A 115,343-nucleotide genomic window follows, 5' to 3' on the forward strand; every position below is an offset into this window, starting at 1 on the left:
TGCCATCAACAACAGAAATATCGTAGTTGTTAGAACCACCTTGACCTGTTGCTTGAACACTACCATCTGAAGCACCAGCCTCAGAAACATCAGAAGTGCCTAATAATACCGCCTCAAATGAGCTACAGTAAGTACAACTTCCATCGTCTTCTGTGGCATTTGGATCAAAGTTATCAGCAGAAGCATCTGTACAACCTAATACAGGCTCAGCACACTCTGTACATTCACCGAAACATACAGTTGGTAAATCAATAACCTCACCACATTCTCCTGAGAAGAAGTAGTTTGGTGATGGGTCACCTGTTGTTTCAGAAACGCCTAATTGACAAGCTTCAGGAGCAAATCCAATAACACCCCAACCTGACCAACCATCTGCTGGTCCAGTTAAAGCATGAACATACTCATGAACAACGTTAGCTTCTACAGTAGTAGAACCAGTATAAATGCCGTCTGCATCTTCATCGGATAGAGTAACACCCCAACCATACCAGTTAGCAAATGATCCGTTAATTACTACGTTATCGTAATCACCAGAAACAACGTTACCAGCGTCAACACTAAAGTTAACAGTTACAGCATCACAATATTCACATGAACCGTCATCTTCTGTGGCAGCTGGGTTATAGTTACTTGCTGCTTCATCAGTACAACCTGGTATAGGTGTACCACACTCACTACAAGAACCGTAAGTATCACTAGTACTCGAACCCGCTGGAACTAAACGATTAGCATAAGTAGCATAATCAGTAATAGGAGCACAAGTAGCACCGTTAACCATATCATCGACTAGGTCTTCTTGACCTGCCCAATAATCTACCATATACTTATACTCAACGTTACCAGATAGGCCATCGATAGCAATACTATAAATACCATCACCATCATCGTCTGACATTATTATATCAGTCGTCCAGCCCCAAATTGGTCCAGTTAAGTGTACTGTAGAGAATTCTACACCTGCACAGCTCATATCAACGTTAAATACAGTTGGCTCTGGACAATCTAAGTCAGGAGTCGCAGTATAAGAAGATACTTCATCTTCGAAAATAACAATGAAGTTTGTAGCATCACAAGCACCCCACTGCATACCCCATCCGGAGTAACCATCAGTAGGCCCTGTTACCGCTACAACATATTCGAATTGACCAATTGCTGGATCAAATTCACCAGTACCAGTCCAAACGTTATCATTATCATCATCAGATAAAACAACTCCCCATCCTTGCCAGCCATTCCAAGTACCGTTAATTACAACATTGTCGTAATCTGTCATGTTTGGCTGAGCAGTTGAACTCATGTCAACACTGAAGTTAACTACCATTGGGTTACATATTGCACCACCAATAGCAATATCAGAATATGTGCCAGATGGTACATTAACTAGGTAATCTCCTAAGCTGAAGGTAATTTCATAGTCATATGCACCACCGCCTACAGTTACTTCGTAGCAACCTGCTGGTACACATAATTGTTCAGTAGAAGAGTAACTTGTTGGATATAAAGAAGCAGAAATACTACTGTTGTTACTACTTGACATAGTAAAGGTAGCACCATTCCATCCATCTCCCCATGAATCATTCATTACAAGAGCTACAGAGTTATCCTCACATGCCTCACATGTTCCATCATCGTCTGTTGCAGATGGATCATAGTTAGTAGCATAAGGATCTGTACAACCTGCAACTTCAAATTCATCGCAAATTCCGTCTTCATCAGTATCAACTAAACATAAACCATCACAGTCGTATCCAGCTTGTGCGTAAGAACAAGAACCGTTATTAATTGTAGCTAATGAATCGTAGTTACATGCTAACATATCAGTACAACCAGCTATAGCGCAACTAGCACCATATTCGATGGTTTCTGAGCCAAATAAAAATCCATATCCGCCAGCATCAATTACTACTTCAGAATCAACTGATACAGTCCATGAATCCTCAACTGTCCAGTATTCACCATTTCCATTATATGTAAATGATGCACAGCCTTCTAAATCAACACATGCAGTGTTAGTTCCTACACCAGAAACAACCACATTACCGTTCATAGAAACTGATGCAGCAGTACCATCACCATATGATTCTGTTAGAGATACAGTTACAGTACTAAATAAACAGTTACCATCACAATCTACAAACTCAGAAGCAGGATAAATACAAGAACCGTCATTGACATCAGCTGTATCTACGTAGTTACAAGCTAATTCGTCCGTACAACCCCAAACGAAGTCATACTCACAAGAACCATCATCAACAGTAGCCGATGGGTTGTAGTTCATTGCTAATGTATCCATACATCCGCTGTATACTTGAGTTAGAGTTAGGTCATAACCATAACAACCCCAAGTTGCAGTACCGTCAACAACAACGTAGTAAGTAGTACTATCGTTAGTATTAAACGTAAGATTTAAGTCACTTCCAGAGAAACCTGTTGCTTGAGCTATTTCTACAGTAGTTGAATCTAATGGATCGCCATCATAAACGAATAATCCTGGTTGAGCAGTACCTGTTTCTTCTTGAACTAAGTTAACCAGAACAGAACCATTTTCAGCAGTAAAATAGTAACCATTATCTTCACCAGCAACCCAAGTAGATGTAGACGCTGTATTTGTAGCATCATAATCATTAACATGGTTACAAGTAGTCGAAGAAACAAAGTAATTTAATTCAACAGCAAGAGCTACTGGATATTCACATGATCCGTCTTCGAAATCAACAGTTTCATCATAGTTTAATGCAGATGGATCAGTACAACCAAATGTACCACAAGATCCGAATAAACCAGAGAAGTTTCCACCTGAAGCAATTACTCCTTCAGAATCAGCAACTGTCCATGAATTTTCAGAGGACCATGAACCAGCAGTATATGTTACATCGTAACATGCATCTAGATCAAGACACAACTCAAAAATAGCAAAGTCACCATTGTTATCATTGAAGTTTACAGTATAAATAACGCCGTCTAACTCTAGAGTACCGCCATTCCATCCGTCACCATATGAGTCGAATAAAGAAAGCGTGATATTTGATCCTTCTAGACAAACGCCTTCACAATCAAATCCTTCTTCTGGATAGAAGCAAGAGCCATCATCCACATCAGCAGTATCTGCATAGTTACAAGCTAATTCATCAATACAACCCCAAACGAAGTCATAAGAACAAGAGCCATCATCCATGTTTACAAGAGGATCATAATTTAATGCTAAAGTATCCATACATCCGTAAATGAAATCAGCACAATATACTTCCCATACGAGGTTACCGAAAGATTCATCACCATTTACAGAACCATCACTAGACCAAAGTACAGTAAGACCGTTACCAAAGCCTTCAACATATTGTCCAGGTAAATTATCTTCAATTTCAGTTATTAAGTTTGCAGAGTTAATTGCATCTTCTCCGACACCATCGTAAATAGCAAACTCATCATAGTTGTTTTCAGTATCACCACTAGTCCATAAGATACTTACAGGAGTAACACCATCTGAAGGATAAACATAAACCTGATACATATTGTTTGCGTATCCTGTTCCAACTATAATACTATCTGTTAAAGCATTATCAGTACCGCAGGCAGAACCAATAAAGTTACCATCACAATCAAACCCATCTGCTGGGTATACGCATGTGAAGTTGTCGTAATCAGCAGAATCATTGTAATTACATGCTAATTCATCAATACAACCACCAACACCCTCTAAAGAGTTGATTGATAATTCAAACTCGTAACAATCCCAGTTGTCAGAATCAAGTATTACAAAATAAGTACTTCCAGAATCTGTTTCGAAAATAGTATTTAGTGAGAAGTCCACATTAGTATTCTGATACAGATTAGTTACTAATGTACTTACTTCATTGACGTCTAATGGGTTACCATTATAGATATTAAGTTGACCATCAGTCCATGAGCCTCCCGTTATTACAGATAAAGAAACTGATACTGAGCTACCATCTGAAACAAAAGCATAACCCATATCACCACCATCATTTGTCCATGATGAGTTAGGATATTCAAAACCAACTGTTCCGTCATTGTAATCATTTGCAAAGTTACATAGATCCCCTGAAGTAGAGTAATCTAATTCAACATCGAAATATGCTGGGAATTCATTACCATCACAATCAAGACCAACTTCAGCAAATTCACAAGAACCAGAAGGCTCATAGGTAGCTAAAGAGTCATAATTACAAGCAATTTCATCCATACAACCCCAATACAAAGAGTCTGGTAATTCAGTTACAGTAGCAACAATAGTACCAACACTATCAGTATTCCATGCATCAACAGCAGCAAAATAAAGTGAAACTCCAGCTTCAATTTCTATGCTTAATGAGTTAGGATTGAAATTTGTAAATTGAGTTGAGTCGCAATCGAAGATATGATAAATTATATCTGCATCTGATTCTGTAACCTCAAAAGTAACAACGGCTCCAAATCCAGCAGGATCAGAAGTTACATAAGAATATGGAGCTGAATCAGCATCCTCTTCTACAGAAACAGTATTTGAAGCAACTGCGTTTTGACAAGTGTAAGCACATGATCCGTTATCATATGTTGCATCTGGATTATAGTTGTCATATAATGGATCCATACAACCTCCTACTGGAGATACAGTACATACAGCTCCACCAATAGAAACAACTTGAAGATCTAATGATCCACCATCAACCTCTAATAAGAAGTAGTCTGAAGTTAAATCATCCAGAATTTGTAGTTGAGAACCGTCAGTCCATCCTGAGGATGATGTAGCACCCATTGAAACAATATAACATCCAACAGGTACACAAGTTAATGTGTCTTTACCTGCCCATGTTGGTAATTCAAACGGCTCAACAGAGAATACAGTGTCATTTGTTTCTTGATTATATACATATACTTCATCAGAAGTTATGTTTTCTTGGTTGAAAGCAAAAGATACATCAACAGAGTTTTCATCACAATAGATACAAGACTCATCATCAACAGTTGCTTCAGCATCATAATTGGATGCTAATTCATCAGTACAACCATAAGTTTCACAGCTTGCGTCTCCTATTGAGAAGTAAGTTGCTAATTGTTGAGGATAAGATAGGTAACCCATTCCGTCTTCATCATAACCAACATTTGGCCCCATAACAGTAGTTGGGACTAATTCAGCGCCAAATTGGTTAGTTACACCAAAGGTACCATTGTTGTTCCATCCATCTCCATAAGTGTCATATGTAATTAATTTATAACATCCATCAGGAAGACATCCTGTAGTTCTTTCGTAAACTTCACCATCGTCATAGTCACCACTTGCAAAACCACCAGCGGAAGTATTTCCAATAGTTAAGGCGTTACCACCAGCAACGATTAATTCATTTCCGTTGTTATATAATTCCCAGTGAATCTCACCAGAATATGCGAAAGGAGGATTACCGGTAGTGATAGTAATTGTAATCACATCATCAGGTAATTCACCAAGAGGAAGGTTAGAATCTGAAACTTCTTCACCATTTAAACAAACTAAACAACTACCATCATCAACAATTGCTTCCAGATCAAAGTTATTAGCTAAAGGGTTTGTACATCCTGTAGGACATCCTAAAAAGCCATTTTCGTTTGCTCCACTTGCAAGTACATTGCCATCAGCATCAGAAATAGACCATGAATTTTCGTAAGACCAAGATCCTGCAGTAAAGACAACTTCAATACAAGTGTCTAAATCAACACAAGCTGTAAAAGTTTCTGTTTGTTCAGAATATGGCCAACCATAAGAACCTACCTGAGTGTATTCAACTCCTGCAACGTTCAAAGAACCACCATTCCAACCATCGCCATAAGAATCTGTTAAAGAAATTGTAACAGGTGAACCAACTATACAGTTACCATCACAATCAACAGTTTCAGTAGCATATGTACATGAACCATCTTCTAGCTCTGCATCTGCATTATAATTACATGCAGCTACATCAGTACAACCTGGTAATCCGCAAGAACCAACAAGAAATGATTCAGAATCAAATCCTGACCAAGCGCCGCCTGCATCAATAGTGTAAGTAACACCATCAACAACTAATGCACCACCATTCCAACCATCGCCATAAGAATCAAAAAGCGATATATTGTAGTTGTCAGGTAATTCAACAGCACCAGAAAATCCATCATAACCTGAAGCCATAGAAGCTAGAACGTTTCCATCGCAATCAGTAATTGTGAAAGAATTTTCACCCGCATATGAGCCAGCAGAATAAATAACATTTGGACAATTCCCATTTGGAGCAAATGATTCAAAATCAAATCCTGACCAAGCACCACCAGCATCAATAGTGTAAGAAACACCACCAATAGTTAATGCGCCACCATTCCAACCATCACCATATGAGTCAGATAAATTAACAAAATAAAAGTCTGGTAATTCAACACAAGAAGAAAATCCATCATAACCTGAAGCCATAGAAGCTAGAACAGTTCCATCGCAATCAGTAATTGTAAAAGAATTTTCACCCGCATATGAGCCAGATGAGTACTCAACTAAAGTGCCTGAAAGACATGCGCCATCACAATCGAAACCTTCTGCAGCAAATGTACATGACCCGTCGTCAACTGTAGCTGCTGGATCGTAGTTACACGCTGTCATATCAATACAACCAGGAGTTACAGAATACTCACAAATTGAGTTGTCAGAAATTAGAGCAGTTTCATCAAAGTTATCAGCATAAATGTCTGTACAGCCGGTATAAGCAGCACATGAAGATTCGCCTATTTCAATGTAGTCTGTTCCAGTTTGACCAAATTCTCCAGGCGTAATATTATCTCCGCCATTCAAGCTATATGCAAATGCATAAGAACCTCCTGAACCAGAAAAACCACTGATTTCGTAACATCCATCAGCGAAGCAATTTGATACATTGTCACTAGATGTTGAAGCAGCAGATTCACCAGTAGATAAATCAGTCATAGACCAGGAGCCACCATAACCCACTAGGGTATATGTCCAGCCACCAGTAGAAATTTCTTGAACGTCAATTGTAGTAAACGTTCCTTCTAGACAGTTTCCTTCACAGTCGAAACCAGCATCAGCGTAGGTACATGTACCATCATCTAATGTCGCTGTTTCATCATAGTTACAGGCCGCCATATCAGTACATCCTGCACCTGCTAAAGGCGTGAATTCAACTGATAAACCAACAGAAATAGTGATGAAATCACTATAAACGTCAGAATCAGCAGAAGTTATTGAGAATGATGTAAAGCCTGTCAAATCAATTGACATCATGTCGCTTGCGCAACCATTCGCAACAACTGTTTCCCCGTCTACAACAAGGGTAAAATCATACCAAGAACCACAATAATCAGAGAAAGTTCCCTGAAGCGAAGCGGTACTTAGTGTTACGGCACTGATTTCACCACCATTGTTAACAGTAATGTCAGACGCATTTACTGTTAAAACAGTAGGGTCATCATCATTTCCCGAAACCGAGAAATCTTGTGATGCCGTGTCAGCCATTGTGTTTACGCTAAAAAACGTAAAAACAACAGCAAGTAAAAGTCCATAAAATGAACTAGAGTTTTTTGTAAAATTACAACTCATAACACTTGTTTTTGGTTAATAAATAGTTAATTCTAAACATTTTGAAAATGCAAGAAACACAATAAATACACGTATAAATAACTGAATATCAACATGTTAAGGTGTTTCCGAACAATATCTCAATTGTTTAGAGCTTATAAATATAAAATAGTTTTTAAAACTTTCCAACAATTACTCTTCTATTTTTTTCTTTTGCACCCCTAATTTTAAACCTATATTTACAGCAATGAAACATACTTTTTATATAGCTGTCTTTTTTTTATGTAGTTGTGCTAATGTTGTAGCTCCGACGGGCGGACCTAAGGATATGAATCCTCCACAACTTTTAGAGATAACTCCAAATAATAAAATCAAGAACTTTGACCGACTTGATGTTACATTTATTTTTGATGAACTAATTCAAATAAATGATAAAAAGAATGTTTTCTTTTCTCCTTACTCTAAAGATGCTTTGAAAATTGATGTCAATAAAAATAAGCTTACAGTGAATTTTGAAAAAGAATTAATTGCAAACACTACCTATTATATGAACCTTGATGAAGTTGTAAAAGACGTCAATGAAGGCAATATTGTCAAAGAGCTAGACTATTTATTTTCTACCGGAAATACAATTGACACCTTAACTATTAGTGGATTTGTTGGGGATGCCAAAACATCAAAGCCCCTAGAGGAAGTTTGGGTAGGGCTATACAAAAATGATGCGGACAGCCTAGTGTACAAAGAAACACCTAAATATGTAGTTAAAAGCAACAAGGCTGGAGAATTTTCATTTTCAAATCTAGCTAAAGACTCCTTTTATATATATGCCATAGAGGACTTAGATAACAACTTAAAGTTTACAATACCCAATGAGAAAGTAGGCTTTTATGATAAAAAAGTCGTCAGCCAATCTAAGGGAATAGAAATGTACTTATTCGACGAAACAGCACTAGCTGATACTGTTATGCCAATTGCTCAAGACAGCTCATTGGTTGGCTATGGTAAACTTGTTGTTGACTCCCTGCCAAATTATCCCTTAGTCCTTGAATTATTAAAAGATGATCATATTGTTCGTAGAATAAAGGCAACACACAAAACATCGATAGACTCCTTGAAGGCAGGTATGTACTCTTTAAGGCTAATAAAAGATGAAAATCAAAACGGAATTTGGGATAGTGGTAAGCTAATCCATAAACGTGCTGCTGAAAAGGTTTGGCTTTACCCTAAAGAAATAAACATAAGAGATAACTGGGATGTGGTAATTGAATGGGAAACTAATCAATAGAGAACGAATCCATATCTTTTAAAAAGGGCAATCTTGACCTCCCTTTCAATAAATCAGCCTTATCAATAGTTAATGTTTTTACTTGTTCCTTTTCAACCTCCTTATATATAAGGTGTCCATTATAGTCAATTAAGGAACTATGCCCGTTAAACTCAACGCCATTGATGTCTTGCCCTACTCTATTTACGGCGGCTACATAACATTGATTTTCTATGGCTCTTGCCACTAATAGTTTGTCCCAATGATCAATGCGACTAACTGGCCAATTGGCTACATATAATAATAAGTCAAAATTTTCATTATTTCTGCTGAATACTGGAAAACGAAGGTCGTAACATATAAGTGGGCAGATTTTCCAGCCCTTAAAATCAATAATGAGTCGGTCTTTCCCTGCTTCGAAATAATCTCCCTCATTCATCATACCAAATAAATGACGCTTGTCATACTGAAAATATGTGCCATCAGGATTCATCCATATTAAGCGATTGTGCTTTTTGCTATTTTCAACTATTATCAATGAGCCAACAATACTTGATTGTTTTTGCTTAGCTAATTTTGACAACCATTGCATACTTTCGCCATTCATAGCCTCACCTTGACAACTGACACTAAAAGCTGTACTAAATAATTCAGGTAATATAAAAATATCGGTTTCTTTTACCTTAGACATTAAGGCTTCAAGGTGATTTCTATTTACTTCTGGGCTCTCCCAATACAGATGACTTTGTACTAATGTTATCCTTAGCTTAGTCATCTAATTAGACTATTTCTTAGACTTTAGAGAGGCTGACAGATACTCTCTATTCATTCGAGCTATATTTTCAAGAGAAATTTCTTTAGGACATTCTACCTCACAAGCACCGGTATTTGTACAATTTCCAAACCCTTCTAAGTCCATTTGGTTAACCATATTCAATACCCTTTCTTCACGTTCTACTTGACCTTGAGGTAAAAGTGCTAGTTGAGAGACCTTAGCTGATACAAACAACATAGCTGAAGAATTTTTACAAGTAGCTACACATGCTCCACAACCTATACAAGTAGCTGCGCTAAATGCATCATCAGCATCTTCTTTAGGGATAGGGATAGCATTGGCATCAATAGTATTGCCCGATGTGTTGACAGAAACATACCCTCCTGCCTGAATAACTCTATCGAAAGCCGAACGATCAACAACTAGGTCCTTAACTACAGGAAATGCTTTTGCCCTCCATGGCTCTATATAAATTGTTTCGCCATCTTTAAATTCACGCATATGAAGTTGGCAGGTAGTAACCGCTCTACCTGGACCATGAGCTTCTCCGTTGATATACATTGAACAACTCCCGCAAATACCTTCTCTACAATCATGGTCAAAAGCTACGGGCTCATCGCCTCTATTAATAATGTCTGTATTGACTACATCCATCATTTCTAAGAAAGACATGTCAGGGCTGATGTCTGTTGCTTTGTATTCAACAATTTTACCTTTTTCGTTGGCGTTTTTTTGACGCCAAATTTTGAGCGTTAAATTCATATCGAATTATTTATAACTTCTTTGTTTTAACTCTATATTTTCAAACTCTAAAACTTCTTTATGTAAAGGAGATTCAGATGGTTTTTTAGCGTATTCCCAAGCCGACACAAAAGTGTATTCAGCATCGTTTCTTAAGGCCTCGCCTTCTTCTGTTTGAGATTCCTCTCTAAAGTGTCCGCCACATGACTCTTCTCTTTCAAGTGCATCTTTGCACATCAACTCTCCCAACTCTAAAAAGTCCGCTACACGACCTGCTTTTTCTAACTCTTGATTTAACTCATTAGCATCTCCAGGAACCATTACATCATTCCAAAACTCTTCACGTAAGGCAGAAATCTCGTCTATTGCTTTTAACAAGCCTTCTTTATTTCGTGACATGCCACATTCATTCCAAATGATTTTTCCTAGTTTTTTATGGAAATAATCAACTGGTTTGGTTCCCTTGTTAGCAATAAGTTTTTCTATTCTTTCTGTCACTTGTTTTTCAGCTTCATCAAATTCTGGCAAGTCTGTTGGTATGGTACCTGTTCGGATATCATCTGCTAGAAAATCTCCAATAGTATATGGTAAAACAAAATAACCATCTGCAAGACCTTGCATCAATGCCGAAGCTCCTAAACGATTAGCACCGTGATCCGAAAAGTTAGCTTCTCCACAAGCATACAAACCAGAAACGTTGGTCATTAAATTATAATCCACCCATAAGCCTCCCATAGTATAATGAACTGCTGGATAAATTTTCATTGGCGTTTCATAAGGGTTATCGTCGGTGATTTTTTCATACATCTGGAAAAGGTTACCGTATTTAGCCTTAACAACGTCCTTACCCAAAGTATTGACCAATTTAGCGTCATTCTCATCTAAACCTTTTATGTTGGCTTGTTCTTTTCCATATCTTTCTATGGCAGATGCAAAATCTAAAAATACAGCCTCGCCCGTCTCATTAACGCCAAAACCTGCGTCACAACGTTCTTTGGCGGCTCTACTAGCCACATCTCTTGGCACTAAATTTCCAAAAGCTGGATACCTTCTTTCTAAGTAATAATCTCTTTGGTCTTCAGACAAATCATTGGCAGTCTTTTGACCCTTACGGATTGCTTCAGCATCTTCGCTGTTTTTAGGCACCCAAATACGGCCATCATTTCTTAATGATTCTGACATTAAAGTCAGTTTGGATTGGTATTCGCCAGAAACAGGAATGCAAGTTGGGTGAATTTGGGTGTAGCATGGATTAGCAAAAAACGCACCTTTTTTGTGTGCTTTCCAAGCCGCTGTAACATTACTACCCATAGCATTGGTAGAGAGGAAAAATACATTGCCATAACCGCCTGATGCCAAAACAACGGCATGAGCAGAATGGCGTTCTATCTTACCCGTAACTAAATTCCTTGCTATAATTCCTCGGGCTTTACCATCAACAATAACAACATCTAACATTTCGTGTCTGTTGTACATGGTAATTTTACCCTTGTTGATTTGTCGTGACATAGCAGAATAAGCCCCCAACAATAACTGTTGTCCAGTTTGACCTTTAGCATAAAAAGTTCTTGAGACTTGAACTCCTCCAAATGAACGGTTATCTAATAACCCTCCATATTCTCTAGCAAAGGGAACGCCTTGAGCTACACATTGATCAATGATATTAGCGCTAACCTCAGCTAATCGATATACATTAGCTTCTCTTGAGCGATAATCTCCACCTTTGATAGTGTCGTAAAATAATCGATATACAGAGTCGCCATCATTTTGATAGTTTTTTGCCGCATTGATTCCGCCTTGTGCAGCTATAGAGTGAGCACGTCTTGGTGAATCTTGAAAGCAAAAGGATTTGACATTATAGCCCATCTCAGCTAAAGATGCAGCAGCAGAACCTCCTGCTAAACCAGTACCAACAACAATGACGTCGATTAATCGCTTATTAGCAGGGTTGACTAATTTAATATCGTTTTTATGTTTAGTCCACTTGTCTTTTAAAGGACCTTCAGGGATTTTAGCGTCTAATGTGCTCATATATATCTTATCTAAAGTAAAGGGCTAAGGGGATGATAGCAAATGCAAAAGGAATTAAAATGCCAAATGCATAGCCAATATTTTTAATAATGGGTGAATATTTTGGATGACTTGCTCCAATTGTTTGAAATGCACTAGAAAAACCGTGTGACAAGTGGAAAGCAATAGCTACCATACAAACAATGTATAAAATTACATACCATAACTCTTGAAATGCAGTAGTAGTTATAGCATATAAATCCTTAACATCTTCACCGCCAATTAAAACCGTTGGAATATCGCCAAAGTGCATCTCATACCAAAAACTTCGCATGTGAATAATAAGGAACAACAACAATATAGTTCCTAAAAGCCCCATATTTCTAGATGCCCAATTAGAATTAGCACTTGGCTTATTGTAAGCGTACTGAACTGGTCGTGCTTTTTTATTCTGAACAACTAGAAGAATACCATCAACAGCATGAAACAAGATGCTAAAATAAGTGATGTAAGAAAGAATTTTAACAACAGGATTTGTTGTCATAAATTTTGCATAGAGATTAAAAGAATCTGATGCTGTTTCAGCAGGTAATAACAGTTGTAAATTACCTAGTAAATGACCCACTAGAAAAAGACAAAGAAATAGACCCGTTCCGGCCATCCAGTACTTTTTCGCTAGTGAAGATTTTATCAAAACCGACTTACTCATTTGGTGTGTTTTTTAAGGAGGTACAAATTTAACACCCAAATTGATTAAAAACAACAGAATTGCAACTAAATGTGCCGAGTTTAAAATGATTCTAAATATTAAAGGATAAGTACATATCTTTACAACAAAGTTAAATGATATGAAATACCAACCCATCTCCAAAAAATTATTTGAACATAATAGAGCTCTTTTTTCCGCTCAACTAAACGCACAATCACTAGCTGTTTTTTGCTCTAACGACCAAATGCCTACTAATGCTGACGGTACTATGCCATTCAAACAAAATAGCGACTTATTTTGGCTCAGTGGTGTTGACCAAGAAGAAAGTAAGCTTATTATTTTCCCAGAATGCTCTAACCCTAAGCATAGAGAAATCCTATTTTTAAAAGAAACTAGCGACTTGATTGCTATTTGGGAAGGCGAAAAATTGAGTAAAGAAAAAGCCTTTGAAACATCGGGAGTTAGCACTGTTTATTGGAACAACCAATTTGAAGATGTTTTTAATGAACTGATGCAAGAAGCCAAAACCGTTTATCTGAATTCTAACGAACACGCCCGCTCATCCTCAAAAGTACAAACCCAAACCGATAGGTTTAATGATTGGTGCAAAAATAATTTCTCTACGAAAGAATACGTCAAGTCTGCACCGATTATGCACGATTTGAGAGCCGTAAAACACCCTCTTGAAATTGAATTATTACAACACGCTTGCAACATCACCGAAAAAGGATTTAGACGGGTGTTAAACTTTGTCAAAGCAGGTGTAATGGAGTATGAAATTGAAGCAGAGTATATGCATGAATTTCTCATCAATAGATCTAAGGGTTTTGCCTATGAGCCCATCATTGCGTCGGGTAGAAATGCTTGTGTTCTGCATTATATAGACAACAATAAAGTTTGTCAAGATGGTGACGTTATTCTTATGGATGTAGGTGCCGAATATGCCAACTATGCTTCAGATATGACACGTTGTATTCCTGTAAGCGGAAGATTTACTAAACGACAAAAAGACGTTTACAATGCTGTGTTGAGCGTAATGAAACAAGCGACCTCTATGCTCAAACCAGGGGTTCTATTGGGAGACTATCACAAAGAAGTTGGACTAATTATGCAATCTGAACTACTTGGCTTAGGACTCATTGACCAGCACGATATTGACAAGCAAGATCCCAAAAATCCGGCTTACAGAAAGTACTTTATGCACGGCACTAGCCATTTCTTAGGATTAGATGTTCATGATGTTGGTCACTTTGACAAACCCATAAAAGAAGGCATGGTGTTTACTTGTGAGCCGGGCATTTATATCCTTGAGGAAAACTTAGGGATTCGCTTAGAAAATGACTTAGTGATTACTAAAGACAAGCCGTTTGACCTAATGGCAAACATTCCTTTAGAGGCAAACGAAATAGAAGACTTGATGAATTAAGAGTATTGTGAAGTCTAATTGGGCAGGAATACTCGTCCAGTTTGAATTTCACCTCCTTCAAATCTTATGCGAAAAACATAAACTCCAGTAGGAAAATGATGTCCAGAAATCGTGTTTTCTGTACCCCTATATAACAACTGACCGTTTAGTCCATATATGCATATTTCTTCTAACGCCTTCAAGGACTCAATACGTATGTTTTGTTGCTCAACAAAGAGTCTAAAATCAATTTGTTTTGGAGCTTTAACTGATAAAGGTTCTAGAACATAGATTTCTTTAACATATTGTTCTGTAGTAAAAGTTGAGTTATTTATTAAATCACTAGATAATGCTGGCCATACTATTATTATATTATCCCCAACATTAAAGTTTCGTTCTTCGCTAACATCAATAAATAATTCGTCTAGTAAAATATCAAAATCTTCAGAATTGAAATCAAAACTATCACCAGGAGCAAAGGGAGTCGCCTCAGAAAAAACTATATCAAATAAAGCTGAAACATTCGGAAATTCGTTTTCCGAAACATTTGAAGCGTTAACCGAATAATAAATAGGAATCATTCCAAAAATAGTATCCGTTCCGGTATTAATTAAAGTGAAATTTAATGGTATTAATTCTGAAAATTCAGCTGTATCAACAGAGATAATATCGTTACCCGCAAAAGATAAACTGTATTGACTTTGGGCATAAGAACCAAAAGAAATTACTAAAGAAAAAAATGTGATAAATAACTTTTTCATAACTATAATCCGTCACTAAATGTTAAAATTACATAATATATTTACTAATATATCTTTCAAAAAAGGTGTATCTTACGCCTTTAAATGAAAAAACTTACAATATGAATGCCCTTTTTGAACTTATTAAGGCTATGAACACCTACGAATGTCGTCACTTTAAGCTAATAGCCAATAGAACAAACCAAACCCCTGACCGAAAAGACATTATCTTATTTGACTACTATAGAAAACACAACGACAAGTGTGATGAAAAAAAAATTGCTAAAAAGCTATACGGCGATAATATCAATGCGTTTTACAGACTAAAAAACAGACTATTACAAAATTTAAAAAATAGCTTGACGCTAAATTATATGAGCCAAGATGAAGAGCTTATCATTTACAGACAGTTATTCATCGCCAAACTTTTGAATGTTAGAGGTTATACAAACCTCAGCATAGACTTTTTGATAGAGACAGAAAAAAAAGCAGTAGAAAAAAATTATCCTGACCTACTTAAACTCATATATAATGAGATGATTAAACTTTCATACAGAAATAGAGATATTGATGTTGAATCTCTTTTGAAAAAAAGAAAGAATAACAGAGCAGAAACTAATAGAATTCAGGAGGTAGACGATGTATTAGCCGCCTTGAACTTTAGGTTAAAAAAATCACAAAATTATAACTCCAAAAATGACGAAACACTACTTATTCAGGAACAAACAATTAAGGAGTTTGTGCAAGATGAAGAATTGATGCAAAACGTTAATATGAAAATTAAAGTGTATCAATCTATCTCTAGTATATTAATACAAAAACACGATTTTTTAGCCTTAGAAAAATACCTCGAAAAGACGTTTATAGATTTTAGAGAATCTAATGTGTTTGATAAAAAAAATCATAACATAAAACTACAGATGCTCACCTATCAGATAAATTGTCTTTGTAAAAACAATAAGTTTAAAGCCTCTCTTGAAAAAGCCAAACAGCTCAAGTTAGAAATGGAAAAATTTGACAGACTACATTATGATAAGTATTTATTCTACTACTACAATGGACTAGCCATTAACTACAATAAACTAGACAAAGAAAAAGCCATAGAAACTTTGTTAAAAGCCAAAAACGAACAGGTAATTGTCGATTCGGATTACAATTACTTTTTTGTTTGTTCAAACCTGGCCCTACAATACTTTGATACCAAAAAATTTAAACTCGCTATCAAAACTTTAAGCCGAATTATTCTACACCAAAGTTTCTTGAAATTCGAGAGTTCTTTACAAATTAAAATTATCTCAGCAGAATTTATTATTCGCTATGAAATTGGTGATTTTGATTATCTAGAAAAAAGAATAAAACAGACCAGAAAGCAATACAAAGAGGTTTTATTGAATAATAATTTTAAACGAGAAAATTTATTGTTCGAAATCATTCATAAACTAATTTATACACAAAACATAAAAGCCGATAAAGGTCTTATGAAAAAGATTACAACACTTTTGTCAAAAGCGACAGTAGAACAAGCTGAAGACGAGGATATTATAAACTACAACAGATGGCTTAATAGTATACTATTATAAGGCGTTCCACCCTTGAGCAGTAAGCGGCTGATGATTTTCATCTTTGGTAACCAACACTGAGCCGTGACTTTTATCAGTAATATGACCAATAATGGTTAAGTCAGGATCATCTTTTATGGTGTCGTAGTGGGATTGACTAATCGTAAATAATAATTCGTAATCTTCCCCTCCATTCAAAGCGCAAGTAGCGGCAGAAATATTAAATTCTTCAGCAGTAGAAATTGCCATAAAGTCTAGAGGTAACTTTTCTTCATAAATAGCACAGCCTACCTTTGAATTGCTACATAAATGCAATAACTCCGATGATAGCCCGTCAGAGATGTCTATCATTGAACTAGGAACAATACCTTTAGATTCAAACAAATCAATAATATCTTTTCTAGCCTCAGGTTTTAGTTGTCTTTGAAGGACATAATCTTTATTCTGAAGGTCAGGCTGCATTTGAGGGTTAGATTCAAAAACCTGTTTCTCTCTGTTCAATAGCTGAAGACCTAAATAAGCTGAGCCTAAATCGCCAGAAACAACAATTAAATCATGCTCTTTAGCTCCGCTTCTATATACTATTTTATCTTTAGCAACCTCGCCAATAGCTGTAATACTCAAACATAAACCACTTGTTGAAGAAGTCGTATCGCCACCAACTAAATCCACATTATAGGCAACACAAGCAAGACGAATTCCTTCATAAAGTTCTTCAACAGCTTCCAAAGGAAAACGATTAGACAGGGCTATACTGACCGTAATTTGCTTAGGCAAACCATTCATAGCATAAATATCAGATAAATTGACCACTACAGATTTGTAGCCCAAATGCTTAAGAGGTGTATATGTTAAATCAAAATGTACCCCTTCAATCAACATATCAGTAGTAATGAGTTGAAAATGCTGACCAACATCAATGACCGCACAATCGTCTCCTATACCAAAGACGGAAGTATCGTTTTTTAACTCAAAATTTTTGCTGATATGTTGTATCAAACCAAACTCTCCCAACTTAGATAATGGTGTGCGATTTGGCGTTTTATCTTCTAATAAACTCATGCTACAAATGTAAGACGAAATATTACATAAACGATGCGAAAGAAATATATGATTAAAAGCATATAATTTTGTAATTTTGCAACCTAATTTTAAAAGATTCTAAATAAGGTGATTCAAGTTACTAACGAAGCAAAGGTTAAACTACTCGCTTTAATGAAAGAAGAAGGCAAAGATGCTGATGCTTTTGTTAGAGTAGGTGTAAATAGTGGAGGCTGTTCTGGTCTTTCCTATGATTTAGGCTTTGATACTAATGAAAATGAAGACGATAAATCCTTTGAAGACAACGGCATAAAAATCGTAGTCAACAAGAAAAGTTATTTGTATTTGATAGGCACTATTTTAGAATATTCAGGCGGGTTGAATGGTAAAGGCTTTGTCTTTAACAACCCTAATGCCTCAAGAACCTGTGGCTGTGGGGAGAGTTTTGCAGTATAAATTATAACATCTAGCATTGACAGAAGAAGATAAAATATTAGAAGAAGTTACAGGAGCAGAATATAAGTATGGCTTTACCACTAATGTAGAAAGTGATACCATACCAAAAGGTCTCAACGAAGATGTTATTCGCCTAATTTCCAAGAAAAAAGAAGAGCCACAATGGTTGTTAGAACACCGTTTGAAGGCCTTCGAATCGTGGAAAAAAATGGAAGAGCCTGATTGGGCAAATATCAAATACAAAAAGCCCAATTACCAAGATATCATCTATTATGCTGCACCCAAGCAAAAGAAAGAACTCAAAAGTTTGGACGAGCTAGACCCTGAGATGAAAAAGACTTTTGACAAACTTGGAATTTCCCTTGATGAACAAAAAAAATTAGCCGGAGTAGCAGTAGATTTTGTGATGGATAGTGTTTCTGTAGCTACTAGTTTTAAAGACAAACTAGCTGAGCTAGGTATCATTTTTTGTTCCATTAGTGAGGCCGTAAAGGAACACCCTGAATTGGTCAAAAAATACTTAGGAACGGTTGTTCCTACTACCGACAATTTCTTTTCGGCACTAAACTCAGCCGTCTTTACCGATGGTTCGTTTTGCTATATTCCTAAAGGCGTAAAATGCCCTATGGAACTATCCACCTACTTTAGAATAAACCAAGCTGGAACAGGACAATTTGAGCGCACATTAGTTATTGCTGATGAGGGCAGTTATGTTAGCTATTTAGAGGGATGTACTGCACCTATGCGAGATGAAAATCAATTGCACGCCGCTGTGGTTGAGCTTATCGCTATGGACGATGCAGAAATAAAATACTCAACAGTACAAAATTGGTATCCTGGTGATGCCAATGGTGTTGGTGGCGTTTTCAATTTTGTAACTAAAAGAGGGATTTGTCATAAGCGTTCAAAAATTTCTTGGACACAAGTAGAAACTGGTTCAGCTGTGACATGGAAATACCCCTCTTGCATACTAAAAGGCGATGACTCCATAGGTGAGTTTTACTCGGTAGCCGTTACCAACAACTACCAACAAGCCGATACAGGAACAAAGATGATTCACTTGGGTAAAAATTCAAAAAGCACCATCATATCAAAAGGCATTTGTGCTGGCAAAAGTGAAGGAAGTTATAGGGGCTTAGTGAAAATACAAAAGAGCGCAGAGAATGCTAGAAATTTCTCGCAATGCGATTCTCTATTAATGGGAGATAAATGCGGTTCGCACACCTTCCCCTATATTGAAGTAAAAAATAAAAGTGCCAAAATAGAGCATGAAGCAACCACCTCAAAAATTGGAGAAGATCAAATATTCTACTGCAATCAAAGAGGAATAGGAACGGAAGAAGCCATAGCGCTAATCGTTAATGGCTATTGCAAAGATGTACTTAATCAATTACCAATGGAATTTGCCGTTGAGGCACAAAAACTACTAGCCATTAGTTTGGAAGGTAGTGTTGGATAAACAAAAACTATGTTAGAAATAAAAGACTTAAAAGCTTCAATAGAAGGTAATAAAATTTTAACCGGCATAAATCTAAAAGTTAATGCTGGCGAGGTTCACGCTATAATGGGCCCAAACGGTTCAGGTAAAAGTACCTTGTCTTCGGTCATTGCTGGTAGAGAAGAATATGAAATTGAAGATGGGAGTATCGATTTCAACGGTAGCGATATTATGGAGCTATCCCCTGAGGAACGTTCACACAAAGGCATATTCTTATCCTTCCAATACCCTATTGAAATTCCTGGCGTATCCGTTTCAAACTTTCTAAAAACCTCTTTGAACGAAAGTCGTAAAGCGCAAGGGCTAGAGCCTATGCCTGCTGGCGATTTATTGAAAATGATGAGAGAAAAAATGGAGCTTCTTGAAATAAAGAAAGGCTTTCTTAGTCGTTCTCTAAATCAAGGATTTTCTGGGGGTGAGAAGAAAAGAAACGAAATCTTTCAAATGGCAATGCTAGAGCCTAAATTAGCAATCCTTGATGAAACTGATTCGGGTTTAGATATTGACGCATTGCGTATTGTAGCTAATGGTGTAAACAAGTTAAAATCGAAAGACAACGCTACCATTGTTATTACTCACTATCAGCGTTTGTTAGACTACATTGTTCCCGATTATGTCCACGTATTGTACGATGGTAAAATTGTAAAGTCTGGCACAAAAGAATTAGCCTTAGAATTAGAAGAAAAGGGTTACGATTGGATTATTAAAGAGGCGGAAGGAAAGTGAAATTAAAAGACAAACTCATACAAGCATATAAAGACGGGGCAACTCGTGGACTTTCTTTTGAGGCTGAAAGAGAAAAATACATTCAGCAATTGGAAGAAATGGGTTTTCCTACCATAAAAGATGAAGAATGGAAGTACACCAACCTTTTGCCCATTCTAAAAAATGACTATCAGCTTTCGGAGTCCTTATCTGAGATTACGGCACATTCTCTTGAGGAATACATTTTGACAGATACAGACACCCATTTGGTCGTTTTTGTAAACGGTCAGTATTCAGAGGAATTATCGTCTGTCGATGATGAACATGCTTGTATATGTTCGTTAGCTGAAGCTGAAGTAAAAAAACCAGAAATATTTAAAAAATATTGGGGCAGTTGTTTGCCTAAAAACCCTGATAGTTTGGTAGCCCTAAATTCTGCTTTGTCAAACAACGGTACTTTTATTTATGTGCCCAAGAATAAGCTTGTAGAAAAACCCATTCAGATAGTATACATCACTAATGATGTATCGGCAGACTTGTTTTTACAAACACGAAACCTTATTGTAGTCGAAGAAAATGCCCAAGTACAAATTACGGAAAGGCATCAAAACTTCGATGGTAAAGAAGTATTTACCAATGCCCTTACTGAGATAAGTGCAGCAGCTAACTCAATTGTCGATTTTTATAAAATACAAAACGACAAACGCAGTTGTTCGTTAATCGACAACACTTGGGTCAATCAAGAAAAAACCTCAAACTGTACGGTAGATACCTTCAGCTTTGGTGGAAAGTTTATCAGAAACAACCTTAGCTTTTTGCTTAATGGCGAATATGCCGAAAGCAATATGAGGGGCATTACCCTTATCGGACAAAATCAACTAGTCGACCATCACACATTGGTAGACCACGCCGTCCCCAATTGCCAAAGTAATGAACTTTACAAGGGTATTTTTGATGACAATGCCAAAGGTGTTTTTAACGGTAAAGTTATGGTTCGTCCAGACTCACAAAAGACCAATGCCTTTCAGTCTAACAACAACTTGTTACTCACAGACTCGGCATCTATAGACACCAAACCTCAATTAGAAATTTATGCCGATGATGTGGCATGTAGTCACGGTTGTACCATAGGGCAATTAGATGATGAAGCCTTATTCTACTTACGCTCTAGAGGTATTCCTTTCAAAGAAGCACAAGCTATGCTAATGTATGCCTTTGCCAATGACGTACTTTCCAACGTTAAAATTCCCGAACTCAAAGAGAAATTAAACCGAATAATCGCCGAAAAACTCGGTGTTAAATTGAATATAGAAGTATAGGTGATAGACGTTAATGACATACGCCATCAGTTTCCCACACTTCATCAAGAAGTGAACGGACATCCTTTGGTCTATTTGGACAATGGAGCAACGACACACAAACCTCAAGTGGTTATTGATGCTATCAGTTATTATTATGAAAAATTAAATTCTAATATCCATCGAGGCGTTCATTTTCTAAGCCAACAAGCCACCGATGCCTACGAAGCATCTAGAGAAACTATTCGTCAGCACTTCAATGCCCAACACCTTCACGAAATCATTTTTACTAAAGGAAACACCGAAGCCATCAATTTAGTGGCAAATGGTTTTCGTCAAATTTTACAAGAGGGAGATGAGGTATTGGTGTCGGCTATGGAACACCACTCCAACATTGTGCCTTGGCAAATGGCCTGTGAAAGTAGCTCTGCCACCCTTAAGGTTATCCCTATGGACGAAAAGGGAGTTCTAGATATGGATAGCTATAAAAATCTTTTATCTAAACAAACAAAAGTGGTTGCTGTCAATCATATTTCTAATGCTTTGGGAACGATAAACCCTGTCAAGCAAATGATACAGTGGGCGCATGAAGTTGGTGCGGCAGTTTTGATTGATGGTGCTCAAGCTGGGCCACATTGTAGCATTGACGTACAAGACTTAGACGCTGATTTTTACTGCATTTCGGGACACAAAGTATATGGTCCAACAGGCATTGGAGCATTGTATGGCAAAGAAGAATGGTTAAAAAGACTACCCCCTTATCAAGGTGGTGGAGAAATGATTGCCACTGTAAGTTTCGATAAAACGACTTATGCCGATTTGCCTCATAAATTCGAAGCAGGAACACCCAATATAGCTGGAGGTATTGCCCTCAAAACAGCTATCGATTGGATAAATCAGATTGGCTTAGATAATATCGTTTCCTACGAAAAAGAATTAGTGGATTATGCCACAGAAGAACTGAGCAAAATCAAAGGCATACGATTTATCGGTCAAGCTCAAGAAAAAGCTGGTGTTATTTCCTTTTTAGTCGGAGATATTCACCCTTACGATATGGGCATGATTTTAGATAAACTAGGTATCGCTGTTCGAACGGGACATCATTGCGCACAGCCCGTTATGGATCAATTTTGTATCCCTGGTACTGTAAGGGCATCTTTTGCCGTTTACAATACCAAAGAAGATGTAAACCGATTAGTGGAAGGAGTCAAAAAAGCACAAACAATGTTATCCTAATATGGCAAGTATTCAAGACATACAACAAGATATCATAGATGAATTCGATATGTTCGAAGAATGGATGGAGAAGTACGAGCATATTATTGACTTGGGCAAAAGCTTACCCCTCATAGAAGAACAATTTAAGACCGATGACAACCTCATTAAAGGTTGTCAGTCTAGAGTTTGGCTACATGCTCAGCACAAAGACGGTAAAGTCATCTATACTGCCGATAGCGACGCCATAATGACTAAAGGAATAATCGCTCTATTGGTACGTGCTTTTTCAGAACAAAAAGCACAAGATATTGTTGAGGCAGATACAGACTTCATCAACCAAATTGGACTCAAAGAACAGCTATCGCCAACACGAGCTAATGGTCTAGTCTCGATGGTCAAGCAAATGAAATTATACGCTTTAGCGTTTCAATCACAAAACTAATTACTATGAAAACAGATGCTGAATTACAAGCCATAGGCGAAAAAATAGTCGAAAGAATTTGTCAGATTTATGACCCTGAAATTCCAGTAAACATTTATGAACTTGGATTGATTTATGATATTCAAGTGAGTGAGGATTGCGATGTAGAAATAGAGATGACTTTAACTTCTCCCAACTGTCCTGTGGCAGAAACTTTACCTGTAGAAGTAGAAGAAAAAGTTAAGGTGGTTGAAGAAGTACGCAACGTCAAAGTAAACATCACTTTCGACCCCCCTTGGGACAAAGATATGATGAGCGAAGAAGCTAAACTAGAATTGGGAATGTTATAAGATGAGTGATGAAATTGTCAATAGAGTAGCCAATAGTGGCTTGGTCAATTTCGATTTAGAAGCGTATTATCCTGAAGGACAACGCCAACTCATTGACCTCAAAGATTGGCTGTTTGAAGGTTTAATTCTCAAAGAAAAAGACTTCAGACAAGCCGTCAAAGATTACGATTGGGCACAGCACCAAGACCAATACATAGCTATAGACTGCAGTGCCGATGCCATAGTGCCGGTATGGTCTTATATGCTCATCAGTAACGCTATAAGTCCTTACGCTAAAAAGGTAGTCAAAGGAAATCTAGAGAATTTAGAGTCCATTATCTTTCACGAGCTAATAAATACCCTTGACATTAACCCTTTCAAAAATCAAAGAGTTATCGTTAAAGGCTGTAGTCATTTGCCTATTCCTGAAAGTGCCTATGTAGCCATAACCAATAAACTTAGCCCTGTAGTCAAAAGTATCATGTATGGAGAAGCCTGTTCTTCCGTACCCATTTATAAGAAGAAATGAATCCAAAAATAATAGAGATAAAAGAGTACATTTTACCCCTTAGACAGTTGTTGTTAGAACACCCTGTTTATCAGCAGTTGCGCCATCTTGATGACCTCAACATTCTGATGGAACAGCACGTTTTTGCGGTTTGGGATTTTATGGCGCTGCTCAAGTCTCTACAGTTTGGATTGACCAGCACCAATGCCCCTTGGATGCCCATAGGCAACCCTAAAACCAGACGACTGATAAACGAAATTGTTCTGGAAGAAGAAAGCGATATGGACATTGAAGGCAATCCATCGAGTCACTACGAAATGTACCTACAGTCCATGCAACAAAGCGGAGCAAACACTCAACAAGTGGAACGCTTTATTGCTCGTTTGCTTTCAGGTTATTCTCATAAAGAATTGCTCAAATTCAATGTCGAGCAACTCAAAGACTACACCCTTGAATTTGTCAATACCACCTTTGAAATCATTCACCGAGGCAAATTGCACGAAATAGCTGCTGCCTTTACTTTTGGTAGAGAAGACCTTATACCAGATATGTTCCGTTCCATCGTTAACGATTTGGACAAAAATTTTCCAGGCAAACTAGACACTTTTCGCTACTATCTCGATCGACATATTGAACTAGACGAAGAAGTGCACACCCCTCTTGCATTACAAATGATAGAAGAATTGTGTGGAGAAGATGAGCAAAAATGGCTAGAGGCTAAACAAGTCGCTAGAGAATGTTTAAAAGCTCGTATCAAATTATGGGACGGTATAGAACACAGCATCAAAGAACGAAAGATAGAAGAAGCTATCTCATAAATTCTCACACTAATCTTAGCAATTCGTAATTGTTGATTTTTTAAACTAACTATCACTTACTTAACAAGTATAAAATTACCCATGATTTCTCTTTTTGAACTTTTTAAAATTAAATAATACCTTCCGCTTTCTACACCATTTAATCCTATTGAGAATGACTCTGAATCCGTTTGTCCTGTACGTATAGTATTACCGTTTTGATTGACAATTCTATACATATAATTATCTTGTAGGTTTTGAGGTAAAATTACATTCAATTGGCTTACTGTTGGGTTAGGGTATACCTGTAATTGCCCTAAAGTATTAACTTCCAAGATGTTTGTAGTATCGAAATCATCACACTCATCAATTAGTGTGTATGTGTGTTCATTATTTTCAGTATGGAAGATGTAGAAACACCCCAATTTAAACTGTAACGCTTCCATAAATCCATTCTCAAAATTATCCATATGATACATATCAATGGCTAATACTCTACCGTTATAAAGTGAACGTACAGTGCTCCCCTTAGTGTGACCAATGATAACTCTTTCCACTCCAAGATTAGTTACAAATTCATCTACTTGGCTTTGTGTTAATTCTTCTTCTGCCATTCCTCTATACCAATACACTCCGTCAGAACCATTGACAATATCACAATCTGTATTGTTGCAATCGCCATTCATTTCTAAGCGACCATATTCATTCATTTGATTATATGTTAGGTTCAAAGCTGAAACCTCTGGGCTAATTCCTCCGTGCATAAAGGCATAATCTCCTATGCGTTCAATAATGTTCTTAGAGCGTAACCACCTACCAAGCTCAGTATTATTGTCATACAGTTCTATCATTCTCTTACCCATTAAATGGGCATTATTAAAATATTTCACTTCAACATATCGCCAATCATCTTCCAAATTAAACATCTCATGATTGCCAATTATCAAATGAACTTTCCCTCCTTGAGCTTTAGCCTCATCCTCAAGTTTATATAATAACCACATGCATTCGGTAACATGGTGTCCTCTATCGAATAAATCACCGCTGATAATAAGATGACCATTACCATAAATCCATTTAAACTCGTCATCAATAATACCTTCACCTTTCAATAACATCGTGAATGCTTCTATATGTCCATCAAAGTCTGAAACAGAGAAGAATTTTGAGGGTGTAGTATCCTGTTCCGAAGGTTCAATCGATATTTGATTTTTTAAAGGAAATGAAAAGCTTGTGCTCATATGTGGTAAATAGCACGTTAAAACTATTTCAGACGTAGAATTGTAGGTATTGCTCACCACCCCAGTTGTTGTCACTTCTTCTACAATAATGGTATTCCCTTCATAAGACACATAAGGCCCATCTTGTGAATATTGAAAGTCGGAGGTTATAAAACAATCAAAGGAAAGGTCCGAATTACTTGTACTTCTATTATGTAAAGAGATGGCTATTACATTTATACCATTTACAAATAAACTAGTATCAAGTTTATAGGTGTAAAATTCATTTTCATTAGATGAATTACCACTTTGCCTTGCTGTTGTGGTATGATTTATTTGTCCCAAAGGCATTAATTCTGTACGAAAAGCTTCTTGACCGTTTATGTACACCACAGCAGCATCGTCGTGTATCAAATGCATATACACATTATTAAGTTGATTAAGGTTCGAAATATTTACTTTCTTTCTTAAGAAGTAAGCGGCTAAACCGCTATTAAATTCGGTTTGCTGATCACTTTCACCAAAACCAAAATGCCCCATGCCTATACTCCAAGAACTGTCGTTATATTCAATAGATGTCCAATTTGAACCAGATGAAAATGTAGAATCGAAATAGCTCCAAGCACTTCCCGCAGAAAAGAAAAGCGTATCGACTTCTGAGATGACATGAACTGTTTTAGTGAATGTATTATTAGTGCTATCTGAATCAATTCCGTTGATAGCATTTACTTCAGCTTTAACAGTATAAGTCCCTAAAGTGGAAAAGTCAGCCATTTGAGAAAAGGTGAATGATGAACTTTGACCTGGATTTAATGTCTCTTGGCTAGTATCTGTTGCAACTAAATCATTATCTATATAATATAAAATTTCAAAATTATTTATCGTTAAATTTCCAAAATTCTTAACATCTACTTTTATAGGAATGGATGAAGTAGAATACATATATTCATTGGGTTGTTGAATTGATGTTACAGCCAAATCTACATCCGAAAGTGAAGTATACTCAATAACAAGTTTGGCGGATTTCGAGGGGTCTTCATTAAACGAAAATGCCCTTCTTTTGGCGTCAGAACCACCGTTTCCAGTCAGAATAAAAGAAACTGCATTACCAAACTGCCAACCGTTTAAAGCAAGTACTTCACTAACTATATCACTTAAATCTGGTGTTCGTTGATTTATTCCCGATTCATTGTCACTCCATGGCTCAGTTAGCGTCCAACTCACTTCTGCAAGTGTGGTGTTTCTACTAGAAATATTAGTTTCTTCATTCGAAAAAGTAATCGAATTATTTGAGCTTTCTCCTTTAATATTTATGCTAACATCTCCTGAATATGAACCGTCAGCAGTAAATTGTATGTAAGCATTATTTATTACAGAGTTTGCTGGAATGTTGATATCAGCAAAACGGAGTCCAATGGTTTGCAGTCCTTGACTGTTCCAAGAATCATAGACCAATTCAATATCGGAACTCGAAATAGTTACGTAAGAACCATCAAATTTTTCTTCCGCATCATCTGATGACGATTGAATGTATTGTTCAAATGTTTGAGCCGATAATTCAGAAAAAAATAATACTAAAAAAAGAGTCAATAATTGTTTCATTGCTTTAAGTTATTTTGTTATTAATTAAGGTTCAAACTTAGTTTTTAATCTTTTGCCTAATTATATCCTAATATTATATAACTATTAAATAAACCGCAACAATTATTAAGTTTTCATAAAGAATTCTTATTAAAAACTCACATTCCATTGTTCATTAGTTTATATAAGTTTAAGCTCTCATGAGGTGCTTTTTTGTTTAATTTGCACAAACCCAATTCTCAAAAAAAACTATTATGTTCAAAAAACTATTTACTACTACAATGGCGCTATGCTTGGCTTTGCTTTCAGTAAAAGCTGACGAAGGCATGTGGTTGCCACTTTTGTTGCAAGACAATGAAGCCGATATGCAAAATTTAGGTTTGCAACTTACGGCACAAGATATTTATGACATCAACAACTCATCTTTGAAAGATGCGGTAGTTTCATTAGGCGGATTTTGTACTGCCGAAATGGTTTCTGACCAAGGGCTACTGTTGACCAACCACCACTGTGGTTATGGACAGATACAGTCTCACTCAACGGTAAGTAACGATTACTTGACCGATGGCTTTTGGGCTATGGACAGAAGTGAAGAACTAGAAAACGAAGACTTATTTGTTTCTTTCCTTGTTCGTATGGAAGATGTAACAGAGCGTATGAACACCGCTTTGGACTCAGTTTCTGATGAAGATAGAAGTAGCGTTATCCGTAAACTTTCTGCCGAAATAGTAGCAGAAGCTACCGATAGCACACACTACAATGCTAGAGTAAAATCATTCTTTGGTGGCAACGACTTCTACCTTATGGTGTACGAAACTTTTAACGATGTACGTTTGGTAGGTGCGCCACCATCATCTATTGGAAAATACGGTGGCGATACGGACAACTGGATGTGGCCAAGACATACAGGAGATTTTGCTCTATTTAGAGTCTATTGTGGCCCTGATGGTAAGCCTGCCGAATATTCTGAGGATAATATTCCTTACACACCAAAGCACCACTTCCCTATTTCTTTAGATGGTGTACAAGACGGAGATTTCTCTATGATAATGGGTTTCCCAGGGTCTACAGACAGATACCTTTCTTCTTGGGGTGTGCAACAAGCTATTGAGCAATACAACCCAACGGTGGTTAAGATTAGAGATAGAAAACTAGAAGTTATGCGTGCCCATATGGACGCTAAAGAAAAAGTACGTATTCAGTATGCTTCTAAATTTGCTAGAACGGCTAATTACTGGAAGTACTACATTGGCCAGACTAAAGGCTTAAAGCGTATGAATGTTTACGACCAAAAGAAAGCCTTAGAAGATCAGTTCACGGCTTGGGTTAATGTCAGTGATGAGCGTGTAGAAAAATATGGTGAAGCTCTAGATATGTTAGCCGATGCCTATTACGACAATGAGAAAATTAACGAGGTTCGTATTTTCTTGAACGAGGCGGTATTCCAAGGTGCTGAAGTCTTCTACTTCATTTATCAGATTCAGGACGCTATCAAAAACTTACCTGAAGACCCTAAAGCTAAGCGATTGGCTATCAACGAACTGAAAGATATCGCACGTGAGCACTTTAAGGATTACAACAAAGATTTAGATCAAGATTTATTTGCTGAACTATTGGAATTGTACAACGACAATGTGCCGTATAGCAAACAACCCGATGCCTTTGAAAAGGTTAGAAATCATAACTACACTAAAGGCGATTGGCACAAGTTTGCAGCCTACGTTTACAAGACTTCTCCCTTTGTGAGTCAAAGTAAATTCTTTGCTTTTCTAGAAAGACCATCGGTATATAAATTGGAAAAAGACTATGCTGTGCGTATGTTCAACTCCATTATGGACCACTACATGGACAAAATTAGTGAGAAGAGAAAAGAGGTTAGAGAGAATTTGGCAAAAGGAGAACGTTTATACATCGCTGGTTTAAGAGAGATGTTGCCAAACAAAAAATTCTATCCTAATGCCAATTCTACTATGCGTTTGACTTACGGACAAGTCGGCGATTATACACCGGGTGATGCTATGCACTACGACTTCATCACTACTTTTGATGGTTTGATGGAAAAGATGGACAATTCGGACGATGAGTTTATGGTGCCTGAACGTTTGCAAGAACTATACAAGGCTAAAGACTACGGTAGATATGCCGATGAAGATGGTAACCTTATCATTAACTTCATTAGTGGAAACGACATTACTGGTGGTAACTCTGGTAGCCCTGTACTGAATGCTTATGGCGAATTGATAGGTACAGCCTTTGATGGCAACTGGGAAGCTATGAGTGGCGATATCGCTTTTGAAAACGATATACAACGTACCATTTCGGTAGATGCACGATACATTATGTTCATCATAGATAAGTTTGCTGGTGCTACTCACCTCATTGACGAGATGACCATTGCCCCAAACCGACCACGACCACTAAGTGCTGAAGAACAAGCAGCTAAAGATGCTGAAGACGCTATGAACGATCCGCTAACCATAGTAAACAAACTCAGTACGATTAACTATTTGGGTCAGGAAATTCCTGTTATTAAAATGCACTCTTTTGGCTCTGCCTTTGATTTGGCAGTCGCTCAGTTTGGTAGTGATTCCAACACTTTATTCTATTGGAGAGGTACGGTTTATACCACTGAAAAAAGATAATAATATTCCATTACCATATTAAAAAGCCTCACCAATTTGGTGGGGCTTTTTTATGCTCTAGACACAACCTTAGCTTAGCTCTGCTAATCTATCTCCACCCAATAGCTATCGAAACAAGAGGAGTGAAAAGGTGTTTTTACATAATTATTTGGTAATGGATTCTAACGTATGGCTTTGATAACTGTAATTACTAGGTACTATGTATGAGACACATTTTGGACTCCGCTTTTGTCGGAAAGTCAATTTACAATATGGGTTAGCACGCTTTTTGGGCAGTAAACCAATAAATTGATAAGATGCATTTATTAAATATGCCTCCTCTTCAGCTGTTAAAAGTATCTCATTAACGGAATCCGGGGTGTTAATTAATAAAGCTTCAAATTCACATATATATGATGAATTGAAATAAAAGGTAAAATAGTCGTATTGACTTGTATCAACAGAGCCTAAACAGTCTTTAATCTGTTTTGGTTTAGTGATATAGCCAGGGTTTCCATTATCTTGTAAACTGCACCACCCATTTCCATCTAAAATAAGGTCGTAATCTAAATCCAAGGTGTCGGCTTGTTCTTCTTACCCCAATAGACATACTGGCAGCAGCAATAATAGAAGTAGTTTTTTCATTCTTTCTTGGCTTTGAGTTAATGATTAAACAAACTTGCTATAAGTACAACGAATATAATGTTTTTGTGTTATATGTCGCTTTTCTGTACTTTAGACCAATGAAACTTATAACCATAGATGACTTTATAGATGTCTATTCTAAAAGTAAACAAAGAGGAATAGAATATCTACTTTCTAAATTGACGTTCAGTCAAATGTCTAGAACTAAAAGTGCCTTCAATCAACAAAAAATCATTCATTCTAATTGGTGGATAGTCCCAATGGTTAGAAAACGTTGGAATAGCTTAATCAGTGGCGACGAAAATCAGACTTATGAGGAGTATATGATGACTAAAATACTCCACAATGAAAAAAAGCTAAAACTATTATCGATTGGAAGTGGAGTTTGTAGCCACGAATTAAAATTGGCTGAGTACAACAATTTTGAAGAAATTGTATGTGTGGATTTAGCACAAAATCGACTAAATGAAGCTAAAGAAGTCGCCCTGAGCAAAGGGCTTAAAAATATGCATTTCGTATGTGCAGACTTCTTCAAACACCATTTTAAAAATGAGTATTATGACATCGTATTTTTTCATCAGTCTCTACATCATTTTAAGCATGTTGAGCATTTGCTCACAACAAAAATTTCTAATTGCTTAAAACCTAATGGTAAAGTTGTTATTAATGAATTTGTTGGACCTAGCAGAATGCAACTCCCAAAAAATCAAATCAAAGCAATAAACAAAGCTTTAAAAATTATTCCTAAACAATTTAGAAGTCGTTTTAAAACGGGGCAAGTAAAAAATAACTTTTACGGTTCTGGTGTTTTACGAATGATTTTGGCTGACCCTTCAGAATGTATTGATTCAGCTAATATTTTGCCGAGTTTACACAAGTATTTTAACCCACTTGTTGAAAAAGGTTTTGGGGGAGATATCCTAATGCATGTACTAAAAGATATCTCTCATCATTTTGTTGATACTGACCAAGAAAAAGAAAAAATACTTAATGCCTTGTTTGAATTTGAAGATAACTACTTAAAGTCGAATAAGTCCGATTTTGTTTTTGGAATCTATCAGAAAAAGTAGCTTTTAATACGCCCTTTCGTTTTTCCCTTCTATGTAGTTGATAAAAGATTTATTGACGACTCTATTGCCCCCCGTAGTTGGATAGTTGCCCGTAAAGTACCAATCGCCTTGGTGGTCGGGACAAGAGGCGTGCAAATCACTAATCTTTTGATAAATGATATTGACTTTAGCGTTAATGTTGTCTGGAGTCAATAGCTGGGCTATTTTCTTAGATATCTGAACAGCACTAAAAGGAGCATAGATGGCTTGTACGTAATTTTCTACTTGCTCATCGTCATCACAACAGTTCAAACAGTTTTGATATACCTCATCTATAATGTGCTCTTGCCCACTTTCTTTCAGTAAGGTAATGGCGGCTTGAAAAGCAATGAAATCGCCCAACTTAGCCATATCTATACCGTAGCAATCGGGATAACGTATTTGTGGGGCAGAAGATACGATGATAATTTGCTTAGGGTTAAGCCTATCCAAAATGCGTAAAATACTTTGTTTGAGAGTCGTTCCTCTGACAATGCTATCGTCAATCATAACGAGGTTATCCGTAGACTTAACCGTGCCGTAGGTAATGTCATAAACGTGAGCCACCAAATCGTCTCTACTATCGTCTTGTGTAATGAAAGTACGGAGTTTAGCATCTTTAATAGCAATTTTTTCGGCACGAATACTAGATGACATAATTCTTGTAATGTCTTCTTGAGTAGGGTTGTCTAAAGCTAGTATTTCCTTGGTTTTTTCTACATTCAAAGCCTCGTTCATACCCTTCATCATACCATAAAAAGAGACTTCTGCCGTATTAGGAATAAAAGAAAATACAGTGTTTTTTAAGTCGTTGTTTATGGTTTTGAGTATAGTAGGACACAGACGTTTCCCCAAGTTCATACGTTCTTGATAAATGTCTTGGTCATTGCCTCTAGAAAAATAGATGCGCTCGAAAGAACAGGCCTTACGTTCCAATTGTGGCTTGACCGAAACCATAGCATAACTACCGTCTTTTTTGACTACTAGAGCATGCCCTCGTTCTATCTCTTTTATACTTTCTGCTGGGACATTAAAAGCCGTTTGTATGACAGGTCTTTCAGAAGTGGCTACTATTATTTCATCATCGATATAGTAGTAGGCTGGTCGTATTCCTGCTGGGTCTCTCAACACAAAAGCATCGCCATGTCCGAACATTCCACACATAACATATCCGCCGTCCCAATGCTTAGCCGAATTGGTCAATACATCTTGTATGTCTAGCTCTTCAGCAATCACTTTAGAAATTTCTTTCTTGCTGTATTCGTCTCGTTTATCGTAATAGATTCTGTCGTTTTCTTCGTCTAAAAAATGCCCTATCTTCTCTAAGATAGTTACTGTGTCGGCCTTTTCCTTGGGGTGTTGCCCTATCTCTACCAACTGATTGAAAAGTTCGTCCACATTGGTCATGTTGAAGTTTCCCGCTAAGACCAATGAACGTGTTCGCCAATTACTTTGACGCAAAAAAGGATGGCACTGCTCAATGCCATTTCCACCATAAGTGCCATAACGCAAATGCCCCAAAAGCATCTCACCAGTAAAAGCGACGTTTTCTTGCAACCACTTGATATCATTGAACTTTTGTGGGTCGGTTTTCATCAATTTTACAAATCGCTTGTTAACGTATTCGAATAAATCTTGAATGGGTTTGTTGGCATTAGAACGGTGACGACTAATATATCGACTGCCTAAAGGAACATCTAGGTTTATAGTCGCTAAACCTGCTCCATCTTGACCTCTATTGTGTTGCTTTTCCATAAGCAAACACATTTTGTTAATTCCGTATAGGGGAGTGCCATATTTTTCAGCGTAGTACTCTAGTGGCTTTCTCAGTCTTAAAAAAGCTATTCCACATTCGTGCTTAATGGCATCACTCATAGAGGTACATATTTGAACGGCAAATGTAAGTCATTTCTTACAAAAAATTAGATTTTTTCATGCCCAACCAATCCAGCACATTTTTACACCAAATATCTTGTCCCTCTTGTTGGCTTAACACCCCAATCTCAACAGCATAATCCAAAACTCTACCAGGGTATGAAGTGCCTACACCTTCCATTTCTCCTAAAGGGTAAGGGTCGTCTAAACCCATCATTATTTGACTAGCTCCCACCCGTTTTTTGAGTAAGTCAAGGGTATAAGAATCGTGTACCAAAGTATCGAAAAATAGATTTTTGTGTCCCAATGTTTTTCTGGGGTCTTCCATTTCTGCGAAGATGTCAGGACGACCGTCAAAGCCTTGTATCCTTCTACCATAATTGGCAATACCTAACATGCCTCCATGGGCAAAGCTAGTACGTATATTGGGGAATTTATTGGGCAAGTTTCTAAGTGTGAAAAGGTGTAAGGTATCAGCACATTGCGCCATCATCCACACCAAATGAAAACGCCAATATTGATTTTTTAATGCTATCATTTTCTCCCCATCGTAAGGGTGTATCTGAACAGCTAATCCGTATTTATTGGCCAATTCGTATATGGGGTCAACATCGGATTCGGCAGTAGATAACCACTCGCCTTTGGCATTTAAAAAATGGGTAGGCAAACAAAGTACTTTTAAACCCAATTGTACACATCGCTCAATTTCCTTGAGTGCAAAGTCCATATATAAGGGCTGAACCACAAAACCACAAGTAAACTTGTCGGGGTGGTCAGCTTGTACTGAAGCATTAAAATCATTTTGAAAACGGATAGCATCAAAACAATCTTGCTGGTCCCAACCGTTGCAGTACAATTGTGATAAACACAACATGACGCTATGGTCAATTTGGTATTTGCGCATCCACTCAATTTTCTCTTTGATAAAAAAACTAGGGTCACTAATTGGTCTAGACCAATCGCCTTGCCTCATAAACTTTTTGTCTTCATCAATCCAAAACAGTTTTTTATCCTTCATAAACTTTGGAATCTGAGAAGGTTCGGGCAATATATGTCCGTGTCCATTTATTCGCATAATGTCTATTTAAATAAACTTTTCATCAACTTCCATCACTTCGCCAGTAACAGGACATGTTCTCAACTTTTCGTTGGTGTAAAAACGTTTGAAAACTGGTAAAAAATCTTTTTCAATATTCGTCAAATGAAAGTACTCCTCGTACAAAAGATGATTGGCAGTATCAGAAAACCACATTAAACCGTCTTTATCATTTTCTCCCCTTTTTCTTTCAATAACTAAGCCTACAGAACCTTCCGACCTAATAGGAGAGTGTGGAATTTTGCCTGGCAAAAGAAACATTTCTCCCTCTTTAATGGGGATTTCAACCGCTTTTCCTTCGTGCTGAATTTTAACTATAATATCTCCCTCGATTTGATAAAACAACTCTTCTGTTTCGTTGTAATGATAATCTTTTCTAGCGTTTGGGCCTCCGACTATCATAACGATAAAATCTCCGGCTTCTACGTATAAATTTTTGTTTCCTACTGGTGGTTTGAGTAAATCTCTGTTATCTTCAATCCATTGGTGTAAGTTAAAAGGTGCTTTGAATGACATAAGTAATAGTTTTGTTTGTTCAGCAATTTACACAAATTTGGCTATTTTTGGGGCTATGGATTTAGACTTATTAGGCAAAAACGCCCTTGTTTGTGGTAGCACTCAAGGAATTGGGAAAGCTACTGCCCTAGCTCTAGCTAAAATGGGCGCAACCGTATATCTTCTAGCAAGGAATGAAGAAAAACTTAAAGAAGTGAAAAGTCAGCTCGACAATAGCAAAGGTCAAAATCACGACTACTTGTGTGCCGATTTCTCTGATGTAAATAAGCTAAAAAGTGTAGCTCAAGAGTTAGAGCATAAAAACATACACATACTTATAAACAATACCGGTGGACCAGCAGGCGGACCCATTACCTCAGCCCAAAGCCAGGATTTTGAAAAGGCTTTTCAAATGCATGTGGTATGCAACCAAATCTTATCTCAAGCAGTAGTAGAAAGTATGAAAAAAGCTTGTTATGGCAGAATCGTAAATGTGATTTCTACTTCTGTAAAAGTGCCTATTAATGGCTTAGGCGTATCCAACACCATTCGAGGTGCAGTAGCAAGTTGGGCAAAAACGATGGCCAACGAATTGGGACAATATGGCGTTACCGTCAATAATGTCTTGCCAGGTTTTACGAATACCAACCGTCTCAAAACTCTAATTAGTAAAAAAGCCCAAGTCCAACAAGTTAGTGAAGAACACATCGCTAATAGCATGTTGTCTACAGTTCCTGCCTCTCGCTTTGGTGAGGCTGAAGAAGTGGCTAATGCTATCGCTTTTTTATGCTCTCCCGCTGCCGCTTACATCAACGGAATTAACGTCCCTGTTGATGGTGGACGTACCGGCACACTTTAAACAACTACCCTATGAAAAAAATACTCAATTATATAGACGGCAACTTACAAGATGCACTATCTAAAGAAGTTATAGAAAATGAAAGCCCTGTGAATGGCAAGGTGTTTTCTCATATTGCCGATAGCGATAAGGAAGATGTAGAATTGGCTGTACAAGCAGCCAAAAAAGCTTTTCCTTTTTGGAGTGGATTGAGTAAAAAAGAACGTCACGACCATTTAATGCGCCTTGCAGATGGTATAGAAGCACGTTTTGATGAAATGGCAATTGCTGAAAGTTTAGACAATGGCAAACCCGAATGGTTGGCCAAACAAGTGGATATCCCTCGAGCTTCTGAAAACTTGCGTTTTTTTGCAACAGCATCTTTACATTTTTCTTCTCAGATGCACGATATGGACGGCAAAGCCATCAATTATACCGCACGTGAACCCATAGGAGTAGTGGGCTGTATTTCGCCTTGGAACTTGCCCATATATTTATTTACGTGGAAAATTGCTCCTGCTTTAGCAGCAGGAAATACCGTTGTTGCAAAACCTTCGGAAGTGACTCCTTATACGGCTTATTTGTTGAGTGAAATTTGCCAAGAAATAGGCTTTCCTAAGGGAGTGCTAAATATTGTTCACGGCTATGGGCATAAAGTAGGCGCGGCTATAAGTAACCACCCTGATACGCCTGTCATTTCATTTACTGGCGGCACAGTTACTGGAGCGAAAATTGCTGAAGTAGCAGCGCCAATGTTCAAAAAGTTATCTCTAGAGTTGGGCGGTAAAAATCCTAATATCGTATTTGCTGATGCTAATTTTAAAGATGCTTTAGAGATGGCCGTTAAAGCTTCCTTTAGAAACCAAGGACAAATCTGTTTGTGTGGCTCTCGACTCTTTGTCGAAGAATCCATTTATCAAAAATTTAAAACTGCTTTTGTGGAAAAAACAAAGCAATTGAAAGTGGGTGACCCTAAAGAAAATAACGACCTAGGCGCAGTGGTTTCTAAAGACCATATGCACAAGATATTAGAGAAAATAGAACTTGCCAAAAAAGAAGGTGGACAAATTTTATGTGGTGGTGAGCGTGTCTATTTAGATGGCGAACTTAGTGAAGGCTATTACATCGCCCCCACAATTATTGAAGGCTTAGACCATCTGTGCCGTACCAATCAAGAAGAAATTTTTGGTCCAGTAGTCAGCATTATGCCCTTTAAAAACGAAGAAGAAGTTATTGCCATGGCAAACAGTACTCGTTACGGATTGGCCGCTAGTATATTCACACAAGATATCAGCAAGGGGCATAGAGTAGCTGCTAAAGTCAATTCAGGAATAGTATGGATTAATACTTGGATGATGCGTGACTTACGTATCCCCTTTGGTGGCATGAAAGATTCTGGCGTAGGACGTGAAGGAGGATTCAAGTCACTCGAGTTTTTTACTGAACCCAAAAATGTATGTCTAAAAATATAGTGACATAAATCATAATTTTAAGCCCATCTTAGTATTACCTTAGTTATAGTATAAGCCATCTGACCTTAAAGTGTTTCATTGATGATAAATAAGTATTAATTTTTAAAATGAATGAAAAATGAAAAAAAGAACACCCGTTTCCAAAATTATGTCTAGCGACATCATTACAGTTAACAAAACTCAATCCATCAGAGAAGTTAGTGACATCATAGAAGGTAAAAACATCCGTCATGTCCCTGTTGTTTCTGGAGATAAAGTTATAGGAATGCTGAGTAAGGTAGATTTACAAAAAATCAGCTTTGTAAACAGCTACGATAACGATGGTTTGACAACAGCTATGTACGATAATTTAAATATAGAGCAAGTGATGACCAAAGATGTTAAAGTGGTTCAAAAAGACGATACCATTTATGAAGTCGCTACTATATTATCTAAAAATGAATTTCATTCGCTACCTGTAGTTGAAGAAGAAAAATTGGTAGGAATTGTTACCACAACAGACCTTATCAAATATCTAGTTGAGCAATACTAAAGGCTATTGTTAAGATAGTGGCTATCGTTTTATAGCCATTATCTTACTTTAAATACGGGTCTACGTATTTAATGTCTTTGTGGTTTAATACCCACATACTGTTTTCAGAATTTCCCGAAGCTTTAAAGTGTAATTGAATACCTTCTTGGGTTTCTGCAACCTCCAAAACAGTTCCTATTTGTCTGAGGTTATTTTTTAATAATAATTCGACTTGGTTGCCTACTAATTGTTTCCAAAGTCGCTTCCCGTATGCATTCTTTTGATACAGGGCATCGAGTTCATCTTTCCAATACATTGTTATAATTTTTACATTACAAAAATGCATCAATAGTGTTAGCAGAAAGTTTTACTAAGATTAAAAAAAGGTTAAGCCTACTTTATGATAATCTCATCGGTAAACAACCAAGTTGTTCCTCCTGCACCCAAATGCCAATCCGGACAAAGTCCATAATTTTTAGCTTTAACCTTAACATAACGTGCTTGTTGAGTCACTTTGACAGAAAAATCTTGATTAAAGGAACCGTATTCTTGGTCAGAAAATGTATTGCTAATAAAAGCAACGGATTTAAAATTTTGTCCATCCTCAGACACCAAGAATTCTACCTGTGGCGGATAAAAAATCCAAGATTTGATATCTTGTAAAAAACCAATAGCTAAGTAATTAATAGACTTAACAGTTCCTAAGTCTATGGTAGCCTCTAAATCTTCTCTATAACCTTGCCAACTGCCCGTTCTATAACTTCCTGTGCCTCGTAAATAATCTATTAAGGTTTTATCTCCAGCAGCGGCATACTGGTTGGCGTATTCGCTTTGTATAGTGATACTTCTACTGCCATCAATTTTATAAAACGATGCCGATACCTCTTGACTTTGACCATTAGAAGAAAAGGCTTGGGCCTTAATTACAGCATCATCAAACAACACAATAGGTATGTCATAAATAGGCGATTCTACACTAGGCTGACTACCGTCTAAAGTGTAACGAATTATAGCTTCTTGAGCAGAGCCTAATTCTACTACTAAGCTATCCGTAAAAGTTTGACTCTCTGCCATAAAAAATGGTACAGGCGTTAACAGATTTTTAGTAATCGAAGATGGCGGTATCCCCTGACTCCCCCAATCGCTAGGCTCATCACCCATTAAAAATATAAGCTCACCACCTCGCATAATATCGCTATGCAAAAGATAACTTTTATGATAACTTCTTCCATTTAAACTAACCGACTGAATGTACTTATTGCTCGGGCTCAATTTATCTGCTCGGATAACAAAAGTTTGCCCATTTTCTAATTTTATTTGAGCCTGATCAAATAGAGGAGTTCCAATGGTGTAATAATCTAAACCGGGTGTCACACTATAAAAACCCATAGCACTCAAAACATACCAAGACGACATTTGTCCGCAGTCTTCGTTACCTGAAAGCCCATCGGGATAAATGCTGTATTGTTCTTCCATTATTTGCCGTACCCTGTGCTGAGTTTTATATGGCTTACCCACATAGTTGTATAAATACGCCATGTGATGACTTGGCTCGTTGCCGTGAGCATACTGCCCAATAAGTCCTGTAATATCTACTTGCTCTCGTCCTGAAGTTTGGCTATCGGCTGAGAATAAACTATCTAAATGTTGTTCTAACTTGTCTGGCCCACCCATCAAATCTATGTGACCTTGTATGTCTTGTGGCGTAAAGGTAGAATACTGCCAAGCGTTAGCCTCTGTATAATTGAAATTCACTTCGTCTGGCACAAAAGGACCAAACCAATTGTTGTTGACCTTGGCTCTAAAAAACTTGGTTGAGGGGTCATAGACATTTTTATAATATTGTCCTCTTTGGTAAAAATAATTAGCGACATCATCTCTTCCTAAAGAATCTGCCATCATAGCAATACACCAATCGTCATAGGCATATTCCAAAGTTTTGGATACCGACTCTGGCTCATCACTAGCCGCTATAAATCCCTTGGCTTTATAGTATTCCAAACCATCAGAATCTAAATTGGCACTGTAAATCATGGCGTCCATAGCTTCCTCAATATCGTAACCTCTTATTCCCTTGGTATAGGCGTCTGCAATAACAGGTATAGCGTGATAACCAATCATACAATTGGTATAATTGGCCGCCAACTCCCAAATGGGTAATTTGCCCCCTTGTCGGTATTGTCTTAAAAAAGTGCGAATGAATTCGTTGGTCTTTTCTTGTTCTATCAGCGTAAATAAAGGGTGTGTGGCACGAAAAGTATCCCAAAGCGAAAAAATTGTGTAATGATTATCGGTACTGTCTTGATGAATTTGCATATCCATACCCCTATACCTACCATCTATATCTGTATATAAATTTGGGTTCAATAAAGAATGGTATAAGGCAGTATAAAAAATGGTTTTGTGATTTTCATCTCTACCATGAACCTGAATTTTAGAAAGCTTAGTTTCCCATGCGTACTGTACCGATTGCTTAATTTTTTCAAAATCCCAATGTGGAATTTCAGCCTCTAAATTTTGTTGAGCACCAAGCATATCAACTGCCGAAATACCAACTTTCACAAGTAAAGGAGAGTCCAATTCTCCAAACTTCATACCCACTACTAAACTATCCGAACGGTAAACAAGCTCTTGAATAGGTGCTGAAAATTGAGCGTAAAAATGTATCCGTTGGTCTGCCGCCCACTGATTAGAGTAACGATAGCCCCTAAAGGTAACGCTGTCCACTTGTTCTAGAAAAACTGCCCTTAGTTTATCTCTGTGGTCTAAATCCAAGACTACTTGAGCCACTTCATTTTTTGGAAAAGTGTATCTATGAAAGCCCGCCCTTGGACTAACAGTCAGTTCTACTCCAATGTTATAATCGTCTAATTGCACTTGGTAAAAGCCCGGCTGTGCTAATTCATTGTCGTGAGAAAAAGACGAGCCATAACCGTCTGCCCCATCTGCTCCATTGTGGAGTAATAATTCGCCAGTGGTTGGCATAAGCAAAACATCAGCATAGTCTGAAATACCCGTTCCGCTAAGGTGAGTGTGTGAAAATCCATATATCACACTATCGGAATAATGGTAGGCTCCGCAACCGTCCCAACCCTCTAATCGTGAGTCAGGACTTAACTGTACCATTCCAAATGGACTGGCTGCTCCTGGATACGTATGCCCATGACCTCCAGTTCCTATAAAAGGATTGACATAATCTATTAATTGCTTTTGGGAAGGTTGACAAGCCACAAATATGACTGAGATAAGAAAGTAACATTTTTTCATGTTTTTAGCTGATTTCTTTCCACACCAAAGCACTAGCTCCTAAAATGGCAGCATCAGCACCATTGAGTGCAGAGGGTAAAATTTGAATTTTATTTTTATAAATACTTAGCAAATTCTCTTCCATATAATGTTTTGTGGGCTTAAATAAAAGGTCTCCCGCTTGAGCCAATCCGCCGAATAAATATATACATCGTGGACTGGTCATTGCTACGGAATTAGCCAAAGCAAAACCTAATTTTTTAGCTGTAAAATCAAAGGCATCTAATGCCCATTGTTCCCCATTATTTGCCGCCTCATAAACTTGAGCTGAAGTGTATTCTTTGGACGTTAATTCTTGTGCTGTTGTGCTGATGGCAGTAGCAGAAGCATATGTTTCTAAGCAACCTCTACGACCACAACCACAAAGACGTCCTCCTTCCTCTACAATGACATGGCCTAACTCTCCTGCAAAAGCATCATGCCCATAAACAACTTGTCCATTTATAACAATACCACTACCAAGACCTGTTCCGAGGGTTACCATAATGAAGTTGTTCACTCCTTTTGCACTGCCATAAACCATTTCACCTAAAGCTGTAGCGTTAGCGTCATTGGTAACAATTACAGGCATATCAAAATAGTCGTTGAAATAGTCTTTTAATGGGACATAATCAGGCCAATCTAAGTTGGGAGCAAATTCCACAGTGCCGTTATAATAATTGCCATTCGGCGCACCTACACCTATACCTACTGCTTCGTTTTCAGCTAGATTTTCTAACAACTGTTGCGATACGTGTTTAACCAGCTCCTTGGGGTCTTTAAAATCTGTTGTTTTAATTTTTCCTCGCCAAAGAAAATTACCACTCGATTCTACCCAACCAAATACGGTATTAGTTCCTCCTATATCTATTCCTGCGCTGACTTTTTTCATCTTTGCGAATTTATCGAATCATTATTTCATCTACAAATTATTGCCTTTTTGATTCTAATATTCAATGCGGAAAAAGACGTTTTTAAGACTTCATTAGCTTAAGTGCGAAGGAGAGTTTATTAGGGTGTTTTTACCTTTTTGAAACAGTGCGTAATTAAACCACGGATGAACAGCATAAGCACCATGTTCGCCTTGTTTGTTTATGGCCAAATAGCCTATTTGCATGTCTTTGTAGTTTTGGTTTTTTACAATTCTAGCAATGGCTTCCTCACAAGCTTCTTGAGGAGATGCCCCTTGACGCATCAGTTCAACAACTAGAAATGACCCTAAGGTTTTCATCACGGCTTCACCCATACCAGTTGCACAACACCCTCCCACTTCATTATCGACAAACATTCCAGCTCCAATAATGGGTGAATCCCCAACTCTACCGTGCATCTTAAAGGAAAGCCCCGAGGTAGTACAAGCCCCTGAAATATCTCCATTCTTGTCTAGGGCTAATAAGCCAATTGTATCGTGATTTTCAACATTAATAATAGGTTTGTATTGTGAGTCTTTTTTCCACTCTTCCCATTTTTCTCTAGCTTTATCAGTCAATAAATCTTCTTTGGGGAAACCTTGAGCTAAAGCAAAGTCCAAAGCGCCTTTTCCAGAAAGCATAACATGAGGGGTTTCTTCCATCACTTTTCTTGCAACTGAAATGGGGTGTTTGATGTGTTCTAAATAGGATACTGCCCCACAGTTTCCCGTATGATCCATTATACAAGCATCTAAAGTTACGTGTCCATCTCTATCGGGCAATCCGCCATATCCGACACTCATAGATTCTGGGTCGGCTTCAGGAACTCTAACGCCCTGTTCGACAGCGTCAATAGCTCTACCACCGTCATTTAAGACTTGCATAGCAGCTTCATTGGCAGCTAAACCGTGGTTCCAAGTAGATATTACCATTGGAAATCCTGATTGTGAATAGGGGTTTTGTTTAGGGCTATTTGTTTGTGTTATTAGCTTTGGAAACAATAAAGCACCAGTAGCTCCAAACAGTGTTCCTTTGATAAAGTTTCTTCTATTTTTCATCTATGTGTATTGGCTTTTATTAGAAAAGTTTAAAATTCGCCACTTCCGCCATCACCACCTTTAATATCATCGTTACGGATATTTGTACGGTCTTTAATCACGTCAAATTTTAACTCTCCAAAAGTATATTTAAAGCTAATACCTATAGATCTAAATACCGTATTTCTATTGCTGTAAATATAAAAGTCATCGCCTTCTAACTCTGTTTCAAAGGATTTGTATTTCTTAAATGGCTCAACAAATCTTAAACCAATAGACCCCTTTTTGTTATTGAAATCTTTCTTAAAGCCAAAGGAGAACATTGAAAATCCTGGAACATAACCTTGTGCCGTTTGATTTGGCGGTCGGAAAAAACCAAAAGTTTCGGCTTTATATCCTTTGCCCATATCATAATTGCCGCCCATATTCCAATTGAACAATACTCTCCCTAAATCGTCAGAAATGGTTTGATAGGTGTATAAATTAAAGCCTGCTCTTAAATTAGCATCTCCGACTTTTATTGAGCCGTAATAGTTAAATCCAACAGATAGGTTTTCACCGATATTATCATAAGAAGTAATCGAATTATCGCCTGACAAACGCACATTAGACTCTATCAAGTCATAAGTTTGTTTCGCAAAAATATAATAGCTGCCTTTATATTTTCCTGCAAAACTATTGTAGCCTATTTCTAACTGATGAGTAATTTCTGGTTTTAATTGTGGGTTACCTTCAGTTAAAGTAAGGGTATCAGTATATGAAACATTAGGGTTGATGTTGCTCATGCCTGGTCTGTAAATTCGTTTACTATAGCTGGCTTTTAGCGACCTCATCATGTCAATCTTTTTGGATAGAATGAAACTAGGTAAAAGTGTGGTGTACTCGTTCTCAAAAGGTTCTTTTTCATTTTGTACCCATGTATCGTTTTGTTTAGAATTCCACTGACCTTTTATAAGTGTGTTTTCAGCTCTCAGCCCAATTACAGCTCCCCATTCTTTAGTTAATTGCCATTTTGTCGATAGGTATATGGCGGCAATATTTTGAGAATAGTCAAACTGCTCTAATGGTTGGAAAATTTTGGGGTTTGAATTTTCAGTATTGTAATTATTCAATAGGTTTCTATTGACATATTTGGCACCCAGTTCTATAGTGTGTTTATCTTTCAAAGGGTGGGTATAATCCAATTGATAAGTATACGTAAGGGGGCTACCGTCATTTTTGTTAAAAATAGTGTCGTTAGGTGTACTGCCATCATATTCTTGAAAAACGTAGTTGTCTTGGTCAGAAACGTCTCCTCCTAACTGAAAAGCGAGTCTTAATTCTCGGTCTTCGTGGTCGCTGAATTGCTTTACATAATCAGTAGTCCATTCATAGCCTAAGCTCAAATTTTTTGAATCTGTGAAACGTACGGTATCGTTAACTAGGTAAGCTAACTCATCGATAAAATTATCTGAAAGTATGGACGAATACAAATAATCATCAGCCCACTCTTGATTAGTTTGTCGATTGCCTCTCATTTGAAAACTCGTTACAATACTATTGTATGGATTGATGTCATAATACATTTCAGAAGTGCCTCCAAAGCCTATCCATTGCCCCTTAGTTTGTGCGTTTTTGGTTAGGGTCGTAGAGTCAGCATAATTGAATCGGTGGTAAGTCTGTTCGCCCGAAAGTGGCCAACCGTATCGTACTCTACCACGTACAGATATTCCAAACTTTCCTTTACCGTAATTGAGGTCTAAAGATTGTTTGTTTACTCTAGTGCCAACGGATCCATTGATAGTGCTTTTAAAACCTGAAATCTGTTTTTGTTGTGTAATGATGTTAATTATACCTGCCCCACCTTCACCGTCATATTTTGCTGTTGGACTAGTAATGACCTCAACACTTTTGACTTGCTCGGCAGGTATCATTTGTAAAGCATCAGCTGCCGAGCCAGAAAAGAAAGTAGATTCCTTGCCATTGACTAAGAACTTAATATTGGAAGAGCCCCTAAGGTTGACATTACCTTCTAAATCTACTGATAAAAGTGGCGTTTTACGCAATACATCAGTTGCGTCATCTAGTCCTTCATTCAAATCGTTTTCTGCATTGTAAACGATTTTCTCCATTTTACTTTCGTAAACTGGTCTGTCCTCGTTTATAGAAACCTCCTTAAGACTAACTGCAGCTGGTTCGACTTTAACTTTTTTTAGATATACAAATGTTTTGTTTTTGTTTAGAGAAACATCAACTCTAGTTTCTTCATAGCCAATATAGTTGACTAAAAAATAATAATCGGCAAGACCTAATTTGGTGAACTGAAAAGCTCCCTTTTCATCAGTAATTGTACCCTCCATGAGGATATCATTGTTTCTAAATAATCTGACGTTGGCAAAAGCTAGTTCTTCACTTGATTTAGCATCAACTAATCTGCCACTAATTTGTCCATTATGTAAGGAAGCATTTTTACCGCCAAAACCACCCATATTGGGTCGTTGAGCATATAGAAATCCACTAAGGAAAAGTGCAAAAATTGTTAAGTTAGTTTTCATGGTACAAAAATAGTCAAATAAAAGAATGATATTTTAAATCCTAATAAATGATGAAATAGCAAAAAAAAGGCTTGCTTCTAAAGAAGCAAGCCCTAACAAAACGGAACTTAAGCTATTAGTGCTCGTCGTGTTCCTCACAATGGATATCGCTACTAGCATAATCGCCAGCAGGTATCGTGTCATTACCTATAACTCTATCAGAAGTTAGAGTATAGCCATTGCTCTCAACATCAGATAATTCTGAACCGCAGAACTCTCCAATTTCTACTTCAACTTCTTCTGAATCAGGAGTAGCCTTGTACGCAATGTGACATTCGTGACAATCGTCACTGCCAGTACATGAAAACAAGAACAACGCTAAGGCTGGTGCAATCAATAATTTTTTCATCATTTTTTTTTAAAGTGTTAAACATAATTTTAGATAATATGAACGCCCTACATGAGGGATTTCATAACTTTTTAAGCGAGATAAATGGGGTATATAGCTCACGTTTAAAAGGTTTCTTACACCTAGTGAAAGGTTTATTTTTTTTGATGTAGAACTAAACAATGCAGAGGCATTGATAAGAGCATAATCTTCAGAGGGACTTTCATTTTTAGCAACGTTTTGTTGTGAAGCATGATAGATATGTTCCAAAGAAAGTTCACGACAGTTGAGTACATTATCATTCAGAAAATAATACTTGGCTCTAGTCTGAAAAGTATTGGCTGGTATGAGAGGCAAATAATGTCCATCTGATGTTTGCCCGTCCATAATTGAAATACTTTCCTCTAAATGCAGTTGATGTAAAAAATGAGGGTGATAATGCAAATTCATTTCAAGACCCTTGAGCTGAACATGGTCTAATTGTTGATATAAATAAAGAGGCATGCCCTTTATCATGCTATCTTGTGGAATTAGAATAATAAAATCATCCACTTGATTAAAAAATGGGTTAATAATAAGCCCCAAGTGTTCATTAGCCCATTCATAAGTCAAATCCAATTGATTGCCTTTTTCTTCTTTCAAATCTGGGTTTCCTATCTCATAGCGTTGAGTACCATGATGCACACCATCAGAAAGTAACTCTGAAAAATGTGGAGTCCTAAAGGCTGAAGAATAGCTTAATCTAAGTTTGTGGTCATTTATACTTTTTGAAAAACCAAATGAACTGCTCAAAGCATTGAAGTCATTAGCGTATAAATCTGAAATGGTCTTGACTTCTCTATAATCATAACGAACGCCAAACAATAAGCTCCAGTTATTTTTATTGAAATCAAAATTTGAGAAAACACCCACATCCTTGATTTCTGCATCAGGTAAGAGTTGGGAACGTGACGCATTGTTGGTATTCGTTTGAATAGCACTTTGGGAGCCTAAAGTCCATTTTGTAGCTTGACTTAAGAGCTTAGTAAATGTTGTGTTAAATTGAGTTGATGATAAATCAGTATCGTACTCTGAAATTGTCCACGCTTCAAACTCTTGTAGTTTATTGATAGAATGAGCTAAGTCCACTTTGAGTGTGTTGTCATTTATAAAAAATGTGTTTTGTAATGACAACAAATGATTGTTTGTAAATTGTGTAGGACGTGTTTCATACCTATTTTGGTTAGAGCTACTCAATTGGTCTAACGTGGGTTCAGCATCATGAGAATGTGCAGGAATTCCCAAAATATTTCGATTAAATTGATAGCGTACATTAAGCAACCATTTTTGAGTACTATAACCCATAGCCGTTTTTAACGCTAGATTATTAAACCGAGAATTGAATAAAAAATCACCATTTGGCAGTCTATAGTCTGCAGCTGTTCCATACTCAGCATAGGTGTTCACTCTAAAATTATCTTTTGCCCATTTCGAGATAATTTGGTTATTAAAACGCATTAAAGCTGATTCGAAATTTGAAACCACCTTTAATTCAGGCTGACCAGAAGACACATAACTATCATCTACAAAATACAAAGCCCCTGCCAAAGCATCCGCACCAAACATAATGGAGGCTGGACCTTTAATTAGTTCTACTTTACCTAGGCCTAAATCGGTAAAGCCTAATCCATGATCGCCGCCCCACTGCTGATTTTCTACTCGTGCACCGTTTAAGTATGTCACCACTCGCATACCTGAAAGCCCTCGAACTGTAACCTTGTTAATGCCTGTGCCCGTTGATTGCTCATAAACCCCTGGAATGTGAGACAAACGCTCTACTAAGTTTAAGTTATTATCATTAAAGCCGTTTATACTTAACGATTGTAAAGCGATGACTTGATTCGAAGAAAGCTGATGGTTAATTGCTGAAACTTCAACTTCATTAATTTCAACGTGTAACTTTTGTAGTGTAATACTAATCGAAGACTCATTATTGTCAGTTTGATAAGACAATGTTTGATAGCCTTCTTTACTAAAAACTAAAACTGATTTAGGTGGTAAATCTATGTTTAGATTGAACTCGCCATTACCATCTGTTTGTGTCAGGACTCCTAAAGGGTAAAGATAAACCTCTGCCATTGCCAAAGGTTCCTTTTCAATATTTGTAACCACTCCTTTCTGCTGTGCAAATGAAACAACAGAAAACAAACAAAATAGTATTAAAATGATATTTTTCATAGTTTTGCAACAGAATTGCAAATATAAATTGTTTGTTTTAAAATCGCAACAATGTTGCATTAATATGTTAGAAAAAAAACAAATTCGAAAAACCCCGTTTAGACTAGAGGTGCTTAAACTTTTTACAGCATCTAAAAATGCTATTTCACTTAAAGAAATCGAAAAAAACTTAAACTCATTTGATAGAATTACCCTTTACCGCACCTTAAAGCTATTCATTGAAAAAGGTCTAATACATGAGGTTTTACACTCTAACGGTAAAAAGTATGCGCTTTGTAAAGAACAATGTGATGAACATCATCACCAGCATAATCATCTGCATTTTCACTGTTCAATTTGTAATGAATCCTTTTGTCTTGAAACACATATTAAAGATTTAAACTTACCCGGCTACATCATTCAACAAACCGATTTGAATGTTAATGGTATTTGTAAAAAGTGCAACAATTAACCCATTGATTGGCTATAAAATTTAGGTTTTATTAGATAGATAATCCAATTGGCCTTGTAACCTTTGAATAGTCATTGTAATAATTCTTTTATTCAAAGCAGATAAATTTAATCTATAATAGCCATAATCCTCTACAGTAAATAATCCTATAATAGTGCCTAAAATCAGACTTCTTAAACGTTGGTTGGTAGCCAATGCTTGTTGAATGTAGCTCAATTTTTCTTGATTGGATAGTTTAAAGAAAACACCTTTATATTGATTGGCATAATCGATAAAAATTTGAAGCAACAACTCATTTTGAAACTTAAGTATTGGGCGTAATACATTGTTTTGAAAGGCTTCAACATCCTTAGTTTTTAAACTCTTATCTATACTGTCTATATTTGGACGAATTGCCAAAAGTGATGAAGTTCTATCTTGCATACTATAAGTGTTTGTACATGGTATAATGTGGGCCTATCCCCTCAATTTCATAAATTGGCCCAACCTTTATAAAGCCAAGTGATTCGTAAAAGTCAATAGCGACCAAACGAGCCTTGCACCATAACAAATCACAACCTAAGTGCTGAATATCTGCCATAGCTTGTAACATCATAGCTCTTGCCAAACCTTGTCGCCTAAAATTTGGATGTGTTGCCATGCCTCTTAAACGGTATGCAACTAATGCTTCAACTTCTAACATCGGCTCTTGGTAAAAAGTGGCAATAGAACAGACTTTTTGATTGACAATATTAGCATAATGAAGTGTTTGAAATTCTTTGTCCCTATCATAATCGGTAGACTCAATGGGTTGTCCAGGTCTAAGAACAAGGCTTCTTAAAGGGCGTATAATTTCTACATCAACTTGCTGAATGGTCATAGTACAAAATTAATGATTTATAATTTGGATTGCGTATTTTTGTACTTTCTAAAAACATCAAGATTATGGAAATTGTAATGATTAAAAAATTAGGTTGTGGTCCTTGTAAAACATTTGAACCCATTGTTAAAGCTCAAGCAGAAAAACGCTCCTTAGGCTTTAGACATATTATGCAAGAAGATATGCCCGAAGAAATAAGACCACCATACTTCCCATATTTCTATCTTTACAATGATGGCGAAGTAATTGAACACTGGGGAGGCACTAGCGACAGAAAACTGGAAAAGGTACTTGATAGAAACCTGAACAAGTAGTCTTTATTTGTTGTAAAAAACATGCATCACGATAGCGTGAGGCAAGGTAATTACCGAAATGATAATAATGGCAAGAAATGGAATTGATATTCCTAGATATCCCAAGTGAGAAAGTGCTAGTAACACAGATGTAAAAAATATACTCAATAGGGAGTAGGGCAACAATAATTTTAAAAACTCTACTAAACCAAAACTACCATCTTCAGACTTGAAGAAAAGATATTCCTGATTCATTACGCGTATTGAATGCAATACCACAAAGTAAAGTGTAAAGCCTATAATGAAAGGAAAGAGGAAAAAGGTTAAATGAATGAGAGCTATTAAAAATAACTCAGACGAAAGGCGTCTTATACTCATCTGATTTTTAACAAAAAGATATAGTAGTAAAACTAATGTCGTAATATTAGTAATCGTGAAAAAATAAAAAAATAAGTCCTCGTTATAAACCACACCAAAATCTTGAGTATCCTGAAAGTAAGCTGTTATAGCTGCTAATTCACTAATGTTATAATACATCAAAGTAGCCAGAAGTGCTAAGCCCCAAAACAAAAATAATAAGGGATTAAAATTTCTTAAAGTGAGTTTGGCATCAACAAATTGTGATTCACCAAAATGAAATGCGGATAAAATGAGAAAAAACAAAAAACTAATTAGGGGAAATTTTAACCATAACAAAACAAAGAGAACAATTAAGCCTAGATACAAGCTGTAAAACTTTAGCTGTGTCATTGATTTTTTCTTGAAGAATAAAATATGGTCAATCGCCCCGTGGGGAATACCAAACAACAAGATAAAAAATGAAGCGTAAATCAACTGTTGTTCCAGTGTAATAGCATTATACGCTTGATAAATTAAAAATAAAGCGTAGAGGCAAACTACAAATATGAAAGTGAATCTATTCATAAAGATTGTTAAAATAAAAGCAGACTATACACTAGGTGTACGTCTGCTTTTACAATTAATCAAATACTGAACAGATTATTTTGATTCAGTAATAGCGATATTATAAACCACTAAACCAAATCCAATTTTATTGATAGCATCAGCAATGTTGTACCATAAGTCAACATTAGTTGATTCCCATCCTAAAGCAGTGTTTAACCATCCGCCTTCCATACACATGTATCCAATTGGATAGATTGCCCATCCAACTAATACAAACCAAGCTAGTGTACGTACACCTCTCTTGACTACATCAGAATTACTCTTTTCAGCCAATTGTGCGACTTCACCAAACCATGCTGTGTATAAAATATAGATATAACCTATTGTAGATAATACCCCCCATTTCACAGAATGACCAGTTGAACCATCTGTAAATGCTTCACCGATGTAACCAGCAATCAACATCCATGCTGATGCAATGATTAATTTCCACAATAAACTTTTTGTAGCTCCGGCAGCCCTTGTAAGTAGGTAAAATTCTACACACATTAATGGTACTGTTAAAGTCCAGTCTACATACCTAAAGAAAGTCGGATTATCTCCTGTTGCCATGTAATAATCACGCATGTAAAAGTAGTGCACTGCTGCAATACCTGTGATTAAACCTGAAATTAGAAGAGATAACTTCCACTTATCGTCTACACTGCCTCTTTCAAAGAAGAAGAAAACAGATGCGGCAAACATAGCCATGTAGCCGATAAAAAACGTAAAGCCAACATAATCGTCTGGCCTCATTACTTGAATGTCTAATAGCATAACTTGTTAATTTTAATTAGTTAGTGGTACAAATATATAAAAATGTATATCTTTTCTATGTTTTTCTTATACAAAGTCACTTTTTTTAGTCTTTTTTTTAAAATTATCTGATAAGAGCAAAAAATAAAAAAAATCGACTTTTTTAAAAAAATTGCAATATTTGGAATAACTTTATAGCACTTTTTTAACCCTAACAATGAAATTTAAGTTCCTAAACACTAACAATAAGCTGAATTTTTATACCATTGAAGACTCCTCTCTAGGCGACATTCCTCTGTATGGCGATGCTGTTCCTGCTGGTTTTCCTTCACCTGCAGACGATTATCTAGATATGGACTTAAATTTACATGATTATTTAGTCCAACACCCCTCTGCTACCTTTTGTGTTAAAGCTATTGGAGATTCTATGGTAGATGCTGGAATTAAAAGTTCTGATGTTATGGTAATAGATAGAGCTTTGACCCCAAAGAACAACGATATTATACTGGCTGTTGTAAACGGCGAGTTTACTGTCAAGCGTATCAAAAAAAATGATGATGAACTGTATTTAATGCCAGCCAATGAGAATTATCGACCTATGAAAATAACAGAAGACATGGACTTTCAAGTCTGGGGAGTAGTGACCTTTATTATACACAAAGCCAATGCTAGCACTAGCGGATTGTAACAACTTTTACGCTTCATGCGAGCGTGTATTCCAGCCACACTTAGAAAACAAACCTATTGTAGTGCTTTCTAATAACGATGGTTGCGTCATTGCTAGAAGTAACGAAAGTAAAGCCCTTGGCATAAAAATGGGCATCCCTGTTTTTCAAATTAAAAACATCATTGAACAACATCGCGTTCAAGTCTTCTCCTCTAACTTCACCTTGTATGGCGATTTGTCTAAACGAGTAATGAGTACCATCAAACAAGAAGTCAAAGCTATGGAGATCTATTCCATAGATGAGGCATTTATGGATTTTAGTGGAGAGGGTAACCCTTTAGAAAAAGGAATTGCTCTAAAGAAGAAGGTTCAGCAACATATAGGTATTCCTATATCCATAGGTATTGCGCCTACTAAAACCTTATGTAAAGTAGCGGGTCTTATCGCCAAAAAGCATACCAAGTCAGGCGTGTTTGTCTTAAAAGATAAAGCCATTATAGAACGAGCCTTGAAATGGCTGCCAGTAGAAGACCTTTGGGGTGTAGGCAGAAGACATGCTCGTAAGCTAAACGATGTTGGCATTAAAACCGCTTATGATTTATGTCGAGCAGACGATAGTTGGATAAGAAGACGCTTATCTGTAGTAGGCTTAAGAATGGTCAAGGAGCTAAGAGGAACGCCTTGTTTCCCTTTAGAAGAACAAGCTAGTAAAAAGAAAAACATCTGTACTTCACGCTCTTTCGGTAAAAGCATCAGCAATATAGAAGGACTTAAAGAAGCTGTAAGTAACTATGCTAATAGTTGCGCCTACAAACTGCGTAAACAACAAGGCTGCGCCTCTCGAATCAGCGTGTTTATTCATACCAATCCTTTTAAACCAACTGACAAACAATATAGAGGGCTAACTTCTCTAGTATTAGAAACCCCTAGCAACGATTCTATAGAGTTAGTTCGCTTAGCCTTGAAGTGTTTAGAAAAAATATATCGCTCAGATTGTACGTACAAAAAAGCAGGGGTTATTGTTAGTGATATAAGTCCTCAACAACAACAGCAACTTAGTTTATTTGACACCGTAAATCGTCAAAAGCAGCAGTCTATTATGACGGCTCTAGATAGTATTAATGATAAATTCGGAAAGGATAAGGTTCACTTAGCCGTACAAGGTTACGGCAGACAGTGGAAGATGAAGCAAGAACAGCTCTCCCCTTGCTATTCTACTCGCATAGAGGATGCTTTGAAGGTGTACTTATAAATTGCTCAACCGTAAACGCAAATTCTCTCGTATATTCAGCCAAAATAGATTAATGTCTGCAACATGGTAATCGTCACGCTTGTAAAGACGCAAAAGCAAGCCTTTAGGACGTTCTACCCAAAGCATTCCTTGGTGATTTTTGACCGATAAAGACTGTGGATATTTCAATTTCCCAGAAGGAAATAATATCCCTTGATGATTAGTATAATCCGATTGGACATTAGTAGATTTCCAATGAATAGGGTTTACGCTTACAATAGAATCTCCAATAGGGTTTGAAGGGTAAAAGCCCGACCTAAAACTACGCCAAGAAACAAAGCAATCGACTTGGCTTTCATCTTCACAAGGTAAAAAACCATCTGAAATAGTCGTAATGGGCATACCTAATAAATAAGCCAGTTTTAATTGGTAAGACATCTTTTTATCTACTAATATGACTTCTTTTAATAAACGTTCAGCGTGATTTGTTCCTTGACTATGTCCCGCAATAATGAAAGGACGGCCGTTATTCCAATGCCTCCAATACTGAAGGAAAGCATGACGAACATCGGAGTAAGCTAAGTGAAAAGCAGGATATCCATTGCTTAAATCGGTATAAGAATCGATGTGCATTTGGCGATAATATGGAGCGTATAAACGAGCAACACCCGCAAATACAGAGGCTTGATTTTGTAGTAAATAATCTGTTCTGCTAACATTTACAACAGAGTCCTCAAGACTAGCATTCCAATTATTACCAGAGTGATAGGAAGTAGGATGAATATAAAAAACATCTACTAGAGGATGATGGTCAAAAAGAGTGTCCGAATAATTTTTAGGCAAAAGCTGTTTGGCATCGTCTCTTTGTGGGTGAAAAGCCCAGTAAAAAAGTGAATCATAAGAAGGTGCTGAAGGGCTTAATGTAGTGTCAAAAATCGTGCTAGGTGACTGTAATTGAGGAGAACACGACCACATAAGAAAAACAAAAAAAAGCAATGAAAAACGTAAGTACATCAGCTAAAAAAATTAACGCGTACAAAGTTAAGGTAATAAAATAGGAGGCTAACATAAAGCAACTCTTTAATTTAAAACTAGTATATTTGCTATAGATTTAAGCCCTTAAACGTTATGAAAAAACGCATACCTCTATTAGTCCTGTTTTCATTCTGTACTTACATTTATTCTTTTGCTCAACAAAATTGGCGAGAAATGATGTATGACCCTTCAAAAAATTTCTATGATATACAAGCTGCTTTCTATGAAGGTTGTGGCGACCTACCATGTGATTCCGCTCCTGGATATAAACAATTTAAAAGATGGGAAGCTCATATGGTTGATAGAGTGTACCCAACAGGAGTGTATGATGCAGAAACCGTATTTAATGAATTTTTAAATGTCTATTATTACAACACCCATCAGTATAATGCCCCATTTGCGCCAATGGTTATGGCTCCATCGAGTGCAGCAGCCTCAACAACAGAATGGGAATTTGTAGGGCCAATAGATAATCCAAAAACTTACGACCACCCAAGTGTAACAAATAGAAACGGAATAGGTAGAGTAAATACAATAGCGTTTCACCCAACAAATGCTAATATAATATATGTGGGCTCTCCAACAGGAGGGATTTGGAAAACTACCGACGGTGGTTCAACATGGACTGTACTTTCAGATTTTATCACCAATCTAGGGGTTTCAGATATAGCTATACAAAATTCCAACCCTAATGTCATCTATTGGGTAACTGGTGATTATGACGGAGGAGATACTTTTTTTAGTAAAATTTTGAAATCTACTAATGGAGGAACTTCATGGACAGTACTAAATGGCTCAGGACTTCCTTCAGGAACGAATAGAGTAATATCTAGGATACTTATACACCCAATTGTATCCAATATACTAATTGTTTCTACGTCCAGTGGCATTTATCGATCAACAGATGGTGGTGTGAGTTGGAGCCAACGCCAAAGCGGAAACTTTAGTAGTTTAGAATTTAAGCCAGGAAACCATAATATAGTTTATGCAGGAACCCGATTAAATGGTAGGGTTTATCGGTCAACAGACAATGGAGTAAGTTGGAGTCTCGTTCATCAAAGTAGTGGGGGTTATAGAACGGCTTTAGCGGTTACGCCAAATAATGCTAATGTGGTATATGCTACTTTTTCAAATAGCTCAAGTCAGTACCAAAACTCTGCTAAATCAACAAATTCAGGAGCTAATTGGAGCAATATGGCCGGACTACCAAATGCTATTAATGGTATTGGTCAACAATGTGACTATAACTTTTGTGTTGCGGCTGCTTCTGACGATGCCAACTTTGTACATATTGGTGCTGTCAATTTATACCGTTCAACTAATGGAGGTAGTTCTTGGTCACAGCCTTATTCAGACATTAATACACATGTTGACTATCACACTTTAAGATATAATCCCTTAGACAATAAGTTATATGCAGGGCACGATGGAGGAATTAGTGTTTCTAGCGATGATAGTTATAATTGGTCATATATTTCTGATGGACTCAACATAACCCAATTTTATAATTTTGGAGTATCTCAATCCAATAGTGGTTTAGATGTATTATTTGCAGGAGCACAAGATAATTCACTATTGTATAAAAATAACAACGGTTGGTTCAGAGCTGTTGCGGGCGATGGAGTTAATTCTAAGATTCATAAAGATAATGAAAATATTATGATTGGATCTGTGCAGTATGGAATTGCAATGCTAAAATCTGCTACCTCATCTCCTCCGTTTAGCGATATTACCCCTGAGGGTCAATCTGGAACAGGTTTATGGGAACTACCATTTGAAATGGATCCTAATAACAATGATATCGTATATGCGGGATATAGAAAATTGTTTAAATCTACAAATAGTGGCGGATCTTGGACAGTTGTAGCTGGTACAAACGTTACTAGTAATGAGGTTATAAATCAAATTTGTCCTACAACAAATCCTAATATTATTTATTTCTCGACTAGGAATTCAAGTGGGTCAAAACTATTCAAAACAACGAACGGTGGTAGTTCATGGGCGCAAATCGGAGTTGGTGCATTACCAGATTTAATAATTACAGATATCGCAACACCAGATTCTGACCCGAATACAGTTTGGGTAACTTTCTCAGGAACATCAGCTTCTAACAAAGTCTTTAGGTCAACAAATGGTGGCACTTCATGGTCAAATAGGAGTGGTACACTTCCTAATATACCAGTTAACTGCATAATTTTAGACGAAAATGTTGAAGAAGTATATGCTGGGCTTGACTTTGGGGTCTATAAATTACCTTCTTACACTAGTACTACATGGTCATTATTCAACAACAATAGTTTACCTTATGTATATGTCAAAGAATTAGAAATACATAAAACTAGCGCTCAATTAGTGGCTGGAACTTTTGGACGAGGTATTTGGAAAATTGATTTGAAACATAAGCCAATTGTTGAGTTTTCTGCTGATCAAACTACAGTTTGTCAAAATGAAGCAGTAAATTTTACAGATGAAAGCCTTCACAATCCAACATCGTGGTTGTGGAACTTTGGAGATGGAAATACATCAAACGAACAACACCCTACACATTCATACTCAAGTGGAGGTACATTTAATGTCACACTAACAGCTACAAATGCTAATGGTAGTATATCTGAAACCTATTCTAATTATATAACAGTAGTTCCTCTTGCAGGGAATCCCGTAAGCAATATAACAACATCAGGTTCATACGAATGGTTTGGAACAACATATTTTTGTACAGGAACTTATTATTATACTTCGCCAACATGTCAAGATTACACGCTTAATTTGACCATAAATAATCCTCTAATATCTTCAACAAGTGTAACAGCGTGTGATGAATATACATGGGACGTTTCTGGTCAACTATACACAACTAGCGGAACCTATTACCAATCCGTTTTGGCTCCTCAAGGATGTTTTGCCGATAAAGAGCTTGTATTAACCATTAACGCATCTACTGAGTCAAGTACTAGTCATAGCGCGACATATAGTTATACATGGCACGGTGAAAACTACTTTTGTAGTGGCACATACTATCATTATAGCACTAATGCTGCTGGTTGTGTGCATACAGATATTTTATATCTTAATATCGAGTAGTTTTATCTCTAATTTTTGATGTCGTAATTTTAATATCTGAGCTTTATTTAATTGTTACTTTTGTGTACACTTTAATTAAATTTAAATGTGGTAACACTCCAATTACATATCGGCTCCAAAACCTTAGATAAAAATGAGTGGGAAGGCTTGTGTCAGAAAAATTCGTTCTTGTCTTTACCCTTTAAATTAGCATTTGAGAGACATCATAAAAATAACATTAGACATCTTTATTATGTAGCTGATGATAAGGAGAATAAAGCTATTGGTTATGCCCAAGAATTTAACATTCGGAGTAATAGAATTCGTGATTATCAGAAAAAGAATGAGGTAAAGAGAAGCCTCATAAACTTAGTTTTAAAGTTGTTAAATTTAAAAGTTGTGGCACTCGGCAACGGTCTATTGACTAATATTTCTAATTTTTCTGCAGTCAAACTTTCCAACAACATTGATTTTTTTAACTCTTTATTGCTGCGTATACAAAAAGACCTCAACGCCAATAAATTTATTATTCCAGATCATTTTTTTAATGAATTAAAAGTCGAAAAACCTACTGAGGTTTTTCCTGAATTGATAAAGGTTGTGGTAGACCAAGATATGCACTTAAAGATATCAAAGATTTGGAATTCGTTTGAAGATTACACAAAAGCACTTAAAAAAAAGTACAGAAGTCGCTTGAAAAGTGTAATGAAAAAAAGTAAGGATATAGAAATTAAAATATTGACTAAAACTCAACTTATAAAACATGCTGAAAAAATGCAAGAACTGTTTGATAATGTACATCAAAAGTCTGCCTTCGGCATTAGTCCTTTTAACACCTCTATTTATACAGACTTAATAGATTCAGACAATCCAAAGTGTCAAGTCTTTGCTTACTTTTTAGCTGATGAAATGGTTGCTTTTTCATCTGAACTAAAAGATGATGACAACTTATACTCTTATTTTATTGGCTTAGATTATCGCTATAATAAAAGTCATTGTTTATACGAAAGGATTCTTAACGAAACTATTAAATCAGCTATTAGTAATAAAAAAAGCAATCTCATCTTAGGAAGAACTGCCGCCGAGTTCAAAAGTAACGTAGGCGCACAACCAATCCACTCAGAAATATTTGTTTATCTCAAAAGCCCCATTTTACGACGTTTACTTAGACCTTTTTTAGAAAATATACAGCCTAGCAATTGGATTCAGAGAAACCCTTTCAAAGAAATTATTTAATCACACCGCCAACCTCAGGTTCCTTGGTGAAAATCCTATAGGAAACTCCAAAAGTCAATTGATTTTGTGTGGCAAACTGAAAGCCGTTTAAATCTTGGTACAAGGGTATATCAACCGAAACGAAATAACTTAAATCATTTTGAGAGTAACCTATTTGTGGAATAAAAAGCAATTTTTTACTACCCGTATTGTGGTCTTCTATATTGTAGGTTATTAAATCAACTCCATCTTCAGCTTGAGTTTTAGCTACTGTTTCATACTTTATCTGACCAGTAAGAGATAAGCCTTTGTAGATTGTTTTACCAACATTAAAACTTAAACTTGAGAGGTCACCAAATTTTTGCCCCAAGGGATTGTAAGATTTTTTGATGTATAAAGTATTAGCAAAAATTCTTAACTTTCTTTTAGGGTAATTTCTATAGAAAAAGGAATAAAACATAGCGTCTAAAGAGCCATTAGTTAATTGTACAGCAGTTGGATTAAAAGCGTACAAATCACCAGTTAATGGGTGCGAAAATTTAAGGCTAGAGTCTCTATAACTTCCAAGCGGAACTTTCAAGCCTAGGCCAACAGTAATTTCTGTTCTATGATTATCTCTTTTCCAATTAAATAAATTGTAACGAGGAAAAATGATTAAATCTGAAACGCCTGAAGACGTGTAGGATTCACTTTTATTAATTAATTTTTTATTTAAAAAATAACCCAAAGCAACTGACATAGTCAGTTTATCGGTAATACCATAATCTGTTCTTAAAAAGAAGTAGTTTGTTCTAAGTGTATCATCAAGTATAGAAACGGTATCTCTGTTGCTATTTGTTTTAAATGTATGAGTGGAGACAAATTGATAAGATGGAGCTATTTCTAACTGGTTTTTAAGTAAAACTCCCGATGCTGCACCTCCAGCGATAGGACTTGATGCACCCCCAGAACAACAACCTTGTGAATAAAGAAGATTGACAAAAAACAACAAAACTATCGCAATTATATATTTTTTCATGGTATGTTAAATTTTGATTTTCTAGTTTATTTTGCTAAAAACAAAACGTCTAGGTTCATTTTTAATTTTTATTATATAATTGCTTTGAGGCAAATGAGATATATCTATTTGAGCCCCTGACTCAAAATTATCTCTTTCTAATATAAGTTCTCCGAGCATATTTACAATAATAATTGACATAGGATTGTTCTTTTCTGATGTGAGAGTAATTCGGTTTTGTGCTGGATTAGGATAAATTTGTACGCTTTGATTAGCAGTCGTTGTTTCAACACTAACACTACCACACTCTGATAAAGCCAAATCAATAGCAGCACTTAAACCGTCAGTAGAATTGTTTTCATCAAAATTTCTGTTGAAATAAACCTTATGTGAGTTACAACCAACCACCACAGCCTTAGGCATACCGTCACTTCCATAATCAGACATTTTAATCTGTGAATTAGAAAAAATACTAACCCCATTCATCTGATAATTAGATGCCCATGTTTGTAGCTGCGAACAACTGGTATTGGCATAGTCATCAACCAACAAAAACTTTACTTTTTCTGGGTCATATGATTGCGTAGCAACATAGGTAGAAACCGTTGGACTTATACATGGCCCACAAGGCATTATCCAAGTAATTACAACGACATTGCCTTGATCTAAATCCTCGAATAAATTATACATTTCGCCGTTACAGTTAGCAACGTTGAAGTTAGTCGCTGTAGTTTGTCCTACTAATAAATGTGTTGTTAAGATTGCTGCAAAACATAAAATTAATTTCTTCATACTTTCTTATATATATTTTAATTTCTATCGTATTTGCAGCAGTAGTGCAAATTTTCATAAACCTCATCATCGGCTTTGTATTTCTCTGTATCGTATCCCACCGAGGCAATTTTCTTTTGGATTTCGTCTATATCCGTTTGGTCGCTTTTATACTTAACGACCATCATTTTTGTTTCTGAACTCCATTTAGCAGACAGAACACCTTCAATAGATTGAGCGGCATCAACAATGACTTTATTACACATTCCACAATTGCCCCAAACTTTAATTTTCTTTTTTACTTTATTTCCACCAGCATAACTAGTAGATATAGATAGTATTGAAATAAAACATAATAAGGAAAAAAATTTCTTGATTGATATCATAACACAGGTTTTAAGTTGTTCATTTTAATTCATTAAAGTTATAAATAAAATCGACATAATAATTTTTCGAATATTAAATAAAATTCATTTCTTACTCGTTAAAGCTCAAAAATGTTGAGTCAGTTAATGCTTTTAAAAAAGCTATTAAATCTGCTTTTTCATATTCATTTATCACAAAAGGTTTAATAAAAGCACTTTTGTTTTGATGGTTTTTTCCGCCTTTGGAATAATGCTCAATGACTTCTTCCAATGTTTGTATACTACCATCATGCATATAGGGATAAGTTACGGCTATATTCCTCAATGTAGGCACTTTGAATATAGCTCTATCTTTTTCTTTGCCAAATAATCGCATCCTACCAGAGTCTGGATAATTTAAATATAAGCCATTATTAGTTAGTCCGCCATTTGTAAAGTTAAATCCACTGTGGCATTCTGAACAATACAATTTATTTTTGAAAAGATGCATACCTCTTTTTTGGGACTGGCTTAGGGCCGTTGTGTCTCCTTGAAAATAGTATTTGTCATACGCTGAATTACCACTAATTAGTGTCCTTTCGAATGTGGCAATAGCCTTTGTAAGTACTCTTGGGCTAGGCTCTTCTCCATAAGCTTCAAAGGATAGCTGCACATATTCTGAACTCTTTTTCATTCGCTCAGCCACTAGAATTACGCTAAAGTCAAACTCATTAGTTTCGTGTATTGGAATATTAACTTGTGCTTCTAAACTCGGATTTAGTCCGTCGAGCAAAAACTTGTCTTGATAAGCAACATTGGTCAATGTTGGTGTATTTCTAGAAACCTCTTGATCTCTTATACCAACTCCTTTAGTCCTTCTGTCGGTAAAGGCAAACTTTGGCACATGACAACTTGCGCAAGACAAAGTGGAATCTCTAGATAACATTTTGTCAAAAAATAATTTTTTTCCCAACTCAATACGCTTTGCTGAAATTGAATTGTCTTCTGGAATGTAAGGTTGTGGAAAGCCTTGAGGAACTATCAATTCATAACTTTTATCTACTAGTATAATTCCAAAAACACTAAGACATAAAACTAAAAGTGTTTTAAACATCTACTACCTAGTTACGATAAATTGTTGAGACTTTTGATACCCCATTTCACTCGTGAAAATGGCATAGTATATTCCTGTTGGTAGTTCGGACTTAACGAAATAATTGCCTTCAAAACCTATGTTTTTTTCATCAACCATTCGTCTTCCACTCATATCAATGATGCTTAAAGAGTAGTTTGATTTTGGTAATTTGTAAAATAAGGTAGGTGCGTATGGCATTCTGTAGTCTACACTAATAAATGCTAAATCTTCAAGTTGAGTTGTTATATTGACAGTTTCAGCAGGTGAAGCCGTGAAAACATTTTGAGAATTGGTATTGTCCACAACGCTAATATTTGGAGCTCCAGCGCCATGCTGTATTCCTATAGTTTCAAAATCCATTTGTTTGAACCAACGTTCTATATTAACATAAAGTGGCAAGGTGATTTCAGAGTTAATGGCTGTTATTGGCTCCTCAAAGGTAATAGGGTCTATTGTTCTCAATAATTCATCTCCGAAACACTCAAGCTGAAATGCTTTGTTTGGAGAGCCGTTATCTGTATTATCTACCCTACCGTCTAAGATTAAGAAAAAATATCCCGCAGGCCAACCCCAATCCATAGGTGGAGTTTTAGGCCCTAAAGGATGAGAAGCAGACCAATTACTCGTATTACCATGGTTGGCATCATAATCTACTCCTAAGTCAAAAGCTATTTTTTCTACACTATTAATGTCGTATGTATTTTCAATACTATAATTGGTGACGTTGCCTTCACCTAGTATATAAATATCGGTTAAAGGTGTAACTTGACCCCCATCGTGAGTAATCTTGATCGAAGACATATAATACCTAACAGGGTAAAAGTTCACCGCTCTGTCTTGATAGTCAGTATATGACTGATTGTAAACTAAGGGTTGTCCTCTAAAAATGTGATTCAACTCTAATTTTATACTGTTTTGGGCATAAAATAAAGTGGGAATAATAGATGCAAATAGTAAGATGGCAATGTTCTTTTTCATGGTTTGGATTGGGTTATTGATATGACATGCAATTTACAAAACTGTAGCGTTATAAAGAAATTTAATTCCTTGAATGTTTCTATTTCTTACGCTTTCTAGAGCCAAAATTTCATGCCAAATAAATAATTATATTTTTTATAAAAAATATGATAGCTTTGTATATAATGAGTTCTTCTAGTAAAATATTAGTCATTATACCAGCTCGTGCAGGCTCAAAACGTATTAAAGGCAAAAATACTAAGCCTTTTAATGGTTTTCCGCTCATTGTGCATAGCATTAAATATGCTCAAAGCTACATTGGTGGTGATATTATCATTTCTACTGACGACAAACAAATTGGGTCAATCGCTGAACAATACAATATTCCTATACTATGGCGCAACGAAAGTTTGGCTCAAGACCAAACGCCAACTACAGATGTTGTTAAAGATGTAGTGTCAAGAGTGGAAAAATTATATGACTTTGTTGTATTACTACAACCTACCAATCCATTGCGACCAAAAAAAATGTTTAAAGAAGCTCTCGATTTACTACAAGAAAAGAAAAGCGATAGTCTTTTAACGGTAAGTTTAAGTAAGCATAAACTTGGTAAAATCAAACATTCTGCCTTTAAACACTACACCTATGAATTTGGTCAAAGATCACAAGATTTAGAGCCATTATACTATGAAAATGGATTGTTGTATATATGTTCATTTGAACTAGCTAAAAATGGTAAGCTGATGAGTGAAAACCCAACAGCCATGCTCATAGAACATCCTTATGGTAGTGTAGATATTGATACGGAACTGGATTGGAAATGGGCAGAATTAATTTCAAAAGAATACAATGATTGAAATAGCAGGAAGAAAAATTGGAGCTGAATACCCTCCGGTAGTGATTGCTGAAATTGGCATTAATCACGAAGGTAGTTTGAAGGTAGCTAAAGAAATGGTAGATGCAGCCTTCAGAGCAGGTGTTGAAATCGTAAAACACCAAACACATATCGTAGAAGACGAAATGAGTGGAGCTGCAAAAAAAGTAATCCCTGGAAATGCCGATGTCTCTATTTATGAGATTATGGAGCGTTGCTCCTTGAGTGAACAAGAAGAATTTGAACTCAAAGAATATGTTGAATCTAAAGGCATGATATTTATTAGCACCCCATTTTCTAGAGCCGCCGCCGATAGATTACGCCAATGGGACGTCCCAGCCTATAAAATTGGTTCTGGAGAATGTAACAACTATCCATTATTAGAACATATAGCCTCTTTTGGCAAACCCATTATTTTGAGTACTGGCATGAATACCATTGAGAGTATTGCCAAAGCTGTTTCTATCTTTGAAAAGCACCAAGTTCAATATGCTTTATTACATACCACCAACTTATATCCTACTCCCAACCGCTTAGTAAGACTTGGTGCTATGCAAGAAATGGCCAATCACTTTTCAGGTACAACCTTTGGCTTATCGGACCACACCCTTACTAATCACGCCTGTTTGGCAGCCGTAGCTTTAGGGGCATCTATTTTAGAAAGACATTTTACCGATCATATGGGCAGAAAGGGACCCGACATAGTGTGTTCTATGGACGAAGAAAACTGCAAAGCACTTATTGAAGGTAGTCATATTATATGGGAGCAAAGCGGCGGAACAAAAGGACCTGCCAAAGAAGAACAGGTTACCATAGACTTTGCTTTTGCAACAGTATGCTCTATTCAAGCTATAAAAAAGGGAGAGGTGCTAAGTATGGAAAATATTTGGGTAAAACGCCCCGGAACAGGAACAATACTGGCAGAGCATTTTAATTCTATATTAGGAAGAAAAGCCACAAGAGATATTGAAAATGATGAACAATTAAACTGGGAAGATTTTGAATAAAACTATTGTATTTCTTTCAGGTACTCGTGCTGACTTTGGCAAACTAAAGTCGCTAATTAAAATCAGCTCTGAAGCTAAAGAATTTAATGTTCATATTTTTGCTACGGGTATGCATCTACAAGAAGAATATGGGTATACCGTCAATGAAATCGTAAAGTCTGGCTTTCAAAATATCCACACTTTTGCTAATCATACAGAGGAGTCAACTATGGACTTGACTTTGGCTAAAACCATTGAAGGCTTATCTAATTTTGTGAAAGAAGTACAAGCCGATTTATTAATTGTTCATGGCGATAGAGTCGAGGCTCTTGCTGGTGCTATAGTCGGTTCGCTAAATAACATCTTAGTAGGGCATATTGAAGGAGGTGAAGTTTCTGGCACTATTGACGAATTGATTAGACACTCCATTAGTAAATTAAGCCATATTCATTTCGTTGCTAATGATGAGGCTAAAAACAGATTGTTGCAAATGGGTGAATTAGAAAATCAAATTTATGTTATTGGTTCTCCTGATGTTGATATCATGTTTTCTGAAAACCTGCCTACAATTAAAGAAACATTAGGCTATTATGATATCCCTTATGAAAACTATAACATATTGATGTATCACCCAGTAACAACTGACACAAATAATGGCGACCACGCCAAAAGCTTAGTACAAGCGGTTTTAGAAGATAATGGTAACTATATTGTAATAAAGCCTAATAACGATATGGGGAGTAAGCAAGTCAATCAGGCTTTATCAGAATTAGAGAATAACTCTAGGTTTACTATTTTTCCTTCTTTACGTTTTGAATATTTTTTAGTGCTATTAAAACACTGTAATTTCATTATTGGTAATAGTAGCGCAGGTGTTAGAGAGGCTCCTTATTATGGGGTGAACAGTATTGATATTGGCAACAGACAACTCAATAGAGCAAAGTCTGAAAGTATCATACACACTAGCCACAACAAAAACGATATAATTTTAGCTATACAAAAAGCTAAGGAAAAAGAAAGTAATGACCAAAAACTTCCGTTTGGCAAAGGACAAAGTGACCGATTGTTTATTGATTTACTTAAATCAAAAAGCCTATGGGCAATTCCTTGCCAAAAACAATTTAAGGATAGAGAAATAAAAGATTGATACTCTTTTTACTAAAACGTAGATTTGAATTGTTCTAGAAAACGAACATCATTTTCAAAAAATAAACGCAAGTCTTTGACTTGGTATTTGAGCATAGCTATACGCTCTATCCCCATGCCAAAAGCAAAGCCTGTATATACATTAGGGTCAATACCGCAATTCTTAATAACGTTGGGGTCAACCATACCACAACCTAATATTTCTAGGTAACCCGTGTATTTACATACATTACATCCCTTGCCAGAGCATATGTTACAAGAAACATCTACCTCAGCACTAGGTTCTGTAAAGGGAAAATAAGACGGTCGTAAACGAATCTCTGTCTTGTCCCCAAACATCTCTTTAGCAAAATAAAGTAACGTTTGTTTAAGGTCGGCAAAAGAAACGTCTTTATCAATATATAAACCCTCTACTTGATGAAATATACAATGTGCCCTAGCGGATATCGCTTCGTTTCTATATACTCTACCTGGAGATAATGTTCTAATGGGAGGTTGGTTATTTTCCATAAACCTAACTTGAACAGAGGAGGTATGAGTTCTCAATAAAATATCTGGGTTTTGCTGAATAAAAAAGGTGTCCTGCATATCTCTAGCAGGATGTTCGTCAGGCAAGTTAAGAGCAGTAAAATTGTGCCAATCGTCTTCTATTTCAGGTCCTTCAGAAAGGGTAAACCCTATGCGCTTAAAAATCTCAACAATTTCATTTCTCACCAATGATAAGGGGTGTCTACTGCCTAGTTGGTCTTCAGTCACTGGTCTAGATAAATCTAAACCTGAAGATTGTTGAGTACTTTCAGAAAAACGAGTCTTTCCTTCATCTAATTTATCCTGAATAGCTTGTTTAAGCTGATTTAAAGCTTGTCCAAAATCTTTTTTTTGGTCGTTTGGCACTTCTTTAAAAGCTGCAAACAAATCATTCATCTTACCTTTTTTACCAAGATATTGGATGCGAAACTGTTCTAACTCTTCTAGATTTTTAGGGGAATATGATGAAACCTCTTCTAGTAAAACCTTTACTTTATCTAACATCTATTTGATTATGCTTATATTCATAATTACTTTATCCTTAGGCAAGTTGTTTTTGTCTCTAGTGACATTGGATATTTTTGAGATAATCTCTAATCCTTCCACTAACTCACCAAATACGGTATAGTTAGCATCTAAATGCGGCGTGCCTCCAACGGTTGTATAGGCTTTTTTCTGAGCAGGACTAAATTCTATCCGCATCCTTTGGGCAAATAGGTCAATGGTATTATTATCATATACTTGGCCTTCAACGATATAAAACTGTGAACCCGAAGACTCTTTTTTAGGATTAACAGCATCGCCCATTCGTGCCGCTGCAAGTGCTCCTTTTTTATGAAAAAATTGGGGGTTAAACTCTGCTGGCAAAGTGTATCCTGGTCCGCCATTTCCTATTGTTGTGTTTGGAGTGTCGTCTTTAGAAACAGGGTCGCCACCTTGAATCATAAATCCAGGGATAACTCTATGGAAAAGTGTCCCGTCATAAAAACCTTCTTTGACCAACTTTATAAAATTATCTCTATGAATGGGAGTTTCATCATAAAGCTCTGCAACCATGTCGCCATATTTGGTTGATATTTTCACTTTTACTCGCTCTTGTGAGTGCGCTAAAAGACTAAATGTTAGAGCAAATACAGCTATTAAAATTGGTTTCATATTATTACTATCTTTGTTTGAATAAGCAAATTAACAAATAATCATTTACAAAATGAAGATAAGTAGACTGCTGATTGTTATTATTACACTATTTTCTATGTCATCGTGCTACGAAGAACCCTTGACTAAAGGTATTATTACCGTTTATGATTCGGAAGGAAATACCGTAAGTGGTGCAATCGTAAAACTATACCAAGAAGACATAGTTGGTGTAACTCAAACGAATGTTGTTAGCACTTTAGTATCTGACTTCAATGGACAAACAGAACATGTTCTTGAACTTGAAGCCTTAATGAATGTTGAAGCCTACACATTATCTGAGTCTGCGTCAGCTGACACCCTTCTGTATGGCACTACTGTTATACGTTTAATGCGAGGAAAAACAATTTATAAAAACATAGAAATACTACCACTGAACTAGTTAAAGTATTCTATAATAGCCTCTTTTATCATTTCGTCTTGCTGTTTAGCATTCATACTTGGCAGCTTATCTGTGGCTTTCCAATGAGGCCAGCCTTCTTCATCGTGTCCTGCGAATTCATAAATCCCCCACTGACTTAGCAAAGCGCAAACTGCGACATGTATAACGTCTAACTTTTGATTTTTAGTTAGCTTTTGATAGCCTTGACCCAATTCTTGTAAGCCAATAAGAAATAATATGGCCTGTAAATCTAAGCCCTCACCAAATCGATGACTTAATTTTACCACTAAATCTTTCCAATTTTTATCTAAGCTATTTTCCATCGCACAAAAATACTACTTTTGAAGTCTTATGAATTATTTAGATATCATTTTAGCTGTTCCCTTATTATGGGGTTTGTACAAAGGAATTAGTAAGGGCATTGTTAAAGAATTAGCTACTTTAATAGCTTTAATAGCTGGTATTTATGGTGCTGTTCATTTTGCAGATAATATTCACCCTTATTTAAAAGAACAGTTTGCTATAGAATCTTCTTTCCTGCCAATAGTCTCTTTTGCTATCACTTTTATTGTTATTGTTCTGGCTGTAAAACTTGTAGGATTTATTATTGATAAAATTGTAAAAGCAGTTGCTTTAGGAATAATTAGTCGCTTATTAGGGGGTGTCTTCGGTGTATTGAAAACCGCATTTATACTTAGTGCCTTGCTACTCATTATCAATACCTTTGACTACTACCTAAAGCTGATTCCTGTAGAGCAAAAGAAACAATCTGTATTGTATAAGCCCATTTCCAATATGATTCCCTCTATTATGCCCAACGTGAAAGACGGCGACTCCTTAATTAAAGAAGCGGATAAGATATGGAAAGATACGGAAGAAAAAATTAATCTTGAGTTATAGCTGCAATTCCCGGTAATGCTTTGCCCTCTAAATATTCAAGCATAGCTCCTCCGCCAGTAGAAACATAACTCACCTTGTCAGACAAATTATATTTGTTAATAGCTGCAACAGAATCTCCTCCTCCTACTAATGTAAAGGCTCCTTTTTGTGTGGCACTAACTAATGCATCGGCAATAGCTTTTGTCCCTTGAGAAAAGTTTTCCATCTCAAAAACACCCATTGGGCCATTCCATAGAACTGTGGCAGATTGCTCTATTACTTCAGTAAATTGTTGAGCCGTCTGATGACCTATATCTAAGCCCATAAAACCCTCTGGAACATTACCAACTAAAGAATATTCTTTATTAGCGTCATTATCAAATTTATCCGCATTCATAGAGTCCGTAGGAATGCAAAGTCTAACGCCTTTTGATTTAGCGGTCTCAATAATTTCAAGAGCTAAATCTAATTTATCTTCTTCAACCAATGAATTACCTACTTCTCCTCCCATAGCCTTGACAAAAGTATAAGTCATTCCTCCACCTATAATCAAGTTGTCGACTTCTTCAAGCATTCTTAGTATAATCGTAATTTTAGATGAAACTTTTGCTCCACCCATTATGGCTGTAAACGGTTTTTTTGCTCCACCAACGACCTTATCAATGTTTTCTATTTCATTGGCCATAACATAGCCAAAGCATTTGTTTTGCTTAAAAAATTGAGCAATAATTGCTGTTGATGCATGGGCTCTATGAGCCGTTCCAAAAGCATCATTTACATAAACATCACCCAACTCTGAAAGTTGTTTAGCGAAGTCTATATCACCAGCTGTTTCTTCATTATGAAAACGTAAATTTTCAATTAACAATACCTCTCCACTTTTTAGAGATTTACTGGCTTTTGTTGCCTTGTCACCAACACATTGGTCAATGAATTTAACCTCTTGTGACAATAGGTTGCTTAAGTGTTCTACTAAATGTCGCATCGACAAACTATCGTCTTGACCTTTTGGTCTGCCTCTGTGAGACATTAAAACAACAGAACCTCCCGAAGAAATAATTTTGTTTATAGTGGGTAAAGTTGCTCTCATTCTGGTGTCATCAGTGATGTTTAAATCTGAATCCATCGGCACATTGTAGTCTACCCTAATAAGAAAACGTTGGTTTTGAAAAGGAAAAGAATCTAGGTGTTTCATTTGTGAAAATTTAGGCAAATGTATATTTTCTTTAAGTAATCTAAAAAAGATTTATTCATTACCTTTGAGGAGTTAGAAAGACACAACTATGCTTTTTAGAGATATTCCTTCCAACACTAGAGCAAAACAGCAATTACTTAAAGCTATCCAAAACGATAGATTAAGTCATGCCCATTTGTTTTTAGGTAATGATGGTTCTTCCAGCTTAGCAATGGCGTGGGCTTTTGCTCAATATTTGATGTGTGCTCAGCCAACAGAAGAAGATTCTTGCGGTCAATGCCCTTCCTGTCTTAAAAGTGCTAAACTAAGCCACCCAGACTTACACTGGGTATTTCCTGTTGTTACAGGTCGTGGAACTCATCCTACAAGCGATATGTTTCTTTCTGATTGGAGAGAATTTTTAGAAAAAAATTCATTCCCTTCTGAAGAAGATTGGTATTCACACCTCGGCACAACCAATAAACAAGGCTTTATAAGTGTAAATGAAGCCAATGAGTTAAGTAAAAAAACAATCCTAAAACCTTATGAAGGTTCGTATAGAGTAGTCATTATTTGGCATAGTGAAAAAATGCACGGACCAACAGCAAATAAACTGTTAAAGTTACTCGAAGAACCACCACAAAAAACTATCTTCATACTACTAACAAGTCAATCTGAAAATTTACTAGCCACTATAGTTTCTAGGTTACAAAGCATTAAAATAGAGCCAACAGATGAGTTTAGTCTTTCGACCTTTCTTCAAGATAAATATAACATTGATAAAGACCGAGCAGATGAAACAGCAAAACTTTCTGAAGGAAACATCGGTAAGTCCATTCATTTTTTAGTTGGCAATAATTTATTAGAGCAAAATACCCAAGAATTTCAAAATTGGATGAGAATGTGCTATCAAGCTAAGGTGGTTGATTTGGCTAATTGGGTAGATGTTGCTAATTCTTGGGGCAGAGAACAACAAAAGGGCTTTTTACAATATGCTCTACATATGGTTAGAGAAAGTTTGATTCAAAATTTTGGACACCATAACATCAAAAAAGTAAGACAAGAAGAAGCCATTTTTACCGAAAAGTTTGCCCCCTTTATTCATCAAAATAATGCTATAGAAATTATTGAGGAATTGGAGCTCGCATATCAACACATTGCTAGAAATGGAAGTGCAAAAATCATTTTTATGGATTTGACACTAAAGATGATTGTACTTCTTCACGTTAAAAGTATAAATTTGCAAACAACTACAAACTAAACTATGGGTTGCTCAGGATGTTCTTCAGGAGGTTGTGGTAGTGAATTACCAAGAGGCTGTAAAAATAACGGCAATTGTGGTAGTGGTGGCTGTAATAAATTATCGGTATTCGATTGGTTGTCTAATATACAAGAACCAACTAATGAAAATAGCTTTAATGGTGTTGAAGTTCGCTTTAAGGGAAGTCGTAAAGAGTTTTATAATAACTCAAAAGAAATTCCTTTACAAGTTGGTGATGTAGTAGCCGTACAATCCAATTCAGGACACGATATTGGAGTGGTTTCTATTGTAGGTGTCTTGGCTAAATTACAGATGAAGAAAAAAATTAAAGCCTCAAATCTTGATGACTTAAACATCATTTACAGAAAAGCGAAAGACACAGACATACAAAAGTGGAAGGAAGCAGTAGCCTTAGAAAACGAAACAATGTACGGTGCTAGAAAATCAGCCGAATTGTTAGGTCTCGAAATGAAAATCAGTGATGTAGAATATCAAGGAGATAAGAGTAAAGCTACCTTTTATTACACAGCTAACGGAAGAGTAGATTTTAGAGAATTAATTAAATCGCTATCGTCTCAATTTAAGATTAGAATAGAAATGAGACAGATTGGCGCAAGACAAGAAGCCGCACGATTGGGTGGTATTGGAGCGTGTGGAAGAGAACTGTGTTGTTCTTCTTGGTTAACAGATTTTAGAAGTGTAAGCACCTCAGCAGCACGATACCAACAGCTATCTATAAACCCTCAAAAATTAGCTGGTCAGTGTGGTAAACTAAAGTGCTGTTTGAATTACGAATTGGATAGCTACATGGAGGGAATTAAAGAGTTTCCTTCTAATAATATTAAGCTAAAAACTAAATTAGGCGATTGCTCGTTTGTTAAAATGGATATTTTTCAACGAAAAATGTGGTATTCCTACCCCGGTTCAGCTAATGAATCCATAGTAGAATTGCCTTTAGACTATGTCAACGAAGTTATTGAACAAAATACCAAAGGTGTTTTCCCTGAAAAATTAGAACAATTTTTTAATGAAGTTGACGAGCCTAAAAATGATTACGAAAATGTAGTGGGGCAAGATAGTATTAACCGCTTTGATAATCGAATTAAGAAAAAAAAGAAAGGTAATAAGAAACGCTTGTACAAAAGAAAAAAGAAAAAAATATGATGAAATATTGCTTTATAGCACTTATACTATTTTCGTTGTTGTCATGCGATTCAAACAGGTTATATGAGAAAAATATTTCTATCGAAAATACAGTTTGGGATTTATCAAACAAACCTTCTTTTGAATATAACAATACCGATTCCATTTCTAAAGTAAATTTAAAAGTGAATGTCAGACATTCTAGTTCATATCCTTTTTCTAATCTATGGCTATTTGTTAACACTATTGACCCTGCAGGAACATTGAAAACAGATACGTTGGAGTGTATTCTAGCTCAAAAAGACGGCAAATGGCTAGGGACTGGATTAGGTGATATTTGGGACATTCAATGCCACTTCAAAAGCTATCGTTTACTTAAACAAGGAAAATATATTTTTGAAATTGAACAAGCTATGAGGCATGGCGATTTAGCTAAAATTGAGCAATTGCCCGGAATAATGGAAATCGGTTTAAGAATAGAAAAACAAGACCATAAATGATGAAAAAAACATCGCAAAGGCAAAAAGTATTTTCGGTTTGGCTATTTATACTTAGCCCTATAATAATTCTATTAGTAACCTTGTATCTAACCTCGGTTGGTTTGTTTGGTGATTTGCCAAGCTTTGAACAATTGGAAAACCCCAAAAGTAATTTAGCTACAGAAATTATTTCTTCTGACGGAGTGGTATTAGGAAAATACTTTTTTGAAAATAGAAGTAACGTGAAATATCATGAGTTGTCTCCTATGTTAGTGAACGCTCTATTATCCGCTGAAGATATTCGATTTAGATCCCACTCTGGCATTGATGTCAGAGCTTTGTTAAGAGCGATAAAAGGCGTTGTAACAGGCTCTAACTCAGGGGGAGCTAGTACTATAACACAACAACTAGCAAAAATGCTCTTTACTGAAAAACCTGCGTCTGGATTAGAAAGAGTAATGCAGAAATTTAAGGAATGGATCATAGCTGTTAGATTAGAAAGACAGTACACCAAAGAAGAAATTCTAACCATGTACCTCAATAAATTTGATTTCATAAATAATGCTGTAGGAATAAAATCAGCCTCTCAAATTTATTTCAATACTACTCCAGATGCACTAACAGTGGAGGAGTCTGCCATGCTTGTTGGCATGTTAAAAAACCCCTCTCTATACAACCCCAACAGAAGGCTAGAACTAACTCAAGAACGAAGAAATGTTGTGCTCTCACAGATGAAGAAGTATGACTTTATTACCGCTTCAGAATATGATTCTATTTCTACAAACCCAATTGTTTTAGACTTCAAAAAAGCTAGTCATAACGTAGGTTTAGCACCTTACCTTAGAGAACACCTTAGAGGAGAACTTAAAGAATGGTGCGAAAACAACCAAAAGGCTGATGGATCAAATTATAATTTATATACCGATGGTTTAAAAATATATACCACCATAAACTCCAAAATGCAGCAATATGCTGAAGAGGCGGTTCATTCACATATAGCGTCACTTCAAGATGACTTTTTCAAACATTGGAAAGGCTACACAAACGCACCATTTCCCAAAGACTTTGATAAAGACCAAATTAATGCCATACTTGAGCAAGGTATGAAACGCTCGGATCGTTATAAAAAATTAAAAAGTAGAAATGCCTCTAAGAAAGAGATAAATTCAGCTTTTAGAACCAAAATACCTATGCGGGTTTTTACTTGGAAAGGTGAAAGGGATACAATAATGACACCCTTAGACTCCGTGCGTTATTACAAGTATTTTATTCATTCTGGCATGATGAGTATGGACCCCAACACTGGATATGTAAAGGCTTATGTAGGAGGCATCAATTACAAATATTTTAAATATGATCATGTTAAGGTTGGAAAACGACAAGTAGGATCTACTTTTAAGCCATTCTTATATGCTTTAGCAATGCAAGAGGGGTACTCCCCCTGCTACGAGATACCCAATGTGCCTGTAGTTTTTGAAAAAAACCAATGGGGCTTGCCTGATAAAGATTGGGTGCCTAGAAATTCAGATGATAAATACGAAGGTATGTTAATGAGTTTACGTTTTGGATTGGCTAACTCAATAAATACCATTACCGCATATATTATGAAACAGTTTGGTCCTCATTCTGTTTTAGATTTAGCTAAAAAAATGGGGATTACAAGTAAGCTTGACCCAGTTCCTTCAATATGCTTGGGAACATTTGATTTATCAGTATACGAAATGGTAGGGGCTTATTCTACTTTTGTAAATAAAGGAATTTGGACAGAGCCACTTATTGTAAGTCGAATAGAAGACAAAAACGGCATCTTACTACAAGAATTTAATCCAAAAACCAACGAGGCTATGAGTGAAAAAACAGCCGATTTGATGGTTAGAATGTTGCAAGGCGTGGTAGACGGAGTGTATAACCGTCATGCTGATGTAACTATGGGAACAGGTGTCAGGTTAAGAAGAAAATATGAATTTGAAAATGAGATTGGTGGTAAAACAGGAACAACTCAAAATAACTCTGATGGTTGGTTTATGGGAATTACTCCGAATTTAGTAACTGGTGTTTGGTCTGGTAACGAAGATAGAAGTGTGCATTTCAGAAGCACCTTTTACGGTCAAGGAGCTAATATGGCTTTGCCGGTTTGGGCCGAATATATGCAAAGGGTTTATGCCGATAGTTTGACACTTGGGATATATCCAGAGTCTTTTGAAATACCTCCATCCATAGATGTCCTTTTAGATTGTGGCTCTAAGAATGAAAGCATTGAAAAATACGAAGAATTTTAACTCATTTAGATATGATAAATAAAGAAGTAAAAAGCATTGAAGATGCTATTAAAGGGGTAGATAACAACATGACCTTTATGCTCGGAGGGTTTGGCTTATGTGGTATTCCAGAAAATGCAATTAAAGCCTTATCAGAGTCTGGCATCACTGGTTTAACATGTATTTCTAATAATGCCGGAGTCGATAATTTTGGATTAGGGTTACTACTCCAAAAAAAGCAAATCAAAAAAATGATATCTTCTTATGTGGGGGAAAATGCTGAATTTGAAAGACAAATGCTAAGTGGAGAATTAGAGGTCGATTTGATTCCTCAAGGTTCATTGGCAGAACGTTGTAGAGCTGGAGGAGCGGGTATTCCTGCTTTTTTCACGCCTGCAGGATACGGCACAGAAGTGGCTGAAGGTAAAGAGGTTCGAGAATTTAACGGTCAGCCTCATATATTAGAATCAGCACTTGAGGCCGATTTTGCATTCGTAAAAGCTTGGAAAGGAGATACCGCAGGTAATCTTATTTATAAAGGCACCGCTAGAAATTTTAACCCTATGATGGCTATGGCAGGTAAAATAACCGTAGCGGAAGTGGAACATTTAGTTCCAGCTGGTGAACTTGACCCTGCTAGTATTCACACTCCTGGAATTTTTGTACAACGCATCTTTCAAGGTAAAGATTACGAGAAAAGAATAGAACAACGAACCGTAAGAACTAAAGAATAATGGCACTAGACAAAATTGGTATTGCAAAACGTATTGCTCAAGAGCTAAAAGACGGTTATTATGTAAACTTAGGAATAGGTATTCCTACTCTTGTAGCCAACTACATTCCTGAGGGAATAAATGTTGAATTTCAATCTGAAAACGGAGTCTTAGGTATGGGTCCATTTCCTTTTGAAGGAGAAGAAGATGCTGACCTTATAAATGCTGGCAAACAGACTATTACCACTTTAGATGGTGCCGTATTTTTTGATTCTGCTACGAGTTTTTCAATGATTAGAGGAAAACACGTTCAACTAACTGTTTTAGGGGCAATGGAAGTATCCGAACAAGGTGATATAGCTAATTGGAAAATACCTGGCAAAATGGTTAAAGGTATGGGAGGGGCAATGGATTTGGTAGCCTCTGCTGACAACATTATTGTTGCTATGATGCACACCAACAAGAATGGAGAAAGTAAACTTCTAAAACAATGTAGTCTGCCTTTAACAGGCGTAGCTTGCGTGAAAAAGATTGTTACCAACTTAGCTGTACTTGAAGTGGTAGCTAGTGGTTTTAAATTATTAGAAAGAGCTCCAGGCGTAACAGTAGAAGACATCCAAAATGCTACTGAAGGAAAATTAATTGTTGAAGGTGATATTCCAGAGATGGTACTATAAAAAAAGATGCCGAGGCGTTAACCTCGGCATCCCACTTAACCTTAACAAGTTCATTTATGAAGCGTAAGTCTTTCATGTTCTTAAGCTATGACAAATTTAAGACGAAAAATCTCCTTAAAAAAGTGTTTTTCGACGAGTCATAAAACTATCTGATAAACAAGCTAATTCTGCTGATGAACTTATTCTCATTTCAATTTATAACGTCATAAATTGAATTCTGTTGTTTAAAATTGAACAAAAAAAAGATGCCGAGGCGTTAACCTCGACATCCCACTTAACCTTAACAAGTTCATTTATGAAGCGTAAGCTTTCATGCTTAAGTACAACAAATGTAAGACGAAAAATCTCCTTAAAAAAGCGTTTTTCGACGAGTCATAAAACTATCTGATAAAAGAGCGTTTTTAACAGATAAACAAAACAAAAATGCTTAAAAATTGGTTTGAAAGAAAAATTCAAGCGAAAGATAATATAGCTTAAGCCTTATTAGTCTTCTTTATGTTTTCTTTTCTTCCTTCTGGAATAGCAGAAATTAATCGCTGAGTGTATGGTGTTTTAGCCTCTAAGTAAATTTGGTCGGCATCACCCATTTCCTCAATTTTACCATTTTGCATAACTACCATTCTATCACTCATGTATTTTACAACAGAAAGGTCGTGAGAAATGAAGATGTAGGTTAAACCAAATTCCTTCTTTAAATCGTTGAGTAAGTTTAAAACTTGAGCTTGAACAGATACATCTAGGGCAGATACTGACTCGTCACAAATAATGAATTTAGGGTTGACTGCCAATGCTCTTGCTATTCCAATACGTTGACGTTGACCACCAGAAAATTCATGGGGATAACGGTTGAAGTGTTCGGCTCCCAAACTTACTTTTTCTAATAGCTCTTCAACTCTCTTTTTACGTTCTTCATCATTGGCTAAAATTCCATGTACCTGCATAGGTTCCATAATAGCATTTCCTATAGTCATACGGGGGTTTAATGAAGAATATGGGTCTTGAAAGATAATTTGAACTTCCTTTCTAAACTCTCTGAGTTCTTGTTCGTTGAAAGCGGCTATATCTTTACCCTTATATAACATCTGACCCGAAGTAGGCTCGTTTAGTCTTAAAATGGTTCTTCCTGTAGTCGTTTTACCACAACCTGACTCTCCAACTAAGCCTAAGGTTTCTCCGGGATAAACATCAAAGCTAACATCATCTACTGCTTTCACATAATCCGTGATTCCCCCAAAAAAGCCATTTCTTATTGGGAAATAGGTTTTAAGGTTTTTAATTTGAAGTAGTGGCTCTTGAGCAAATAATGCTTTTTGTTGTTTATCTCTTTCTGCTTTTGAGACTACTAAATCTTTAGTAAAGTCCTCAACAGAAATGTCATTGGCTATATTCTCCCCTTTTTCATTGGTTTGCATAAAGTCGCCAACTGTCGGTAAAAATGTGTAACGCTTATCTAGTGGAGGGCGACAAGCTAATAGTCCTTTGGTGTAGGGGTGTTGTGGGTTGTTAAAAATATCCCAAACACTGCCTTGTTCTACGATATTTCCTTTGTACATCACCACTACTTTGTCGGCTAACTCAGCAATAACACCTAAATCGTGAGTAATGAATAAAATTCCCATATCGTGTTCTTTTTGCAGCTTTTGCATCAGCTCCAAAATGGTTTTTTGAACGGTAACATCTAAGGCTGTTGTCGGCTCATCAGCAACCAATACGGAAGGCTGACAAGACATGGCCATAGCAATCATTACCCTTTGCTTTTGACCTCCTGAAATCTGATGTGGATAGGTGTTAAAAATTCTTTCAGGGTCTGGCAATTGAACTTCTTCAAATAATTTAATGGTTAAATTTTTAGCCTCAGATTTACTGATGTTTTGGTGAAGCATAATAGCTTCCATCACTTGATCGCCACAGGTAAACACAGGATTTAAAGAGGTCATAGGTTCTTGAAATATCATAGCTATTTCATTACCTCTATATTTGCGCATTTCTTTTTCAGAAATTTGTAAAAAATCAACCGTTTCTCCGTCTTTTTTATGGAATAGGATTTCGCCACCAGCAATTTTACCTGGAGGTGAAGGGACTAAACGCATGGCAGACAATGAAGTCACCGACTTTCCAGAGCCTGATTCACCAACAATACCAATAGTCTCGCCTTTATTGAGTGTAAAGCTTATATTATTTACAGCGGTTACTACTTTTCCTTCTGTATGGAACTCAGTAACAAGGTTTTTAAATTCTAATAAGGTATTGTTCATGATAGGTATATTTATGGCCTCAATTTAGGAGTTATCGTTTAATTATGCAACTTCTATTTGTTCTTCTGTAAGTATGGGTTTACCCATGTATTTCAATAATATTTGTGCTACAGTTAGTGTGTCTTTCTGACAATATACTCGAATGCGTTCCAAATCTTGTTCTTGCCAATAGATTTTGGCTACTTGACTACCGTCAATATCATCTTTGGGTGTTGGTATGTCAAATAATGCCGCCAACAATTTGATAGAGGTGTAGTGTTTGTAATCTCCAAACTTCCATAGCTCCATGGTGTCTAGGTGACGAACTTCCCACGGTTTTTTACCTGCTATTTCTAGTATCTTAGGTAGGGTTACTCCGTTGACAATCATTCGCCTACATAAAAAGGGGTAATCGAACTCCTTGCCATTGTGAGCGCAGAGGTAATGGCTTTTAGTAGCAAACTTATCATCTAAAAGTGTTTTAAGCTCATTTAATAATAACTGCTCGTCATCGCCATAAAAGGACTTAATCCTAAAAAAAGAGGTGTTGTTTTTCTCATAAATGTAACCTACAGAAACACAAATTACTTTGGCAAATTCTGCCATTACACCTGCTTTTAGTCCATAAAATTCGTCTGGAGTTTGGCCTTCTGAACGTTGCCAACGTGTTTTTTCTGCCCATAACAATTGAAACTCCTCTGAAAGCTCAGAAAATGTGGGAGCTACAGGGACTGTTTCTACATCTAGGAATAGTATTTTATGAATGGAAATGTTTTCGAGCATAACAAGCTCAAAGATAAGAATATCCCATCAGAATTATAGGGCAAAACTCAATAAGAAACTATTAGAGGAAACATCTGAAAACAAAAGATAAGATAGGCGTATTGCAATAACAATTTATAAGCCTTGACCTTTTTATCATCTTTTGTACTTATTCTCAAAGCTATTATTACAATTAAAATCAATAAAGCTACAGCTATACCGATTTCAAAAAGAAGCTTGAGGTAAGGTGGGTTCAAATAATATACCGATAAATGAAGAACATAAATAGAAATCAAAAACAGACATATAAATTGGTGAACTGAAATAAGATTAGGCATTAGCCTATTTCTTTGAACTATGGCAAGACATAAACTCAAAGATAAAGTCGGTAAAACAACAAAGCTGTACCAATTCATTTCCACACCTAAAAAGGTAAATACTGAAAGTGAGATTAAAAATGTAAGAAGTGGTTTCATTAGAAATGGCTTTAAAATTCAAAAGCAAGTTATTCATTCACAAACTGAAAGTCAAACAGCTTTTTGAGATGATCTTTTAGCTTGTGCTGGACTTCTTGCATATCCACTTCCTTGCCCAATTCCTTTTGCATAGAAGTCACCGATTTATCGACTATACCACAAGGAATAATATTGCCAAAATAGGACAAATCACAATTGACGTTAAAAGCAAAACCGTGCATCGTTACCCATCGGCTAGAACGGACTCCTAAGGCACATATTTTTCGGGCATTTTCATTGCCTACATCTAACCAAACGCCCGTTTCACCGTCTGAACGTGTGCTCTCAATTCCGTAGTCAGCAAGAGTTAAGATAACCGCTTCTTCAAGGTAACGTAGATACTTATGGATATCTGTAAAAAAATTGTCTAAATCTAAAATGGGGTAACCGACTATCTGTCCCGGTCCGTGATAAGTGATGTCCCCTCCTCTATTGATTTTATAAAAGGTCGCTCCTCTAGACTTAAGGTAATCTTCATTGACTAAGAGGTTATTTTCGTCGCCACTTTTACCTAAAGTATATACGTGAGGGTGTTCACAAAATAAGAGGTAGGATAAGGTAGGGTCTTTTCTGTTTTCCTTTCTGTTGTTTTTCTTAACATCAAGGATTTCATTAAATCGTTTTTCTTGATAGTCCCAAGCTTCTTTATAATCGATGAGCCCTAAATCTTGAAAAACAACTTTAGGCATACATTATAGCTTAGCTAAAGAACTCTTTAGGAAGTTAATTACATCTATTTCTATAGCATCTACTTCATTCATTTCTGATAAGTACCACGATACCCAATCGCCCAAATGAATGTGGTAAAGACTGTTTTCGATACGAGAATCACCTTTGCTCCAAACCTCGGAAATATTATCCGTGAATTTAGAAATGACTTCTTTATTGATGTCTATTCTCACCTGATTTCTATCGTAATCACATTTGTTTCTAAAGTAAACCACACCTAAATTATCTGTGTTTATTCTCCAACCTAATAATTCGTTGTGATTCATTTCAGGGATAACGTGGTGCCAACATAACATTTTACTGTTTTCGTTGATTTGTTGGCGGAAACGCACACCAACACCTTCAAATCCTGCCGCCGTATAAATTACAGGGGTAGTGCCATATAGTTTTGAGGCTAACGCTTTAGCTTCTGATTTAATGGCCTCCTCTTGGCTATCTAATAGGGCTATCCCTTTTTCAAATTCAGACATAAAAGAATTGTCTATCAATCCATAATGATTGAGCAAGAAGAACAACTGAGTAAAAGAATACCCAAACATAGCTCTTGGTGGCTGACCACCAGGTATTGTTATGCAGTTAAATCCTTTTTCTTTGGCTAACTTTTCTAATGCCCCTCCAGATGTTACACAAGCTATCTGGGCTCTTCTCTTTTGACAAGCTTCCAAAGCATACAGCGTTTCTTCGGTGTTACCTGAGTATGAAGAGGCTATTACAAGGGTGTTTTCATCTACAAAATTGGGTATGCTATAATCTTTTGTTGCTGCTATCGGCACATTGATATGTTCAGATACTAAATCGTTGACTATTGTTCCTCCAATTCCAGACCCCCCTAAACCACAAATAAGAACGTTATGAATATCAGCGTGAGGTTCGCTAAGTAAAGTAGTCTGACCTATTTCTAATGCTTCTGTTAGGTGCTTAGTAAAGTCGCTGATATAATCGTTCATTTTCATAATAAAGATGTGTTTTGTATAAGGTTATTTTTAATGGGTGTAAAACTACAAAATTAGAGCGTTAATTATTTAATATCTTTGCCGAAAATTAATTACATGCATAGAGAGTTGTCAGAACAAGAAATTGTGAGGAGGGAGTCCTTACAAAAGTTGTTAGAATTGGGTATAAATCCTTACCCTTCAGAGTTATTTGATGTTAATGTTTCGGCTACTGAAATAAAGAAAAACTACAATTCTGATAAACTTGGTTATAAGAATATCCAAATTGCTGGTCGATTGATGAGTCGTAGAGTTATGGGAAAAGCCTCTTTTGCTGAACTACAGGATAGTACGGGTAGAATACAACTCTATTTTAATCGAGATGAAATTTGTCCTGATGAGGACAAAACCATGTACAACACCGTCTTTAAAAAACTCCTTGATATTGGAGACTTTATAGGAGTTAAGGGCTATGTGTTTACTACTAAGGTTGGTGAAATTTCTATACATGTAGAAAGTTTTGTTGTTTTAAGTAAAACACTAAGACCATTACCGTTACCAAAAACCGATACTGATGGTAAAATATATGACGCCTTTACTGATCCTGAGAAAAGATACCGTCAGCGTTATGTAGATTTGGTGGTTAATCCACACGTTAAAGAAGCGTTTGTTAAGCGAACACAACTGACTAACTCTATGCGTTCTTATCTAAATGACAAAGGGTATTTAGAAGTGGAAACTCCTATTTTACAACCTATTTATGGGGGGGCGGCAGCACGTCCTTTCAAAACACATCACAACACTTTAGACATGCCTCTTTATTTGCGTATTGCTAACGAGCTATATCTCAAGAGACTGATTGTTGGTGGTTTTGATGGCGTTTATGAATTTTCTAAAGACTTTAGAAATGAGGGTATGAGTCGATTTCATAATCCAGAGTTTACTCAAGTTGAACTGTATGTGGCTTATAAAGACTATAACTGGATGATGGATTTGGTGGAAGAAATGGTAGAAAAAATTGCTTTAGACCTACACGGCACTACTGAAGTACAAGTTGGCGAAAACCTCATCAACTTCCAAAGACCATGGAAGCGATACACTATGTATGAAGCCATTGAAAACTTCACAGGTATTGATATTTCTGAAATGGACGAGACAACTATGGCAAAAACAGCTAAAGATTTAGGGGTTAGCGTGGATTCCTCTATGGCAAGAGGTAAATTAATTGACGAGATTTTTGGAGAAAAATGTGAAGGGCAATTGATACAGCCTACTTTCATAACAGACTACCCAGTTGAAATGTCACCATTAGCTAAAAAACACAGAGATAAAGAAGGTTTGGTAGAACGATTTGAAGCCATTTGTAATGGTAAGGAAATATGTAATGCCTTTTCAGAATTGAACGACCCTATTGACCAAAGAGAGCGTTTTGAGGACCAACTAAAATTAGCAAAAAGAGGCGACGAAGAAGCTATGGTCTTAGATGAAGATTTTCTACGTTCAATAGAATATGGTATGCCCCCTACAGCTGGACTAGGTATTGGTATTGATAGACTGTCAATGATAATGACTAATAGCAACTCTATTCAAGATGTGTTATTCTTCCCTCAGATGAAGCCTGAAAACAAAACCGAAGAATAAATGTCTTTGTTCAAAAATATAGCGGTAATTGGTGGTGGTAGTTGGGCAACAGCTATCGTTAAGATGCTCTCAGAAAATCAAGAATCTGTTAGTTGGTGGATGCGTAATGAGGATAATATTGCCCACATCAAACGCTATGGCAACAACCCCAATTACATTAGTGCTGCCGAGTTATTCCCTAACAAACTCACTATCGATTCTGATATTAATGCTATTGTTGAGACTGCTGATTGTATTGTACTAGCCGTACCATCTGCTTTTTTGGCAACAACTCTAGAATCCTTGAGTGTATCAATAAAAGATAAATTTGTGGTGTCAGCCATAAAAGGAATTGTACCTGAGAATAATTCTATAATTGGTGATTATCTACACGAAATCTATCATATCCCTTATGAAAATATAGGTGTTGTAACAGGTCCGTGCCATGCTGAAGAAGTCGCTTTAGAACGCCTTTCATACTTAACGGTTGCTTGTGAAGATGTTAGAAAAGCAGAATGGTTTGCTGAGCAAATTACTTGCCGATATATCAAAACTAATGTTTCTGAAGATATCTATGGTACTGAAATTGCTGCTGTACTAAAAAACGTGATAGCCATAGCGTCTGGAGTTTGCCATAGTCTAGGATATGGTGATAATTTTCAAGCCGTTTTAGCCTCTAATGCCATACGAGAAATCAAACGCTTTGTAGATACTGTACACCCCATAAAAAGGGATATCAAAGAGTCCGCCTATTTGGGTGATTTATTGGTTACTGTATATTCTCAGTTCAGTAGAAACCGAACCTTTGGAAATATGATAGGCAAAGGCTATTCTGTAAAGTCGGCACAGCTAGAAATGAATATGATAGCAGAAGGCTATTATGCTGTTAAATGTATCAAAGAAATTAACGAGCAATACAACATTGAGATGCCTATTACAAAGGCAGTATATCACATTTTATATGAAAAGATTTCTCCTGTAATAGAGATGCGTTTACTTTCCGATAAGTTGAATTAGTCGCAGTCGCACTCTTGACACGCTTCAAGAGATTCAAAGCCCCATTCATTACAACCGCTATACCCAATTTGTTGGCAAGCATTTTCTTCGCTATTGTAAAACCACCTTTCAAAATAAGCTGCACATAACTCATCTGTTGGTGGCGTATGACTACATAAAGGATTGTCTTCTTCGCAATTTTCTGAACAATTAGAAAAAAAAACGATAGCTAGTGATAGAAATGGTATTAGTCGTGCTACTTTCAAAAATTATACTTTTTAGGGTTAGGGTTTTTCTGTGCTATAAAGAATAAATCAAAGCAGTCGTCATTAGCCTCGTCTATATAATAATCTGTCATCGCAATCTCCTCAACTAGAGCTGTATTGTTTTTAAGTAATTTCTTTCGGTTTCTTCGGTTTAGAATGTCGTAAGGTATTTGCAACAATTGTCTTGGCAGACGGTATTGCAAATTCAAAAAATCATACTTAGTAATTTTCTCTACTGCTTGTTTGTTTTTCTCATAGTATTTGGCAATTTTTTCATTTCCAAAAACTCCAAGTTTTTGAACCGTCTTAAAGTGAATTAACATTTTCTTCTCGAGTTCTGAAATAGTATATTCACGTATATGCCAAGGATTTCTGGTTAGTGTTTTTTTAATATTTGGTGTGCTTACAATAAACTTCCCTCCATTTTTTAGTACTCTGCTTACTTCTGACAGAAAAAAAGCGTCGTACTTGATGTGTTCAATGACCTGAAAACTAATTACAAAGTCAAAGGTTTTACGTTCAAAGTTATTCATTGGAGGCATACTCATTTGGATAAACTCTACATTGTCTTTATTATGTGTTGAAATATTAGCATCGTGTTTATCAATGGTAACAAATTTATCGGTAAAAGGCGAAATGATATCTATACCGTATCCGCTACCTGTTCCTATTTCTAGGACTTTGCCCGAAACAATTTTTGATGCCTCTACATAGGCTAATAAAGAACGTTGAAAAACAAAATTATCGGAGATGTCCTCATGAGATACCCTCTCCGCTGTTTGGATAATTTTCATGGCTATTGGTTTTAAGTCCTACAAAGTTAAGGAATTAAATTTTATTACAACTTTAACTTGATGCCAGCTGTAATATAGCCACCTAAAATCTCTCTAACCTCTTCTTCAATATAGCTAAAGTGATTTTCTAAGATATAGGTTTCGTTAGTATTTAAATTCAAAATATCGTTAGCACTTAAACTAAATTCCCATTTGGATTTAGCTTTATGATATTTAAAAGTGGGTGACAAATAAATTCTTTCTTGAGTGTAATTTTCAGTTGAATATGATTTAAGCGACGTATTGATTTTTGCTTTTAAGTTCTTAAACTCAAAATTTAAATTAATATGAGGATTTATGACTGTTATTTGATTGATTTTTAAGTTGTTTTTGTTTTTTACTTGATTGATTCGTAATTTATAGGCAACATCACAATTAAAAATAGGATTTTTAAAGCGAGACTTTAATTCTATTTGAGTGGAAAATGTATTACTCAAGGTGGTCTGTTCTGAGTCTTGCAGATATGCTATTTGCTCAGAAGAATTAAAAGATGTTTTAGTTTGAATGTTTAGGGGTAAAATAAAAACCCTTTTTCCGATTATAGCAATGAGTCTATAATCATAACTATATGGGCTTTTTACTGATAAATGAGTAGTTGCATTTGAAGATATTAAAGAATTTTTGGTAAATACATCTTTACCCTCACTAACACTTCCGCCTATCACAGCGTTTATTCCGGAATACATATCATAAATCTTATAATTTAAATCTATCATACTATATTTTGCATAATCATTGGGCTTAAGATTTAGATTCTGATGTAAAGTATTATAAGATACAATATAGATTTCTGAAGCTAATTGTTTTGCCGATACATACTCCATTTTTTGGTTTAGGTTTAGTGACAAGCTATGGGATTGACTGAAGTTTAAAAGAATTGATGCAAAAGGCAAAAAGTGATGAGTTAGAGAGTTAAAATTACGCCTAACAATAGAATAATTGGTGCCTAATTGATAATTAAAAAAAGTATTATTCCTCTTGAAAAATATCAACCCTAACTGATTTTCGAAATGATTTAACTCAGACCGATTGTTGAAAAGAGATGTGTTAAAGACATCATTGTTCGTTGATACTTTATAGTAAACTTTAGTTGATAAATAATCGGCTATTTTAACTTTGAGCTCAGTATTTAAGCCGTATGAACTTTTATTCCTACTGATTAACTCATTTACTTCATATGCTTGATTTAAGTTTGTTGAAGAAGACGTATCAGCTTGAATAAGCAAGGTGTTTTCTTCGCTATTATGATTTAAAAAAACAGCACTGTTTAGCTTGGCTTTACCCAAAAGTCTGCTATAACTTATATTATGGTTAGTAGAAAAGCCTTTTTGCTTTCTCTCCTCGCCTATTCGTCTTGAATTAAAGGTGTCGTCATTGGCTAAGTCATTGAGTTTTGGTGCAAAATGCGCCGTATAATTTAATTTCGATTTTGAGTCTAGCTTATAGTCAATATTAGCATGACTATTGTTGATGATGAACTTACTTTCTATTCTATTAGAAATTGTATTGAGTTGGTTATTAAAAAATTGTTGTTGTGTTAGCTGTTGTTCTATTGCGTTTACATTATCGATTATAATATTCGTGTTTAACTTAAACTTATTTGTAGGAATGTACGAATAATTAAGAGCGCCTAAATGTTCGTTTTTAGATTTAACCTCATTGTTTGTGAATAAAAATTCTGGTACATCGAAATGTATTGAGCCAAAAGACTGACTGCTCTGTTCAACCAATTTTTCTATTCCTCCTTGAAAACCGATATAATCTTCTATACTGAATGTTTGTTTACCTAAATTGTTTGAATTTGTAAGTAAATAAAAGTTGGATTTTTCTTTTAAAGAAAATGAGATTGTGGATAAATAGTAACGATTTTTATAACCTGCCTGAGCCTCTATTTGACTTTTTAACTGCCCTTTATAATTATCATCAATTTGAATATTCAATGCCGTAATTCCTGTTGGTTCATTATCATTTAAATCATAAGCATCCTGATAATTTTCATATTTAGAAATACCACTTATCATATCCGAAGAAATATATTCACCTGCAAGTTGGTGCTGTTCGCCAAAAAAGGGTTTGCCATCAACAAGTAATTCATCTATTTTCTTTCCATTAGCATGTATTTTGCCGTTATCGTCAATATTTATTCCTGGTAGTTTTTCCAAAATATCATTTAGGCTTTCTTCAGTGCCGTTTGTTGTTACATCAAGATTATAATGTGTTGTGTCACCGCTAACTACAAATTCCATGGCTTTAGACTCTACCATTATCTCATTTATAAGTTGTGGGTTTTCTTTAAGCTCAAAGTCAATCTTTGAACTATTGATAATGGTTATTGCTTTTTGCTCTGTATAATAGCCAAGGTGGCTGACTTTTAAAAAAAAACTGCCATTTGCAAGGGACAAATCGTAACGTCCTTGAATATCACAACTAGTGTGTGTGAGGAATTCGGATGAATCTGCCGAATAAACTACTACCATAGCATTGGCTAGTGGTTGATTGTTTGAGCTTACTAATCCAGAAATTGTATTCTGTGTAAAGGAGAGTAATGGTAAAAGGAATAGCGTACATATTAATGCTCTCATTAATACGTGTTACATTGTAATTATTTCTATTTTAGATCCATCTTCCCTGCCTCCCATATCATTCATCCTCTTTTTTTGAATTTCCTCAAACTCTTGAGCACTAACTTTTTTGCCTTTTTGTGGCTTATTAATCTCCAAATCATCTTTTGATAGAGATACCGAAGTGGCTATAATTTCCGTTCCCTCGATTGACACTTTTAAAATAAGTCCTGGCAAACCACCAAATTTCTTTGGTCCATATTGAAAGGGTATGGCATCGGAATACCAAGCGTAAACCGTATCTGTTGGCGTATCCAAGCTGAAAGCTTTTTTACAATCATATCCTGCAATGCGCGAATCTTCATTGAGAAGTGTCCAGTCAAGCTGTTTTATCTCTCCATCTATTAAAAACTTGCGTGACATAAAGTTACTTTGTTGTGTATATGTTTTTTGCTGATAATTTGTATATATAATATCCTCATTACTACTAACATACATTGAAATCATTGAACCATTTTCTTCTGTTTCGTCTTCAATGGCACTATATATAGTTTCTCCAATCTTATTGGCTTTCAGCTCAAATGTTGATGGCTTATTCATTGCGCTAGAAATCATATTTTTAATAAACTCACCGCTTAAACCTCCTAAATCTTCAGGCATTTCCATTTCAGCTAGTTCGTTAGATAAGTCCATTGTTTCGCTATACCTTACCGTGACAGATTGGGAATAACAAAATAATACAGCTAGGGTACATACAGTAGTTAGAATATTTTTCATGGTTTTAAATTTTAAGTAATGTTAACACAATACAGTGTTATTATTTTGCAAAATAACGACAAATAAAGCTATTAATTGTATTGTATCATTTTTTTTTCATCTCCAAAATAAGCTGTGCTTTGCGCATGCCTACTAACTTGGTGAGTTCGTCTTCTTGGGCTTCTAAAACACGTTTTACAGAACCAAAATGACTGATTAAAGTATCGACTGTTTTAGGGCCTATTCCGACGATATTGTCTAATGAAGTCCCAAGACTATTTTTACTTCTTCTGTTTCTGTGGTGGTTAATGCCAAAACGATGGGCTTCATTACGCAGTTGCTGAATGACTTTCAGGCTTTCGGAGCGTTTGTCTAAATATAAGGGAATACTATCATTAGGAAAATATATTTCTTCTAATCGTTTAGCAATACCTATGATGGCTATGGTATGGTGTAGATTTAGTTTTTCTAAACTCTTCAAAGCAGAGCTAAGCTGTCCTTTACCGCCGTCAATAACGATAAGTTGAGGTAAATCATGACCTTCATTCATCAAGCGTTTATAGCGTCTATATACAACCTCTTGCATAGATGCAAAATCATCAGGACCTGATACGGTTTTGATATTAAACAAACGGTAGTCTTTCTTGCTGGGTTTTGCGTTTTTGAAGACCACACAAGCTGCCACTGGGTTAGTACCCTGTATATTGGAGTTGTCAAAACATTCGATATGACGAGGTTTTGAACTGAGTCGCAAGTCGTGTTGTAACTGCTCCAACACCCTTTTGTTGTCTAATCGATGACGCAATTCTTCATTTTTACGAATACGGTCTTTTTGTATGTTTTTAGCATTCTTAAAACAGAGATTGACTAATTTGTATTTATCGCCAATTTTTGGAACTGAAATTTTTAAATTTTGCCATTTGGATTTTATTGGAATATTTAAAAACGCCTCCTTAGATGTACTGTGAAAACGTTGGCGAATTTCTGTAATAGCCATTGTGAGGAGCTCTTCGTCCGTTTCGTCTAATTTCTTTTTTATTTCCATAGCGTGGGCTTGTATGATAGCTCCACTAGACACTTTAAAAAAGTTAACATAAGCGTAGTCTTGGTCGGAAACAATACTAAAAACATCAACGTCATTAATGCTTGGGCTAACGATAGACGATTTAGACTGATAATGTTCTAACTGTTCTATCTTCTCCTTTACAACCTGGGCTTTTTCATACTCCATCTTTTCTGATAGCTTGAACATTTCTGCTTTGAAATGTTGAACTACAGAACGTATGTTTCCTTTTAATATTTGGCGTATTTGTTCCACGTCTTGCTCATAATGTTGGCCTTCTTGTTTGCCAACACAAGGGGCTAAGCAATTTCCAATATGAAATTCCAAACATTCTTTGAATTTGCCCGCTTGAATATTTTGTTCAGACAAATGGTATTTGCATGTTCTTAGAGGGTAAATCTGCCGAATAAAATTCAGCATAGCACTAATGATTTTTGGATTGGTGTAGGGACCAAAATATTCAGAACCGTCTTTGATGAGTTGTCTGGTATAGAATACTCGAGGAAAAGGTTCTTTTTTGATACAAATCCAAGGGTAGGTTTTATCGTCTTTGAGTAAGATGTTGTAGCGAGGTTGGTATTTTTTGATGAGGTTGTTTTCAAGCAATAAGGCGTCCATTTCGGTATCGACGACTAGGGTTTCGATACGGTGTATTTTGCGTACCATATAAGTCGTTTTGAAACTGTCGTGTTTGCGATTGAAATAAGACGACACCCTGCGTTTGAGGTTTTTAGCCTTGCCGACATATAAAAGAGCTTCTTTAGCGTCATAAAAGTGATATACTCCTGGCTCGGTGCTAAGGTTCTGTAATACTGATTTTATGTCTTCTGAAACTTCCATCAAGTTCCAAAAATACGGATTTATAAAGCATTATCTGTAGTATCGTCTTCTTGCTCTAGATTGGTATTGGTATTTTGTGATTCTAAAGGTTTCAAGGCTTGGTATAGTCGAAAAACAAAATCTAAAAATATATAACTGAAAAAGAAGAACGAAACCCAAGAGAATAGGCTAAGTTCTGCTAGATTGTTCAATTTCACCCATTCGTGGGTACCACACCAATAGGCTAAAAAGATAACGGCAAAGAGATAAAAGAAGATTTTAAATAGTCGGACACTGTTTTTCATAGTTTAGGGATTTTATTAGTCTTCAAATTTAACTAAAAAAACCCTTTGGATAGTCCAAAGGGTTTAAATCGAATTCAAAACTTATAGTTGCTTGATTAATAACCCTTGTGGTCAGCAATCGATATAGAGTCTTGGAAGAGTATAATGTCTGTTTCGTCAACTAGAAAGCTTTTGTTGGTATAATACCAGCCGTGCACCGAAGAATCGTTGAGATAACAAAGAACTGTTCCCTCGCCATCCATCTTTGGCTTTTTCCACTCAAAACTTTCTTCTGCATTGGGCTGAAGTGCAAATACAATCGAATCCAATCTGCCCGTACTTCCATCGATAACAAGCTTCATACTTTTATAATAACTTGTATTATTTTCTACATTAAGTGTAAAGCGATTAGAGAAAAGGTTAGATTTACCACAAGACGCTAACAAAACTATCATTAGCAGTCCAAAAATTTTATTATTTAACATTTTAATTTTCAAAATATACTAGTTTGTATTTAGATACTTGCCTAACCTTATTAACACTTTTACCAACCTTTGTTGCATTATTGGCTTTAGTTTTAAAGGCATTTTTAATAACTGATTCTGATGGCGATACTAACCATTTTTTCTTAAACCAAAGCTTTCGTTTTTTAGTTTTGATATAACTCTTTTTTTGAAAGTAATCTCTCCCGACATAATTGTTGTGATAGTCCATTTCACAATCCCAATCTTTTATACCAGCATCTAAGTTACAAAGTTCGTGCCTATCTGTAAAGCCTTTTGCTAAATTCACTCCTTTGGTTACGCTTTTTTTCTTTGTACCATAATATTTGGCTATTAATACATTCCAAACTCCATGCCTAAAAGCATCTGCTTTAGTTTGACTTTTACTTTGTCCTGAAAATTGAGAATTTGTCATCTCTAAGGCTTTGTTCTTTGCCTTATTGATACAATAAGCTGCCGTGGGTTTTCCTGCTATGTACCAAAACTCATAAGAGCACATTCCTCCAGGATAACCCCCTGATAATCTAGCATTTTCAAAAGTATTTTGAGTAAGATTATCTAGTAACTCTTGGAAGTAATCATACTGTATGTTTTTGTCATAATATTCAGCAATGACCTCTAAATTTTCTGCAATTTCCTGATCAGAAAGTGATGGAAAATCTAGCTTTATTCTATCGATATCTTCATCACTCATTTCATAGACATCTGGATAATTTGGTATTATTTCCTCTTCTATTTGAGCTAATGTCTCTAGACTCGGATAATCAATATCGTCAAGCGTAGCGTTGCTTCTAGCTGTCGATTTATAACGGTTTAAATATAACTCTTGGTAATCTTCAATTGTATAATTTAATGCTTCTAAGTCATTTTTATGGTTAACCTCTAAGCCTTTAAATTTCTTTACCACATCATCTTTTGTTGGTGTCGGTAAAAATTCTTTTTTGCAACTAGTAGTGAATAAAATTAAAACAAAAAGAGTTAATTTACTAAAATTAATGATTTTTTTCATTTCTTCTAAGGAATTAAATTCGTGCTTACTTCGGAAGTTTTACGTTGCTGTTCAGCTTATTCCAACAGCTTCAGAAATAAGAAGTGAAAAGGGAAAGTATATGCAAAGACAACGCAAAATTACACCATTTATTACTCTCGGCCAACAACAGTAGTTTGCTTTTCTAGAACAGAAGAATATTGAGGGTGCGTTGCCTCTAGCCAGACGATATATAATCCCGCTTTGGCAACTTCATTTCTATCCGTTGTGCCGTCCCAAAAAAAGATGTCACTTGTGCCAAAAAGTGCATTATTTACTAGAGTTTTAATAAGAAATCCTTGGGGGTTAAAAATAAGTATCCGCCCTCGATAGCCACTAGTATTGAATTGTAATTGAATACTCAGCAAGTCATTCACCCCATCATTGTTAGGGCTTATAATAGCTGGGCTTAGAGTCATTATCTCTTGAGGTGTTAGCAATAGTTGGGCTTGGGAATTAACTAGTGTAGGGGTTGAAAAGCCGTCCTGTTCGGCAGCCGAATGCCAATTGTTAATACTATTTATTTCAGTACTAATACGCTCTAAAGATACCCCTTCAACGTCCGTTAATAAATCAAAATGCATTCCTTCATCGTAATGAAACTCATCGATAATGGTACTATCTAAACTCAATACAACCGCCCCCATATCGTTATTGTAAGAGGGCATAGATTCTAATTCTATGATTCTGTATTCTAAAGCTAGGGGGTGGTAATGTAATAGCGTTTCTTTAGATAGACACAAGACTAATATTTCTTGAGGTTTTAAAAAGTTGTATGAGTCCGTAATGCTTTTAAAATTGGCTGGAGCATTGGCATAATAGTTGCCCAATTGTAAGTTTTTAAGGCATAAGGTCTTGTCGCTACGGTTAATTATTTCTACAAAATCGTTATCCCCATCAATGGGATTGAACAAGACTTCATTTATGACTATATCGTTGGCTTGGGGATACAAAAATGTATCTACAAAAGAATAACCTTCTACCCTCAAATTGTCAAAGTAAAATTTGTCTGAACGTGTTTTTGTATAAACGCATTCAATTCCAAACTGCTGACTTGTCAAATAGCTATCATCAAAACATTGACCTTGAAATAAAAAATCATTATCGGATATTCGCTTAATGCTTAATTGCCATAGTCCTAAACTGTCTCTTTCAACCAATAAACTCAGTGCTACGCTATCTAAATCTAATAAGTCGTCCGAACCGTCTATTAATTTTATGCTTTGACTGTCTTGACGTTTATATAGATTTACCTCATCATTTGCGCCCCCTAACTTTATAAAGTAACCATTAGCCACAGAGTCTGAAGACAAATGAATCTGAGTATAGTTAGTAGAAGAGGGGTTAAAGTCCATGGTCACGTCTATTTGCCAAAGTCCATTAATTAAAGCCTTAGAGTTACGCCAAATAATGGCTTTATCTGTAAGTGCTTGTGCCGAAAGGTGCAATTGCCCTAAACTATCTATTTCAAACTTGTAAGTGTCACCTGTCCAATTGTCTAAGTTTTGAAAATCATCGTTTAACTGAGCAAACAGATAAAAAGGGCAGAACGTTATAAGTAAGTATTTTTTCATACAGCAAAATTAGCATGTTTAGTTCTAGGCAATTCAAATATAGTCCTTATTTTTGGCATAAATTATTCACTCAATGAAAGTAGCGGTTGTAGGGGCAACAGGAATGGTGGGGCAGGTTATGCTCAAAGTTTTGGAGGAACGTTCCTTTCCTGTAAGTGAATTATTAGTTGTTGCTTCTTCCAATTCAGTCGGTCAAACTGTAACATTTAAGAGTAAAGAATTGACCATTATTTCGATAGAAGATGCTGTAACTGAACGGCCCGACCTAGCCATATTCTCTGCTGGTGGAAATGTTTCTTTAGAATGGGCACCTCGTTTTGCTGAAGTAGGCACTAAAGTGATTGATAACTCTTCGGCTTGGCGACAGACTAAAGCACTTATTATTCCAGAAATTAATGGCAATACCTTAACTAAAGAAGATAAAATTATTGCCAATCCTAACTGTTCCACTATTCAGCTATTGATGGCATTAAAGCCTTTGCACGATGTTTATACAATAAAACGTGTGGTAATCTCTACCTATCAGTCCATTACAGGGACTGGTGTAAAAGCCGTCAAACAATTGGAAAATGAAAGCAATGGAATTAATGGAGAAATGGCATATCCTTACCCCATTCACGAAAACGCTTTGCCTCATTGCGATATCTTTGAAGATAATGGTTATACCAAAGAAGAAATGAAGTTAGTTAGAGAGACTAAAAAGATAATGGGAGATGATAGTATAGAAGTTAGCGCAACAGCTGTAAGAGTGCCTGTCAAAGGGGGGCATTCTGAGAGTGTTAATGTAGAGTTTTATACTGATTTTGAATTATCCAAGGTACGTCAGTTATTACATGATTTTCCGGGCGTTAGTGTTCAAGACAACCCAGATGTTAATACCTACCCAATGCCTATATATGCCGAAGGTAAAGATGAGGTGTTTGTGGGGCGAATACGCCGCGATTTCTCTCAAGAAAATACTTTAAATATGTGGGTGGTTTCTGATAACCTCAGAAAAGGTGCTGCCACCAATGCTGTGCAAATTGCAGAACACCTTTACAAGAATAATTTAATATGATTATTAGTCATAAATATAAATACGTTTTTGTAGGTCTGCCGTTGGCGGCATCAACAGCTATATCAAAAGAATTGTGCGAACAATATGATGGGAAGCCCATACTTGCTAAACATTCCATCTATCAAGACTTTTTGAAGATAGCAACAGAGGAAGAAAAAAAATACAAGGTTATAGCTTGTGCTCGAAATCCTTTAGATATTTCTGTGAGCTATTATACTAAGATGATAAACGACAGTAGTGGTAATTTTAGTAATGAGAAATTATTAAGAAAAAATGGTGGACATCTTAAAATGAGAGACTACAAATTGTCAAAATATTTGAGAGACAATAATAGTAGCTACGAAGATTTTCTAAGTCTTTATTACCAATTTCCTTTTGATAATTGGTTAAGTATAACCGCCCCATATTGTAGTTTTATTATTCGCTTCGAAAACTTACAAGAAGACTTTGAAAAGGCACTAAAACATTGTGATATTTCTCCAAAACGAAAATTACCCACTGTAAACAAGACCAAAGAGAAGGTAACTTTTGACAGTTTTTATAACGAAAAAAATTGCGAATTAAGCCTTTCCATTTTTGGGCCTTATATGTTAAAACACGGTATGGCTTTTCCAGAAATCTGGAAGGGGAAAAAGGTGCGTTCGTACAGTCTATTTTTATTCAAGCTTTTTGGATTTGTTAGAAGAATATATTGGACTAAAAAAAGCTACAGAAACACCAATGCACAAAAAGTTTACAAAGAATTATTAGAAAAACACCAATAATTATTTGAAGAAAGAACGGTGAAAAATCAAAATATTGATAACTCCCGTACTAATAGCAGCATCAGCAATATTAAAAATTGGTCTGAAGAAGATAAAATGATTGCCCCCAACAAAAGGAAACCAGTTGGGAAAGTGTCCATTAATCAATGGAAAGTAAAACATATCGACAACTTTTCCTTGAAGAAAACTAGAATATCCTCCCTCAAAAACAGTCGCTATTTGTCCATAACTTTCAGAAAAAATCATACCATAAAAAGCACTATCAACCATATTGCCAATAGCACCTGCAAGTATAAGGGATATACTATAAATAATGCCTTTTTTAACCTGAGTCTTTGCCAATTTTATCCAATAAATACTAATGGCAACGATGGCTATTATTCTAAAAATACTTAGTATATATTTCCCTAGATTTCCCCCAAACTCCATACCAAATGCCATACCCTTGTTTTCAGTAAAGTGTATAATAAACCAATCAAAAAAATGTATTTCTTGACCAATCATCATATTTGTCTTTATCCAAACCTTTAGTAATTGGTCTAGGATTAATACAAATGCAATAAGTAAAGATGACTTTTTTAACATGGAGTCTTATTGTGCGCGCTTAGCTTCAATACTAAGTGTTGCATGTGGAACCAGTTTTAGGCGTTCTTTTTGGATTAGTTTTCCTGTAACTCTACAAACTCCATAGGTTTTGTTATCAATGCGTTTTAGAGCATTATATAGGTTGTGAATAAACTTTTCTTGCCTTAAAGCTAATTGAGCATTCTCTTCTTTAGATAAGGTTTCTGAACCTTCTTCAAAGCCTTTGAAAGTAGGTGAGGTATCGTCAGTACCATTGTTAGAATCGTTTGTATAAGCACTTTTGATAAGCTCTAAATCGTTTTCTGCTTTATCAATTTTATCTTGTATGATTTGACGAAATTCTTCTAATTCTGAATCGCTATATCTGGTTTTTTCGCTTGACATATCTTTATCTTTTTAATAATTCTATTCTTGTAAATACTCCTTCTGTCAACTCCATTTCTTCTTCTTTTTCTAGGGAATCATAAGGCGTAATACGTATCTCATCAGCCAAAGTTTCAGAACAAATATAATTTAAATTATTGTTAATTGCGTTGGCTAACTTTTGTTCAGCACTTAAGGTAATTTCTATTCGGTCTGTGACCTCAAAACCTAAATCCTTTCTAAGGTTTTGAACTCGGTTTATCACTTCCCTTGCTAAACCTTCACTTATTAGATTATCGCTAAGGCTAATATCTAAGGCAATAGTATTGCCGTTCATGGACGTCACCACCCAACCTGGAATATCTTCAGTTGTAATGATTACATCATTTAGATCTATTTGTATCTCCGAACCTCCTACGTTTAAAGGATAATTTTTTTCTTGTTCGATAGTGCTAATATCCTCAGAACTAAATTGAGAAATAGCTTGAGAAATAGCCTTCATCTGTTGACCGAATTTAGGGCCTAAAGTTTTGAAGTTGGGTTTTACTTTCTTAACTAAAATGCCTGAATCAGAAGTCATAAATTCAAGCTCTTTTACATTCACTTCTGACAATACCAATTCTTTAACCGCCTCTATTTGACTCTTAACTTTATTATTAAGAACAGGTACCATCATTTTTTGCAAAGGCTGTCTTACTCTTAAATTTTCCTTCTTTCTTAAAGAAAACACCATTGAAGTTAAGTCTTGAGCCAATCGCATCTGTTCTTCCAAAGCCGTATCAATAGCTTCGGCATTAACCTTAGGCCACTGAGCTAAGTGAACGGATTCTAGCTTGGTTTTTTGTGTCGCTTGGTTAAGGTCGCCAAACAGTTTATCCATAAAAAATGGTGCTATGGGAGAGGCTAATATAGCTACCGTTTCTAGACAAGTATATAGTGTCTGATAAGCTGATATTTTATCTGTGCCATAGTCTCCTTTCCAAAAACGTCTCCTACACAATCTAACATACCAATTGCTCAAATTATCGTTAACAAACAACTGAATTGCACGGGCTGCCTTGGTTGGCTCAAAGTCATCTAAAGAGTTTCCTACCTCATGAATGAGTGTATTGAGTTCTGAAAGTATCCATCGGTCAATTTCTGGTCTTTCCTCTAAAGGTATGTCTTCTTCTGAATAGCTAAAGCCATCAATATTGGCGTATAAAGCAAAAAAGGCATAGGTATTATAAAGTGTGCCAAAAAACTTACGCTTAACCTCAGCTAAACCATCTAAATCAAACTTAAGGTTGTCCCAAGGCTGAGCGTTACTTATCATATACCAACGCGTAGCATCTGCCCCATATTCTTCTAAAGTCTCGAACGGATCAGCTGCATTACCCAAGCGTTTAGACATTTTATTACCGTTTTTATCTAAAACCAAGCCATTAGAAACGACGTTTTTAAACGCTACACTATCGAATAAAATACTTGCTATGGCGTGTAGGGTAAAAAACCAGCCTCTAGTTTGGTCAACCCCTTCTGCGATGAAATCAGCTGGATAGGATTGTTCAAACATTTCCTTATTCTCAAAAGGATAATGCAATTGGGCGTAGGGCATAGAACCTGAATCAAACCAAACATCGATAAGGTCAGACTCTCTACGCATCGCTTTGCCACTAGTAGAAACTAAAATAATATCATCTACAAAAGGTCTGTGCAAATCAAAAGTGGCATAGTTTTCGGCAGACATATCGCCCACTACAAAATCAGCTAAAGGATTTGTCGGCATTAGACCCGATTGAACTGATTTTTCTATTTCAGATTTTAGCTGCTCCATTGAGCCAATACAGATTTGTTCTTCCCCATCTTCAGTCATCCAAATAGGTAAGGGAATTCCCCAAAATCGAGAACGAGATAAATTCCAATCCACCAAGTTTTCAAGCCAATTGCCAAAACGACCTTCTCCTGTAGATTTGGGTTTCCAATTGATACTTTTATTAAGCTCTACCATACGTTCCTTAGCAGCAGTAGTCTTTACAAACCAACTTTCTAAGGGGTAGTATAATATGGGCTTATCTGTACGCCAACAATGTGGGTAAGAGTGTTCGTATTTTTCAGCCTTAAAGCATCTGTTTTCTTCTTTTAACTTGATGACAATTTGAATATCAGCCGATTTATCTGGCGCTTGACCTTGGCTGTAAAATTCGTTTTTTACATACATTCCTGCAAAGTCTGTTACAGCATCTACAAATCGCCCTTGAGTATCAACTAGCGTTAATGAGCCTATGCCATTTTGCTTAGCTACCAAATTATCATCTGCACCAAAGCTAGGTGCTAAGTGAACAATTCCTGTTCCATCTTCAGTGGTTACAAAGTCGCCTATCAATACCTTAAAGGCCTCTCCGTCCTCTGGCTGAGCATAAGGCAATAATTGCTCATAACTAAGACCCTCTAATTCAGAGCCCTTAATTTCTTGGATTATTTCAAAAGGAATAGACTTGTCTCCCTCGTTATATTCTGAAATTTTAAGGTCTTTGTTTTTTTCTGGAAAATACTTGGAGAAAAGAGCTTTTGCTAAAACAACTGTAACTGCCTTAAAGGTATAGGGATTAAAGGTGTTAACGACTACGTAATCTATTTTTTTTCCTACTGCTAAAGCTGTATTAGATGGCAAAGTCCAAGGAGTTGTGGTCCATGCTAAAAAGAAAACCTCATCTGTAGCATTATGAAACAGGAAGTTTGACTTATCCTCTTTTAAAACTTTAAATTGGGCTATAGCAGAAAGGTCTTTAACGTCTTTATAACAACCAGGCTGATTAAGCTCATGAGAGCTTAGCCCTGTTCCTGCTTTTGGGGAAAAGGGCTGAATGGTATGCCCTTTATATAGCATACCTTTTTTGTCCATCTGACTCAACAACCACCAAACACTTTCAATGTATTTGTTGTCATAAGTAACATATGGGTCGTTCATATCTACCCAATAGCCCATCTTATCCGTTAAATCTTCCCAAACGTTTTTGAATTTCATGACATTTTCACGGCACTTTTTATTGTATTCTTCAATAGAAATTGTCGTTCCGATATCTTCTTTAGTTATACCTAGCTCTTTTTCAACGCCAAGTTCTACCGGCAAACCGTGAGTATCCCAACCAGCTTTACGATTGACTTTATATCCTTGTAGAGTTTTAAAACGGCAGAAAATATCTTTAATCGCTCGTCCCATAACGTGATGAATACCCGGCATTCCATTAGCCGAAGGAGGCCCTTCATAAAAGGTGTATGACGGCTTTCCCTCTCTTGTAGATAGGCTTTTCTCAAAGATTGATTTGGACTGCCACTGAGCAAGTACTTCTTTATTTATTGCCGATAAATCAAGCTGTTTATATTCTGGATATTTTTTCATTAGTCGATAGTCGCTATTACTTTCAATTCAATGGCAATTGGGGTGGGCAAACAGTTTATTTCTAGCGTTGTTCTGCAAGGCTGATTGTCAGCAAAGAACTCAGCATAAACTTTATTGTAAATTTTAAAATCGTCCTTCATATTAGTTAAAAAAACTGTAACATCAATAATATTGTCCCACGAAGAACCCGATTCCTCCACAATAGTACGTACATTATTGAAGACCGAACGGCATTGCACCTCTATATCATAAGATGTAATGTTACCTGTTTCGTCAAGCTCTACTCCGGGTATTTTTTTTGTTCCTCTTTCTCTTGGTCCTACACCTGACAAAAACAACAAATTACCGTGTTGTCTAGCGTGTGGATATAGCCCTACTGGCTCAGGAGCTTTGCTAGATTCTATTTTTTTACTAGTCATTAGTCAAAATTTAATGTTGCGAAAATACTTAATGATAAGCAGAATAGCAATCTATAAAAATTAGTCTTAAAAGAGCTGAAAATCCCTACATTTGTAAACTTAGTATTGGGGATGTAGCTCAGTTGGCTAGAGCGCTTGACTGGCAGTCAAGAGGTCGTGGGTTCGAATCCCATCTTCTCCACTTATTTTATTGTAAGCGTCTGATTTACAGAATATTAAATAAGCATAAGGGGAATGTAAAATAAATTTGCTTGGCGGTTCTTTAATTGTATTTTACAAGATTAGTTCCTGTTCAGGAAATTTACTTTTTTTTCATATAAAATAAGTTCGATAAAGGTTAGTTTATATTGGCTAACCTTTTTTGATAGGGAAATGGTGAACGCCTTTAAAAATATAATTTCGAGTTTTACTCGTGTAACGACTTGTTGTTGGTCTGTTACATTTCTCAATTTTCTTGTTGGTATTCTTTTTTTGCTTATATTTGTCGACAGAAAGCGGTGGAGATAAGTGCCTAGCAATTGGAGCGACGGGCTTATCTTTATCGCTTTTTTTACTTTTGTAAAGTTTTAGGATAAATTAACTTTCTACCCATTCTGTTGTGCCTAACTTAAACCCTTTGTGGGTTTTAAAAAACAGTTCTAAATCTACTTGACACAAACAACCGTTTTTATTGGGTGATAAAGTCTTCTATAACGTTAAGGTAGGCTTCATAACCCATGGTTTGCGGAACTCCGTCTAGTCCGTGATTGGCCCCTTCAACACGAATATAGGTAGAGTCACTTCCTGAATAATTCGCTACGATGGCCTCGCCATTTGTAATAGCCACATAATCATCGTCTGTTCCGTGTAACCACATAAAAGGTTGACTAACTTGTTTAATCTTTTCGGAATTATCAAACTCAAGTTCTGTGATGTAGCTTGCTGAAACCCCTATTAGCGTAGACTCTTGCGCCAACAAGTCGGTAGAAGCAAAAGGAGATTCAAGTATCAATTTATTAGGGTAATCTCCGTCCTTACCAAAAGCCATTAAATCTGTTGCTGGTGCAGAACCTAAACTAAAGCCATAATTAATTATTTGCTGTGTTGGAACCCCCCAACTCTTAAGCCAATTCATAGCGGCCCTAACATCTTCATACATGCCTTCTTCTGTTGGTATACCTTCTGATTTGCCATAGCCTCTGTAGTCATAGATTAAAACGCCAAAACGCTCTTTTCCTCCACAATTGGCTAACAGCTTAGCCCTCTGCCAATAGTGGTCTATGTGGCGGGTTTGTCCATGACTATATAAAATGACAGTATCATTCTGAATGTCACTTATGTCTCCTATGTAAATAGCTGCTATTGTGTAATCTCCCGATGAAAAAGAAACTTCATGTATGTTTTGAACAGAATAGGTGCTGTCTAATCTAAAATCTAGCTCAAAGTTATAATTATCAAGCTTGTATTCAGATAAGGGTTCGTTGTAAAAGGCTATATCGTTTAGTTTTATGCACCCAAACAAAGAAAGAAATAGAGCTAGTATTAATGCTTTTTTCATTTTAAAACCGTTTACTAATGTTAAAGTATAAGCCAGTAGCTCCTTTATCTCCTGTAAGACTTTGGTAGGGTAAAAATACCTTAGTGTTGTCGTATGATGGAGCTAAAAACTTTAATTCTGTTCCTATTTCCCAAAGCTTAATTTTATAAGTATATCCAAGGTGGGGGTTAACTATTCCTATTTTATTTTCATCTATCATATCAGTATCAATCCAAATAGAATATCCTAAATGAAGCCTGTGTTTATTATTATTTAAATTCCAATATGCATTTCCGTCTATTTGAGGCCACAGTTTTGAATTTCCTAATGATAATTCAGTAATATAATTTAATGCTAGGACGGATGAAATTCCAGGGATATAATTTACCTGACCTCTTATTTGTGATAAGACACCTACTTCCGTTTGAAGGTTGTTGAAAACCAAAGATGTTGTGTGTAGGGAACCAAAGGCTGTTAGCTTGTTAGAAAGACCATAAGCATACGTTAAGGAGGTTAAAGGAACTGGTATAGTTGCCCCTCCATAATCTATCAACGAGCCTCCAATATTAAAAGATACTGCTTGTTGGTTTTTTGAAAGAGGCTCAACAAACCTTGATGGGGCACAAGAGAGAACCGTTAGGGCTAAAAAAATGAAAACGTATATCCTCATGCCGTAAAGTTAAAAAATAATAAAACGATGAGAGGTTGATTTACTCCCTTAGATAAACCACGGCGTCTTGTAAAATATAATTGCACTGATAAATATCGTCAGCATTAAGTTTAAGGGTTCCTTTTATAGTGGCTACTTCGTCCATTATAAAAACCTCCTTTGAGGATTTCATCTCTAACTCAACAATGGTTTCAGGTCCACCGACTCCACAGAAAAAACAAGAAGAAAATGGCCCTTTAGATAGGATATAGTAGTTTTGAGTGGGGTCTATCGCTAGAACAAAACCTCTTATCATCACTTCTTGGCCTGCCAACTCTCTAACGCTTGGACCAAAATGAGGATATAAAAAATATTCATCAACTTCTTCTATATACAAATCTGTAAACTCTACATCAGCTAAGACGCTCCAGTCAATTTCTTTTTGTGCAAAACTGATTTTGGCAAGAAGAATAAAAAGAATAATTATTAGCCTATTCATTGGAAAGGATTTTGGGAATATTAATATTGTATGATAAAACCGTGGGTATTAGAGAAGCAACTACACCTATAAGTAAAGCAATAGGAAGTAGCCAAAGTTCTTCATTAAGCAAATTAAACTGAAAGGAGCTAAAGGTGTACTTATGTTCAGCGAATAAAGTTATTATGAGTAACGTTATGCGGCTAATTAATAATCCTAGAACGGTTCCTATTACAGATAAAATTATTCCTTCTTGAAGTACCAATTGAACCAATTGCCATTTTGAAGCTCCATGTACACGCATCAAAGCAAGTTCGTAACGCCTTTTTTTCAATGAATTGTATAAGCTAATAAATATACTTAGACCTGAAACTATTATTATAATAAAAGCTATGATGTTAATCGTTTGAACACCAAAACCAAGCAAATTAGTTAATCGACTTATTTCAAGGGCAGGTACTGCTGCTTGTAAATTAGTCGTCTCATTAATTTTTCGAGGCAACTGTATTAGTCCAATAGGGCTTTTAAATTTAACTAGCAAGGAGGTTATCATTGCGTCTTCTGGAACATTAGTAAGTTCTAATCCTACTACTGTTGATTCTTCTACATGATGCTCATGGTCACAATTGTGATGCTCATGACTATGCTTATCGTCATGATGCTCGTGGTCACACTCTTGGTGCTCATCGTTATGATGGTCATGTTCGCAATTGTGATGCTCGTGGTCACACTCTTGGTGCTCATGACCTTGTTCTATAACTTCGTGATTATGAACTTGCCAAACGCTTTGAGTATTAGTCAATATAAGCTGATCAAGAATAGTGTATGAGGGATTAAAAATTCCTACAACCTCATAGGCATATTCATTATGAACATGACCTCCTTCAATCAGTCCGTGTGTGCCATAAAAAGTGTCCCCTATTTTTAATTGGTGAATTTTAGCTACCGTACTACCAAGGACAACCTCTAAACTTCGACTCCATAAACGGCCCTCATTCAAACTCATTTCATACAATTCAGGATATTGGTGTGTTGTTCCAACAATTCGAAATCCATTGTAGGAATCGCCATACGAAAGAGGAACCGTTAAATCAACTAATGAGTTGTTGTCAATTTTAATAGCCTCCTTGTATGGAATATTGCCAGTTGGGTTATCAATGTGATAAATTGAAGAGAGTATGAGTTGTAAAGGGCTACCCTTTGAGCCAACAACCATATCAACACCTCTAAGATTGGCTTGTAGTTGTTGCTCAATTTGATTGTTTAACAAAAATAAAAGAGAAATAATACCAACGCCAAACATCATTAACAACAAGCTAAGGGTGGTGTTTAATGGGCTGCTAATTAGGTTTTGCCAACTTAATCTACTGATGTTCATAGCGTAATGGATTTATCAAATTGGCTTTTTAATCTTTGGTCGTGCGTGATGATGATTAACTGAGCGTTTGTTGAGGCTGCTTGTTCTTTAAGTAAGCTTGTTATTTTTTTACAATTAACGTCATCTAAGCTTGATGTAGGCTCGTCTGCTAAAATCACGCTTGGGTTTTTAACTACCGCCAAAGCAATAGCTGCTCTTTGTTGCTCCCCTTGACTTAAATCATTTGGTTTACTATTGATTTTATGTCCTAAGCCTACTTGTTCTAAAAGCTCAATAGCTCTTTTTTTGTCTTCTTTGTTTTTAGACAAATAAAGGGAAAGAAGAAGATTGTCTAAAATACTAATGTTTTTCACAAAGTGAGGGCTTTGAAAAACCATACCGATATGCTTACCCCTAAACTGATCTAACTCTTTTGATGGTAAATTGTGAAATTGGACTCCATTAAATTCTAATCGTCCTGAAGACGGCTTTAATAAACCTGCTAAAATTTGAATCAAGGTGGTTTTACCAACACCCGATTCACCCAAAATTAACAACTCCTCTCCCTCTAAAAGTTGAATATCTGGAAAATAAAATTGATGCGTTCCGTCATATGAAAAATTTATTGATTGGGAGTGTAGCATCATATCTATTTAAATAGGTTGTGTGTTTTTAACAAGTTTACAAATGCAAATTTTATCTAATTGAACAATATATCAAAGTATATTAACTAAAAAATTGTACGTATAGTATAGTAGTAAACGGAAATTATTTCCATTCTAAAACTTGGGTTTTACAATATTTTTTTATTTTGTTCGTAATTAGTATTATGTTGTATCTTTGTATTTAACCTATTTAATCTTTAACATTTAATATTTATTACTATGATTTCTAATTTTTCTACTGCCAAACATTTTAAACAAGCTGTTTTATTAATCCTTACAATAGGATGTTTTTTGACACTTCAAAGTTTTACTATTGAAAAAGAAGATGTTAAAATTAAAGATAGTGCTTTGACTTGGGTGGGCAGTAAGGTTACGGGTTCTCATGAAGGAACTATTAACCTTAAGTCTGGATTTTTAACTCTTGATAATAACGACTTAGTAGGTGGAGAATTTGTTATTGATATGACAACTATTGTTTGTACTGATTTAAGTGGTAAAGGTAAAGCTAGTCTTGAAGGTCATCTTAGGTCAGATGATTTCTTTAGTGTTGATAAATTCCCTACTGCCAGTTTAACAATTTTAAATGTCAAGAAAAAGAGCTTGGGACAATATCAAGTAGCTGCAAACATTACCATTAAAGGAATCACACAAGAAATAATGTTTGATGCTGAAATAAAAGAAAAAATAGCTAAAGCAAAACTTGTTCTTGATAGAACAGAGTTTGGAATAATCTACAAGTCTGGAAATTTTTTCGAAGAGTTAGCTGATAAAGCAATCTACGACGAATTCGAAATGTCAATAGAGTTGAAGTTTTAATTTATCATTATCTATAATTAGCGTTTGGGTTGTTTAAGTTTTTCATATCTTAGCCAACTCTATTTTTACTCTTAATTTTTTCTCGTTTTATTTATGATTTTAACTGTTAAACCCACAGGGGTTTAATTGTATTGGATTAATAACTTAAAACGAAGAACATGAAAAAACTTTTACTATTTGGAGCTGTATTATTGTTTAGCTTAGATATAGTAGCTCAATCACTGGACAGAAAATGGGGGCTAGGATTTAAATTGGGGGCTGAACAATACGCCGGAGAACTTGGCAATGGCTTTGAGCCTTTCTCACAAGACAAATATTTTTTAAATGGCCTAACACTTTCTAGAAAGTTGAGCAATCGATTAGATTTATCATTTAGTGCTGTAAGGGGCGAGGGTTATACTTTTGACAGTCATCAAAAAAGCGATAAGTTTTTACTGAAAAAATTGAGTCTGTTAAACCTTAATGCAAAATATCATTTCTTCGATTATGACGAAACTATATGGAGACCTTTTGTGTTTGCTGGCTTTGGCTACCTAGCCTATGACGATAATAATTCAGATAAAATCTCTGAAAAGGTTCAATATCCTGATTTAGGATTTGGATTGTCAATCAAATTGGGGCCTATCGTAAGCCTAACGTTTGACGAAACGTTTTTATTTATAGACTATGATGGCGCAAAAACAAGCAACGAAGACAATGAAATGTATCTACAACATGCTGTAGGGATTTCCTTTAATATCGGTCAAATGAAAGATAGTGATAAAGATGGTATAAGTGATAAATATGATGATTGTCCGTTAGATTTTGGGGTTGAAAAATTTAACGGTTGTCCTGACTCTGATGGTGATGGTGTTAAAGATTCTGAAGATAATTGCCCACAAGAAAGTGGTGTAATTGCATTGAGTGGTTGCCCTGATAGTGACTCTGATGGTGTACCTGATAAAAACGATAAGTGTCCTAATATTAAAGGCTCTAAATCACTAAGTGGCTGCCCTGATAGTGACTTTGATGGTGTCGCTGATTTAGACGACGATTGTCCTAATGAAAAAGGAAGTAAAGCACTCAAGGGCTGTCCAGACTCAGATAATGACGGAATCATTGACAAATTGGATTTGTGTCCAAAAGTAAAAGGCACAAAGGCAAACAAAGGCTGTCCTGAAGAAGAGAAGAAAAAGGAAGTTATAACGGATAGCGAGCCTAAAGTCTCTTTATATACAGTATATTTTGAAAGTGCAAATGCCGATATTAGTAATGCTTCTAAAAATGTGTTAAATACTATTGTAAAGCTATTCAAGAGTGATCCTAATTATAAGTTAACTATTGAAGGTCACACTGACTCTGAAGGTAATGATAAATTAAACACTGAGCTTTCAAAAGAACGTGCTAAAATTGTAAAACAATACCTTGTTAAAAAAGGTATCGCTAATAGTCGTTTATCAACCAATGGATTTGGCGAACAAAAACCAATTGCGGATAATAAAACAGAAGAAGGAAAAGCTAAAAATAGAAGAGTTGAACTTTATATAAAAAAGTAAAGCCAAGTTATAATGAATAAAAAAAGCCCTCTTAATGAGGGCTTTTTTTATTTAAAACTCCAATCGTATTTATCCAAATCTTTTACAGAATAGTGCAATAGGTCTATGGCATTGCGAATATCTGTTTTATCAGCCATTTCAATCACTTGATGGATATGTCTAGTAGGGATTGATACTGCACCAGCAATTGAGCCCCCCGCAGTAAAACGCTGAATCCCTGCTGTATCTGTTCCTCCTCCTGTTAAAATCTCTAATTGATGAGGTATCTTGTGTCTTTTAGCAACTTCTTTCATATAGCTTACCATACGATAATCACATATTGTTGAGGAGTCCATTACTTTTATAGCTGCACCTTTTCCAAGTTCCGTTATTTTTTCGTGTGGAGCAGCACCGGGTACATCATAAGCAATAGTGGTGTCAAGACCAAAACCAAAATCAGGTTGCACTTCTTGTGTTGCCACATTAGCACCACGAATACCTACTTCTTCTTGAACAGTAAACACACCATAAACATCGTATGGAGCGTCTTTTAATTCTCTTAACATTTCTATTAAGATAAAAACCGAAACTCTATTGTCAATGGACTTACAATTGACACAATTACCCATTTCTATAAGCTTTCTTTCTCTTGTAATGGGGTTGCCAACTTCTATGAATTTTTCTACCTCTGATTTAGGCATTCCCATATCAATAAAGAAGTCTGTTGTCTTGGGAGATTTATTACGTTCTTCTGGAGTCATTACATGTATGGGCTTACTCCCCATCACTCCAACTAGGTCTTTTTTGCCATGGACAATAACACGTTGAGCTGTTAGTGTTTTGGGGTCAAAACCACCTAAAGTGTGGAAACGCAAAAAGCCATTGTCGTCAATATGAGTTACGATAAAACCAATCTCATCCATATGAGCACCAATCATTACTTTTTTATCATGCTTACCTTTTTTAACAGCGGTTACATTACCCATATTATCAGTGCGTACCTCATCAACCAAGGGGCTAACTTCTCTAATTACAATTTCTCTAATTCTTTGCTCGTAACCTGGTGCACCAGCAGCCTCACATATTTCAGCAAGCAGTTTTACATTTATAGACATGTTTAAAATAGTTTATTTGAGGTAGCTTAACCTCATCATGTTAGTCATTCCTTTTTCCTTAATTGGCATACTAGCAACATTAAGCACTAAGTCTTTGGATTTTAAATACCCTTCTTCTCTTAATATTCGCTTAGTATCAGCAACTGTTTCATCAGTGCCTGTTTCGTTGTCATAATAAAAGCCTGTTACCCCCCAAACCAAACTTAAAGTGTTTAAAATAGCATGGTTATTGGTGAAGGCGTAAATTTTACAAGGAGGTCTATGGCTTGAAATTTCGATAGCGTTATAGCCCGAGTGTGTCATAGTTATTATAGCCTTTGCGCTCACTTGCTCTGCTAGTGTGCAAGAGTGGTAACAGATGGCGTCTGATATAAAGCGTTCGCCGTGTTTCTCTTTCAACTCGTAAGAGCGTATGGTAGAAAATTCTTGCTCTACGTTAGTAATAATCTTACTCATTGTTTCAACCGCTTGTACTGGGAACGCTCCTACGGATGTTTCTCCGCTAAGCATAACAGCGTCCGCGCCATCCATTACTGAGTTGGCAACATCGTTAACCTCTGCTCTTGTGGGTGTTACGTTTTCTGTCATACTCTCTAACATCTGAGTAGCCACAATTACGGGTTTTGCTTTTTCTAGGCAAGCCCTAGCAATTTTCTTTTGTATAACAGGTACTTTCTGCATTGGTATTTCTACTCCCAAATCTCCCCTAGCAATCATAACAGCGTCTGTTACATCAATAATACTGTCAAGATTGTCTAATGCTTCAGGCTTCTCTATTTTTGCCACGACTCTAGCATCGTGGTCAGCTTTAGAAATGTGGTTCTTAAGCTCTAAAATATCCTGTGCTGAACGCACAAAAGACAAGCCTATCCATTCTATTGGTTGTGTGAGTATAAACTCTAGGTCTTTTAAGTCCTTTTCTGTTAAACATGGTTGAGAAATTGCTGTATTAGGTAGGTTTACTCCTTTGTTTGAGCTTAATGCCCCACCATGAATTACTTTGGTAGTTACTGTGTCTTTTTTATTTGTTTTTACAACTTGTATTTGTAGTTTTCCGTCGTTAATTAAAACCATTTCCCCTTCTTTAACATCTTGAGGAAAGTTATCATAGTTGATATAAGCTATTTTAGAGTTTCCAACACACTTCTTTGATGTTAAGATAAATTCAGAGCCGTTGACCAATTCAGAACCTTCTTCAATTTCACCAACTCTAATTTTTGGCCCTTGTAAATCAGCTAATATAGCTGTATGAACATGAAGTTCTTGGTTAATCTCTTTAATTAATTTAATAATCTCTAAATGTGTTTTGTGGTCGGCGTGCGAAAAATTTAAACGACACACATTTACCCCTGCTTTAATCATGCTTGTTAAAACATTTTTATTTGTACAAGCGGGACCCATTGTCGCTACTATTTTGGTGTTATTTTTATTCATAATTAAAATACAAAATGTTCTTTAATCTGTTTATTATCTTCCTCAAACACAGTAAGAACGGACTGTGTTTTACGGATTGAACTTATATAATGGCTGACCGTTTTTTCATCCACAGTATTGTGAAATAATATCCAATAGTCTACCTGCTTCTTTTTTGTTATAAGAAATCCATCTTGGCTTTTGTTAGCAAATAAATAAATAGTATCTAAATCTAACTGGTGCTCATATTGTGAAAACTCCAAATCATCGCCTTTAATATAAGGTTTGGATTTTTTAAAATCGACGCTTAAGGATTTGTTAATTGTCCAAGCAAACCGAAAGTCTTTCAAATGACAGCTTATACCGAAAAGGGAGAAGCTAGTGTCTAATTCTATGCGTAATAACTGTTTTGCCATTTACATTCGCTAAAATAGTCTTTCTGTTTGACATTAATTTTATGTTTGAAGTAATTCTTTGAGGGCTCGTTGTGCAGCTAATTCTTCTGCTCTTTTGATAGAGGTTCCCACAGCGTCAGCATATTTCTTTTGACCTATCATAACCATAACTTCATAGGATTTTTCGTGGTCTTTTCCATGGGAAGAAACTAATTTGAATATAACTTGTTTTTTTTGGGCCTGACCCCACTCTAAAAGTTTGCCTTTATGACTAGAAACTTCTTTCACTAGCTGATGAATGTCTAAGTGTGGTCGTATGAGTTTGTCTTCAATATAGTTGGAAGTGAATTGATAACCTTTATCTAGGTAAACTGCCCCTATCAAAGCTTCTAAAGCGTTACCAAATATGGAGCGATTAGAGTTTACTTGGTGTTTTAATACGGTGTTAAGATTAATTTGAAGTGCTATGGTGTTCAGTGTCTTTCGGCTAACTATTTTGGAGCGTGTTTGGGTAAGAAACCCCTCGTTTTCATCAGGAAATTCTCGAAAAACAAAATCGGCAACGACTGAACCAAAAATAGCATCTCCCAAAAACTCTAATCTTTCGTTATGTACTATACGACCTCTTACAGATTTGTGGGTAAGGGCTTCTTGGTAAAGGTTAATGTCTTTGGGATAAAAACCTAAAATCTTGAATAACTGCTTTTCTTGTGGGGTTTTGGAAATAAATGTTTGTTTGAAAAAACGAAACAAATCCATTAAACTTTTTTAACCATTACACAGGCATTATGACCACCAAATCCAAAGGTGTTGGAAATGGCTGTTCTTACTTCTCTTTTTTGAGCCTTATTGAAGGTGTAATTCAAGGATGAATCAATTTCAGGGTCATCTGTAAAGTGATTTATCGTTGGTGGCACAACATTATTTTTAACGGATAGAATCGCTGCTATTGTTTCAACCGCTCCTGCAGCTCCCAAAAGATGACCAGTCATTGATTTAGTAGAACTGATATTTAGATTTTTAGCATGGTCTCCAAAAACATTTTGTATCGCTTTTATTTCTGCTATATCGCCTAGGGGAGTTGATGTTCCGTGAACATTAACGTAATCTACATCTTCAGGTGCCATATTAGCGTCTTCAATAGCTAATCGCATAACATTCGTCGCTCCTATACCATCGGGGTGTGGTGCTGTTATGTGGTGGGCGTCTGCGGTCATAGCACCTCCTACGATTTCTGCATAGATATTAGCACCACGAGCAACAGCATGTTCATATTCTTCTAGAATAAGAGCTCCTGCACCTTCTCCAAGAACGAAGCCTTCTCTGTCTTTATCGAAAGGACGAGATGCTGTTTGTGGAGAATCGTTTCTAGTCGATAGAGCGTGCATGGCATTAAACCCTCCTACTCCAGCTTCATTAATTGAAGCCTCTGAACCACCAGAAATAAATATATCAGCTTTTCCCCATTTTATATAGTTAAATGCGTCAATTAAGGCGTGAGTTGATGATGCACAAGCTGAAACTGTTGCGAAATTAGGTCCTCTAAAACCGTATTTGATGGAAATGTGTCCAGCCGCTATATCGGCAATCATTTTTGGAATAAAGAAAGGATTGAATCGAGGAACACCTGAGCCGGTAGCAAAATCACCGCACTCTTTTAAAAATGTATCTAATCCTCCAATTCCTGAACCCCAAATGACCCCTGCTCGGTCTAAATCTATTTGTTCTAAGTCAAGCTTTGAATCAGCCATAGCCTCAGATACTGCAACCATAGCGTATATGGCATACATATCTAATTTACGCGCTTCTTTTCTATCTAAAAAGTCTGTTGGCGCAAAGTCTTTGACTTCACACGCAAACTGAGTTTTAAATTGTGTAGAATCAAAACGAGTAATGGGTCCTGCTCCACTTACACCATCTAGCAAATTTCTCCAAAAATCGGAAATATTATTGCCTACAGGTGTGAGCGCACCTAAACCGGTAACTACGACTCGCCTGGACATAACTGATTGTAGTTAATTAAGCTTTTTCTATAAACGATATGGCATCGCCAACAGTAGCAATTGCTTCTGCTTGATCGTCTGGAATTTGAATGTCGAATTCTTTTTCAAACTCCATTATAAGTTCAACAGTATCTAATGAATCAGCACCTAAATCATTAGTGAAACTTGCTTCTGAAGTTACTTCAGCTTCGTCAACACCTAATTTATCTACTATAATTGCTTTTACTTTTGTTGCAGTATCAGACATGAATTGTTGTTTTTATATTAAGATGCAAATAAATACACTTTTTGAATATAAAACAAGTCATCTGACTTAGTATTATTAAAATAATTGTCTATTTCTTTAAAATAGTTGTTCTATTTTTGGGTAACAAGAATGAGTAAATATAAAATTGCAATATTAGTTTCTGGAACAGGCACAAACGCTGTTAATATTATCGAGTATTTCGAAAAAAACAGTGTCGCTGACGTTGTCCTTGTTATTAGCAACAAAACGGACGCTTTAGCAATCGAAAAAGTGCAAAACAAAGGTGTTAAAACAGTTGTTTTTAACAATGAATCGTTTAAAAAGAATGGTACGGTTTTAGATTATTTGAGGTCTCAGTCCATTGATTTTATTGTTCTAGCAGGATTTTTAATGAAAGTCCCTAATGATATAATACATGCTTATCCTAATAAAATAGTAAACTTACACCCTTCTTTATTGCCTAAATATGGTGGTAAAGGTATGTATGGGAAGCATGTTCATAGGGCTGTAATTGAAGCTCAAGAGTCTGAAAGTGGAATAAGCATCCATTTTGTTAACGAGGAATATGATGAAGGCGCAATCATATTTCAAGCCAAAGTAAGTGTTGAAAAAGGGGATAGTGTTGAGGTGTTAGCCCAAAAAATACAGCAATTGGAGCACCGTTTTTTTCCAAAGGTAATTGAACAAGTTATTAGTAAATCATTATGAGTATTAGAATATATACGGATGGTTCAGCAAAGGGAAACCCTGGTCCTGGCGGATATGGGATTGTTTTATTGTCAGATGAGGGGCACCGCAAAGAAGTAGCTAAGGGTTATCGCAAAACAACAAACAATAGAATGGAATTACTGAGTGTAATCGTTGCATTAGAGATGCTTAAGGCTAGGCCAATGGATGTATTAGTTTATTCTGACTCTAAATACGTTGTTGATGCCGTCGAAAAAAAATGGGTGTTTAATTGGGAAAAAAAGTATTTTGATAAAAAGAAAAACGTTGATTTATGGAAACGCTTTTTGATTGTTTATCGACAACATAATGTCAAGTTTATTTGGGTTAAGGGACATGCCAATAATGTTGAAAACGAGCGTTGCGATAAACTAGCCGTAGCCGCCGCCGAAGCCGAACAACACCATGATATTGACAAGGGTTACGAAACCCAAGCTCAAAACCCAAGCCTATTATAATAAGGGCTCTATACGAACGAGAGTTTCTTTGGCTCTTAACTTTAGCTCCTTATTTTTTTCGTTTTTAAGCATGCTTTGTATCGTTTCTTCTAAGTCAGCAAAACGATACTTACTTACCTCAGCCATCCAAGATTTAGAATCTTTAAGCGATTCTACTAGCACCTCAGTACCATCTAAAACTAAACTCAATTCTTGGTTTTTTAAATACAAAACATAATACGCCGAAATATAATATAAGTCAAGAGTGTTATTTGTGTTTAGCTTGTCTGTAAAAAATGTATTCTTATCCACTCCTCCGTGTTCGACATATAGCTTTGCAACATCATAAGGCAGCTCTTTTTCTAAACTTGGTGCTACAGATAACGCCTGTTGATAATCAACCTGTGACAATCCGTATAATCCTGATGCTGCCATAAGTAATGATTTTTCTTGAATTGCTGACTCAAAAAGAGGGGTAAGTTCAGAATTATCTTCTTGTTGAGCTAAAAGTGTTAGGGCTGAAGAGCGAACCTTGGTTGGATTGTTTTCTTGAGTGGCTTGTTGCTTTATTAATTCTGATATATCTTCAATACTTTCTAAAGCATTTGCTTTTTGAAGCGCCAATAAACGTATTCCCCAAAAGTCATGTGTTAAAGCGTTTTGTATAGCTGCTATGGTGCTTTTTTCACTGATGTTGTCTAACGCTATCTTGCTGTCCATGTATAATGGTGCTTTGAGTTGTTCTAACCACCAT

At 36.1% G+C, this 115,343-nt stretch carries 105 protein-coding genes and 1 tRNA gene (1 of these 106 running past the window's edge); 43 read left to right on the forward strand and 63 right to left on the reverse strand.

All coding sequences use genetic code 11. The features are described from left to right. Positions 1-7,471, reverse strand: a 7,471-nt coding sequence (locus ISP71_03830; protein ID MBL6663215.1) for a hypothetical protein, incomplete at its 3' end; no start/stop codon positions are given. Positions 7,472-7,781: 310 nt separating this feature from the next. Here ISP71_03830 and ISP71_03835 point away from each other — a divergent pair. Further along, complete coding sequence (locus tag ISP71_03835) at positions 7,782-8,819, forward strand: Ig-like domain-containing protein (GenBank protein MBL6663216.1); 1,038 nt, start codon at positions 7,782-7,784, stop codon at positions 8,817-8,819. Here the strand turns inward: ISP71_03835 and ISP71_03840 are convergent. From ISP71_03840 to ISP71_03855, 4 genes are read right to left on the reverse strand one after another with little or no spacing between them, the layout of a single operon-like run. Further along, a complete protein-coding gene (locus ISP71_03840) occupies positions 8,809-9,573 on the reverse strand; it encodes an amidohydrolase (protein MBL6663217.1) in 765 nt (254 codons plus the stop codon). The two genes, ISP71_03835 and ISP71_03840, sit on opposite strands and share 11 nt — an antisense overlap. Before the next feature lie 9 nt (positions 9,574-9,582). Continuing rightward, on the reverse strand, positions 9,583-10,335 hold the full coding sequence (locus ISP71_03845; GenBank protein ID MBL6663218.1) for a succinate dehydrogenase/fumarate reductase iron-sulfur subunit: 753 nt from the start codon (positions 10,333-10,335) through the stop codon (positions 9,583-9,585). A gap of 6 nt (positions 10,336-10,341) precedes the next feature. Further along, positions 10,342-12,345: a fumarate reductase/succinate dehydrogenase flavoprotein subunit gene (locus ISP71_03850; protein ID MBL6663219.1), complete on the reverse strand. Its 2,004-nt coding sequence runs from the start codon at positions 12,343-12,345 to the stop codon at positions 10,342-10,344. Positions 12,346-12,352: 7 nt separating this feature from the next. Then, positions 12,353-13,033, reverse strand: a complete 681-nt coding sequence (locus ISP71_03855; protein MBL6663220.1) for a succinate dehydrogenase cytochrome b subunit — start codon at positions 13,031-13,033, stop codon at positions 12,353-12,355. A 139-nt stretch (positions 13,034-13,172) separates the two neighbouring features. Here ISP71_03855 and ISP71_03860 point away from each other — a divergent pair, with 139 nt between their 5' ends. Continuing rightward, positions 13,173-14,459 carry an aminopeptidase P family protein gene (locus tag ISP71_03860; GenBank protein ID MBL6663221.1) on the forward strand — a complete coding sequence of 429 codons (1,287 nt, stop codon included), beginning with the start codon at positions 13,173-13,175 and terminating at the stop codon, positions 14,457-14,459. A gap of 14 nt (positions 14,460-14,473) precedes the next feature. Here the strand turns inward: ISP71_03860 and ISP71_03865 are convergent, their stop codons facing one another. Beyond that, positions 14,474-15,199: a hypothetical protein gene (locus tag ISP71_03865; protein ID MBL6663222.1), complete on the reverse strand. Its 726-nt coding sequence runs from the start codon at positions 15,197-15,199 to the stop codon at positions 14,474-14,476. A 101-nt stretch (positions 15,200-15,300) separates the two neighbouring features. Here ISP71_03865 and ISP71_03870 point away from each other — a divergent pair, with 101 nt between their 5' ends. Further along, on the forward strand, positions 15,301-16,758 hold the full coding sequence (locus ISP71_03870) for a hypothetical protein (GenBank protein ID MBL6663223.1): 1,458 nt from the start codon (positions 15,301-15,303) through the stop codon (positions 16,756-16,758). Here the strand turns inward: ISP71_03870 and thiL are convergent. Further along, positions 16,753-17,799, reverse strand: coding sequence for a thiamine-phosphate kinase (thiL, locus tag ISP71_03875; GenBank protein ID MBL6663224.1), 1,047 nt, complete (start codon positions 17,797-17,799; stop codon positions 16,753-16,755). The genes ISP71_03870 and thiL overlap by 6 nt on opposite strands. Positions 17,800-17,907: 108 nt before the next feature. Between thiL and ISP71_03880 the strand changes: the two genes are divergently transcribed. The 9 genes from ISP71_03880 to ISP71_03920 are packed head-to-tail and all read left to right on the forward strand — an operon-like array spanning position 17,908 to position 25,029. Next, positions 17,908-18,234: an iron-sulfur cluster assembly accessory protein gene (locus tag ISP71_03880; GenBank protein MBL6663225.1), complete on the forward strand. Its 327-nt coding sequence runs from the start codon at positions 17,908-17,910 to the stop codon at positions 18,232-18,234. Positions 18,235-18,250: 16 nt separating this feature from the next. Beyond that, the gene (sufB, locus tag ISP71_03885) at positions 18,251-19,693 is read left to right on the forward strand and encodes a Fe-S cluster assembly protein SufB (GenBank protein ID MBL6663226.1); all 1,443 of its coding nucleotides are present in this window, start codon (positions 18,251-18,253) and stop codon (positions 19,691-19,693) included. A gap of 9 nt (positions 19,694-19,702) precedes the next feature. Further along, positions 19,703-20,458, forward strand: coding sequence for a Fe-S cluster assembly ATPase SufC (gene sufC, locus ISP71_03890; protein MBL6663227.1), 756 nt, complete (start codon positions 19,703-19,705; stop codon positions 20,456-20,458). Continuing rightward, entirely contained in the window at positions 20,455-21,756 is a 1,302-nt protein-coding gene (sufD, locus tag ISP71_03895; GenBank protein ID MBL6663228.1) for a Fe-S cluster assembly protein SufD, read from the forward strand. The genes sufC and sufD overlap by 4 nt, the downstream gene beginning before the upstream one ends. A gap of 3 nt (positions 21,757-21,759) precedes the next feature. Then, positions 21,760-22,971, forward strand: coding sequence for a cysteine desulfurase (locus ISP71_03900; protein ID MBL6663229.1), 1,212 nt, complete (start codon positions 21,760-21,762; stop codon positions 22,969-22,971). 1 nt (position 22,972) lies between these two features. Next, positions 22,973-23,395, forward strand: a complete 423-nt coding sequence (locus tag ISP71_03905; protein ID MBL6663230.1) for a SufE family protein — start codon at positions 22,973-22,975, stop codon at positions 23,393-23,395. Positions 23,396-23,400: 5 nt separating this feature from the next. Further along, entirely contained in the window at positions 23,401-23,724 is a 324-nt protein-coding gene (locus ISP71_03910; protein ID MBL6663231.1) for an SUF system Fe-S cluster assembly protein, read from the forward strand. A 1-nt stretch (position 23,725) separates the two neighbouring features. Beyond that, positions 23,726-24,232: a DUF2480 family protein gene (locus ISP71_03915; GenBank protein MBL6663232.1), complete on the forward strand. Its 507-nt coding sequence runs from the start codon at positions 23,726-23,728 to the stop codon at positions 24,230-24,232. Continuing rightward, positions 24,229-25,029, forward strand: a complete 801-nt coding sequence (locus ISP71_03920; GenBank protein ID MBL6663233.1) for a DUF3050 domain-containing protein — start codon at positions 24,229-24,231, stop codon at positions 25,027-25,029. The genes ISP71_03915 and ISP71_03920 overlap by 4 nt, the downstream gene beginning before the upstream one ends. 56 nt (positions 25,030-25,085) lie before the next feature. Here the strand turns inward: ISP71_03920 and ISP71_03925 are convergent, their stop codons facing one another. After that, positions 25,086-27,830, reverse strand: coding sequence for a metallophosphoesterase (locus tag ISP71_03925; protein ID MBL6663234.1), 2,745 nt, complete (start codon positions 27,828-27,830; stop codon positions 25,086-25,088). 233 nt (positions 27,831-28,063) lie between these two features. Here ISP71_03925 and ISP71_03930 point away from each other — a divergent pair, with 233 nt between their 5' ends. Continuing rightward, entirely contained in the window at positions 28,064-30,451 is a 2,388-nt protein-coding gene (locus ISP71_03930) for a S46 family peptidase (GenBank protein MBL6663235.1), read from the forward strand. A gap of 144 nt (positions 30,452-30,595) precedes the next feature. Here the strand turns inward: ISP71_03930 and ISP71_03935 are convergent, their stop codons facing one another. After that, entirely contained in the window at positions 30,596-31,006 is a 411-nt protein-coding gene (locus ISP71_03935) for a hypothetical protein (GenBank protein MBL6663236.1), read from the reverse strand. A gap of 167 nt (positions 31,007-31,173) precedes the next feature. Between ISP71_03935 and ISP71_03940 the strand changes: the two genes are divergently transcribed. Continuing rightward, entirely contained in the window at positions 31,174-32,145 is a 972-nt protein-coding gene (locus ISP71_03940) for a class I SAM-dependent methyltransferase (protein ID MBL6663237.1), read from the forward strand. A 3-nt stretch (positions 32,146-32,148) separates the two neighbouring features. Here the strand turns inward: ISP71_03940 and ISP71_03945 are convergent, their stop codons facing one another. The 3 genes from ISP71_03945 to ISP71_03955 are packed head-to-tail and all read right to left on the reverse strand — an operon-like array spanning position 32,149 to position 35,650. Continuing rightward, positions 32,149-34,038: an amidophosphoribosyltransferase gene (locus tag ISP71_03945; protein ID MBL6663238.1), complete on the reverse strand. Its 1,890-nt coding sequence runs from the start codon at positions 34,036-34,038 to the stop codon at positions 32,149-32,151. A 37-nt stretch (positions 34,039-34,075) separates the two neighbouring features. Next, positions 34,076-35,113 (reverse strand): amidohydrolase family protein, encoded by a 1,038-nt coding sequence (locus ISP71_03950; GenBank protein ID MBL6663239.1) that lies wholly within the window; start codon positions 35,111-35,113, stop codon positions 34,076-34,078. A 9-nt stretch (positions 35,114-35,122) separates the two neighbouring features. After that, positions 35,123-35,650, reverse strand: a complete 528-nt coding sequence (locus ISP71_03955; protein MBL6663240.1) for a 3-hydroxyanthranilate 3,4-dioxygenase — start codon at positions 35,648-35,650, stop codon at positions 35,123-35,125. Between the two features lie 55 nt (positions 35,651-35,705). Between ISP71_03955 and ISP71_03960 the strand changes: the two genes are divergently transcribed. From ISP71_03960 to ISP71_03970, 3 genes are all read left to right on the forward strand, one after another. Continuing rightward, a complete protein-coding gene (locus tag ISP71_03960; GenBank protein MBL6663241.1) occupies positions 35,706-36,488 on the forward strand; it encodes an SDR family oxidoreductase in 783 nt (260 codons plus the stop codon). A gap of 11 nt (positions 36,489-36,499) precedes the next feature. Next, positions 36,500-37,939, forward strand: a complete 1,440-nt coding sequence (locus ISP71_03965; GenBank protein ID MBL6663242.1) for an aldehyde dehydrogenase — start codon at positions 36,500-36,502, stop codon at positions 37,937-37,939. A gap of 118 nt (positions 37,940-38,057) precedes the next feature. Continuing rightward, positions 38,058-38,471 carry a CBS domain-containing protein gene (locus ISP71_03970; protein MBL6663243.1) on the forward strand — a complete coding sequence of 138 codons (414 nt, stop codon included), beginning with the start codon at positions 38,058-38,060 and terminating at the stop codon, positions 38,469-38,471. A gap of 43 nt (positions 38,472-38,514) precedes the next feature. On the opposite strand, the gene ISP71_03975 is transcribed toward ISP71_03970, so the two are convergent. The 7 genes from ISP71_03975 to ISP71_04005 form a co-directional block, all read right to left on the reverse strand. Continuing rightward, positions 38,515-38,766 carry a hypothetical protein gene (locus ISP71_03975; GenBank protein ID MBL6663244.1) on the reverse strand — a complete coding sequence of 84 codons (252 nt, stop codon included), beginning with the start codon at positions 38,764-38,766 and terminating at the stop codon, positions 38,515-38,517. Between the two features lie 77 nt (positions 38,767-38,843). Beyond that, complete coding sequence (locus ISP71_03980; GenBank protein MBL6663245.1) at positions 38,844-41,717, reverse strand: GH92 family glycosyl hydrolase; 2,874 nt, start codon at positions 41,715-41,717, stop codon at positions 38,844-38,846. Between the two features lie 4 nt (positions 41,718-41,721). Further along, positions 41,722-42,627: an ROK family protein gene (locus ISP71_03985; GenBank protein MBL6663246.1), complete on the reverse strand. Its 906-nt coding sequence runs from the start codon at positions 42,625-42,627 to the stop codon at positions 41,722-41,724. A gap of 93 nt (positions 42,628-42,720) precedes the next feature. Then, positions 42,721-43,704, reverse strand: coding sequence for a N(4)-(beta-N-acetylglucosaminyl)-L-asparaginase (locus tag ISP71_03990; GenBank protein MBL6663247.1), 984 nt, complete (start codon positions 43,702-43,704; stop codon positions 42,721-42,723). 29 nt (positions 43,705-43,733) lie between these two features. Beyond that, entirely contained in the window at positions 43,734-46,217 is a 2,484-nt protein-coding gene (locus ISP71_03995) for a TonB-dependent receptor (GenBank protein MBL6663248.1), read from the reverse strand. Positions 46,218-46,332: 115 nt separating this feature from the next. Beyond that, positions 46,333-46,608: a hypothetical protein gene (locus tag ISP71_04000; GenBank protein ID MBL6663249.1), complete on the reverse strand. Its 276-nt coding sequence runs from the start codon at positions 46,606-46,608 to the stop codon at positions 46,333-46,335. 6 nt (positions 46,609-46,614) lie between these two features. Then, on the reverse strand, positions 46,615-48,801 hold the full coding sequence (locus ISP71_04005) for a TonB-dependent receptor (protein MBL6663250.1): 2,187 nt from the start codon (positions 48,799-48,801) through the stop codon (positions 46,615-46,617). A 64-nt stretch (positions 48,802-48,865) separates the two neighbouring features. On the opposite strand from ISP71_04005, the gene ISP71_04010 reads away from it, so the two are divergent. Further along, on the forward strand, positions 48,866-49,252 hold the full coding sequence (locus ISP71_04010) for a transcriptional repressor (protein ID MBL6663251.1): 387 nt from the start codon (positions 48,866-48,868) through the stop codon (positions 49,250-49,252). Positions 49,253-49,273: 21 nt separating this feature from the next. Here the strand turns inward: ISP71_04010 and ISP71_04015 are convergent, their stop codons facing one another. Then, positions 49,274-49,675: a glyoxalase gene (locus ISP71_04015; GenBank protein MBL6663252.1), complete on the reverse strand. Its 402-nt coding sequence runs from the start codon at positions 49,673-49,675 to the stop codon at positions 49,274-49,276. A 1-nt stretch (position 49,676) separates the two neighbouring features. Continuing rightward, positions 49,677-50,111: a GNAT family N-acetyltransferase gene (locus ISP71_04020; GenBank protein ID MBL6663253.1), complete on the reverse strand. Its 435-nt coding sequence runs from the start codon at positions 50,109-50,111 to the stop codon at positions 49,677-49,679. Positions 50,112-50,188: 77 nt separating this feature from the next. Here ISP71_04020 and ISP71_04025 point away from each other — a divergent pair, with 77 nt between their 5' ends. Beyond that, positions 50,189-50,425: a thioredoxin family protein gene (locus ISP71_04025; protein MBL6663254.1), complete on the forward strand. Its 237-nt coding sequence runs from the start codon at positions 50,189-50,191 to the stop codon at positions 50,423-50,425. Between the two features lie 3 nt (positions 50,426-50,428). Here the strand turns inward: ISP71_04025 and ISP71_04030 are convergent, their stop codons facing one another. Together ISP71_04030 and ISP71_04035 are read right to left on the reverse strand one after the other, a co-directional pair. Further along, a complete protein-coding gene (locus ISP71_04030) occupies positions 50,429-51,328 on the reverse strand; it encodes a Brp/Blh family beta-carotene 15,15'-dioxygenase (GenBank protein MBL6663255.1) in 900 nt (299 codons plus the stop codon). A gap of 75 nt (positions 51,329-51,403) precedes the next feature. Continuing rightward, on the reverse strand, positions 51,404-52,126 hold the full coding sequence (locus ISP71_04035) for a bacteriorhodopsin (GenBank protein ID MBL6663256.1): 723 nt from the start codon (positions 52,124-52,126) through the stop codon (positions 51,404-51,406). A gap of 196 nt (positions 52,127-52,322) precedes the next feature. On the opposite strand from ISP71_04035, the gene umuD reads away from it, so the two are divergent. Together umuD and ISP71_04045 are read left to right on the forward strand one after the other, a co-directional pair. Further along, positions 52,323-52,793, forward strand: coding sequence for a translesion error-prone DNA polymerase V autoproteolytic subunit (gene umuD / locus ISP71_04040; GenBank protein ID MBL6663257.1), 471 nt, complete (start codon positions 52,323-52,325; stop codon positions 52,791-52,793). Then, the gene (locus ISP71_04045; protein MBL6663258.1) at positions 52,771-54,024 is read left to right on the forward strand and encodes a Y-family DNA polymerase; all 1,254 of its coding nucleotides are present in this window, start codon (positions 52,771-52,773) and stop codon (positions 54,022-54,024) included. Before umuD ends, ISP71_04045 begins: the two co-directional genes overlap by 23 nt. Here ISP71_04045 and ISP71_04050 read toward each other — a convergent pair. Beyond that, positions 54,019-55,017 (reverse strand): DUF3089 domain-containing protein, encoded by a 999-nt coding sequence (locus tag ISP71_04050; GenBank protein MBL6663259.1) that lies wholly within the window; start codon positions 55,015-55,017, stop codon positions 54,019-54,021. The genes ISP71_04045 and ISP71_04050 overlap by 6 nt on opposite strands. A 114-nt stretch (positions 55,018-55,131) precedes the next feature. On the opposite strand from ISP71_04050, the gene ISP71_04055 reads away from it, so the two are divergent. Continuing rightward, complete coding sequence (locus tag ISP71_04055; protein ID MBL6663260.1) at positions 55,132-58,122, forward strand: PKD domain-containing protein; 2,991 nt, start codon at positions 55,132-55,134, stop codon at positions 58,120-58,122. Between the two features lie 87 nt (positions 58,123-58,209). Next, positions 58,210-59,337: a GNAT family N-acetyltransferase gene (locus ISP71_04060; protein ID MBL6663261.1), complete on the forward strand. Its 1,128-nt coding sequence runs from the start codon at positions 58,210-58,212 to the stop codon at positions 59,335-59,337. Here the strand turns inward: ISP71_04060 and ISP71_04065 are convergent. The 5 genes from ISP71_04065 to ISP71_04085 all read right to left on the reverse strand — a co-directional run bounded on the left by ISP71_04065 (position 59,330) and on the right by ISP71_04085 (position 63,541). Further along, positions 59,330-60,334, reverse strand: a complete 1,005-nt coding sequence (locus ISP71_04065) for a hypothetical protein (GenBank protein ID MBL6663262.1) — start codon at positions 60,332-60,334, stop codon at positions 59,330-59,332. The genes ISP71_04060 and ISP71_04065 overlap by 8 nt on opposite strands. A 21-nt stretch (positions 60,335-60,355) precedes the next feature. Further along, positions 60,356-61,105 (reverse strand): T9SS type A sorting domain-containing protein, encoded by a 750-nt coding sequence (locus tag ISP71_04070; GenBank protein ID MBL6663263.1) that lies wholly within the window; start codon positions 61,103-61,105, stop codon positions 60,356-60,358. A 17-nt stretch (positions 61,106-61,122) separates the two neighbouring features. After that, positions 61,123-61,470, reverse strand: coding sequence for a heavy-metal-associated domain-containing protein (locus tag ISP71_04075; GenBank protein ID MBL6663264.1), 348 nt, complete (start codon positions 61,468-61,470; stop codon positions 61,123-61,125). Positions 61,471-61,561: 91 nt separating this feature from the next. Next, positions 61,562-62,542, reverse strand: coding sequence for a c-type cytochrome (locus ISP71_04080; protein ID MBL6663265.1), 981 nt, complete (start codon positions 62,540-62,542; stop codon positions 61,562-61,564). A 3-nt stretch (positions 62,543-62,545) separates the two neighbouring features. Then, the gene (locus tag ISP71_04085; GenBank protein ID MBL6663266.1) at positions 62,546-63,541 is read right to left on the reverse strand and encodes a T9SS type A sorting domain-containing protein; all 996 of its coding nucleotides are present in this window, start codon (positions 63,539-63,541) and stop codon (positions 62,546-62,548) included. Positions 63,542-63,687: 146 nt separating this feature from the next. On the opposite strand from ISP71_04085, the gene ISP71_04090 reads away from it, so the two are divergent. From ISP71_04090 to neuC, 3 genes are read left to right on the forward strand one after another with little or no spacing between them, the layout of a single operon-like run. After that, positions 63,688-64,377, forward strand: a complete 690-nt coding sequence (locus ISP71_04090) for an acylneuraminate cytidylyltransferase family protein (GenBank protein MBL6663267.1) — start codon at positions 63,688-63,690, stop codon at positions 64,375-64,377. Then, positions 64,370-65,401, forward strand: coding sequence for an N-acetylneuraminate synthase (gene neuB, locus ISP71_04095; protein ID MBL6663268.1), 1,032 nt, complete (start codon positions 64,370-64,372; stop codon positions 65,399-65,401). Before ISP71_04090 ends, neuB begins: the two co-directional genes overlap by 8 nt. Beyond that, positions 65,391-66,527 carry a UDP-N-acetylglucosamine 2-epimerase (hydrolyzing) gene (neuC, locus tag ISP71_04100; protein ID MBL6663269.1) on the forward strand — a complete coding sequence of 379 codons (1,137 nt, stop codon included), beginning with the start codon at positions 65,391-65,393 and terminating at the stop codon, positions 66,525-66,527. Before neuB ends, neuC begins: the two co-directional genes overlap by 11 nt. A gap of 11 nt (positions 66,528-66,538) precedes the next feature. Here neuC and pheS read toward each other — a convergent pair whose 3' ends face one another. Beyond that, positions 66,539-67,558, reverse strand: a complete 1,020-nt coding sequence (pheS, locus tag ISP71_04105) for a phenylalanine--tRNA ligase subunit alpha (protein MBL6663270.1) — start codon at positions 67,556-67,558, stop codon at positions 66,539-66,541. After that, the gene (locus ISP71_04110; protein ID MBL6663271.1) at positions 67,559-68,209 is read right to left on the reverse strand and encodes a peptidylprolyl isomerase; all 651 of its coding nucleotides are present in this window, start codon (positions 68,207-68,209) and stop codon (positions 67,559-67,561) included. A gap of 52 nt (positions 68,210-68,261) precedes the next feature. Between ISP71_04110 and ISP71_04115 the strand changes: the two genes are divergently transcribed. Further along, positions 68,262-68,630 carry a hypothetical protein gene (locus ISP71_04115; protein MBL6663272.1) on the forward strand — a complete coding sequence of 123 codons (369 nt, stop codon included), beginning with the start codon at positions 68,262-68,264 and terminating at the stop codon, positions 68,628-68,630. Here the strand turns inward: ISP71_04115 and ISP71_04120 are convergent. Further along, positions 68,627-68,953 (reverse strand): hypothetical protein, encoded by a 327-nt coding sequence (locus tag ISP71_04120; protein MBL6663273.1) that lies wholly within the window; start codon positions 68,951-68,953, stop codon positions 68,627-68,629. The genes ISP71_04115 and ISP71_04120 overlap by 4 nt on opposite strands. Positions 68,954-68,981: 28 nt before the next feature. On the opposite strand from ISP71_04120, the gene ISP71_04125 reads away from it, so the two are divergent. Further along, the gene (locus tag ISP71_04125) at positions 68,982-69,530 is read left to right on the forward strand and encodes a CvpA family protein (protein ID MBL6663274.1); all 549 of its coding nucleotides are present in this window, start codon (positions 68,982-68,984) and stop codon (positions 69,528-69,530) included. Here the strand turns inward: ISP71_04125 and ISP71_04130 are convergent. Next, the gene (locus ISP71_04130) at positions 69,514-70,704 is read right to left on the reverse strand and encodes a phosphoglycerate kinase (protein ID MBL6663275.1); all 1,191 of its coding nucleotides are present in this window, start codon (positions 70,702-70,704) and stop codon (positions 69,514-69,516) included. The two genes, ISP71_04125 and ISP71_04130, sit on opposite strands and share 17 nt — an antisense overlap. A gap of 88 nt (positions 70,705-70,792) precedes the next feature. On the opposite strand from ISP71_04130, the gene ISP71_04135 reads away from it, so the two are divergent. The 6 genes from ISP71_04135 to ISP71_04160 are packed head-to-tail and all read left to right on the forward strand — an operon-like array spanning position 70,793 to position 77,214. Further along, complete coding sequence (locus ISP71_04135) at positions 70,793-71,944, forward strand: DNA polymerase III subunit delta' (protein ID MBL6663276.1); 1,152 nt, start codon at positions 70,793-70,795, stop codon at positions 71,942-71,944. 3 nt (positions 71,945-71,947) lie between these two features. Beyond that, complete coding sequence (locus tag ISP71_04140; protein ID MBL6663277.1) at positions 71,948-73,108, forward strand: hypothetical protein; 1,161 nt, start codon at positions 71,948-71,950, stop codon at positions 73,106-73,108. Beyond that, entirely contained in the window at positions 73,105-73,587 is a 483-nt protein-coding gene (locus tag ISP71_04145) for a gliding motility lipoprotein GldH (GenBank protein MBL6663278.1), read from the forward strand. Before ISP71_04140 ends, ISP71_04145 begins: the two co-directional genes overlap by 4 nt. Continuing rightward, a complete protein-coding gene (locus ISP71_04150) occupies positions 73,584-75,845 on the forward strand; it encodes a transglycosylase domain-containing protein (GenBank protein MBL6663279.1) in 2,262 nt (753 codons plus the stop codon). The genes ISP71_04145 and ISP71_04150 overlap by 4 nt, the downstream gene beginning before the upstream one ends. An 11-nt stretch (positions 75,846-75,856) precedes the next feature. Next, a complete protein-coding gene (locus tag ISP71_04155) occupies positions 75,857-76,558 on the forward strand; it encodes a CoA transferase subunit A (protein MBL6663280.1) in 702 nt (233 codons plus the stop codon). Further along, positions 76,558-77,214: a CoA transferase subunit B gene (locus ISP71_04160; protein ID MBL6663281.1), complete on the forward strand. Its 657-nt coding sequence runs from the start codon at positions 76,558-76,560 to the stop codon at positions 77,212-77,214. The genes ISP71_04155 and ISP71_04160 overlap by 1 nt, the downstream gene beginning before the upstream one ends. A 473-nt stretch (positions 77,215-77,687) precedes the next feature. Here ISP71_04160 and ISP71_04165 read toward each other — a convergent pair whose 3' ends face one another. Genes ISP71_04165 through ISP71_04185 form a run of 5 tightly spaced genes read right to left on the reverse strand, consistent with a single transcriptional unit; the run spans position 77,688 to position 82,407 of the window. After that, entirely contained in the window at positions 77,688-79,469 is a 1,782-nt protein-coding gene (locus ISP71_04165) for an ABC transporter ATP-binding protein (protein MBL6663282.1), read from the reverse strand. Between the two features lie 42 nt (positions 79,470-79,511). After that, positions 79,512-80,231, reverse strand: a complete 720-nt coding sequence (locus ISP71_04170) for a 3'-5' exonuclease (GenBank protein ID MBL6663283.1) — start codon at positions 80,229-80,231, stop codon at positions 79,512-79,514. 47 nt (positions 80,232-80,278) lie between these two features. Then, on the reverse strand, positions 80,279-80,686 hold the full coding sequence (locus ISP71_04175; GenBank protein ID MBL6663284.1) for a hypothetical protein: 408 nt from the start codon (positions 80,684-80,686) through the stop codon (positions 80,279-80,281). Positions 80,687-80,715: 29 nt separating this feature from the next. Beyond that, positions 80,716-81,414 (reverse strand): lipoyl(octanoyl) transferase LipB, encoded by a 699-nt coding sequence (gene lipB / locus ISP71_04180; GenBank protein ID MBL6663285.1) that lies wholly within the window; start codon positions 81,412-81,414, stop codon positions 80,716-80,718. 3 nt (positions 81,415-81,417) lie between these two features. Next, entirely contained in the window at positions 81,418-82,407 is a 990-nt protein-coding gene (locus tag ISP71_04185) for a bifunctional phosphoglucose/phosphomannose isomerase (GenBank protein MBL6663286.1), read from the reverse strand. Positions 82,408-82,503: 96 nt separating this feature from the next. Here ISP71_04185 and lysS point away from each other — a divergent pair, with 96 nt between their 5' ends. Together lysS and ISP71_04195 are read left to right on the forward strand one after the other, a co-directional pair. Continuing rightward, positions 82,504-84,027 carry a lysine--tRNA ligase gene (gene lysS, locus ISP71_04190; GenBank protein MBL6663287.1) on the forward strand — a complete coding sequence of 508 codons (1,524 nt, stop codon included), beginning with the start codon at positions 82,504-82,506 and terminating at the stop codon, positions 84,025-84,027. Next, entirely contained in the window at positions 84,028-85,023 is a 996-nt protein-coding gene (locus tag ISP71_04195) for an NAD(P)H-dependent glycerol-3-phosphate dehydrogenase (GenBank protein MBL6663288.1), read from the forward strand. Here the strand turns inward: ISP71_04195 and ISP71_04200 are convergent. The 9 genes from ISP71_04200 to ISP71_04240 form a co-directional block, all read right to left on the reverse strand. After that, positions 85,020-85,268 (reverse strand): hypothetical protein, encoded by a 249-nt coding sequence (locus tag ISP71_04200; protein MBL6663289.1) that lies wholly within the window; start codon positions 85,266-85,268, stop codon positions 85,020-85,022. The genes ISP71_04195 and ISP71_04200 overlap by 4 nt on opposite strands. Next, positions 85,265-86,062 carry a class I SAM-dependent methyltransferase gene (locus ISP71_04205; protein MBL6663290.1) on the reverse strand — a complete coding sequence of 266 codons (798 nt, stop codon included), beginning with the start codon at positions 86,060-86,062 and terminating at the stop codon, positions 85,265-85,267. Before ISP71_04205 ends, ISP71_04200 begins: the two co-directional genes overlap by 4 nt. Before the next feature lie 44 nt (positions 86,063-86,106). Then, on the reverse strand, positions 86,107-88,683 hold the full coding sequence (locus tag ISP71_04210; protein ID MBL6663291.1) for a carboxypeptidase-like regulatory domain-containing protein: 2,577 nt from the start codon (positions 88,681-88,683) through the stop codon (positions 86,107-86,109). A gap of 9 nt (positions 88,684-88,692) precedes the next feature. Then, complete coding sequence (locus tag ISP71_04215) at positions 88,693-89,439, reverse strand: GLPGLI family protein (protein MBL6663292.1); 747 nt, start codon at positions 89,437-89,439, stop codon at positions 88,693-88,695. 85 nt (positions 89,440-89,524) lie between these two features. After that, positions 89,525-91,321 carry an excinuclease ABC subunit UvrC gene (gene uvrC, locus ISP71_04220; GenBank protein MBL6663293.1) on the reverse strand — a complete coding sequence of 599 codons (1,797 nt, stop codon included), beginning with the start codon at positions 91,319-91,321 and terminating at the stop codon, positions 89,525-89,527. Between the two features lie 20 nt (positions 91,322-91,341). Next, on the reverse strand, positions 91,342-91,605 hold the full coding sequence (locus tag ISP71_04225) for a hypothetical protein (GenBank protein MBL6663294.1): 264 nt from the start codon (positions 91,603-91,605) through the stop codon (positions 91,342-91,344). A 95-nt stretch (positions 91,606-91,700) separates the two neighbouring features. Beyond that, on the reverse strand, positions 91,701-92,039 hold the full coding sequence (locus ISP71_04230; GenBank protein MBL6663295.1) for a hypothetical protein: 339 nt from the start codon (positions 92,037-92,039) through the stop codon (positions 91,701-91,703). A 31-nt stretch (positions 92,040-92,070) separates the two neighbouring features. Continuing rightward, positions 92,071-93,096: a hypothetical protein gene (locus tag ISP71_04235; GenBank protein ID MBL6663296.1), complete on the reverse strand. Its 1,026-nt coding sequence runs from the start codon at positions 93,094-93,096 to the stop codon at positions 92,071-92,073. Between the two features lie 131 nt (positions 93,097-93,227). After that, positions 93,228-94,688 (reverse strand): lamin tail domain-containing protein, encoded by a 1,461-nt coding sequence (locus ISP71_04240; GenBank protein ID MBL6663297.1) that lies wholly within the window; start codon positions 94,686-94,688, stop codon positions 93,228-93,230. 73 nt (positions 94,689-94,761) lie between these two features. On the opposite strand from ISP71_04240, the gene ISP71_04245 reads away from it, so the two are divergent. Next, entirely contained in the window at positions 94,762-95,745 is a 984-nt protein-coding gene (locus ISP71_04245) for an aspartate-semialdehyde dehydrogenase (GenBank protein MBL6663298.1), read from the forward strand. Further along, entirely contained in the window at positions 95,742-96,509 is a 768-nt protein-coding gene (locus tag ISP71_04250) for a sulfotransferase domain-containing protein (protein ID MBL6663299.1), read from the forward strand. Before ISP71_04245 ends, ISP71_04250 begins: the two co-directional genes overlap by 4 nt. Here ISP71_04250 and ISP71_04255 read toward each other — a convergent pair whose 3' ends face one another. From ISP71_04255 to ISP71_04270, 4 genes are read right to left on the reverse strand one after another with little or no spacing between them, the layout of a single operon-like run. Next, on the reverse strand, positions 96,510-97,094 hold the full coding sequence (locus ISP71_04255) for a lipoprotein signal peptidase (protein MBL6663300.1): 585 nt from the start codon (positions 97,092-97,094) through the stop codon (positions 96,510-96,512). A 6-nt stretch (positions 97,095-97,100) separates the two neighbouring features. Then, positions 97,101-97,478: a TraR/DksA family transcriptional regulator gene (locus ISP71_04260; protein MBL6663301.1), complete on the reverse strand. Its 378-nt coding sequence runs from the start codon at positions 97,476-97,478 to the stop codon at positions 97,101-97,103. Positions 97,479-97,482: 4 nt separating this feature from the next. Further along, positions 97,483-100,839, reverse strand: coding sequence for an isoleucine--tRNA ligase (locus tag ISP71_04265; GenBank protein MBL6663302.1), 3,357 nt, complete (start codon positions 100,837-100,839; stop codon positions 97,483-97,485). Next, complete coding sequence (locus ISP71_04270; protein ID MBL6663303.1) at positions 100,839-101,258, reverse strand: RidA family protein; 420 nt, start codon at positions 101,256-101,258, stop codon at positions 100,839-100,841. Before ISP71_04270 ends, ISP71_04265 begins: the two co-directional genes overlap by 1 nt. 107 nt (positions 101,259-101,365) lie before the next feature. Here ISP71_04270 and ISP71_04275 point away from each other — a divergent pair. Then, positions 101,366-101,439, forward strand: a tRNA-Ala gene (locus ISP71_04275). Positions 101,440-101,925: 486 nt separating this feature from the next. Here ISP71_04275 and ISP71_04280 read toward each other — a convergent pair. The 5 genes from ISP71_04280 to ISP71_04300 are packed head-to-tail and all read right to left on the reverse strand — an operon-like array spanning position 101,926 to position 105,902. After that, the gene (locus ISP71_04280; protein ID MBL6663304.1) at positions 101,926-102,795 is read right to left on the reverse strand and encodes an alpha/beta hydrolase; all 870 of its coding nucleotides are present in this window, start codon (positions 102,793-102,795) and stop codon (positions 101,926-101,928) included. Position 102,796: 1 nt separating this feature from the next. After that, positions 102,797-103,444, reverse strand: a complete 648-nt coding sequence (locus ISP71_04285) for a hypothetical protein (GenBank protein MBL6663305.1) — start codon at positions 103,442-103,444, stop codon at positions 102,797-102,799. 40 nt (positions 103,445-103,484) lie between these two features. After that, positions 103,485-103,922 (reverse strand): DUF3299 domain-containing protein, encoded by a 438-nt coding sequence (locus tag ISP71_04290; GenBank protein ID MBL6663306.1) that lies wholly within the window; start codon positions 103,920-103,922, stop codon positions 103,485-103,487. Next, complete coding sequence (locus ISP71_04295) at positions 103,915-105,279, reverse strand: ABC transporter permease (protein ID MBL6663307.1); 1,365 nt, start codon at positions 105,277-105,279, stop codon at positions 103,915-103,917. The genes ISP71_04290 and ISP71_04295 overlap by 8 nt, the downstream gene beginning before the upstream one ends. Then, positions 105,276-105,902 (reverse strand): ATP-binding cassette domain-containing protein, encoded by a 627-nt coding sequence (locus ISP71_04300; protein ID MBL6663308.1) that lies wholly within the window; start codon positions 105,900-105,902, stop codon positions 105,276-105,278. The genes ISP71_04295 and ISP71_04300 overlap by 4 nt, the downstream gene beginning before the upstream one ends. 240 nt (positions 105,903-106,142) lie before the next feature. Between ISP71_04300 and ISP71_04305 the strand changes: the two genes are divergently transcribed. Together ISP71_04305 and ISP71_04310 are read left to right on the forward strand one after the other, a co-directional pair. Then, complete coding sequence (locus tag ISP71_04305) at positions 106,143-106,739, forward strand: YceI family protein (protein MBL6663309.1); 597 nt, start codon at positions 106,143-106,145, stop codon at positions 106,737-106,739. A gap of 158 nt (positions 106,740-106,897) precedes the next feature. After that, positions 106,898-108,274, forward strand: coding sequence for an OmpA family protein (locus ISP71_04310; protein ID MBL6663310.1), 1,377 nt, complete (start codon positions 106,898-106,900; stop codon positions 108,272-108,274). A gap of 47 nt (positions 108,275-108,321) precedes the next feature. On the opposite strand, the gene ISP71_04315 is transcribed toward ISP71_04310, so the two are convergent. The 6 genes from ISP71_04315 to ISP71_04340 are packed head-to-tail and all read right to left on the reverse strand — an operon-like array spanning position 108,322 to position 113,426. After that, a complete protein-coding gene (locus tag ISP71_04315) occupies positions 108,322-109,368 on the reverse strand; it encodes a M42 family metallopeptidase (protein ID MBL6663311.1) in 1,047 nt (348 codons plus the stop codon). A gap of 12 nt (positions 109,369-109,380) precedes the next feature. Then, complete coding sequence (gene pyk / locus ISP71_04320) at positions 109,381-110,802, reverse strand: pyruvate kinase (protein ID MBL6663312.1); 1,422 nt, start codon at positions 110,800-110,802, stop codon at positions 109,381-109,383. 2 nt (positions 110,803-110,804) lie between these two features. Next, positions 110,805-111,197, reverse strand: coding sequence for an IPExxxVDY family protein (locus tag ISP71_04325; protein ID MBL6663313.1), 393 nt, complete (start codon positions 111,195-111,197; stop codon positions 110,805-110,807). A gap of 39 nt (positions 111,198-111,236) precedes the next feature. Further along, the gene (gene rnc / locus ISP71_04330; protein MBL6663314.1) at positions 111,237-111,935 is read right to left on the reverse strand and encodes a ribonuclease III; all 699 of its coding nucleotides are present in this window, start codon (positions 111,933-111,935) and stop codon (positions 111,237-111,239) included. After that, positions 111,935-113,179, reverse strand: a complete 1,245-nt coding sequence (fabF, locus tag ISP71_04335) for a beta-ketoacyl-ACP synthase II (protein ID MBL6663315.1) — start codon at positions 113,177-113,179, stop codon at positions 111,935-111,937. The genes rnc and fabF overlap by 1 nt, the downstream gene beginning before the upstream one ends. 16 nt (positions 113,180-113,195) lie before the next feature. Further along, positions 113,196-113,426, reverse strand: coding sequence for an acyl carrier protein (locus ISP71_04340; GenBank protein ID MBL6663316.1), 231 nt, complete (start codon positions 113,424-113,426; stop codon positions 113,196-113,198). A 129-nt stretch (positions 113,427-113,555) separates the two neighbouring features. Here ISP71_04340 and purN point away from each other — a divergent pair, with 129 nt between their 5' ends. Continuing rightward, positions 113,556-114,134, forward strand: coding sequence for a phosphoribosylglycinamide formyltransferase (gene purN, locus ISP71_04345; protein MBL6663317.1), 579 nt, complete (start codon positions 113,556-113,558; stop codon positions 114,132-114,134). After that, on the forward strand, positions 114,131-114,610 hold the full coding sequence (gene rnhA, locus ISP71_04350) for a ribonuclease HI (GenBank protein ID MBL6663318.1): 480 nt from the start codon (positions 114,131-114,133) through the stop codon (positions 114,608-114,610). Before purN ends, rnhA begins: the two co-directional genes overlap by 4 nt. Here the strand turns inward: rnhA and ISP71_04355 are convergent. Next, positions 114,605-115,343 carry the end of a M1 family metallopeptidase gene (locus ISP71_04355; protein MBL6663319.1) on the reverse strand. The gene runs 1,706 nt beyond the window's last position, so only the last 739 of its 2,445 coding nucleotides appear in the window; its start codon lies beyond the right edge, outside the window; its stop codon occupies positions 114,605-114,607. The genes rnhA and ISP71_04355 overlap by 6 nt on opposite strands.

It is taken from the genome of Flavobacteriales bacterium (assembly GCA_016779995.1).
In the GTDB taxonomy this organism is placed as follows: domain Bacteria; phylum Bacteroidota; class Bacteroidia; order Flavobacteriales; family UBA7312; genus UBA8444.

Coding starts and splice junctions, on each gene's coding strand:
- ISP71_03835 (MBL6663216.1), top strand. CDS start 7,782: ATGAAACATACTTTTTATATAGCTGTCTTTTTTTTATGTAGTTGTGCT.
- ISP71_03840 (MBL6663217.1), bottom strand. CDS start 9,573: ATGACTAAGCTAAGGATAACATTAGTACAAAGTCATCTGTATTGGGAG.
- ISP71_03845 (MBL6663218.1), bottom strand. CDS start 10,335: ATGAATTTAACGCTCAAAATTTGGCGTCAAAAAAACGCCAACGAAAAA.
- ISP71_03850 (MBL6663219.1), bottom strand. CDS start 12,345: ATGAGCACATTAGACGCTAAAATCCCTGAAGGTCCTTTAAAAGACAAG.
- ISP71_03855 (MBL6663220.1), bottom strand. CDS start 13,033: ATGAGTAAGTCGGTTTTGATAAAATCTTCACTAGCGAAAAAGTACTGG.
- ISP71_03860 (MBL6663221.1), top strand. CDS start 13,173: ATGAAATACCAACCCATCTCCAAAAAATTATTTGAACATAATAGAGCT.
- ISP71_03865 (MBL6663222.1), bottom strand. CDS start 15,199: ATGAAAAAGTTATTTATCACATTTTTTTCTTTAGTAATTTCTTTTGGT.
- ISP71_03870 (MBL6663223.1), top strand. CDS start 15,301: ATGAATGCCCTTTTTGAACTTATTAAGGCTATGAACACCTACGAATGT.
- thiL (MBL6663224.1), bottom strand. CDS start 17,799: ATGAGTTTATTAGAAGATAAAACGCCAAATCGCACACCATTATCTAAG.
- sufC (MBL6663227.1), top strand. CDS start 19,703: ATGTTAGAAATAAAAGACTTAAAAGCTTCAATAGAAGGTAATAAAATT.
- ISP71_03905 (MBL6663230.1), top strand. CDS start 22,973: ATGGCAAGTATTCAAGACATACAACAAGATATCATAGATGAATTCGAT.
- ISP71_03910 (MBL6663231.1), top strand. CDS start 23,401: ATGAAAACAGATGCTGAATTACAAGCCATAGGCGAAAAAATAGTCGAA.
- ISP71_03915 (MBL6663232.1), top strand. CDS start 23,726: ATGAGTGATGAAATTGTCAATAGAGTAGCCAATAGTGGCTTGGTCAAT.
- ISP71_03920 (MBL6663233.1), top strand. CDS start 24,229: ATGAATCCAAAAATAATAGAGATAAAAGAGTACATTTTACCCCTTAGA.
- ISP71_03925 (MBL6663234.1), bottom strand. CDS start 27,830: ATGAAACAATTATTGACTCTTTTTTTAGTATTATTTTTTTCTGAATTA.
- ISP71_03930 (MBL6663235.1), top strand. CDS start 28,064: ATGTTCAAAAAACTATTTACTACTACAATGGCGCTATGCTTGGCTTTG.
- ISP71_03940 (MBL6663237.1), top strand. CDS start 31,174: ATGAAACTTATAACCATAGATGACTTTATAGATGTCTATTCTAAAAGT.
- ISP71_03945 (MBL6663238.1), bottom strand. CDS start 34,038: ATGAGTGATGCCATTAAGCACGAATGTGGAATAGCTTTTTTAAGACTG.
- ISP71_03950 (MBL6663239.1), bottom strand. CDS start 35,113: ATGCGAATAAATGGACACGGACATATATTGCCCGAACCTTCTCAGATT.
- ISP71_03955 (MBL6663240.1), bottom strand. CDS start 35,650: ATGTCATTCAAAGCACCTTTTAACTTACACCAATGGATTGAAGATAAC.
- ISP71_03960 (MBL6663241.1), top strand. CDS start 35,706: ATGGATTTAGACTTATTAGGCAAAAACGCCCTTGTTTGTGGTAGCACT.
- ISP71_03965 (MBL6663242.1), top strand. CDS start 36,500: ATGAAAAAAATACTCAATTATATAGACGGCAACTTACAAGATGCACTA.
- ISP71_03970 (MBL6663243.1), top strand. CDS start 38,058: ATGAAAAAAAGAACACCCGTTTCCAAAATTATGTCTAGCGACATCATT.
- ISP71_03975 (MBL6663244.1), bottom strand. CDS start 38,766: ATGTATTGGAAAGATGAACTCGATGCCCTGTATCAAAAGAATGCATAC.
- ISP71_03980 (MBL6663245.1), bottom strand. CDS start 41,717: ATGAAAAAATGTTACTTTCTTATCTCAGTCATATTTGTGGCTTGTCAA.
- ISP71_03985 (MBL6663246.1), bottom strand. CDS start 42,627: ATGAAAAAAGTCAGCGCAGGAATAGATATAGGAGGAACTAATACCGTA.
- ISP71_03990 (MBL6663247.1), bottom strand. CDS start 43,704: ATGAAAAATAGAAGAAACTTTATCAAAGGAACACTGTTTGGAGCTACT.
- ISP71_03995 (MBL6663248.1), bottom strand. CDS start 46,217: ATGAAAACTAACTTAACAATTTTTGCACTTTTCCTTAGTGGATTTCTA.
- ISP71_04000 (MBL6663249.1), bottom strand. CDS start 46,608: ATGATGAAAAAATTATTGATTGCACCAGCCTTAGCGTTGTTCTTGTTT.
- ISP71_04005 (MBL6663250.1), bottom strand. CDS start 48,801: ATGAAAAATATCATTTTAATACTATTTTGTTTGTTTTCTGTTGTTTCA.
- ISP71_04010 (MBL6663251.1), top strand. CDS start 48,866: ATGTTAGAAAAAAAACAAATTCGAAAAACCCCGTTTAGACTAGAGGTG.
- ISP71_04015 (MBL6663252.1), bottom strand. CDS start 49,675: ATGCAAGATAGAACTTCATCACTTTTGGCAATTCGTCCAAATATAGAC.
- ISP71_04020 (MBL6663253.1), bottom strand. CDS start 50,111: ATGACCATTCAGCAAGTTGATGTAGAAATTATACGCCCTTTAAGAAGC.
- ISP71_04025 (MBL6663254.1), top strand. CDS start 50,189: ATGATTAAAAAATTAGGTTGTGGTCCTTGTAAAACATTTGAACCCATT.
- ISP71_04030 (MBL6663255.1), bottom strand. CDS start 51,328: ATGAATAGATTCACTTTCATATTTGTAGTTTGCCTCTACGCTTTATTT.
- ISP71_04035 (MBL6663256.1), bottom strand. CDS start 52,126: ATGCTATTAGACATTCAAGTAATGAGGCCAGACGATTATGTTGGCTTT.
- umuD (MBL6663257.1), top strand. CDS start 52,323: ATGAAATTTAAGTTCCTAAACACTAACAATAAGCTGAATTTTTATACC.
- ISP71_04045 (MBL6663258.1), top strand. CDS start 52,771: ATGCTAGCACTAGCGGATTGTAACAACTTTTACGCTTCATGCGAGCGT.
- ISP71_04050 (MBL6663259.1), bottom strand. CDS start 55,017: ATGTACTTACGTTTTTCATTGCTTTTTTTTGTTTTTCTTATGTGGTCG.
- ISP71_04055 (MBL6663260.1), top strand. CDS start 55,132: ATGAAAAAACGCATACCTCTATTAGTCCTGTTTTCATTCTGTACTTAC.
- ISP71_04065 (MBL6663262.1), bottom strand. CDS start 60,334: ATGAAAAAATATATAATTGCGATAGTTTTGTTGTTTTTTGTCAATCTT.
- ISP71_04070 (MBL6663263.1), bottom strand. CDS start 61,105: ATGAAGAAATTAATTTTATGTTTTGCAGCAATCTTAACAACACATTTA.
- ISP71_04075 (MBL6663264.1), bottom strand. CDS start 61,470: ATGATATCAATCAAGAAATTTTTTTCCTTATTATGTTTTATTTCAATA.
- ISP71_04080 (MBL6663265.1), bottom strand. CDS start 62,542: ATGTTTAAAACACTTTTAGTTTTATGTCTTAGTGTTTTTGGAATTATA.
- ISP71_04085 (MBL6663266.1), bottom strand. CDS start 63,541: ATGAAAAAGAACATTGCCATCTTACTATTTGCATCTATTATTCCCACT.
- ISP71_04090 (MBL6663267.1), top strand. CDS start 63,688: ATGATAGCTTTGTATATAATGAGTTCTTCTAGTAAAATATTAGTCATT.
- neuB (MBL6663268.1), top strand. CDS start 64,370: ATGATTGAAATAGCAGGAAGAAAAATTGGAGCTGAATACCCTCCGGTA.
- pheS (MBL6663270.1), bottom strand. CDS start 67,558: ATGTTAGATAAAGTAAAGGTTTTACTAGAAGAGGTTTCATCATATTCC.
- ISP71_04110 (MBL6663271.1), bottom strand. CDS start 68,209: ATGAAACCAATTTTAATAGCTGTATTTGCTCTAACATTTAGTCTTTTA.
- ISP71_04115 (MBL6663272.1), top strand. CDS start 68,262: ATGAAGATAAGTAGACTGCTGATTGTTATTATTACACTATTTTCTATG.
- ISP71_04120 (MBL6663273.1), bottom strand. CDS start 68,953: ATGGAAAATAGCTTAGATAAAAATTGGAAAGATTTAGTGGTAAAATTA.
- ISP71_04125 (MBL6663274.1), top strand. CDS start 68,982: ATGAATTATTTAGATATCATTTTAGCTGTTCCCTTATTATGGGGTTTG.
- ISP71_04130 (MBL6663275.1), bottom strand. CDS start 70,704: ATGAAACACCTAGATTCTTTTCCTTTTCAAAACCAACGTTTTCTTATT.
- ISP71_04135 (MBL6663276.1), top strand. CDS start 70,793: ATGCTTTTTAGAGATATTCCTTCCAACACTAGAGCAAAACAGCAATTA.
- ISP71_04140 (MBL6663277.1), top strand. CDS start 71,948: ATGGGTTGCTCAGGATGTTCTTCAGGAGGTTGTGGTAGTGAATTACCA.
- ISP71_04145 (MBL6663278.1), top strand. CDS start 73,105: ATGATGAAATATTGCTTTATAGCACTTATACTATTTTCGTTGTTGTCA.
- ISP71_04150 (MBL6663279.1), top strand. CDS start 73,584: ATGATGAAAAAAACATCGCAAAGGCAAAAAGTATTTTCGGTTTGGCTA.
- ISP71_04155 (MBL6663280.1), top strand. CDS start 75,857: ATGATAAATAAAGAAGTAAAAAGCATTGAAGATGCTATTAAAGGGGTA.
- ISP71_04160 (MBL6663281.1), top strand. CDS start 76,558: ATGGCACTAGACAAAATTGGTATTGCAAAACGTATTGCTCAAGAGCTA.
- ISP71_04165 (MBL6663282.1), bottom strand. CDS start 79,469: ATGAACAATACCTTATTAGAATTTAAAAACCTTGTTACTGAGTTCCAT.
- ISP71_04170 (MBL6663283.1), bottom strand. CDS start 80,231: ATGCTCGAAAACATTTCCATTCATAAAATACTATTCCTAGATGTAGAA.
- ISP71_04175 (MBL6663284.1), bottom strand. CDS start 80,686: ATGAAACCACTTCTTACATTTTTAATCTCACTTTCAGTATTTACCTTT.
- lipB (MBL6663285.1), bottom strand. CDS start 81,414: ATGCCTAAAGTTGTTTTTCAAGATTTAGGGCTCATCGATTATAAAGAA.
- ISP71_04185 (MBL6663286.1), bottom strand. CDS start 82,407: ATGAAAATGAACGATTATATCAGCGACTTTACTAAGCACCTAACAGAA.
- lysS (MBL6663287.1), top strand. CDS start 82,504: ATGCATAGAGAGTTGTCAGAACAAGAAATTGTGAGGAGGGAGTCCTTA.
- ISP71_04195 (MBL6663288.1), top strand. CDS start 84,028: ATGTCTTTGTTCAAAAATATAGCGGTAATTGGTGGTGGTAGTTGGGCA.
- ISP71_04205 (MBL6663290.1), bottom strand. CDS start 86,062: ATGAAAATTATCCAAACAGCGGAGAGGGTATCTCATGAGGACATCTCC.
- ISP71_04210 (MBL6663291.1), bottom strand. CDS start 88,683: ATGAGAGCATTAATATGTACGCTATTCCTTTTACCATTACTCTCCTTT.
- ISP71_04215 (MBL6663292.1), bottom strand. CDS start 89,439: ATGAAAAATATTCTAACTACTGTATGTACCCTAGCTGTATTATTTTGT.
- uvrC (MBL6663293.1), bottom strand. CDS start 91,321: ATGGAAGTTTCAGAAGACATAAAATCAGTATTACAGAACCTTAGCACC.
- ISP71_04225 (MBL6663294.1), bottom strand. CDS start 91,605: ATGAAAAACAGTGTCCGACTATTTAAAATCTTCTTTTATCTCTTTGCC.
- ISP71_04230 (MBL6663295.1), bottom strand. CDS start 92,039: ATGATAGTTTTGTTAGCGTCTTGTGGTAAATCTAACCTTTTCTCTAAT.
- ISP71_04235 (MBL6663296.1), bottom strand. CDS start 93,096: ATGAAAAAAATCATTAATTTTAGTAAATTAACTCTTTTTGTTTTAATT.
- ISP71_04240 (MBL6663297.1), bottom strand. CDS start 94,688: ATGAAAAAATACTTACTTATAACGTTCTGCCCTTTTTATCTGTTTGCT.
- ISP71_04245 (MBL6663298.1), top strand. CDS start 94,762: ATGAAAGTAGCGGTTGTAGGGGCAACAGGAATGGTGGGGCAGGTTATG.
- ISP71_04250 (MBL6663299.1), top strand. CDS start 95,742: ATGATTATTAGTCATAAATATAAATACGTTTTTGTAGGTCTGCCGTTG.
- ISP71_04255 (MBL6663300.1), bottom strand. CDS start 97,094: ATGTTAAAAAAGTCATCTTTACTTATTGCATTTGTATTAATCCTAGAC.
- ISP71_04260 (MBL6663301.1), bottom strand. CDS start 97,478: ATGTCAAGCGAAAAAACCAGATATAGCGATTCAGAATTAGAAGAATTT.
- ISP71_04265 (MBL6663302.1), bottom strand. CDS start 100,839: ATGAAAAAATATCCAGAATATAAACAGCTTGATTTATCGGCAATAAAT.
- ISP71_04270 (MBL6663303.1), bottom strand. CDS start 101,258: ATGACTAGTAAAAAAATAGAATCTAGCAAAGCTCCTGAGCCAGTAGGG.
- ISP71_04280 (MBL6663304.1), bottom strand. CDS start 102,795: ATGAAAAAAGCATTAATACTAGCTCTATTTCTTTCTTTGTTTGGGTGC.
- ISP71_04285 (MBL6663305.1), bottom strand. CDS start 103,444: ATGAGGATATACGTTTTCATTTTTTTAGCCCTAACGGTTCTCTCTTGT.
- ISP71_04290 (MBL6663306.1), bottom strand. CDS start 103,922: ATGAATAGGCTAATAATTATTCTTTTTATTCTTCTTGCCAAAATCAGT.
- ISP71_04295 (MBL6663307.1), bottom strand. CDS start 105,279: ATGAACATCAGTAGATTAAGTTGGCAAAACCTAATTAGCAGCCCATTA.
- ISP71_04300 (MBL6663308.1), bottom strand. CDS start 105,902: ATGCTACACTCCCAATCAATAAATTTTTCATATGACGGAACGCATCAA.
- ISP71_04305 (MBL6663309.1), top strand. CDS start 106,143: ATGATTTCTAATTTTTCTACTGCCAAACATTTTAAACAAGCTGTTTTA.
- ISP71_04310 (MBL6663310.1), top strand. CDS start 106,898: ATGAAAAAACTTTTACTATTTGGAGCTGTATTATTGTTTAGCTTAGAT.
- ISP71_04315 (MBL6663311.1), bottom strand. CDS start 109,368: ATGTCTATAAATGTAAAACTGCTTGCTGAAATATGTGAGGCTGCTGGT.
- pyk (MBL6663312.1), bottom strand. CDS start 110,802: ATGAATAAAAATAACACCAAAATAGTAGCGACAATGGGTCCCGCTTGT.
- ISP71_04325 (MBL6663313.1), bottom strand. CDS start 111,197: ATGGCAAAACAGTTATTACGCATAGAATTAGACACTAGCTTCTCCCTT.
- rnc (MBL6663314.1), bottom strand. CDS start 111,935: ATGGATTTGTTTCGTTTTTTCAAACAAACATTTATTTCCAAAACCCCA.
- fabF (MBL6663315.1), bottom strand. CDS start 113,179: ATGTCCAGGCGAGTCGTAGTTACCGGTTTAGGTGCGCTCACACCTGTA.
- ISP71_04340 (MBL6663316.1), bottom strand. CDS start 113,426: ATGTCTGATACTGCAACAAAAGTAAAAGCAATTATAGTAGATAAATTA.
- purN (MBL6663317.1), top strand. CDS start 113,556: ATGAGTAAATATAAAATTGCAATATTAGTTTCTGGAACAGGCACAAAC.
- rnhA (MBL6663318.1), top strand. CDS start 114,131: ATGAGTATTAGAATATATACGGATGGTTCAGCAAAGGGAAACCCTGGT.